A 115,343-nucleotide genomic window follows, 5' to 3' on the forward strand; every position below is an offset into this window, starting at 1 on the left:
TGCTGCGACTAAAGCGCCGTAGCGATAGATTTTAATGCTTTTTTACAAAAGAGCTAACTTAAAGTAAAGCCCCAATGCTACAGGTAAATAATTTAAATTTCGGATACACGAAGACCAAGGTTTTAAATGCGATTGATTTTAAAGTTGAAGCTGGAAAAAATCTCGCCATTATCGGTGAAAGTGGCTCCGGAAAAAGTACCTTATTAAAACTCATTTATGGGGAATACGATTTAGACGAAGGACAAATTTTTTGGAAAGATCAAGAAATTTTAGGCCCTAAATACAATTTAGTGGTGGGCTATGAGTTTATGAAATCTGTAAGTCAAGAATTCGATTTAATGCCTGTAACCACGGTTGCTGAAAACATCGGAAAATTTCTTTCTAATTTTTATCCTGAAGAAAAAAAGGAACGCACTAAAGAACTTATTGAGGTGGTAGAGCTTGAAGCTTTTGCAAATACCAAAGTAAAATTATTGAGTGGTGGCCAAAAACAACGTGTTGCGATTGCCAGAGCTTTAGCAAAACAACCCGAAATATTACTCCTCGATGAGCCTTTTAGCCATATCGATAATTTTCAAAAGCAAGGGTTAAGGCGTAATGTTTTTAATTACTTAAAAGCTAAAAATATTACGTGTATTGTGGCCACTCATGACCGTAATGATGTGTTGGGCTTTGCTGATGAAATTATTGTACTCGATACCGCTAATATCATCGCTAAAGACAGTCCTGAAAACCTCTATAAAAATCCTCAGTTACCTCTTATAGCTTCGTTCTTCGGAGAATTTAATGTACTTGAGCCTTACGGTATTGTTTATGCCCATCAACTTCATATCGTAGCGAAATCCGACTTTAAAGCGACTGTAAGAAGCTCGTATTTTAATGGGAGCACTTGGTTAATTGAAGTTATCTATCAATCCGAGGTTATTTTTATTCAGCATACGGTTGCCCTAGAACGCGGCACAATAATTTATTTTTCAGTACAAGGAAAATAGGCTTTAGTCAGTGCGACTTCAAAATAAGAATCATGAGGTTTTTCAGGCTTAAAGAGAGTGCTCTAAAAACATGGACTTTATAAGGGTCAGGCCATCTTAATTGGACTGGTTAATGTATATTGATTTGTAAATCAATATGTTAAAAATGAAAAAGGATGAACAGTTGTTCATCCTTTTTGCCCCAAATCTACCATAAACTTAACCTACTTATGTTATGGTGAGCCAAATATACGAGCACTTCTATTGAAATTTCTAATTTTATGGATAAACGACCTATATATTAGTCTAAATGTGGAATGTTAATTGATTTTTTTAAGCGCTTTCTGTTAAAAAAATCAATTTTCTTACAGGCTTTAAGTCTTTAAAAGCGATTAATAAAAAAGGATGAACAGTTGTTCATCCTTTTTGCCCCAAATCTACCATGAACTTAACCTACTTATGTTATGGTGATACTAAGTTATATTTAATTTAATGATTCTCACCAATAATCCGGTGAAATACAGTATAACCCGATAAAATGATAATTTTATCGGATAAAACGCGTTTTAAGTGCTATGCTTTAATAAGCGCGTTTATTATTTCCTTCGTAAAAATTAATAAAGGCTCTGTTAACCACTCTATTACCTCCTGGTGTTGGGTAGTCCCCTGTAAAATACCAATCTCCTAAGTTGTCCGGACACGCCTCATGAAGGTTATCTACAGGTTGAAAAATAACCTTAACCTCTGCTTTAGTGTGTTCGTTACTTAATAATTCTGAAATCTTATTAGAAATCTGTTCATCTGTAAACTTCGCATAAATATCTTTTACATAGTTTACGATGTCTTTATCCTTATTATTAACTTGTTTAATACACTTATTATAAACCTCTTCTACAATATGGTATTGGTCGGTATCTTTTAATAAGGCTAGAGCTGCTTTAAAAGCCACTAAAGTTTCTAAATTAGCCATATCAATACCGTAACAATCAATATATCGGATTTGAGGAGCAGAAGAAACCACTACAATTTTCTTTGGGTTTAAACGGTCCATCATTTTAATGATACTCTTTTTTAGTGTTGTACCACGTACAATACTATCGTCTATAATCACTAAGTTATCGTTAGGTTTTATAACGCCGTAAGTAACATCGTAAACGTGTGCTACTAAGTCATCTCTACTACTATCTTCAGTAATAAAGGTTCTTAGTTTAACGTCTTTAATGGCTATTTTCTCAATTCTTGGACGTTCTGATAAGATGTCGGTTACTGTTTCTGCAGACAATTTACCGTCACCGTCTAAGATCGATTTTGTTTTTTGTTCGTTGAGGTGATCTTCAACCGCTTCTATCATTCCAAAGAAAGACGTTTCAGCAGTATTAGGAATATAAGAAAACACACTGTTTTTAGTGTCGTTATCAATAGCCTCTAAAACCTTTGGCATTAATAAACGACCTAGTTTTTTTCGTTCCTGATAAATTTCAGCATCACTACCACGAGAAAAGTAAATGCGCTCAAAAGAACAAGCTTTACGCTCTAAAGGTTCTAATATTTTTTTAATCTGAGTAACACCGGACTTCTTGGTAATTATAGCGTGTCCGGGTTGTAACTCTATAACCTTTTCAAAAGGCACGTTAAATACCGTTTGAATTACAGGGCGTTCTGAAGCAACCACAACCACTTCATCATCTTTATAATAATACGCAGGTCTAATTCCTGAAGGATCTCTTAGTACAAAAGAATCACCATGTCCTAATAAGCCTGCCATAGCATAACCACCATCCCAGTTTTTAGCCGCACGCTTAAGTATTTTACCAACTTTTAAACGCTCTGCAATAAGTGGCGAACATTCGTTTTTACTATAGCCTTCCTTTTTTAAATCTTTATATATTTTAGAAACAGCATCATCTAAGAAGTGCCCTATTTTTTCCATTACGGTAATGGTATCTGCTTTCTCTTTAGGGTGTTGTCCTATTTCTATAAGATTATCAAAAAGCTCATTAACATTGGTCATGTTAAAGTTACCAGCAACAATAAGGTTACGGTGCATCCAGTTATTCTGTCTTAAAAACGGGTGTACACTCTCTACGCTATTTTTACCATAAGTACCATAACGAACGTGGCCTAATAAAACCTCACCAACATAAGGGATTTTTCGTTTTTGCAAATCAACATCATCTTGATATTCTGGATTTTTAGTCAGCTCATCATTGATACGGGCATTAATCTGCGCAAAGATATCTTGTATGGGTTGCTGTGCATTAGAGCGCACACGACTAATATAACGCTCTCCAGGTTTGGTATCTAATTTTATACTTGCAAAACCAGCACCATCTTGTCCTCGGTTGTGCTGTTTTTCCATCATTAAATACATCTTATTTACACCATAAAAAGCACTGCCATACTTTTCTTTATAGTATTCTAAGGGTTTTAAAAGTCTAATAAGTGCAATACCGCACTCATGTTTTAATGCATCACTCATGATTGTTTGTCTGCAATTAGTTATATAATTTTGAAAATAAAAACGCGCTCATTTTAGAGCGCGCTTGTTTAAGATAATTCGATATCAAATTGGGTTAGCGTCTTAAATTGCTCTAAGCGCTTATAAATGTCTTGGTCTGTAAGGTTCTGCATACGCTCAGTTCCGAATTTTTCAACACAGAAGGATGCTAATGTAGAGCCATAAATGACCGCTGTTTTCATGTTTTCAAAAGAGAAATCTCCTGTTTTGGCTAAATAGCCTGCAAAACCACCGGCAAAGGTATCTCCGGCTCCTGTAGGATCAAAAACTTCTTTTAATGGTAAAGCAGGTGCATAAAACACATTGTCGTTATGGAATAATAAGGCCCCGTGTTCGCCTTTTTTAATCACCACGTATTTAGGTCCCATTTCATGGATTTTCTTTGCTGCAACCACTAAAGAGTATTCCCCAGTTAATTGGCGGGCTTCTTCATCGTTAATGGTAATTACATCCACGTTTTTTATAACCGCAAGCAAATCGTCTAAAGCGATATCCATCCAGAAATTCATGGTATCTAAAATAGCAAGCTTAGGCTTTTTAGTCATTTGGTTAAGCACACCTTGTTGCACTAAAGGATGCAAATTACCTAACATCACCACTTCGGCATCTTTATAAGAATCAGGGACAATAGGGTTAAAATGTTCTAATACATTAAGCTCTGTAGCTAAAGTATCACGAGAATTCATATCATTATGGTACTTACCACTCCAAAAGAAGGTTTTCCCTTCTTTTACAATTTCTATACCTTCAATATCAATGTTTTTATTGCTTAACAATTCTAAATAGTCTTGCGGAAAATCACCACCAACCACTGAAACTGCTGCGGCATCAACATTAAAATTAGAAGCTGATAAACCAATATAGGTTGCAGCACCACCAAGAATTTTATCGGTTTTACCAAATGGAGTTTCAATAGCGTCAAAGGCTACGGTTCCAACAATTACTAATTTGCTCATAAAAGAATTTTGAATTAAAGTGCAAATTTACGTAAAAATAATTCCTTGTGAAATAGGAAATTTTAGGCTTGTAAAGCCAGGTGTCATTTTAAAGAAAACAACTATGCCTACTTTGATCCTGGCCTATCATGAAGCTCTAAGGGGTATAGGGCGCTTTTGTGTAGGCCTATAGTATAAAAAGAATGCTTATCGCCGATTTTATAACCAAAAAAAGCCACAATAGTTAAATTATGGCTTTTCTTTTATACTTGTAAACGCTTTAACGTCTCAGTAATAAATTATAATTTAGTTATACCGATATGGGTATAAGTACCTGATAAATTAGTACTAGGAGTATCTTCATTTTTAATATAGTACTTAATGTCTATAACATCGCCGGCTGCAAACTTATATTGAAATGTTCCTGTTACACCAAAATGATCTCCACTCCCAAGCGTAGCAACTCCTCTAGAAAGGTAGGCAATACGATTATTATTTAGAAAAACAGCAAGAATATATTTGTTGCTTCCTGTTTTTAAATTAGAAACAGACCAACTTGCGTTAATGATATAACTACCGTCTTTTAGAATTTCAATTTTACCATCACTTATCACAGAAAAATAATCAGTGTTAATTTCTTGAATCTCAGTAGTTTCACCTCCTCCTACTGGTAAATTATAAAAAGTGCCATTCTGTGAAGGTATAGTTCCTGTGTTATCATCATACAGTGTTAAGGTAGGAGTAGCATCTGCTTCTGTTGATAAGTGACTCCATCCTACTGCTTCTGAGATATATACCTCAAGACTTTCTGTTGTGGTATTATAAATAGTAAGACCTTCTACAGGTGAGGCAATAAGATCTCGCTCTGCAGTTGTAAGTCTAGGTAATAATAGACCTTTATCAGTACTCTGTAATTCTAAAATACTAGAGGCGTTTGGAGTATCTGTACCAATACCTACTTGAGCAAAACACGTGCTTGTACATAATAAAAATGCAGCTAAAATGGTAAAAATTGATTTCATTCTTCTATTTGGTTTACATGGATTTAGTGACAAATTAACATTAAAAAATGGGATTTATCAAATTTGTGGCTTTATTAATTTTTAAAAATAGTTAGGCTAAGAGGCTGTAAGTAGATTTGTATAAAAAATACTAGAGTCTTTTTTAGCTTGTAATAGTTTACTTTCACTATAAAGCTTAAGTACTTCAGGCTTTTTTTAGTGACTTAAAGCTTTAAATCTTAAAAAATGACCTTTAAGACCTTGTAAATCTTAACGTTTTATTGACGGTTATTACATAGGTTTGGTCAAAATATTTTACAATTATCTTGAATTATATAAATTATTGCCGTTTATTGCATACTTACTTAATTAAATGATGATTAACATGAAATCGACTTGTATTGCTTTAATATCAATGTTTTGTATAAATCTTGGTGCTCAAGATTTTGAAAAGACCATGACGGTAAGTCCGGGGACCTCTGTGCGTATAGAGTCAGGAACTGTTTTCGGTGCTGATACCCTAACTTTAAAATCAAGCTCAAGTAAATTTGCCGCGGTTTTAACTGATGTTGATGCTTTAACGTCTGGAGCTGTTGTTAATTACGATAGGTATGTTAATATTGTAGGGCAAAGTTTAGTGAATGGAGGAAATGATTTAGTGGCTTTACCTGTAAAAAATGGAGCTGCTACTTTTGCTGATTTTTTAACCTATAGTGATGATGGGGGAACAAACACTAATGCAGATTATATGGTAACTTCGCCAACGACCCTGACCTTATATGCTTTTGGGCCTTTTGATACAGCAAATTATACCTATATTAATTATGATTCTAGTGCAGATGGGGCCGTAGAGTTGCTAAGAGGTAAAGGGTATAGAGCTGCAACAGCTTCTGGGAGAACCTTAAGATTTACAGGAAGTATTACGACGAATAGTGTAACTACGCCTATTATTACAGGAACATATTCTAGATGGAATTTAATAGGAAATCCTTATCCTACTTATTTAGATTCGGAAGCATTTTTAACGGCAAATAGCGGGCAATTAGATCCAGATGCTCTAGCTATTTATGGCTATAATAGTGGAACCAACGCAAGTAGTATTGGGACCATAGGAAACTATACTATTATTAATTATAATACCAATACGGACTTAAATATTGCTCCAGGTCAAGGATTCTATGTGGCTAATGACCCTAGTGCATCTAGTAATACCGTTACCTTTACTCCAGCAATGCGCCTTTTTAATGGTGGAGATGATTTTATAGCAGGTAGAGACGCTAATAATCAAATGTTACGTTTAAAGGTGGCACAAGCTAACGCTGATTTTGCTACCGAGTTTTATTTTAATGATAATTCTACACAGGCTTTAGATCCTGGTTACGATGCAAAACTATTTGGGGCATCTTCTCTAGGGTTTTCATTGTATTCGCATTTGGTTGCAGATAACCAAGGCACAGCAATGGCTATACAAAGTTTAGGATCTTCAGATCTTAGTTCTGTAGTTATTCCTTTAGGATTAAAAGCAGGAGAAGGGCAACAGATTACCTTCAGTATTGAGAATTCTACCTTAGCCTCAGACGTTGCAGTATATTTAGAAGATATAGTAGCCAACACCGTTACCTTATTAAATAATACAGACTATAGCTTTACAACAAATTCAGCTATTTCTGGTACAGGACGTTTTTATCTAAATATTGGTAATGCAACCTTATCTCAAGTTGATGATGAGTTGAATAACTTAAATTTATATGCAGCTCAGAAAACGATTGTGGTTACAGGACAACTTGTAGAAGCAACAGAAATGACTGTTTACGATACTTTAGGACGTAAAGTGATGTTCTCTACCTTAGAGACCGGATCTAACGCTAATGAAGTAGACGCTTCGCAATTAACGGCAGGTATTTATATTGTAACATTAGAAAACGCCACACAAGAGCTTTCTAAAAAGGTGATCTTAAAATAAGCAACACTATCATAGTATTATAAAAAGGGCTAACAACATTTTGTTCGCCCTTTTTATGCTTTTGGATCTGAAGTGTCTTAAAGGATTTATGGTCCTTATTTTGGGCTATTTCCTCCCAAAATCTGCAGGTATTTCTCCCCAAGCCTTGGTTTCCCATTTTACTATGGTGGTCCTGTATTCGTTGGTTTTTAACCATTGTACGGCACGATCTACCAAATCAAACACCGGTTTGTTTTTAGCATTACGCTGTAGTTTTGTATTACAAGCTTTTTTGCGCACCCAGCTCATAGCTGTTCTAGAATCCGTATACATAATGCGGGTGCTATTGTGTTGTTTTAAAAAAGCCAAACCATGCACAAGCGCTAAAAACTCGCCAATATTATTGGTACCTTGCTCAAAAGGTCCTTGATGAAACAATTGTTTTTTAGTTTTTGTATCCACACCACGGTATTCCATAATTCCGGGGTTGCCACTAGAAGCAGCATCTACAGCAATGGAATTGTAATTGGGCTTTCCTATTTTTTTTAATTCGGCCTCAGAGAGTCCACTACTAAATGTTTTTTGCTTTCCTATAAAGTCAAAGTAGTTGCCTTCTAAAGCCTTTTCGGCTTCATCTTGGGTAGGGAAGGATTTGTATTGTGCTCCTGGGAAATCTTTAATCTGCGTTTTACAAGCGTTCCAAGAGCTGTAAACCCCAGGTTTATGACCTTGCCAAACCGTGTAATATTTCTTTTTCTTTTTACTCATCTTTAGTTTCCGCGATAGCGGAAATCTTATTATTTAAGTTCTTACTTTAAAAGTTGATCCACCACCTTAGGAAAATGTTCCATCTCTAAGCCGTGAATTTTCTGCGCAACATCATCTGCGGTGTCCGATGCAGAAACTGCACATTTGGCTTGAAAAATTAAGGCGCCTTCATCATAGTTTTCGTTAACATAATGAATACTAATCCCTGTTTCAACCTCTTTGTTTTCAACAATAGCATTATGCACATGCATGCCATACATCCCTTTTCCGCCGTAATTAGGGAGTAAAGCAGGGTGGATATTAATGACTTTATTTTCAAACTCTTTCAGTATAAACTCAGGGAATTTCCACAGAAATCCTGCTAATACAATAAGGTCGGGCTGCGTGGCTTTTAAAAGGTTTAAGACATCATTAGATTTAGAAAAGGCAATGCGGTTAAAAGATAAGGCGCTAACTTTTAAGGTTTTGCAACGCTCTAAAACTTTGGCATGAGGATTGTTGGTTAAGACCTGAATAACAGAGGCAGTATCGCTGTTTTGAAAGAACTTAATTAAATTTTCTGCATTAGATCCGCTACCGGAAGCAAAAATGACAATACGTTTCATCAGTAGATTTTATTTAAGATTAAGATGAAATGGAATTAACCCTTAAAAATTTACTAAAATGTTTAGCAAACTTTAGTTCAGTTCATTGCATTTACAGTTATATTTGTTTCAAATATTTAGAACAAAAAAAAGAATAATAATTTAATATTAGGGGTAAAAACCAAATACTTCAATCGATTTACATTAATTTATATGTACATTTTATTGGTAAAAGTGTTTTTTAAAATAAAGTTTTTTATTTTTGCCGTCTAATAAAACTTAAAATAAAAAAATTATGTCAGACATTGCATCAAGAGTAAAAGCGATTATCGTAGACAAGTTAGGTGTTGATGAAAACGAAGTTGTAACTGAAGCAAGCTTCACTAACGATTTAGGAGCGGATTCATTAGATACTGTTGAATTGATAATGGAATTCGAAAAGGAATTTGATATTCAAATCCCAGATGATCAAGCAGAAAATATAGCGACAGTTGGTCAAGCCGTTTCTTACATAGAAGCAGCAAAATAATAACTTTATTTTTATGGAATTAAAGCGAGTCGTTGTTACAGGTTTAGGTGCTCTTACGCCCATAGGAAATACCAAAGATGAATATTGGGATGCTCTTATCAGTGGGAAGAGTGGTGCCGCTACTGTGACGCATTTTGATCCTGAAAAATTCAAAACTAAGTTCGCTTGTGAAATAAAAAACTTTAAAGTTACTGACTTTATTGATAGAAAGTTAGCAAAGCGAATGGATAAATTTTCGCAGTATGCGATGGTTGCTTCAGATGAAGCCATTGTAGACTCGAAATTAGATGTAGATTCATTAAACAAATTAAGAGTCGGTGTTATTTGGGGCGCTGGTATTGGTGGTTTAGAAACATTTCAAGATGAAGTGTTAAACTATGCTGCTGGTGACGGAACGCCACGATTTAATCCCTTCTTTATACCGAAAATGATTGCTGATATAGCACCTGGAAACATTTCTATTAAGTATGGTTTCATGGGGCCTAATTATACCACAGTCTCTGCTTGTGCGTCTTCAGCAAACTCAATGATCGATGCCTTAAACACCATTCGTTTAGGAACTTGTGATGTTGTGATTACTGGAGGTAGTGAAGCCGCAGTGACTATTGCTGGTATGGGTGGTTTTAATGCTATGCATGCCATGAGTACTCGAAATGATGATCCGCAATCGGCCTCTAGACCTTTTGACGCTAACCGGGATGGTTTTGTCTTAGGTGAAGGTGCTGGCGCTATTGTCTTAGAAGAGTATGAACATGCTAAAGCTAGAGGCGCTAAAATCTACGCCGAAGTACTTGGTGGAGGTTTGTCTTCTGATGCTTATCATATGACGGCACCACATCCAGATGGTATTGGTGTTGTTGCGGTAATGAAAAATTGTTTAGAAAACGCTGGTTTAAATCCCGAAGATGTAGATCATATCAATACGCACGGAACATCAACACCATTAGGTGATGTTGCGGAGCTAAAAGCTATATCTGAAGTATTTGGAAGCCACGCTAAAAACATCAATATTAACTCTACAAAATCTATGACAGGTCACTTGTTGGGTGCTGCCGGAGCAATTGAAGCGATTGCTTCTATTTTAGCTATGGAGCATGGTATTGTACCACCAACAATTAACCACGAAACGGTTGACGAAAACATAGATCCAGAGTTAAATTTGACACTCAATAAAGCTCAGAAACGAGACATTAAAGTCGCAATGAGTAATACCTTTGGATTTGGCGGACATAACGCCTGTGTATTATTCAAAAAATTAGATTAAATCCCGAATGAGCTTCATTCGTAACATATTAAATTCCCGCTCTCAAGAAGACGGGAATTTTTTTATTCAACTTAAGGATATTTTAGGCTTTAAACCCAAGTCTACAGCCATCTATATGACGGCTTTTACCCACCGTTCTATGAATATTAAGGACGATAAGGGGAATCCCATTAACTATGAACGTCTCGAGTTTGTAGGCGATGCAATTTTAGGCTCCGTAATAGCGGCATATTTGTTTCAAAAAGTACCGCATGGCGATGAGGGTTACCTTACCAAAATGCGTTCTAAAGTGGTCAGTAGAGAGCATCTTAATAAATTAGGAGAAGAACTTGGGCTGATTAACTTTGTAGAAAGTAAAATCCCGACCTCTAATTTTGGGAACAATATTCACGGTAATCTTTTTGAAGCCTTAGTAGGCGCTATTTATCTAGATCGGGGCTATAGGTTTTGCGAGAAATTTGTTTACAAGCGCGTTATTAACCCGCATGTAGATATTGAGGCCCTAGAAGGTAAAGTTATTAGCTATAAAGGCTTACTGATAGAGTGGTGCCAAAAAGAAAAAAACACCTTTAATTACGAAGTGTACGAAGATACGGGTAAAGATGAACTAAAGCATTTTTCTGTAAAGCTTAGTATTAATGAGAAGGTGGTGGCCAAAGCCCGTGCAACCTCTAAGAAAAAGGCGGAAGAAAAAGCCTCTAAACGTGCCTTTTTCGCTTTTCAAAAACAAATTACCAACCATGGCTAATTGAAGATTATAAACGTGTTAGGATAACCTAAACGATAACGTTTTCGTAGATTATCACTGCTAATCTTAACCATTTCTTAAGCCAACTAAGCGTTTATTGTGGTATATTTGCCTCTCAAAGTTATAATTGGATGGCTTTACACAAACTTCAAGTGGATGATTTTTACGATGATGCTTTTAAATTAATAGCTATTCATTGTAGATTAGAAGATTATCGACTAGCATATTTGCTTAACAAGCATTTAGGGCTGAGATTAGTGCGTAAGGATAAAGATATAGACTTCAGGTATTTGGAGGCTTCCTACAGTATTTTTGAATGGGATAATGACATAGAGTTTACCCTGTGGAATTTAATTTCAAACGTCTGTAAAAAAGAGGAAGACAGTCTATATAGTTCTGGGACATTGTTTGCGAACAACGAAAAAGTGCTCAAAACATTCCATTTAATTTCGGAATATAAAAAAGTAGATTTCTTTCTTAAGATTTCTGAAGATTCACATAGTGTGGATGACAAAGAAATTTTAAATAAATTGAAGGATATTCCACAGATCATAACAAGTTATACGGTAGATCCGTTAAATATAAAATCAAAAGACCATTTAATTTTTTGAATCGATGTCACACAAAAAAACAAAAATAGTAGCCACATTAGGACCCGCAACAAGCAACAAGGCCGTATTAAAAGCCATGCTAGATGAAGGTGCCAATGTGTTTAGAATTAACTTCTCTCATGCCGATTACGCCGATGTAGAAGAACGTATTAAAATGATTAGAGAGCTTAACGAAGAGTACGGCTATAACGCTTCAATCTTAGGAGACCTTCAAGGACCTAAGTTGCGTGTAGGGGTAATGAAAGGTGAAGTTATCGTTAATGAAGGCGACGAAATCATTTTTGCTACAGGAGAACGTTTTGAAGGGACAAAAGAGCGTGTTTACATGACTTATGAGCGTTTCCCTCAAGATGCTAAGCCAGGAGAGCGTATCTTATTAGATGATGGAAAATTAATTTTTGAAGTGGTTTCTACCGATATGAAGTCTGAGGTGAAAGCCAAAGTTATTCAAGGAGGTCCATTAAAATCTAAGAAAGGGGTTAACCTTCCTAATACTAATATCTCTCAGCCTGCTTTAACAGAGAAGGATATTGAAGATGCTATTTTTGCCATCGGACAAGAGGTAGATTGGATTGCTTTATCTTTTGTACGTCATGCCGAAGATTTAATGCAGCTAGAAAATTTAATTAACGAGCACAGTGCGCATAAAATTCCAATTATAGCGAAGATAGAAAAGCCTGAAGCTGTAGAGAATATTGATAAGATTGTTGCCTATTGTGATGGTTTAATGGTCGCTCGTGGAGATCTCGGTGTTGAGATTCCTGCAGAAGAAGTACCGTTAATTCAAAAGCAATTGGTATTACGTGCTAAACGTGCTAGAATTCCAGTAATTATTGCCACGCAAATGATGGAGACTATGATTTCTAGTCTTACACCAACCCGTGCAGAGGTAAATGATGTTGCCAATTCAGTAATGGATGGTGCAGATGCAGTAATGTTATCTGGAGAAACTTCAGTAGGGCAGTACCCTGTACAAGTAATCCGTCAGATGGCAAACATTATCCGTAGCGTAGAAGATTCTCCGTTAATTGAGGTACCACAATCGCCACCACATATTCGAACAAAACGTTATATCACAAAAGCGATTTGTTTTCACGCGGCTAACATGGCCAACGAAATTAATGCAAAGGCTATTTCTACCTTAACCAATAGTGGTTATACAGCCTTTCAAATTTCGGCATGGAGACCGTCAGCACATATTTTAGTCTTTACATCAAACCGTCGTATCTTAAATCAATTAAGTTTACTTTGGGGTGTTACAGCGTTCTACTACGATAAATTTGTAAGTACAGATGAAACGATTGAAGATGTAAACGCTATTGCTTGTAAAAAAGGCTATTTAGATGTTGGTGATATGCTTATTAGTTTAGCAGCGATGCCTATTCAAGAAAAAGGAATGGTAAACACTTTAAGAGTTACAGAGATTGAAAGCTGTAGCTTTTAATATCAACACCTTATAATTGAAAACGATCCGTTTTTAAAAAAAGAATCCCCTTTTAGGGGATTTTTTTTGCTTAAAACTTTAATTTTAGTTGCACACTAATAGTACTGTTGTCTGCTTTGCCCTTCTTCGGAATTTTGGCATTGGTATTTAAGTTTGATAAGGAAATACCTAGAAGGCGTACCGAATTATTTAAGCGGTCTTGATACAATAAGTCTTTGGCGGTTTCAAGGATAAGGGCCGCTTCTTTTACGTAATAAGGAAGGGTTTTACTGCGTGTTTGTAGGGTGAAATCGCTATATTTTATTTTTAAAGTGATGGTTTTTCCTGAAACGTTATTTTTATGTAAGCGTTTGGAGACTTCTTCAGCAATAAGTTTTAATTTTTCGAGCATAAATATTTCTGAAGAAAGGTTTTCGCTAAAGGTGCGTTCTGCAGCTAAGGATTTTCTAATGCGATTGGGTTTTACTTCACTGGTATGGATGCCACGAACCACATCGTAATAATAGGCGCCAGATTTCCCAAAATGTGTTTTAAGGTATTCTAAAGATTTAGATTTTAAGTCCTTACCCGTAAAGATCCCTTTCTGATACATTTTTTCTGCCGTTACTTTCCCCACGCCATAAAATTTCCGAATGTCTAAAGCCTCTAAAAACGGAAGCACATCTTCTGGGTTTACCGTTTTTTGGCCATTAGGTTTGTTATAATCGCTCGCTACTTTGGCAATAAACTTGTTAATAGAGATTCCTGCGGAAGCCGTTAAGCCCACTTCGTCATAAATACGTTGTCTTATGTCTTCAGCAATTAAAGAAGCGCTGTAAAGGCCTTTTTTGTTTTCTGTAACATCTAAATACGCCTCATCGAGGGATAAGGGCTCAACCAAATCGGTATAGTCTAAAAAAATGGCTCTTATTTGGTTGGAAATGGATCTGTAACGCTCAAAATCTGTTTTTACAAAAATTAAATCAGGACAAAGCTTAAGGGCCAATTGGCCAGACATGGCGCTTTTTACCCCAAATTGTCGGGCTTCATAACTTGCGGCACTAATAACCCCTCGGGGGCCACCGCCACCTACAGCAATGGCTTTACCTTTTAGTTCAGGAGCATCTAATTGGGCTACCGACGCATAAAATGCATCCATATCCACATGAATTATCTTTCTTATTGGTAAATCGCTTAGCATACTGTAAATTTATGAAATCCTGTGGCTGCAGCGCGCCGTAAGGGCCGATTATCACAAATTAATAATTAACTAGTAAATTCAGAATATATAAAATGATAGAAATAGAACGGAAATTTCTTGTGAACTCCATGGCTTTTAAAGCTGAGGCTCATAAAAGTTATGCGATTAAACAAGGATTTTTAAATAGTGCTAAAGAACGGACGGTCCGTGTAAGGTTGAAAGACGAGGCTGGATTTTTAACGGTAAAAGGGCAATCTACAGCCAATGGTTTATCGCGTTTTGAATGGGAAAAATCTATTTCTACAGCGGAAGCGGAAGCCTTGTTAGCCCTATGTGAACCTGGAATTATAGATAAAGTCCGTTATGAAGTAATCTGTGGAAAGCACGTCTATGAAATTGATGAGTTTTTTGGTGATAATGAAGGTTTAGTGGTGGCAGAAGTAGAGTTAAATGCCGAAAATGAGTCGTATACCAAACCGGCTTGGTTGGGGGAAGAAGTGACTGGCGATTTAAAATATTACAATTCAATTTTAAGTAAAACCCCGTATAAATTATGGTCTATATAAAACGATTCTTAACGGTTTCTGTTGTTTTAGGAAGCTTGTTGTCTTGCAACAATACAAAGAAAGAAGGCGATACTGCGCCAGCATTTCCGGTAGAGGATATGCAAACTAAGCTTAAACCTATAGATAGTGTTCAGAGTACGACGCCAGAACCTGTATCTAAGGCGGCTTTAAAAGCCCAACTTATGGCGAAGGGGTATGAGGTGTTTGATTATGTAGACGCTAAAACTCAAGATACCATTTTGATGCAAAAGTATTTTATGGCGTTTTTAAAGGAAGGACCAATTAGAAATCAGAATGAAGAAGAAGCTGCGCTTTTGCAAAAAGCTCATTTAGCGTATTTAGGGAAGATGTATGATTTAGGCTATGCCGATATTTCAGGACCCTTTGATGATGATGGGGTCATAAGAGGGATTACCATTTACAATGTGCCTACAAAACAGTTGGCGGATAGTTTGGCGCAAGCTGATCCTATGGTGCAATCTGGTCGTTTAAAGATTGAAATACATCCGTGGTGGGCCGCCAAAGGTTACCGCTTACGTTAAAAACAATATGACATAAAAAAAAGCTCTGAACAACTGTTCAGAGCTTTTTTTATAAGTAAAATTCAATGGATTTTAGTTTTCTACTGTTTCTGTAGTTACAATGATGAATTCAGAACGTCTGTTTTCAGCATGTTGTTCTTTAGTACATCCACCGGCACAATCTACTTTAGGCTCCGTTTCACCTTTACCTTCAGCAGTAATTCTAGAAGCATCAATACCTTTAGAAATTACATATTGTACAGTAGTCTTAGCTCTACGCTCAGAAAGATTAGCATTGTAAGACTCAGGACCTCTAACATCTGTATGCGACGTAGCTTTGATCTTCATTTCAGGATATTTGTTCATGATCTGAACTAATTTATCCAATTCAAAAGCAGCTTGTGCTGTAATATTAGATTTGTCGAAATCAAAATAGATAGGTGCTAAATCAATAGTTTCAGCTAATATTAATTTTTCGATAGGATCTAAAGAAATCTGAACGTCATTTTCTTCTTCGTTCGTTCCTTTAACCGCGACTTTTTTACTGTCAAAACCATCCATTACAACTTCAAGTTCTGTGTCTTCATCACATTCTACCATGAATTCAGCAACACCTTCTTGATTTGTTGTTTTAGAAAGGACTTTATTTCCTTCAGCATCAAATAAAGCTACATTAGCGCCTGCAATTGGCTGACGTGTTTTGTCATCTAAAACCGTTGCAACAATTAAAACATCACAAAGTGGTTGTAGTTTTTTGAATTCGTAGATATCATCACTTCCTTGTCCACCTTCTCTATTAGAAGATACTAAACCTTCGTTTTTCTCTTCATCAATTCTGAAAGCAAAATCATCAGCATTACTGTTAATTGGAATCCCAACATTACGTACCGTTGCTAATTTTCCATCAACTTCTTTAGTGTAAAATACATCTAATCCTCCTAATCCTAAATGACCGTTAGAAGAGAAATAAAGGGTATTGTTACTGCTGATAAAAGGAAACATTTCTTGTGCTTCAGTGTTTACTTTCTGACCTAAATTAACAGGTTCTCCCACTGTACCATCTGCATTGATCTCTGCTTTGTAGATGTCGTAGTTTCCATAACCACCTGGCATGTTAGAAGAAAAGTAAAGTGTTTTTCCATCGGCACTTACAGAAGGGTTTTTTACAGAATAGTTTTCGCTGTTGATCGCTAAACTCTCAATAGTATCCCACTCGTCACCTAATTTAGTAGCTTTAAATAAGTATACCTGGCTGAATCTAGCACTGCTGATAGAATCTTTTTGGTAATCTTTTTCAAAATAACTTTCTCTAGAAAAATACATGGTTTTTCCATCTGGTGTAAAAGACACTAAACCTTCATGGTATTTAGTGTTTAATTTACCTTCAGCTAAGGTTGCTGCTTGAGAGGTACCATCGGTATTTTTAGTTACCGTATAGATATCTAAAAACGGTTGCTCGTTCCATCCGTAAGTTTTACGGCTATCGTTACGACCAGAGGTAATGTATAATTTACCATCATGCATGGTACCTCCAAAATCAGATTGCTCTGAGTTGTAATCTGCATTTTGAACGTTGAACTTTTTACCTTGTTCTAAGATCTTAGGAAGGTAATCTGGGTTCGCTCTAAATGCGGTAGCTCTGTTATCAGATGGACGCATAGATGCAAATTTTTCCATCTGTGCATTTGATTCTTCATACTTCCCATTAGCCTTAAGCATCTGAGAGTATTTAAACACCATTTCTGGGTCTGTTGAAGTTTCTAAAGCTTTGGCATAGTAGCGTTCTGCTTCTACAGTATTAAAAATGTTATAGTAGCTTTCTGCTAATTGTCCGTAAACATAGCTGTCTGCTTTTCCTTTTTCTACAAGCTTATTATAATCTTCTACGGCTTCTACAAACTCGTAACGATCAAAATGCTTGTCTGCTTTTTTTGTGTCTTTGTTTTGAGCCGTTAAGCAAAAGCCACTCAACAACGCAGTAAATAATAAGGTATTAATGTTTTTCATAATTGTTTTTAGCTTAGCTGATTAAAAGTATCTAGGAGAACGTGAAACGCGTTTTGGGAAATTAAGATCAAATAATAACATAATTTCGTGAGATGCTGGGGCGTAATCCTTGATGTCTGAAGATACAGCATCGTAAGCATATCCAATTCTTACCGAAGGTGTGATTGCAAAATTGATTAATCCTGAGAATGAATCATCTAAACGGTAAGACGCTCCAATTTCTAATTTTTTATAGAACCTAGCGTTTAGGTTAACATCAAAAGATGTTGGCGCATCAAAAGCCGACTTAAACATTACTGATGGTTTTAACTCGGTATTAGGTGAAAGGTCAAATACATAACCCCCTGTTAAGAAATAGTGTTGTGTTTCTGATCCTATTTTACGACCATCATTATCTAAGTGAACAGATGATAATAAGTTTGGTGCAGAAAACGATACGTAATATTTATCGGTGTAGTAAAAGAACCCCGCTCCAATATTAGGCGTTGTTGTATTGACATCCTGAGAGAAAAAATCATCTGTAGGATCTACAACATCTAAACTTGTTAAACCAATATCATGAAATGTAGCTCCAGCTTTTACACCAAAGGCAAGGCGGTGTTCACCGCCAAGCTTTAGAGTGTATGAAAGATCTACGTAAGCATTGGTTTCATTTACAGGACCAATGTGATCTGAAATAACAGAGGCACCTAGTCCTAAATTGCTACCAATTGGAGCGTGACCGAAAAACGTTCCTGTTTCCGGTGCTCCATCAATTTTAGTCCATTGATTTCTGTACAATAATCCGAAAGACAGATTGTCTTTCGACCCTGCATAGGCCGGGTTGATTATGTTCATATTATACATGTACTGTGTGTACTGAGGATCTTGTTGTCCGTGCATTTTAAATGCCAATAGCAAGATCGCTATAATAGTGAGTTTTTTCATTATAAGTTGTAGTTGATTCTGTTATTTGATTATCTGTTAATATATACCCAAGCACTCTTAGACTTCGTTCCACCTTCGTAAATAACGGTGTAGAAATAAGTTCCTACAGGTAGTTCTTCTCCATCATCAGTTTGTCCATGCCACTCGTTAGTATAATTGTTTTTGAAGTATACTCGTGTACCGTATCTGTTGAAGATTTCTAATTTAGAAACATCGAAGCTACTTAAATCAAAAGTATCATTCTTACCATCATTGTTAGGTGAGATCCCTTCAGGGAAAATACAAGATTCAGCTTCTTCTACCTCAATGTCAACCGTGTTTGTACAACCTGAGTTATTAAATTCAATAATCGCTGTATAATCTCCTGGTAATAAAACTGTATCTAAAATTAAACCTGTACCTGGTGTTGATGTTCCGTTGTATTCCCATGTTACAGTAACTTCAGATTCTGTAAAGTTATCTGGAGTAATACCAATGGTTACTGGTACTGTAGCATTAGGACATACAATGTTGTTAAAGCTAGAATCAACTGAAGCTAAAGGAACAAGGTTAATCACTAAGTTAAATGATGTTGTTTCATAACATCCTGTTACACTGTCTTCAGCTCTTACGTAAACGGTTTCACCGCTACTTGCATAAGGACTTGCTAATGGTGCAGTTCCTGCTTCAGCATCGTCTAAAGAAGTGTGGTAACTCATCACCATGTTAGGGTCTGTTGTTACTTCATCATCTATAGAAACTAAATCAAATTCTGTTGAACCATCAACAACACCATCTAAATCATCACAAACGATGAAATCTTCTGGTTGGTTAATTTCTGGTCTTGGGTTTACAATTAATGAAACTTCAGATATTTCTCTACATCCTAAGTAACCATTATTGTAAGCTTCAGTATCTTCAATACGGATCACTAAATCTTCTCCAGTTGATGTGTAAGGTGAAGTTACAGCGTTGATCGCTTGGTTAGCATCATTTGTTGTTAAGTAATACGTTACTGTATAACCGTCTAAGGCTAATGAGGCTGTAAGCGCATCTAGATCAAATACTTCAGACCCGTCAGCTTCAGGACCATCACATGCAATAAGTTCTTGTGGCTCTACCGCTGGTGCAGCATCATAAAGGTTAATGATAACTTCCTGAGATAATGCAGAAGAGTTACACTGCGAATCAAAGGCTAAAACTTGGTAGGTTCCAGATTCTGTTACCGTTAAGTCTGTTGCGTTTGCTCCTGTAATTTCTACACCATCTTTAGTCCATACAAAATCATCTGCGAATGGCGAGTAAGTTTCAATAACAATAGAACTGTATCCACATAACGATACTTCGTCCGCTTCTGCAGGATCATTGTTAGGATCGATGTAAACATCATCACTTACAAGAGAAGCCGTAATATCTGCAATAGTACTACCTGCACCTGCACCACCAATATTGGTTTGTCTTACTTGAATAACACCTGGTTCTGCTTCGAAGTTTGTAATTAATAGTAAATAAATTTCACCTTGGGTAGCATTTAAAAGTGTTACGTTTTCAACAGGTGCTGCAGAATAACTACAATCGACTACTGATGATAAGTTACATAAATCATCTCCTGGAGCAAATGGTCCCCAAAGGATAAAATCGACATCGAGCTCATCTCCAATTGGATTGTCATTACTATCAAAAGCGGTATTCTGAACCATTTCAATTAAAATATCTCCAGATGTTCCAATCTCTAATACACTATAAGTTGGGTTTGGAGTGGTAAATAAACAGTCAATTGTTCCTTCACCAGGTTCTATTCCAATAGTGTTGTAAGTATATAAGATGTCTGTAGCATCACTACCACTACAATAGTTGTCTGCAAGACTACATGTTAAGTTAACTGGCGCAACATAAGGCGTAATACACAAATCAAAGGTTGTTGTTTCGTTTGTATTTTGACCAGAGAAAATTCTAATATAATAAGTATTTCCTATTGTAAGTTGAGGTGTAACACTAGATAATAGTGTAAAGTCCGAGGTACATGCTATTTCTGTTAAACCATCACAAGTACCTTCGTAAAGGGCATGGTCAATATCGGTTGTGTTACTTCCAGCAAGATTAGTTAATGAAATAAGTTGGTATTCGCTAGTTGCTACAAACTGGAACCAAACGTCGTCATTGGCATTTGGACTACAAGACGGTTCAGTAACATTTGATGCTGAGGCACCAAATAATGTTCCTGGTGTACTTTGTACACATAAAATATCGTCATTAACAAAAGCTACAGTAGCTTCACAAGGTTCATCGTTGACAGGAGGACAAGCAACCATGAGGAGCGTATTACTACTTATTGTACAGTTATTATCTTGCTCATTAGTGATAAATACTTTCACTTCAGTACCAAAGTCAAAAGGACCTACGGTATAGATACCAGATTCAGTAACTTGTTCAGTATCTGTATTTACATTGTTAGATATTTCTAAACTATCAGCGTCACCAATACTTGAGATATCAACACTAACGCTGAATTGATCTGTATCACAATCAGGAACAAGAGTATATTCTGCTTCAGAAAGTGTACAAGTTAATTCTTGGATATTCACTGTAAAGTCTAAGGTTACCCCAGAAGTACCGTTATAACATGGTGTAGGAGTAGAAAAGTTAGCTGAACCAATACGTAGTCTATGCTCACCTAAAGTTGCGGTAGCAGGCATAACGAATGAAGCGTCTAATAGGTGAGATGGTACACCAAATCCAGCTCCTGCTGATTCTCCGTCGAAAACCATCTCTGAGTCATCAAATACTAAATCATCATTAAAATCGATCCAAACTGTTGTATAGTAAGTTGAAGCATGTCCAAATTCAATTTCAAGATTGGTCTCAATTCCTTGAAAAGCGTTTACAACAGGTGTTAGGTGACTTTCGTAATTCACATCTCCTACACTAGGAAAGTCAGTAAATCCAAGCGTTACATTGTCTACACCAGATCCGGTATTACTTGAAGGAATAGATTCACAGTACCCTGTATAGAACTCATAAGGTCCGAAAAAAGAGCTGATATCATCGGTACTACAAATTGATCTTACGTAGAATTCGTACGCAGTGTCAGGCTCTAAATCCGATAGCACATAAGGGTTAGTTGTAATATCATCGATAATAGTACCGTTTCCTAAAAGGAAACCAGCTTCACCGTATTGAATACTCCAAGCTGACGATGAACCTGTTTCTGTCCATCCTATTTCTGTCGATGTTAACGATAAATTAGTCGCTGTTAAATCTGTTGGCTCAGGACATGTAGGGATTCCTCTAACTCTAAAGTTATCTACAAAAACCTGATTATCTTCAGAATCATCTACTGTACCTTCAGAGGCATAAATAGCAAACTGAGCGTTTTGTCCACTGTAAGCGGTTAAATCTACAACAGGGTGTTCACCGTTAGCAGCAACAACAGAGGTATTATCATAAGTTAATAATGGTGTCCATGTTGCTCCGTTATCGGTTGTTATTAATAATTGAACAATATCATCAGAACCAAGTGTACCAGCTTCAGAACTACTTCCATATTGCATAATTCCAAAATCAAACTCTACCTGGAAAGGTCCTCCGGTTAAATCAAATACTGGAGAAATGATCCAATCGCTTTTTGTGGCTAGCCATAAATTAATTTGATAAGCTCCTGTGGTTCCATTATTTAAGAAACCATCTGTTCCCCAAGAACTTCCTCCAATATCTCCTGGTCCTGTTGTAGCATCGCCACTATCAGCCTCTTCCCAACAGTCTGGAGTAATGGTTGAGAAGTTTTGAATATAATCAGGAATGAATATATCACATAATGTTGTGAAAGAAATTGGGCCTGTAAATGAACTTAAGTCACCATTACAATTTGATTGTATGTAAAAATCGTAAGTTGTAATAGGATTCAGTCCTGTTGCTATATATGGGTTTGTAATATTGGTAGCAGTTGGTGTACCTGTTGGCTCTTCTCCCGTTTCTACAATTTCAATATTCCAAACCGTAGAAGTACCTGCTTCAGTCCAAGATAATTCTGCTCCTGTTGAAGTAATATTAGTAACTTCTAAGTCTGTTGGTTCTGGACAAGTTGGAATGTCTCTAACTTGAAAATTATCAACGAATACTTGAACATCTACATTGTCATCTACTGTACCTTCTGAAGCAAGAATACCAAATTGTACGGTTTGACCACTATATGCCGTTAAATCTACAACAGGGTGTGATCCGGTTGCTGGAACTACAGAGGTAGTGTCGTAGTTTAAAAGCGATACCCAAGTGGCACCATTATCTGTAGTTATTAAAAGATCAACAGTATCATCAGATCCTAAAGTTCCTGCAACAGTTGAACTACCATAATCCATGATTCCAAAATCAAACTCTACTTGAAAAGGACCACCAGTTAAATCAAATTGTGGTGAAAGTAACCAATCACTTTTTGAAGCTAACCATAAATTAATAGCATATGCTCCAGTGAAACCATTGTTAAGGAATCCGTCTGTTATCCAAGAACTCGCACCTAAATCCGTTGGGCCAGTTGTTATATCTCCATCATCAGCTTCTTCCCAGCACTCAGGAGTAACAGTTCCGGTGGCATCTGTAAAATCTTGTAAGTAATCAGGAGAAATAACATCACAAAGTGTAGTAAAGGAGTAAGGTCCTGCCCAAGTACTCAATTCTGATCCACAATTGGCTTGTACATAGAAATCATAGGTTGACAAACCAGCAAGTCCTGTTACAGTGTAAGGATTATAGACATCATTTGCTGTTGGTGTTCCTGTTGGTTCTGTACCTGCAGCAACAACTTCAATATTCCATTGTGATACGGTTCCCGTTTGATCCCAACTTAATGAAGCACTATTTGCACCAATTTCAGATGCGTCTAAGGCACTAGGAGGAATACAGTTCGGTGCAGCTGTAACATTAATTGAAGTATCTATAGTTACACCATAAGACCCTGAATAACATGGGTTAGGAGATGTTTGGCCTGAGTCAGCCGTACCAATTCTCATGTTATAAATACCTAAAGGTAAATCTGGCATTAAGAAAGAGGCATTGAGTGTAGTGGGATTGTTAAAAAGAGATTCACCTTGAAAAAACAATTCTGTCTCGTTATCATAAATTAAATCGTTATTTAAATCAATCCAAACATTGGTATTGTAGGCGTACCCTGTTGTAAAGGTAATTTGTAAATTCGCTGTTACTGAAGCAGCTAAATCTACAGTAGTTGCTGTAAAATCTTCATAGGTAAGATCTCCTCCTGAGGTTAAAGTTTCTGTACCTAATTGTATTTGAGATATCCCAGTACCATCATTACTTGTTGGTATTGATTCGCAATATCCGGTAAATACTGTAAATGGTCCAACCCATTCACTAGTTCCGTTTTCTGTACCACAATCTGCTTGATAATAAATAAAATAGGTAGCAGATTCGCTTAATCCTGTAAGCGCTGCTTCAGGAGTTCCTGTAACCACTAATGTAGTCTCTGCATCTCCAGTGCCTGGGACAAAGTTTTCTGTTTTATATTCTAAGTTCCATGTAGTTTCAGATAAACCAGCATTCCATTCTAAATCTACAGATGTTGTTGTTAATCCTGTTGTTGTTATACCTGTAGGGGTTATACATGTAGGACTTTCAAGTAGAGTTACTGTAATGTTAGACCAATTGGCGTCAGAACCTGAATAGGTTTGATCCAGAATTATATCGAAATATCCATCTGTAGAGGGTACATAAACCGCAGGTAAATCACCTTCAAAAGTCAATGTAGTGTCAGAACTAGATAAAGCACTTCCATCAGTAGCTTCAAGAGAAAGAGCGCCTGCTGTTGTTGTAATTGTGAGTTCTGCTTCAGATGACCAAGGTCCGCCTTCGCCAGCTGACCAATCTACAGTTATAGAAAATGAGCTGTAGCTACCTGATGCACCTGCTGGTACCCCAGCTGTATTTGCAACATCATTTAAACTAAGCGTCACTGGTGACCCCGAAACCACATTGGTCGGGCCTGTAATTGTGGGGAAATTATACTGTGCTGTTGCCGTAAGGCAAAAACCTAGCATAATTAAAAAGAGAGTAATTTTTTTCATTAGTAATCGGTTTGTTAAAAATTGTTCATTTCCTCTATAACCTTTTGATTATAAAGAGATTTGTTAGTTAGACAGAAAATTAGAGATGAAAACTGTATAGTTAGTGTTGGTTGGACAGCATTATCTATACGATCCCGAATATATAAAAAAGCAGTATTAACAAGGTGTTAACAGTGCTAAAATAGATTAACGACATTTTTTATCGTTGAAAGGTTTGGTTGTTTTTCAGGAAGGTTGTAATTCTATGTAAACAGGGAAATGGTCGCTATATCCTCCATGGTATTTTTGCCCTACAAAAGTGCGAAAAGGTTGGCCTTTGTATTTTCCATGCTGCTGAGTGATAAATTTACTGTTAAAAACCTGAGCATTTTTAAAAATTAGCTTGGCGTTAGAGGTGTCGAAGAAATTAGTGGAAAATAGAATTTGATCAAAGAGTTGCCACTGAAAATTGTGGTTAACACTTCCACGATCGTAAGACCAAACCGTTTTAAAAGGATTAAAAAGTCCGCTTTCGGTTTCCATTAAATGGATGCTTTTGCAATTGGGGTTATCATTAAAATCGCCCATAACAATAATCTTAACTTCCGGATCTTCTTCTTTTAAGGTTTTAATCACAGTATTAACCACCTTTGCAGCAGCTATACGTTTAAATTCTGTTTCTTTAATCCCTTCTCTTCGTGAGGACCAATGGTTAATTAAGACGCTAATAGGGGCTTGGTCTAGGGTTCCTTTTACCAATAGAATATCTCGGGTATAATCTTGTTCGCCATTAGGGCGCTCTAAATACACGGAGAAAGGTTGAGAATGTGTAACTTCAAAAAGGTCTGTATTGTATAATAAGGCGACATCAATGCCACGTTCATCTGGAGAATCATAATGAATAAAACTATAATTTTTATCTTTGAGTTCCGGACTGTTGATTAAATCTGAAAGTGCCTTTTCATTTTCAACTTCAGCCAAACCTACTAAAACGGGAGGCGTTTGCGTGTTTTCCTTACCAATTTTAGAAATTACAGTGCCTAGCTTTTCAACTTTATTACGGTAACGCTTTTTGGTCCATTGTTTTTTAGACGTTGGTAAAAAATCACGATCGTTTATAAATTTATTGTTTTCTATGTCGAATAAATTTTCGATATTATAAAATGCAATGGTGTAATCTGTAGGTGTTGTATTCATAGGGATTAAATATAGTTTTTTAACATTACATGTTGCGCATTCAATTGCTTAACTTTGTACTTTACTTAATATATGATAGAAAAAAAAGATATAGATTTAGAAAAAGCAGTACTTATTGGTGTTGTTACGCAAAATCAAGATGAGGAAAAGTCTAAAGAATATTTAGATGAACTCGAGTTCTTAACGTTTACCGCCGGTGGTGAAGTGATCAAGCGCTTTACGCAGAAAATGGCCATCCCCAATCCTAAGACCTTTATAGGAACCGGAAAAATGGAAGATGTAAGACAGTTTGTAGAAGCTAATAATGTAGGAACTGTAATTTTTGATGACGAATTATCGCCGGCTCAAGAACGCAATATTAGTAAGATTCTGAACTGTAAGATTCTAGATAGAACCAATCTTATTCTCGATATTTTTGCCCAACGCGCCCAAACCAGTTACGCCAGAACCCAAGTAGAACTCGCGCAGTGCGAATATCTGCTGCCACGATTAAAAGGAATGTGGACACACCTTGAGCGTCAAAAAGGGGGCATTGGAATGCGTGGACCTGGAGAAACCGAGATTGAAACCGATAGACGTATTGTTCGTGATAAAATTGCTTTACTAAAAGCTAAGATTAAGACCATTGATAAGCAGCAGGCCGTGCAACGTGGTAACCGTGGAAAAATGGTGCGTGTGGCCTTAGTGGGCTATACCAATGTTGGGAAATCTACGTTGATGAATGTCATTAGTAAAAGTGAAGTTTTTGCTGAAAACAAATTGTTCGCCACCTTAGATACTACTGTGCGTAAAGTGGTGATTGGTAATCTACCGTTTTTAATGAGTGATACCGTTGGATTTATTAGAAAATTACCAACGCAACTCGTAGAGTCTTTTAAAAGTACTTTAGATGAAGTTCGAGAGGCGGATTTACTACTTCATGTGGTAGATATTTCTCATAATAATTTTGAAGAGCATATTGATTCCGTTAATCAGATTTTAGACGAAATTGATAGTAAAGACAAACCAACCATAATGGTGTTCAATAAGATTGATGCTTATGAAGCTGAACCTTTTGATGATGATAATTTAGTAGACGAGCGTACGAAAGCCAATTACACTATAGAGGAATGGAAAAAAACATGGATGTCTCGCATGGATGGGAATGCCTTATTTATTTCGGCCTTAAACAAAGAAAATATGGACGAGTTTAGAAAACGTGTTTATCAAGAAGTGCGCGAAATTCATATTACAAGATTTCCTTACAATCATTTCTTATATCCAGACGTTGAAGATATAGAATAATAACAACTGCGTTTTTTATGAATACATCTTCGTCGGGTTTAAAGTCTTTATTTCAGAAGATCTTAAAAAATAAGTGGGTTCAGGGCGTTATCGTCCTTGGTTTTTTTGCCGTGCTAGGTCTGGTTGGCTTATATATAAGTATCTATTTTGGTGTTTTTGGAAAAGTTCCGAGTATAGAGGAGATCAGTTCTATAAAACAAGAACAGGCCACTCAGCTTTTAGATAAGGATCAGAAGTTAATGGGTAAATATTATATCTATGATCGGCAGCCCGTTGTTTTTGAAGATTTTCCTAAGCACCTTATAGAAGCTTTGGTTGCTACTGAAGATTCAAGGTTTTATGAGCACGATGGTATTGATAATATCAGTTTAATGCGTGTATTTGTTAAGAATCTAATCCTCCAAGATAAATCGGCAGGCGGTGGAAGTACCATTACCTTGCAATTGGCTAAAAATTTATATGGCAGAAAAAATTATGCTATGTTCAGTATGCTTATTAATAAATTTAAAGAGTCTATTGTTGCCAAGCGGATTGAAACCGTGTATTCTAAAAACGAAATTCTAACCTTATACCTTAATACTGTACCATTTTCAGATAATACCTATGGTATAGAAAGTGCTTCGCTTAAGTTTTTTAATAAGTCGGTTAATGATCTTACAGTCGTTGAAGCGGCTACGTTGGTAGGGACGCTAAAGGCGAATTCTTATTACAATCCAAGAGTGCATTTAGAGCGAAGTAGAGATCGTAGAAATGTGGTTTTAGATCAGATGAAAAACTACGGTTATCTGTCTGAAGATTCCTTATCGTTTTATGCCGCTAAACCCTTGGAGTTAGATTACCGTTCTTTTAATCATGATGTTGGCTTAGCCCCTTATTTTAGAGCGGAAGTAAAGAAACAACTAGAAAAAATCTTAGATACCTTAAAAACACCCGATGGTGATAAGTACGACCTTTATAAAGACGGACTTATTGTTCACACCACGTTAGACTATAAGATGCAAGAGTTGGCGGAGCAAGCCATGAAAGAGCATATGAAACCTTTGCAGGCGGCTTTTGAAAAGTCTTATGGCGCCTCAGGTCCTTGGGAGGTTAATTCTAAAGTGTTACAAAGTGAAATTAACAAATTGCCGCAGGTTAAAGCGTATAAAGCACAAGGATTAACAGCGCAGCAAATTAAAGACTCTTTAAACTTAAAACGTCCTGTAGATTTATTTCGTTGGAAGGGGGATACGCTTCAGCAAGTTTCTGCTATAGATAGTATAAAGCATTATCTAAAGTTTTTGAACACCGGGATGTTAGCGATTGAACCGACTACCGGAGCGGTGCGCAGTTATATAGGCGGTATAGATTACCGCTATTTTAAATATGATCATGTTGCGCAGAGCGAACGCCAAGTTGGGTCTACCTTTAAACCTTTTGTCTATACCGCAGCGATTGACGAGGGATTAAATCCTTGTAGCTACTTCTCTTTAAATAAAGTGACCTATACTGATTATGAAGATTGGACACCGAGTAATGCGGGAGCTAAGGAAGAAGATCCATATATTAATTATACCCTCGAAAAAGCCTTAAGTAATTCTGTTAATACCATCTCTGTTAAGGTTTTAGAGGAAGTGGGTATTCCGAAGGTTATAGCACAAGTAAAAAAATTAGGCATCACAAAAAAAATGCCTGAAGAGCCCTCTTTAGCATTGGGAGTTGCTCAAATTAATTTAAAGGAATTAACTGGAGCTTATGCCAGCTATTTAAATAAAAGTAAAGCGGTAAAGCCTTACTATATTACTAAAATAGAAGATAAATCAGGGCGTGTTATCGCGCAATTTGAACCTAAGGTAGCAGAAGAGCAAGCCTATAGTGATTACACTAGGCAAGTGCTTTTAGAGATGATGCAGTCTACAGTAAATTCGGGTACGGCAACGCGATTACGACAGACTTATGGTTTAACAAATGCTATTGCCGGAAAAACAGGAACCACACAGAATAATAAAGATGGTTGGTTTGTAGGATTGACACCACATTTAGTTACGGTGACTTGGGTTGGGAATGACAATCATAGTATTGGTTTTAAATCAACGGGGATGGGACAAGGCGCTAATTCGGCCTTACCCATTTTTGCTAAGTTCTATCAGAAATTAAATAAAGACGCGGATTATAAGGCTATTACCCAAGCCAAATTTGAAGAGCCCTCAGATGAGGTTGTCTTGACTATGGATTGTGAACCTACCAAACGCGATGGTTTTATAAAACGACTGTTTAAGAAAAAAGAGAAGAAGAAAAAGTTTCACTAAGTGTTAATGTGAAGCATAAAAAACCTGTCTAAATTGAATTTAAACAGGTTTTTTTTGAGTTGGATTATGTTACGTTTAGAAAGCGTATGATAAACCAATAGTGTAATAAGATTGTAATTTGTTATCTACAGAATCAAAAGTTTCTGCGGTATTTCCTAACGTATTTACTGAGTAATCTAAAGCTTCCTGCTTGTTGCTACGTAAACCAAAATCAAAACCTACACCAATCATTTTCCATAATTTATAGCTGAAAGAGTTTGTCCATGTGAAGTTAGACAGGTCTGAACTTTCATAGCTTTGGAAAGCAGAAAGGTTTGTTTTGAAGCTAATAGCACCAATTTGTCTTGTATAGTCAGCTACAATTTTAGCACCTAAAGAAGATTCAAAAATAGTATCATCATCAGCAAAAACAAAGTTGTAGTTTAATGGGTGTACCACAACAATTAAGTTTTCAATAGGTGTCCAAGTTGCACCAATACCAAGATCTAAATAACCTGGGTCATTGAAATTATCTAAAACCGTTGTTCTGTATTCTCCTAAACCAGAGATTGCAAGTTTTTCACTAAGCTTATAACCGTATAAAGATGAAATGTTGAAAACATCTGTTGTAGATTCGAAAGAATCACTGTCAGTAGCATCATTCTTGTCATCTAATTTTACCCACGCAAAGTTTGTAGTTAAAGCATTTCTCCAGAAATATTTAGCTTCAATTTTGTTCGCGAAGGCATTTAAAGAAATCCCAATGTTACCAGAACTATTGTTAGGTGTGCCTTGAGAATACCAATCGTTAAATTCAGATAAACTACCACCAATAGTACCAAAAGCACCAACTCTCCATCCTGGTAAGGCATCAATTTGTTTTTGGATCGCTTTTGCTTCGCTTTGTAATTTGTTAGCTTCCGCTTGTTTTTCTGCTTTTTGAGCTTGTAATTCTTCTTTTGTTTGAGAAAAACCGAAACTTAAAGCAAGCATCATCGCTGCTGATAAAAATAATTTTTTGTTCATATTATTCATAATGAGGTGAATTTTCGAAGTTTAAAAGTTATGTTAATTAATCACTCTTGTTAGACACAGGCTTTATACAGAAGTCACAATTTATATGAGCGTGCACGCCTTTATATCATAAGTACAGGTTAAATAGACTTGGAAACAAAATTATTTCGCTTTTATAGATAATACCAACAGTGGTATGGATTTTAATAAAATTTTAAGGTTTTTATCGGGCTTTTGCTTTTTTATACAAAGGAACGGCCGAGCAGGCTTCACCAAACATCATAGACTTAACAACCGGTTTTAATTTTTGAGATAATAACATCATAGCGTTAGCAGGTACAGGCTTATTAGAACAACCTTTGATAATTACAGGAGCATCTTGGTATTCTGAAACTTCTAAATTTTCAATGATAGCTACATATAATAGGGATTCTAAAACCTCTAGATCTCCAATAATAGTACGTTGACTATAGGGTTCTAACTCTAGAGCTATGAGCATGTAAGCCCAATCGGGTACAATGGCATCGGTAGAGCAGTGTAAGGCTACAAAACAGTCTTGGTACTGCGACCAGTTATGTGTTGCAACACTTGCTCTAAACTCTTTTTCGCGCAGTACTAAGCCTTCTAGTAACCAAGGCTTAATATCGAATAAGACCCGTTTACCGCTTGGGTAATAATCTTCTAGATCTATAACTTTTAAGTTACTATTTGCGACTCTATTTATAATTTCTTCTGCCATATTTCTATAAAGATAAATATTTTACTGATAGCCTTCTGCTTGTAACGTAAACAATTCGGCATACAATTTTTGATTTTCCATCAGTTCTTCATGGGTTCCAATTTCTAAAGCGCTTCCCTGTTCTAGAACTAAAATTCTATCGGCTTGCCTTACAGTGCTAAAGCGGTGCGAAATAATAATGCTTGTTTTTCCTTCGGTTAAACCAATAAAACGATCAAAAACTTCACTTTCGGCACGGGCATCTAAGGCTGATGTAGGTTCATCTAAGACCATCACTTCCGCATTTTTCATATAAGCCCTGGCTAAGGCTACTTTTTGCCATTGACCGCCCGATAACTCTTGTCCGTTGTAAAAACGTTTTCCTAATTGCTGATTGTAGCCTTTTTTTAATTCTGAAACCACGCTATTCGCTAAACTTAATTCGGCGGCATTCTCTATTTTTACTTGATTTTCAAGCTCATCAATATCTCCGATAGCGATGTTTTCTTTAACGGTAAATTCATAGCGAAAGAAATCTTGAAATATCACACCAAAATACTCCTGATATTCGGCAATATTATAGCGGTTGATGTTAACACCATCTAATAAAATTTCCCCGGCGGTAGGTTCATAAAACCGTAGGAGGAGTTTAATTAACGTCGTTTTTCCGGCACCATTTTGTCCTACAAAGGCTAACTTTTCACCTGCTTTTAGTGTAAAGGAGATCCCTTTTAAAATTTCATTTTCAGAATTAGGGTAGGCAAAACGGACGTCTTTAAACTCAAATCCGGTTTTAATCTTTTTAGGAAGGGAAAGGTTTTCTTGTGTTTCTGACCTGAGAGAAATATCAATAAAATCGAAATAATCTTTTAGATACAAGGCACTTTCAGAAATCTTAGTGAATCTAGAAAAGAAATCCTGTAGGTTTTTCATTAAACGGTTAAATGATCCTGATAAAAAAGTCAGTTCCCCTAAGGTTATAGCGCCCGAGAGCACTCTGTAAATAATAAAAACATAGGCGCCGTAGTAACTAATAGATCCTAAAACATTAAATAAAAATCCTAATGCAGAGCGCTTTATGGCTAGAGTTTTATTGAGTTCGTAATACTCTTCAGAAAGGTTTTGAAAACGATTAACGATAAAGTCTGTTAAACCAAAAAGCTTAATTTCTTTAGCGGTTTTATCATTGGCACCAATAAAGCGTAAATAGTCCAATTCACGGCGTTCTGAAGTCCAGCTGCGGGCAAGCGAATACTGTTGTTGGCTAAAGCGTACCTCGTTAATAAACGATGGAATAATACTTAGGACTAAAAGGATAATTAAATAGGGTTCAAAATAAATTAGACCAGCCACCAGAGTGGTAATAGAGATGCCGCTTTGTACTTGGGCTAAGACGTTAGACATTAAGCCCACACGACCGTTAGTTTGGGTTCTGGCACGTTCTAATTTATCGTAAAACTCAGAATCTTCTAACAGACTAATATTAATCTGATTGGTTTTTTTTATGATACTTACCGAGCTGGTAATATTATACTCATCGCCTAATAAACCGTCAGTCAAAGAGATGGCTCTACTTATAAGGTCTGAAAGGATCACCAAAGCAAATTCTGCCCCTACGTAGGTCCACAAGGTATAATAGTCGGGGTTGTCTAATGAAATTTGTAAGATAATTTCATCTACAATAAGTTTCCCTATCCATAAGATAACAACAGGGAGTAGGGCGCCAATAAGGCGACAAAATGCAGATAGTAGAAAGAGGCCTTTATTGACTTTCCAAATTTCTTTGAAAAATCTAGGGATGTAGATTAAAGCATTAAAGGACGATTTTATATTTGTTTTCTTATCGTCCTTTAATGATGTAAATGGGCGTCTTGGCATAGGCGAGATTTAATTAAAGCATACCAAGCTCTAACTTAGCTTCTTCGCTCATTAATTCTTGAGACCATGGCGGATCGAAAGTGATTTCTACTTCGGCATCCTTAACCTCATTTATAGATTTTACCTTCTCTTCAACCTCTAGAGGTAAAGTTTCTGCCACCGGACAATTTGGTGTGGTTAAAGTCATTAAGATTTTTACTTCGAAATCTTCGTTAATTAAAACGTCATAGATTAATCCTAACTCATAGATGTCTACAGGAATTTCAGGATCGTAAATGGTCTTGATAACTTTAAGGATTTTTTCTCCTATTATAGTGGTGTCTATTTGTTCGCTCATTGAAAAAAAATTAGTGCCAAAGTCTTGCAATTTTATAGGTAAAACGCCTTTCTAGCGTTATTGCTTTCCTCGGGTTGTATTATTTTAATTGGGTTTGGTATGCAATGGCATACATTTTTAATTGCTTTATCATACTCACTAAACCATTAGCTCGGGTGGGTGATAAATGCTCTTTTAATCCTATTTGATCAATAAAATCCGTATTGGCTTCAATGATGGCTTTAGGATGTTGGTTAGAAAAGGTACGAATTAAAATGGCAATAATACCTTTAGTGATAATAGCGTCGCTATCTGCGGTAAATTGAACTTTATCATCTTCTAAATTGGCATGTACCCATACTTTACTCTGACAACCTTTTATAATGTTGTCATCAGTCTTATATTTTTCGTCAATTAAAGGAAGGTCTTTCCCTAAATCTATCATATATTGGTAACGCTCTTCCCAGTCTTCAAACATGGAAAATTCATCAATAATTTCATTCTGTACGTCTTCGATAGTCATAGTCTCTTCGTTTAATGCAAAATTACAAAATCGTTAGGGCTTTCTAAGATTTTCTTTTATGGATAACACTTTATTAACTAAAGCCTCAATGCTTTTTGGTGGATTACCATGATCAAAAGCAGGGCTAGCATATTCTATATCGCCCACAGTAATAGCTAAGCTGGCATGTGGAGCGCCATCGTACTGATGGGCAGTTGAAGGCGGTGTGAGCTTCGTTACTTCAGACAACTCAATAGCATCGATTAATTCTTTTAATGCCTTCCAATCATCTGCCGGCATTGGGGTAATCGTTGTTTTTTGTAAGCCTTTATCTTTTGAGGTAATGGCTTGTGTTTGGGATAGAAGGATAAAATCAAAATCCGTCCTAGAAAAGCTTTCATATTTTACACGAAGTCGATCCTTGTAATCCACCTCCTTAGGCGTTTTAACAGCTTCTATTTGTAGTTGTCCTTTAGCGAGGGGCCCTTTTGTATTCGAAAAGCTTATCGTCGCCCCATTAACGTTAAAATGAGTTGCTTGCTTTAAAGCTGTGAAATAGTCATTTTCTAACTGACTAATGGCTTTAGGACATAATTTTTTTGAGGCCGCAATTGGGCTAAAGACTATTTCGTTGCCTTCAGTAGTATAGGTCGTAAAAAAGCTATTGCATCCGCCATGACCTGTAACTTTGCCCGTGGTAGGGTTAAAAGCAATGCTTAAAGCACCAGGGTTTATCGTTTCAGACTTAACTTCAGTAATAAGATAAGTGGCTTCTGGTATGGTCTGTGGCATTGTATCCTTTTTTTCAAGGGCTGTTTTAGACGAGTTACAAGAACTCAAAGTCAGGATAATTATAAATAAATAGAGTACTTTTTTCATCTTTGAAGTGTTTACTGATTAAAGTTACACTTTTAATGCCAAAGTTTATGAGAGCATCATAATGGCTTTTTTAAGCGCAACGACGAAGGCATCAATTTCCGCTTTGGTATTATAGAACATAAAAGAAGCCCTGATGGTTCCAGGAATCTTGAAAAAGTCCATAATAGGCTGTGCACAATGATGACCTGTACGTACGGCAACACCCATTTTATCAAGGATTGTTCCGATGTCGTAAGGGTGAATAGTACCAACATTAAAAGAAATCACCGAAGTTTTTTCTTCTGAAGTTCCGAAAATTTTTAAATCGTCAATTTGAAGTAATCGCTCCGTAGCATAGCTGAGAAGCTCATTTTCGTAAGCGGCAATGTTTTCAAATCCTATAGCATTCATATAATCTAGTGCCGCCGCAAAAGCGATACCGCCACATATGTTTGGCGTTCCGGCTTCAAATTTATGAGGAAGTCCTGCATAAGTGGTTTTTTCAAAACTTACTTCAGCAATCATCTCTCCACCACCTTGATAAGGAGGGAGTTTTTTAAGCCATTCTTCTTTTCCGTAAAGCATACCTACACCGGTAGGTCCACAAATTTTATGCGCTGAACACACATAGAAATCCACATCCAAAGCTTGAACATCCGGTTTTAAATGTGGGCAAGATTGAGCGCCATCTACTAAAACCGCAGCTCCTACGCTGTGAGCACGATCTATAATGTATTCTATAGGATTAATGGTCCCTAAAGCGTTAGAAATATGATTAACAAATACCAATTTGGTAGCTTCGTTTAATAAAGCATCAAAATCGGCTAAGATTAATTCGCCATCCTCGTTCATAGGAATGACTTTTAAGACCGCTCCTGTACGTTCGCAAAGCATCTGCCAAGGCACAATATTACTGTGGTGCTCTAAAGCCGAAACAATAATTTCATCTCCTTTTTTTAATAAAGATGAAAAGCCATTGGCAACGAGATTAATACCATGGGTGGTCCCAGATGTATAAATGATCTCATGTGCTTCTTTGGCATTAAAATGCTTCTGAATGGTTATCCGTGCTTTCTCGTAAGCATCTGTTGCTTCTTGACTTAAGCTGTGAACGCCACGATGTATGTTCGCATTATAATTGCTGTAATACGATACAATGACATCTATAACTTGCTGCGGGGTTTGTGAGGTGGCAGCGTTATCAAAATAAATTAATGGTTTTCCGTTTACCTTACGGTTTAGAATAGGAAAGTCTTTGCGGATATCTTGTACGTTGAGCATGGTCTAGTTTAAATAAGAGACCTGTTTAAGGATGATGGTTAAACAGGTCTTTGGTATGGTTTACAAATCAAACCCGATGTTTACACCTAATTTATTAGCAATGATTTTTGTAATTCTATTTTTAATCTCTGGGATTTTAACAGAATCTAAAACCGTGTTGCTAAAGGCAAACATGAGTAAGGCTTTGGCTTCTTTTTCAGGAATACCACGTGAGCGTAAATAAAACATGGCACTTTCATCTAATTGACCAATGGTACAACCGTGAGAACATTTTACATCATCAGCAAAAATCTCTAGTTGAGGTTTGGTGTTAATACTCGCTTTATCACTAACTAAAATGTTGTTATTAGCCTGAAAAGCATTGGTTTTCTGAGCGAGTTTTTCTACAATGACTTTTCCGTTAAAAACACCTGTAGATTTATCATCAAAAATGCCTTTGTAATCTTGGTGACTTTCGCAATTTGGTTCAATATGGTGTACTAAAGTGTTATGATCTACATGTTGTTTATCACCAATAACGGTAATACCTTTCATGGTAGAGTCTATACGTTCGCCATTTTGATAAAATTCCAAATTGTTTCTTACTAATTTCCCTCCGAATGAAAAGGTGTGGACTTTAGCTAAACTTTCTTGCTTCTGGTTGATAAAGGTATTATCAATAATAGAAGCCGTTTGTTTATCGTTTTGAATTTTGTAATAATCAACAATGGCACGTTTGTTTGTAAAAATCTCTGTGACAGAATTGGTTAAAACAGGATTATCGGTTAAACTCTGATGACGTTCTATAATCTGAACATGTGCATTTTCGTTAACGATAATTAAATTTCTTGGTTGTAGCATTACTGCAGCTTCATTTCCGGTAGAGAAATGTATAATTTGAATGGGTTTATCAACCACCTTGTTTTTAGGAATGTTAATATAAGCCCCTTCATATGCAAAAGCAGTATTTAAAGAGGATAGACCGTCTTTATTGGCAATTTTATTGAAATAATTGTCTATAATAACCTTGTACTTTGGCTTTGTTAAAGCGGCAGACATAAGGCAGACGTCTAAACCATCATGGGTGGTTTGCGATAAATGTGACGCGTATTTACCATCGATAAAGATGATTTTGTAAGCATCAATATCATGAATAAAGTATTTCTTAACATCCTTAAATTCAATCTCATTATCTTGCTTAGGAAACACACTATAATCCTGCTTTAAAACGGAATTTAAGGACGTGTATTTCCAAGCTTCTAACTTTTTAGTCGGAAAGCCTTCTGCTTCAAATGTTTTTATAGCTTCAGTTCGTATATCATGTATCGACGAGTTCACATCTACGTTGTCCTCAAAGGCCATAAACGACGATACTAATTTTTCTTTTAATTCCATTTTTGTTCAGTTTTCAGTTTTTCACCTGCTCTACCGTATTCTGGGAAGGGCAATAAAAAAACTGTGTCCTTATTTTTTTATTAAAAACATGCTAGGTAAGCGGGGGATGTGCTGTGTTTGGTATGACCAAAGACAAGCCTATCCTAAAAAGGATATTAGGCACCCACCTCTTCTTTAATCCAATCGTAACCTTTAGCTTCTAACTCATGTGCTAATTCTTTGGTACCTGATTTTACGATCTTACCATTTAATAAAACGTGTACAAAATCTGGAACGATATAATCTAATAAACGTTGGTAGTGTGTAATAACAATAACGGCGTTGTCTTTAGATTTTAGTTTGTTAACACCATTAGAAACAATACGCAGGGCGTCAATATCTAAACCAGAATCGGTTTCATCTAAAATGGCTAATTTAGGTTCTAACATGGCCATTTGGAAAATTTCGTTTCTCTTTTTTTCACCTCCAGAGAAGCCTTCGTTAAGAGAACGCGATAAGAATTTACGGTCTATTTCTAATAATTCAGATTTCTCACGAATCATCTTCAACATGTCTTTAGCTGGCATATCTTCTAAACCTTTGGCTTTACGTGAAGAATTGATGGCTGTTTTCATAAAGTTAGTTACGCTAACTCCAGGGATTTCAACAGGATATTGAAACGATAAAAAGACGCCTTTATGGGCACGCTCTTCTGCGGCTAATTCTTCAATGTCTTCCTCTTCTAATAAAATAGAACCTTCCGTAACTTCGTAGTCTTCTTTACCTGCAATAACAGAAGCTAAGGTACTTTTACCAGAACCGTTTGGTCCCATAATAGCATGAACTTCTCCTGGTTTTACTTCAAGATTTATCCCCTTTAAAATGGCTTTATCTCCTATACTTGCATGTAAATTATTAATCTTTAACATAGTCTTAATTTGCTAATTTTATAACGTCTTTTCCTTCTGGATCAGGTGCTTCCACCTTTAAAATTTCTTTTATTTCTACACGGTATTGCCATCCTTCTTCGTCTTTGTTTTTTTCAAACTTTCTGACTTTTACGGTGACTGGTACCATATCTGTGTCTTCATTTTTTAAAGCAGTGACCTGCTTATTGAGTTGGTGCATCTTTTCATCAATAACAACTCCGTAAATTTCTGAAGGGGTTTGTAATACGGCCGCATCGGCATAGTATACAAAGTCACCTTTTAAGGTAACATAAGCTTCAGATGTCGTTTTAGTTATGGGGTTTTCGTCTTTAGAACTGGCCTCTTGTTTAGGCTCGTTTTTACAAGCAAAAAAGACTAAAGTTAAAACAATAATGACGCTAATTTTTCTCATATTTCAATGGTTGGATTTGCAATATTATTACCCTTAAACAAAGTGGTGACCACTTTTAAATGTTCTATCCTACAGAACCTTCTAAACTAATTTCTAATAGTTTTTGTGCTTCTACAGCAAACTCCATAGGAAGTTTGTTTAGGACTTCTTTACTAAACCCATTAACAATTAAGGCAATGGCTTTTTCAGTATCGATTCCTCTTTGGTTACAATAGAAAATCTGGTCTTCTCCAATTTTACTTGTGGTAGCCTCGTGCTCAATCATGGCACTTTTATTTTTGGCTTCGATATATGGGAAAGTGTGTGCGCCACATTCATTCCCCATTAATAAACTATCACATTGGGAGAAATTACGAGCATTCTCAGCACGCGAATTAATTTGTACCAATCCACGGTAAGAGTTTTGCGATTTTCCTGCAGAAATTCCCTTAGATATAATGGTCGATTTGGTGTTCTTCCCTAAGTGAATCATTTTAGTTCCTGTATCGGCCTGTTGGTAATTATTAGTAACGGCAATAGAGTAAAATTCTCCAACAGAGTTATCACCTTTTAAGATACAAGATGGGTATTTCCATGTTACGGCAGACCCGGTTTCTACTTGTGTCCAAGATATTTTGGCGTTCTTCTCACAAAGGCCTCTTTTGGTTACAAAATTGTATACTCCACCTTTCCCTTCAGCATTTCCTGGGAACCAGTTTTGTACTGTTGAGTATTTTATTTCAGCATCATCTAAGGCAATAAGTTCTACAACGGCCGCGTGCAATTGGTTTTCGTCTCTACTCGGAGCGGTACAACCTTCTAAATAGGAAACGTAACTGCCTTCATCTGCAATAACAAGGGTTCTTTCAAACTGTCCTGTTCCGGCTTGGTTAATTCTGAAATATGTTGATAATTCCATTGGGCAACGCACACCTTTAGGAATGTAACAGAAACTACCATCACTAAATACGGCAGAATTTAAAGCGGCGTAAAAATTATCTTTTTGTGGTACAACGGTTCCTAAGTATTTTTTTACCAATTCTGGGTGTTCTTTTATGGCTTCAGAAATACTCATAAAAATAATACCCTTTTCCCCTAAAGTCTTTTTAAAGGTCGTAGCGACTGAAACAGAATCTACAACCACATCCATAGCAACCCCAGCAAGCTTTTTCTGCTCGTCTAGTGAGATTCCTAATTTTTCAAAAGTGGCCAATAATTCTGGGTCAACTTCGTCAATACTATCGTATTTTGGTTTGTTGTTGGGTGCAGAATAATAAGAGATCGCCTGAAAATCGGGCTTTTTGTAGTTGACGTTAGCCCAATCTGGTTCTGTCATTTCTTTCCAAACTTTAAAAGCTTCAAGACGCCAAGCAGTCATCCATTCTGGCTCTTCTTTTTTCTTGGAAATAGCAATAACAATCTCTTCATTAAGACCATTAGGGAAGGTTTCTGATTCTATATCAGTATAAAAACCATATTCGTATTCTTTGGTTTTTAATTCTTCTCTAAGATCGTCTTCTGTGTATTTACTCATAATAATTTTTGCGTTTTTTTAAGCGCCTTCTCTAAGGAAGGTTGGGGTAAGCTCAATTTAAAGTGAAAAAGATTCGCCACAACCGCAGGTGCGATTGGCATTAGGGTTGTTAAAAACAAAACCAGTTCCATTTAAGCCTCCAGAATATTCTAAGGTGGTACCAATAAGATATAAGAAACTCTTTTTGTCTACAATGATTTTAATACCATTGGCTTCAAAAACTTTGTCATCTTCTAATTGTGTTTTGTCAAACTTTAAATCGTAAGATAAACCCGAGCAGCCACCACTTTTCACACCGACTCTTACATAGTCTGTACTAGGGTCATAGCCGTCATCAGTCATAAGTTCTATAACTTTCTTTTTTGCATGTTCAGAGACATTGATCATATTGAATAACTAGATTAGTTCTAAATAGAATGCAAATATACGATATAGCAAGTGTTTAACCATAGCTACTAACATTATATTAGTATATGATTTCATAAGCAATGGCTATGACGTCAAAGCTAGTAAAAGTCGAGAAGAGTGTATGCTACGACGCTACACGTGTTTTAGATAATTGACGTGTAAGTTGATATAACTCCCGTAACGTGTCTGCAATTTCTGGGTTTTTAAGGGTATTATTCTCAAAATTACCAAAGCTATCCGTCACAACTATGGTGTTACAATGTGTACAAGTAAGTTCTACAGTTTGGTCTGAATTGGTTTTGGAACGCATATAATTGTGGCCAAAAACGGCACAAGGTAAGGGCTTTTTGTTTGTAGGTTTCATAGGTTTGGGGTGTTTTGGGGAGGACAATTTATATAAATCGTGATAAATACAGGTTAAAACGCATAATTTTTCGATGAAATGCATTATAATTTTGTAATATCATGTCATTTAGGACGTTATGAATGCTCTTTTTCTGGCCTGTGATTAGTTGTTGAAGATGGGATTTACTTAACTAAATGGTTGGTTTTAAATAAAAAATAGCTGAAATTAAGGTTTGTTTATGAATCTGTACTTTGGAATAAGATGGAATAAATACGTTAAATGCATCGTATTTAAAAAAAGGATAATATTTTTGCAGTATGATTGAAGATAAAAACCCACAGCGAACTCCTTTAAGTGAATTAGGAGAGTTTAAATTAATAGAGCATTTGACTGAGCATTTTACAGTGACTCAAAAATCGACCGTAAAAAGTATTGGTGATGATGCTGCCGTTCTAAACTTTGATAAAAAACAAATTGTTGTCTCTACAGATTTATTGGTAGAAGGTGTGCATTTTGATTTGACTTATGCCCCTTTAAAACATTTAGGTTATAAAGCTGTAGTGGTTAATCTCTCGGATATTTATGCCATGAATGCGATGGCTACTCAGGTTACAGTTTCTATTGCGGTGTCTAACCGATTTCCCTTAGAAGCTTTAGAAGAGTTGTATGCTGGGATTACGATGGCTGCCAAATATTATAATGTAGACGTTGTTGGTGGAGATACCACATCATCAACCTCTGGTTTAATTATTTCGGTAACCGCTATTGGTGAAGTAGAGCAAGGGCAGGAAGTGTTAAGATCTGGTGCTAAACCTAATGATCTTTTAGTGCTTACGGGAGATATAGGAGGCGCTTATATGGGCTTGCAAGTTTTAGAACGCGAAAAGCAAGTTTTTAAGGTGAATCCGCAAAATCAGCCCGATTTATCGATGTATACCTACATCATTGAACGTCAATTAAAACCTGAAGCCCGTAAGGATATTGTGGAACTTTTAAAAGAGTTAGACGTGAAGCCTACAAGTATGATTGATGTAAGTGATGGTTTATCTTCTGAAGTGATCCATTTATGTAAGCAAAGTAAGGTAGGGGTTGATGTATATGAAAATAAAATTCCTCTAGATCCGCAAGTGATTGCCACTTGTGAAGAATTTAATATTGATAGTACGACGATTGCTTTAAGTGGTGGTGAAGATTATGAATTGCTCATGACCATTTCGCAAGAAGATTTTCCTAAAATAAAAGGGAATCCTAATTTAACGATTATAGGTTATATGACCGATGAAGATCGTGGGATGCATTTGGTAACTCGTGGAGAGGAAAAAATTCCGATTATTGCTAAAGGTTGGAATGCGCTTACTGATGATCCAGCGTAAAAAGTTGTTGTCGTTTTTTTAAGCGCTTCTTATGAATGCGATGTAAAATTTTGTTGATTTCTTTGAATTTCGGGGTGAGTGGTGTCAGGGCACCATCGCCATTGATGGTCATTTCGGTCTTGCAATGTTTACATTTGTATTCTTTTACGTGATAGGTCACTTTTTTGGACACCTGATATCTATGACCAAAGAGTGAACAGTAAATGTTTTTCATTAACTGGAATTCTTAGGGGTTGTGCATCTTATTGACAAGGCTTGGAATATAAGAAAAATAGGCGTTAGTTTGGGATTTGTACCTAATAAATCGACGAATGGACGGTTTTTCGCTTTAAACGCATTAGCTTATGGTTGTAAATTCGCTCTAAAGCCAAATTAATGTCTTGGTGTTTAGGAGTTAGAGCCGTAAGTTGACCATTGCTATCGGTAGTGAGTTGTTTTTTACAGCAAGTACAGGTGTACTCTTTTACATGATTGGTGACTTTTTTGGTAATCTCGTAATTATGACCAAATAAATCACAGTAGATTTTTGTAGGCGTCATATCTAAATTATTACAATAAAGGGGTTAACGTATGAAGTAAACCTAAGCAATAAATGAATATAAAACGTTAAAAGGATTTATTTTTCGATAAACTGCAAAACATTGTAAGTTAATTCTTTCTTGTTTTCGATATAGCTCATATGTCCTTCAGAAAATTCTACATAAGTAATGCGGCTGCCTTCAATAGTTTTTAAGATCTGTTCCCTATTTATAAGCTGATCTTTTTTTCCGGCGATGATTAATTGCTGTCCTTCTAAATTTTTAAAAACCTCTAAACGATTAGGTCTTAGTTTCATCCCTTCTTGTGCAGCAATGTAGCCTTGTAAGGGCGTTTGTAAAGCTTCGTTTAAGGCGTTTTGGTAAGCCTCTTTATATGTGGTTTTGCTTTCTTCAGAAAATAAATTAGCAAAAGAGAGTTCTATAAGGGTTTGGTAGTTGTGCTGTGCCATTTTACACGCACGGGTTCTAATCTGTTGCCTTTCTGGAGTATCGGCTTCAAAAGTAGAATTCATCAGGCAAAGGCCTTTAAATAACTCTGGCTGTTGTTCAGCTAAGGCTAAAGCAACATAAGCCCCCATGGAGTGTCCTATAAAATGCGCCTTTTCCACTTGCTCATGTTGTAATACGGCTAAAACAACATCGGCCATAGTTTCCATACGATGCACGTAACCTAGGCATTCGGTTTCACCGTGACCTAAAAGGTCTATACTTATCACTTGATGGGTTTTGGTTAAGGCGGGTAAAATCGGTTGCCACATTTTTAGGTTTTCTAAAAAACCATGAAGCAATACAACCGGTGACCCTTCACCTTCAACTGTATAGTGAACCTGACAATTCTTGTAGTTTATAATCATAAGGGCAAAGATAACTGAAGCAAAGTTTTTCAACCGTAATCCTTATAACATTTTAGTATCTTTGAAGGCTTTCTGTAACTAATTCTATAACTCATGAGATTAAAGGCTTTATTTTCATTTCTATTATTTATTACACTTTCCTTCGGGTATGCTCAAATTGAAGACAAACAACTCGATTCATTAATCGTGGAAACCTTAAGCACCTTTGAAGTGCCTGGTATTTCAGTAGGGATTTATAAAGATGGCGAAATTGTCTATGCTAAGGGGCATGGTCTTAGGTCTTTAAATAATAAGAAAGCGATGAATGCGGAAACCTTAGTGGGGATTGCTTCTAATAGTAAAGGATTTACCTGCTTTGCTTTGGCTATGATGGTCGATGCCGGAAAACTTAATTGGGATGATAAAGTCAGAACTCATATTCCGGAATTTCAGTTGTCTGACCCTTGGGTGACTGAAGCCTTCACAATTCGCGATCTCGTTACGCATCGCAGTGGGTTAGGTTTAGGTGCTGGTGATTTAATGTTTTTTCCAGAAGGCAGTGATTTTACCGTAGAAAATATCATTTCTAATTTACGTTATTTAGAGCCTGAAAGTTCCTTTAGAAGTACATTTCAATACAATAATAATATGTTTATTGTGGCGGGTGAAGTCTTAAAACGTGTAAGTGGTATGACCTGGGAAGCCTTCATTGAGTCTCAAATATTAACACCTGTTGGCATGACCAATAGTAAGGCGTCTTATAACCGTGTTACTGACCGGTCTAATATTATTGATGCGCACACTAGAGCGGAAGGTGAGGTTGTTCAGATTCCTCATGATTGGAGTGCAACGGCAAATCCTGCAGGGGGAATTATTAGTAATGTACCTGATATGTTAACTTGGGCGGCGTTTTTAATGAATGATGCCGTGACTAAAAATGGTGAACGTCTATTAAGTTCAGAGCAATTGCATGAGCTTTGGCAATTACAGACGCCATTACATGTGTCTCCCGATGATGCCTATGATGCACATTTTAAAGGTTATGGTTTAGGTTGGTTTTTGTCTGATGTTAAAGGTGGTTATAAACAAGTTTACCATACCGGAGGTTTATTAGGAACTGTAACACAATTTACAATGATTCCTGATTTAGATTTAGGGATTGTGGTCTTAACTAATCAAATGAACGGGTCGGCCTTTAATACTATTACAAATACAATTAAAGATGCTTATCTCGGTTACGAAAATAGAAAATGGTTAACGACCTATGGAAACCGTAATCGTGCTTTTATTCAGTATAATGATAGTATTAAAGCGGAAGTTTATAATCGTGTAAAAGCGGCAGAAAAATTAAAAGGCTTACCGCAACCTAAACAAATTGTGGGGACGTATACGGACGATTGGTTTGGGGATATTCATATTACTTACAACGCTAAAAAAGGCTACACTATAAAAAGTGAAAGATCATCAAGGTTATCGGGGCAATTGTTGCCTTTAAATGCCACGACGTTTGTGGCTAAATGGGATAATAGAAGTTATGATGCTGATGTTTATGTAAAGTTCACTTTTGATGCTCATGGAGAGGCGGTGTCTGCAACAATGAGTTATATAGCACCTATTACCGATTTTAGCTTTGATTTTCAGGACCTAGAACTTAAGAAAACGAAATAAGTGGATATTCGTCAAAAAGAATTACTCATCACCAGTTTTGGATTGTTCTCTTTATTTTTTGGAGCGGGCAACCTTCTTATTCCACCATTATTAGGCTATCAAGCAGGCGAAAGTTGGTTTTTGGTAACCCTAGGATTTATGATCACGGCGGTGGTCATTCCTATTTTAGGCATTTTGGCGCACGCTAGGCTACAAGGGACCTTGTTCGATTTTGGGAAAAAGGTATCTAAGTCGTTTAGTATTGTTTATTGTATTCTTATCTACCTTATTGCTGTTGCTATTCCGTCGCCTCGTACCGCTGTAGCAACCCATGAGATTGCTGTGTTTCCTACGTTTGGAACCACGCCTTTACTAACAAGTACTGTTTATTTTTCTTTGGTCTTGGTTTTTGTGCTAAACCGAACTAAAATTTTAAATATTATAGGGAAGTTCTTAACGCCTTTTATTGTTATACTGCTATTGGCGGTTATTGGAATCGCCTTAATGTCTTCTGAATTTTCAACAGGGGAGGCATTGTCTAAAACCCCAATGATCACAGGGTTTATAGAAGGGTATCAAACGTTTGATGCTATTGCCTCTGTGGTTGTTGGAGCAGTGATTATTGTGTCGATCAATTTTGATAATATGGCCGTGGAAGCATACGGCTCTAAGCGAACGTTAATTAGGAAGTCGGGCTTTATTGCAGGTTTAGGTCTTTTTGTGATATATGCCGGTTTAATTGCGGTAGGGGCCTACTACAGTTCAGATATTGCTATTGATACCGGATTGAGTAATGATATGCAACGCGCTCATTTATTGCGAGGTATTAGTATTTCGTCTTTGGGCGAATTTGGTAATGCTGTATTGAGTGTTTTAATTGCTTTGGCCTGTTTAACCACTGCGATAGGGATTGTAGCAGGTGCGGCAGATTATTTTAAAGGCTTATTTCATAACTCTCAACGGGTTTATGTAATAATGGCCGTATTGGCCTGTGTTTGTGGTGTGATTGTGGGGCAACTCGATTTCAAGGCCATAATACAAGTCGGAATTCCGGTGTTATTGTTTATTTATCCGATTACCATTATCTTAATTTTACTCAATATCTTATCTGAAAAATGGGCGACTCCTTTAGTGTTCAGAGGCGTTGTTATGGTGACGGTGTTGTTTAGTATTCCCGATGTCCTTGGTTTTTTAAGTCCTTCCGAAGGGGTTTCAAAACTAATTTCCTTAATTCCATTGGCTCAATATAGCTTGGGTTGGGTTTTACCGGCGCTTTGCACTTTCTTTTTAATTTCTGGATTACGCGTGTTAGGACGTTCCTCTGAAGCTTAGTTTTAGTCAATTTTATTCGAATTTAACCTGTTTAAAGTCCGCTTTTAGAGCTGCTTAGCCGGTGTAAACTTTAATTATGTTATATATTTAACAATATGTGTAAAAAATAACTATTTTTTTTATTTTTATGTTTATTTGAAAGTCCGCCTCTACATTTGCGGTATAAAAATAAAAGTTATGTTAGTATACAAGTTTGGAGGTACGTCTGTAGGTTCTGTTCTTAACATGAACCACGTAAAAGAAATTATCAGTACAGGAGGTAAGAAAGTTGTAGTGTTATCAGCAATGTCTGGTACCACAAATGCCTTGGTTGAAATTTCATGTTTAATTAAAGCGAAAGACACGGCGCAAGCAGAAAAACAGATTAAGACCTTGCAAGCTACTTATGTTGCTACGGTGCAAGAGTTAATTCAAAATGAAACCTTTCAGCAAGATACGCAAGACTATGTTGCTTCTATTTTTAGGGCTTTATTAGAAACGGTTACACAGCCTTATTCGCAATGGCTTCACAATACTATTGTGGCTAATGGTGAACTGCTTTCAACGTATATGTTTAGTCGCTTATTGCTTCAAGATGGTGTAGATGCGGCCTTGTTGCCGGCTTTAGAATTTATGCGTATCGACAGATCTAGTGAGCCTGATAATTTTTATATCAAACAAAATTTAGAGCGTTTAATTGCTCAAACTCCCGATGCTGAGGTTTATATTACACAAGGCTTTATTTGTTTAGATGCCGATGGTGTTATAACCAACTTACAACGTGGCGGAAGTGATTATACCGCAACGATTATAGGAGCGGCGATTAAAGCTGAAGAAGTTCAGATATGGACCGATATTGATGGGTTTCATAATAACGACCCACGATTTGTAGAGGATACCAAAGCGTTGTCTCATTTGTCTTATGACGAAGCTGCTGAGTTGGCTTATTTTGGAGCAAAAATTTTACATCCACAAACGGTAATGCCAGTTTGTACCTTAGATATTCCGTTAAGGTTGAAGAATACAATGGATCCTGATGCCCATGGGACTTTAATTACAAACAAAGTCCATGGAGAAGGAATAAAAGCCATTGCAGCTAAAGATAATATTACGGCCATAAAAATAAAGTCTGTACGTATGTTGTTGGCTCACGGGTTTTTAAAGAAAGTTTTTGAGGTTTTTGAAAAGTACGAGACGTCAATAGATATGATTACCACTTCTGAAATTGCCGTGTCTCTTACTATTGATGATACGACGCATTTGGAGGCGATTGTAGAGGAATTAGACAAGTTTGCTACCGTGGCTATTGATGATTATATGAGTATTGTATGTTTAGTAGGAAATCATATTATTTACCATCCAGATACGCCTGAATTGTTTCAAGTGTTGCAAGATGTTAATGTTCGCATGATTGCCTATGGCGGTAGTAATAACAATATTTCACTATTAGTAAATACCAGTGATAAATTAGAAACCCTACAAAAATTACAACGTTATGTTTTTGAAGAAAGTGTTGTTGCACTTTAAGACCACGCATAACGCCATAAAAAAACCAAAACATGAAGATGTTTTGGTTTTTTTATTGTGTTTAATCGGCTGTATTAAGCTTCATTCATAAGAGTTTCAATCTCATCTGCTTCAATAGGAATATTGCGCATTAAGTTAAAAGGCGCTCCACTATCTTGTATAACCACATCATCTTCTAAACGAATACCAAATCCTTCATCTGGAATATAGATACCAGGCTCAACTGTAAATACCATATTGCTTTGCATAGGTTCGTGTAAAATGCCGTAATCATGAGTGTCTAAGCCCATATGGTGAGAGGTACCATGCATAAAGTATTTTTTATACGCTGGCCAATCTTTATTTTCGTTTTGTACATCGGCTTTATCTAAAAGTCCAAGACCAATAAGTTCTGAAGTCATTAATTTACCAACTTCCACATGGTAATCGGCCCATATAGTGCCAGGAACTAGCATTTTTGTCGCTTCATTTTTAACACGGTTAACGGCGTTATAAACTTCTTTTTGACGTTTAGAGAAGGTTCCTGAAACTGGAATGGTTCTACTCATGTCACTCGCATAGTTAGCATATTCCGCACCAATATCTAATAAAATTAAATCGCCAGCTTTACACTGTTGGTTGTTTTCAATATAATGCAGAACATTGGCATTATTACCAGAAGCCACAATAGGGGTATAAGCAAAGCCTTTAGAACGGTTGTTTAAAAACTCGTGCATAAATTCGGCTTCAATATTATATTCCCAAACCCCTGGTTTTACAAAGTTTAATAGGCGTCTAAATCCTTTTTCTGTAATGTTACAGGCTTCTTGGATTAGGTCTAATTCAATTTTGTGTTTTACGGAACGTAAGCGTTGTAAAATAGGGTTACTTTTTTCAACTTTATGTGCAGGGAATTGCGCTCTTACCATTTTATTAAAACGATCTTCACGCGTTTCAGTAGCAGTGCTGGCACGGTAATGTTCGTTGGTATTGATGTAAATCGTATCGGCTTGAGACATGATCTCTTTCATGACACGATCGAAATCTTGAAGCCAATAAACGGTCTTAATTCCTGAAGTTTCAAGGGCTTTCTCCTTGGTTAATTTTTCACCTTCCCAAACGGCGATATGAGCATTTGTTTCGGTTAAAAATAAAATTTCACGGTGCTTCGGGTTTGGACATTCTGGGTAAAGGACCAAAATGCTTTCTTCTTGGTCTACACCACTTAAGTAAAATATATTCCTATCTTGTTGAAAAGGCATTGTGCTGTCAGCACCGATCGGGTAAACATCATTAGAGTTAAATACAGCTAAGCTGTTGCTAACCATCTTATTTTTGAAGTTTTCTCTATTATGTATAAAGAGATCGGCGTTAATTTTATTGTATTTCATGATATGAATTTTAATTGAATTACAAAGCTAAGGTTTTATTTAGCCAATACTAAAAATACGCGATTTGGATGTGTAGTTTTTAACATTTTGTAAATTTAAAGGCTTAGACGATGTTTTTCAGGTGAAAGAGGTCTTATTTCAACTAAAAATACGTATTGATTATAAGGAGGTTAAAAGACTTTAAAAAAAGTTACGCTAACGTATTCGTGCCCTGTTTACGGGGCTTGCGGCGATTTTTTTGATGGCGTAATTTCGTCTCAATTGGCATAAAGTGATATTAATCATATTCTGCCACTGTTGGGGACAATACATTTGTTGGATGAACTGAAATTTTAATATAATTGCTATAATTTATGGACTTTATTTTAGAATTGCTTACTAAAGATTACTTCGTATTATTCCTGGTTATTGGTTTCGGAATTGCCTTAGGGAATGTACGGATTAGGGGAATCAGTTTTGATACCTCGGCGGTTATATTTGTGGCAATTTTCCTCGGTTATCTTTATAATTTATACGGGGTTCATTTTAGTATTCCTTCTATAATTCAAAGTGTAGGTTTGGTGTTGTTTATTTATACCATAGGGATGCAAGCCGGTCCTTCGTTTTTTAGTTCGTTTAAAGAACAAGGAACAAAACTTATTCTTCTAGCTAGTACAACGGTTATTGTTGGGGGGCTTACGGCAGTTTCTATTTCATACCTCTATGATGTAGATATGAATATGATGAGTGGTTTGTTAACCGGAGCCTTAACCTCTACACCAGGTTTAGCCGCATCTATAGAGGCGTCTCAGTCGCCATTAGCGTCAATTGGGTATGGTATTGCTTATCCGTTTGGGGTGTTAGGTGTTATTTTGTTTGTGAAGTTAGGACCTACCTTGTTTCGAGTTAATATAAAAGAAGAGGAGAAAAAGTATAAAGACAGTGTAAGTCTTAATACGCCTTTGGTGATTAATAAGAACATCATAATTTCTAATGAAAATGTCAATGGGAAAACCATAAAGGAATTGCGTATTCGTTTTATGACGAAGGCGAATATTTCTCGTATTATGAAACCCAATCAGCTTCCTATTTCCCCAACCAGTGATACCATTTTAGAAACTGGTGATATTATTAAAGCCGTAGGGACCGTAAATGCTTTAGACCGTATAGAGTTGTTATTGGGTAAAGTAACCGATGTTGAAATTCCGCGAAGTGGCCGATATGATATAAAGTGGTATGTAGTAAGTAATGATTCTGTGGTGAACAAAACCATCCAAGAGTTGAATCTCCTAGAAAACTATTCTGCAACCATAACACGGATTAGAAGAGCGAGTATCGATTTAGCACCACACCCAACAACGCGTATTAAGTACGGTGATAAAATATTGGTGTCCTCATCTAAAGGAAACGTACCAGCGGTAACACAATTGTTTGGAGATAGTTTAAAACGTATTGGTCAGACTAGTTTTTTACCCGTCGCCTTCGGGATTGTTATTGGGGTTTTAGTGGGGTCTATTGCCATTCCACTTGGAAATTTACATTTTAAATTAGGCCTAACAGGTGGTGTACTTTTAACCTCTATTTATTTAAGTTGGCGTGGTAAGTTTGCTTCTGTAATTTGGAATTTACCAGGGCCAGCCAATCAGATATTACGTCAATTTGGACTCTTGTTGTTCTTAACGCCGGTAGGCTTAAGTGCAGGGCAAAGTTTGGTAGCGGCTATTGAAGCACATGGACTTATTTTGTTTTTATACGGAGCGTTAATTACGTTAATACCTATGTTGGTTACGGTGTTGGTAGGACGCTTTATTTTCAAAATTAATTTTCTGTCTATTTTAGGGGCTTTAACAGGAGGGATGACCTCTACTCCCGGATTAAGTGCAGCGGATTCTATGACCGATTCTGAAGCGCCACAAACGGCATATGCTACGGTTTATCCGGTTTCTTTAGTCCTAATTATTATTGTTGCCGAGATTATGGCACTACTTTAAGCTGTGAATTTTTATCCTTATTTTTAAACCGAATAATTGTTAAAGGCCTGTTAGGGGATTGGTTTTTAGGGTGATGGGGTTGGTTAGTGTTTTTGTTGAAATTCTCCTACTTAAATTCATTCTAAATAAATTAATAATGAGACTGTGTAGTTGTCTAAAACCCAATTGCACTGTATCTTTGTTTAACTAAATTAATATAAGCTACAATGAGCGGAATTCTTAATTCGTCGATTGGAAGAAAATTTGCCATGGCACTTTCGGCTTTCTTCCTAATGATTTTTGTCTTACAACATTTTGCAATCAATTTACTTTCTGTATTAAGTCCAGATACTTTTAATGAAGTATCGCACTTTATGGGAACCTTTTGGGTGGTTCAATTTGTTATTCAACCCATTTTAATTATCGGTGTTATTTTTCACTTTGTAATGGGATTTGTTCTTGAAATCAAGAATAAAAAAGCAAACGGTGTTAATTATGTGAGAAACAATGGGGCTGCCAATTCTACATGGATGAGCAGAAACATGATTTGGAGTGGTGGATTTATCCTCGTCTTCTTAGTGATTCACTTTATTGACTTTTGGTTTCCAGAAATGAATACCAAATACATCGTTGGAGATATGTCTGGTTTACACAATGGTGAATTTAGATATTTCCACGAGTTACAAGAAAAGTTTGTACCTATTTGGAGAGTTGCATTATACAGTTTAGGTTTTGTGTTTTTAGCACTACACCTTTTACATGGTTTCGATTCGGCTTTTCAGTCAGTCGGTGCAAATAATAAATATACCAAAGGATTAAAGGGATTCGGAAAAGCGTATGCAATTGTTATTCCAGTAGGATTCATTTTTATTGCATTGTTTCATCACTTTAATCATTAAAATACATCTAATATGGCTTTAGATTCAAAAGTACCAAAGGGTCCAATTAAAGATAAGTGGACAGACTATAAAAATAAAATTAACCTTGTAAACCCAGCCAACAAACGTCATATCGATGTTATTGTGGTGGGTACAGGTTTAGCTGGTGGTTCTGCTGCAGCAACTTTAGCAGAACTAGGGTATAATGTAAAAGCATTTGCTTACCAAGATTCACCTCGTAGAGCGCACTCTATTGCCGCTCAAGGGGGGATTAATGCCGCTAAAAATTATCAAGGTGATGGCGATTCAACCTATAGATTATTTTACGATACTGTAAAAGGAGGCGATTACCGTTCTCGTGAAGCTAACGTTTATCGTTTAGCGGAAGTGTCTGCTAATATTATTGATCAATGTGTGGCTCAAGGTGTTCCTTTTGCACGTGATTATGGAGGCTTATTAGATAACCGTTCTTTCGGTGGGGTTTTAGTCTCTAGAACGTTTTATGCTAAAGGGCAAACCGGCCAGCAGTTATTGTTAGGGGCTTACTCTGCAATGAACCGTCAGATTGCACGTGGTAAAATTGAAATGTTTAACCGTCACGAAATGTTAGACGTTGTTATTGTAGACGGAAAAGCAAGGGGTATTATTGCTCGTAATTTAATTACAGGTGAAATAGAAAGACATTCAGCACACGCAGTTGTTGTAGGTTCTGGTGGATATGGAAATGTATATTTCTTATCGACAAATGCCATGGGATCTAACGCTACTGCGGCTTGGAAAATTCATAAAAAAGGAGCGTATTTCGCAAATCCTTGTTACACACAAATTCACCCAACGTGTATTCCACGTTCTGGGGATTACCAATCGAAACTGACCTTAATGTCAGAATCATTAAGAAATGATGGTCGTATATGGGTTCCTAAGCACATGGAAGACGTTATGGCTATTAGAGAAGGTCGTAAAAAACCTACCGATTTATCGGAAGACGAACGCGATTATTACTTAGAAAGACGTTATCCTGCTTTTGGTAACTTAGTACCACGTGATGTTGCCTCTCGTGCCGCAAAAGAACGTTGTGATGCAGGTTACGGTGTTAACCAAACAGGAGAAGCGGTATACTTAGATTTTGCATCAGCTTTTGAACGTTACGGAAAAGAGCAAGCAAAAATTCAGAACATACAAAATCCTACACCAGCTAAGATTAAAGAACTTGGTCAGGCTATTGTAGAAGCTAAATACGGAAACTTATTCCAAATGTACGAGAAGATCATTGATCAGAATCCGTACGAAACACCAATGATGATTTATCCGGCAGTACACTACACTATGGGTGGTGTCTGGGTAGATTACAACCTTATGACTACCATTCCGGGATGTTACTGTATAGGAGAAGCTAATTTCTCTGATCATGGTGCTAACCGTTTAGGAGCTTCAGCCTTAATGCAAGGTTTAGCGGATGGTTATTTTGTATTACCTTATACAATTGGCGATTATTTAGCTGATGATATTAGAACCGGAAAAATACCAACAGACACCAAAGAATTTGACGACGCTGAAAAGGAAGTGACAGAAAGAATTAATTTCTTTGTGAATAATAAAGGAACTAAATCTGTAGATTATTTCCATAAGAAATTAGGTAAGGTGATGTGGGATAAGGCTGGGATGTCTAGAAACGCACAAGGTCTTAAAGAGGCTATGGCTGAAATTAAAGCGATTAGAGAAGAGTTTTGGAAAGATGTTTCTGTACCAGGAGGTGCAAATGAAATGAATCCTGAACTTGAAAAAGCAGGTCGTGTTGCAGATTTCTTAGAATTAGGAGAATTGTTCGCTAAAGATGCCCTAGTTAGAGAAGAATCTTGTGGAGGACACTTTAGAGAAGAATCTGCAGAGTTAGATGGTCCTCAAAAAGGTGAAGCTAAGCGTAATGATGAAGAATTTGCGTTTGTATCTGCTTGGGAATATAAAGGAGAGCCTTCCGAAGCCATTTTACACAAAGAACAATTAGAATTTAAAGATATTGAACTAAAACAACGTTCATACAAATAAGAAAGACGATATGAATTTAACACTTAAAATTTGGAGACAAAAAGACTCAAATACAAAGGGTCAAATGGTCGATTACAAAGTTACTGACATTTCAGAACACATGTCTTTCTTAGAAATGATGGATGTTTTAAATGAACAGTTGGTAAATTCAGGTGAAGAGCCTGTAGCCTTTGATCACGATTGTCGCGAGGGAATTTGTGGTATGTGTTCTATGTATATTAATGGTGAGGCTCATGGTCCTGATAGAGGGGTAACCACTTGTCAATTACATATGCGTATGTTTAACGATGGCGATACCATTACTATTGAACCGTTTAGAGCAGCAGCCTTCCCGGTAATTAAAGATTTAGTTGTAGACAGAATGTCTTTTGAACGTATTCAGCAAGCTGGTGGATATATTTCTGTAAACACTTCTGGAAATACGCAAGATGCTAATAGCATTCCTATTTCAAAGCATGCTGCAGATGAAGCTATGGATGCAGCAACTTGTATTGGTTGTGGTGCTTGTGTAGCGAGTTGTAAAAACTCTTCAGCAATGTTATTTGTTGGTGCTAAAGTATCGCAATATGCCTTATTACCACAGGGTCAAGTAGAAGCTGCAGAACGTGTACAGAATATGGTAGCGCAAATGGATTTGGAAGGTTTTGGTAACTGTACAAATACCGGAGCTTGTGAAGTAGAGTGTCCTAAAGGAATTTCTTTAGAGAATATTGCACGTATGAACCGTGAATACTTATCGGCTAATTTAAAAGGTTAAGACCATAGAATTACGGCTTCTAATAAGAAGACGTTAAATGAACTATAAATCCCAAGCATAATGATGTCTTGGGATTTTTCTTTTCTTATATTTCCGTTTTATTAAAGATTTATGCAAAACCCAGCATCCTTTTACAAAACGCAATTAGAACGTCATCAAACGGCGTCCAAGAAAATATTTAAAAAACTCAGCCTTCTTAGTGTACTGCGGTTGGCTGTTTTTCTACTCACCGCATTAGGGGTATACATTAGCTTTGAAAACTGGAGAATTGCCGCAGCTATTGCGGTTGTTGGTATTATAGGGTTTTTATACCTACTTTCTGTCTATACCGATTTAAAGGCCAAACGTAACATACATAAGCGGCTTGTAGCCATTAATAACAAAGAAATTGAGATTGCTAAGGGGAAATTTTATGAGCGTCCCGATGGCGAAACGTTTCAAGATCCAAGTCATTTTTTTAGCCTAGATATCGATTTATTCGGTAAAGGTTCCTTTTTTCAATATAGCAACCGAACAGCGCTTAAAGAAGGGACTGAAAAATTCAGTAAGATGTTATTATCTAACAATACTGAAGGGATTACAGACCGGCAAGAAGCCATTAAGGAATTAGCCGCCTTACCGGCTTGGCGTCAAAATTATGAGGCGGTAGCACAAGGGGTTCAAATAGAACATTCCGCAGCCTCTATTATTTCTTGGTTAAAAACCTATCAGCCTTTTCTAGGGAAAACCCAATATATCTTAACCTTACTCTACGCTGTTGCCTCTGTAGTGCTTATTGGTTTAGGCGTGGCCGAAATTATTCCGATTTCTATTGCAGGATATTGGTTGCTTCTTGGTTTAGGGATTACCGGACGTTATCTCAAACAGATTAATAACTTATCGCAACATACCGAACGGGCTAAAGATACGTTTAAGCAATACGCTTTATTATTAAAAGCTATTGAATCTACCACCTTTAAAGCACCCTTATTGACAGAAAAACAGAAATTAATTCAGTCAGAAGCGCTTAAAGCCTCCGCAATTTTTTCAAAGTTTTCTAAAACCTTAGACGCCTTAGAGAATAGAAATAATCTTATCTCTGCGGTCTTTGGCAATGGCTTCTTACTCGTAGATATTAGGAACAGTTACCACGTGGAGCAGTGGATTGCAAAATATGGTCATAAAGTAGACGATTGGTTTGAGGTGGTCACATTTTTTGATGCTTTAAATAGCTTCGGAAATTATGCGTTTAACCATCAAAGTTTTACATACCCCATTATCACTGACCAACCGGTGACCATAAAGGCCGATGGTTTAGGGCATCCTTTGTTAAATGCGGAAAAACGAGTAAATAGCGACTTAATACTTGAAGAAGAGCAATTCTTTATTGTTACAGGGGCGAACATGGCTGGAAAAAGCACCTTTTTAAGAACTGTAGCGCTTCATATTGTTATGGCTAATGTTGGACTACCAATTTGTGCACAACAAAGCAAATACAAGCCTATTAAGTTAATTACAAGTATGCGCACTACAGATTCGTTAACCGATGATAGTTCTTACTTCTTTAGTGAGCTAACACGCCTTAAATTTGTGGTAGATACGATAGCCAAGGATAAAAACTATTTCGTCATTTTAGATGAAATTTTAAAAGGAACCAACAGTACCGATAAAGCGATAGGTTCTAGGAAGTTTGTAGAAAAACTAGTGAAGCAAAATGCCACAGGGATTATTGCCACGCACGATTTAAGTTTAACGGAAATTGAAAACGAACTCACAGCGGTAAAAAATTACTACTTTGATGCGGAAATTATAAATGACGAACTCTTTTTTGATTACAAACTAAAGCAAGGCGTTTGTCAGAATATGAATGCGAGTTTCTTATTGAAAAAGATGGAGATTATCTAAGGCTATTTTATAATGCTAATAGAAATAGGAGCTAAGCGTTCTCCAGATTCTAATTTAATATCAAATAAAAGGACTACATCACCAACTTTAGCGGTAGAGGCGTATTTTCTAGCCTCAGCATTAAGTTGACTGCCTTTGATAACAACCGCTTTTTGTTTGGGAACTTTAAATTCCGCTATGGTTTTATGGTCTAACGCCTTACAATCCATAATCAATAGATAATTGTTTTAACATTAATAGCTTTTTTGTCATTTCAACATTACAATCACTAGTCGTGCTTTATGCTTATGTATTTGTTTGTAAAGAAGCTAGAAGAAAAATGACAAAATATTTCATAAGTTTGAATGGATCATAAATAAAAAACCCTCTCTATAGCAATAGAAAGGGTTTAAATTCTTCAAGGAAGAAAAGGTTCTTAAGCCTCGAAAGGTTCAATAGAAACGTAAGACTTGTTGTCTTTTTTCTTAGTAAATTTTACTAAACCATCCACTTTAGCGTGTAAAGTATGATCTTTTCCTTGGTATACGTTTTCACCTGGGTGATGTGTGTTACCACGTTGTCTTATGATAATGTTACCAGCAATAGCAGCTTGTCCACCAAAAATCTTCACACCTAAGCGTTTTGATTCTGATTCTCTACCATTCTTCGAACTACCAACTCCTTTTTTATGAGCCATGATCTTAAGGTTTTATTTTGTTAATAATAATGATATTGAAAAATTACTTTTCAATTCCACCGTCTAATCTGTCTTGTAATTCTTTTAACTCGTCCCACTTACCTTCAGCAGCTAATTTAGCTTGCTTTGGCCAAGTTTCAGTAACGATGTGTGCTAATCTAGAGCTTGCTTCAGAAAGAATTTTGCTCAATTCTTCAGGTTTAGCATCTGCTACTTTTGCAAACGTATCTAAACCAGCGTTAACCATTGCTTCAGCAGCTTTTGGTCCAGCACCTTCAATTTTCTTTAAGTCATCAGCTTTTCCTGTTGCTTTTTTAGCTTTAGGAGCGTCTGCTTTCTTAGTTTCCTTCTTTGGGGCAGCTTTCTTTGCTCCAGAAGCAGTAATACCTTCAATTACGATTTCAGTTAAAGATTGTCTGTGTCCGTTTTTTACACGGTAACCTTTACGTCTTTTCTTTTTGAATACGATTACTTTGTCACCTTTAAGGTGTTTTAAGACTTTGGCACTAACTTGTGCTCCGTCTATAGCTGGGGCGCCTAAAGTTACATTGTCACCATCACCTATCAAAAGAACGTTGTCGAAAGAAACTTCCTGACCTTCTTCTGAAGCTAAACGGTTAACAAAAACTCTTTGGTCTTTTGCAACTTTAAATTGCTGCCCTGCTATCTCTACAATTGCGTACATAGCGTAACGTTTTTATTAAATTGTTTATGTATATAATAAGCCTTCTTCTCAGAAAGCGGATGCAAATATACTCCTAATTTCTTAATCTACAAACGTTTTAATGATTTTCAACACCCTAAGGGCCTAAATAAAGTCAAGTGCCTGAGGTTATTGAAATAGACGGACTGAGCTGGCCTAGTTTTCACATTTAATTTCAGGTAAAAGCCTTAGCATTGTTTATTTTTGTAAGACTTAGTGTAACATTTTATACCAAGTGCAGACATATACCTAAACAATTTAAATTTTAAACAAAACTACAATGAAAAACTATTTACTGGCTTTGGCTTCTTTGTTGTTATTTAGTCAGCAGGCTATAGCACAAAAAGTTGAATTTGAGGAATTTGACTTAGATAACGGATTGCACGTTATTATGCATCAAGATAATACTGCTCCCGTGGTTATTACCTCTGTGATGTATGATGTTGGAGGAAAAGATGGTGATCGTGAACGTACTGGATTTGCGCACTTTTTTGAACATTTATTATTTGAAGGTTCAGAAAATATTGGACGTGGAGAATTTATGAAAATTATCCCTGCAAACGGAGGAACTTTTAATGCCAACACCTCTCAAGATAGAACGTATTATTACGAGATTTTTCCATCTAATAAATTAGAATTAGGATTGTGGTTAGAGTCAGAACGTATGTTACACCCAGTAATTGATCAGGTTGGTGTAGATACGCAAAACGAGGTGGTTAAAGAAGAAAAGCGCCAAAGTAATGACAACAGACCTTATGGTGGATTGTTTAAAACGATAGGAGAAAACTTATTTTCAGTACACCCTTATAAGGATGAAAATATTGGTAAAATGGCTCATTTAGATGCGGCTACTCTAGAAGAATTTAATGCTTTTTTCGATAAGTATTATGTACCTAACAACGCGGTTTTAGTGGTTGCTGGTGATATTGATTATGATGAAACTAAGAAAATGGTGAAAGAATATTTCAGTGCTGTTAAAAAAGGTCCTGAAGTGGTTCGTAATTTTCCTGAAGAAGCACCTATTACTGAAACAAGATATGCAACGGCTTATGATAAAAACATTCAGATTCCAGCAATTATAGCAGCTTACAGATTACCAGGGCAGTCTACACGTGATGCTTATGTTTTAGATATGATCTCTAGTTATTTAAGTGGAGGTAAAAGTTCTGTACTTCAAAAGAAATTAATGGATGAGCAAAAACAAGCTTTAGCGGTTCAAGCGGTAAATATTGGTCAGGTAGATTATAATATCTTCGCCCTATTTGCTTTACCATTAGGAGATGTAAGCTTAGATACATTATTAGCTGAGATTGATGAAGAAATTGTAAAAATGCAAAACGAATTAATCAGCGAACGCGATTACCAAAAATTATTAAATCAGTTTGAAAATAATTTTGTGAACTCTAACTCTAGTGTAGCAGGGATTGCAAGCTCTTTAGCAACTTACTATTTGTTATACGGTGATGTAAATATCATTAACAACCAGTTAGAAACTTACAGATCTATTACAAGAGAAGACATCCAGGCAGCGGCTAAAAAATACTTAAGCCCAAACCAACGTGTAGAGATCAAATACCTACCTAAAAAAGACGAACAATAATATGAAAACAGCATTAAAAATGAACACTAAAATAGTAGCGTTTTTCGCATTATTTATATTAACGGTTAGTGCTAATGCACAAATCGATAGATCTAAGCCACCAGTGGCTGGGCCTGAACCAGAAATCTCAATTGATAAGCCAGAGGAGTTTACCTTAAAAAATGGTTTAAAAGTTATGGTTGTAGAAAACCATAAACTTCCAAAAGTATCATACTCGCTTCGTATTGATAATCCACCAATTGCTACCGGAAAAAAAGCAGGGATCGAAAGCTTAATCGGAAGTATGTTAGGAAACGGAACAACGAGCATTTCTAAAGATGAGTTTAATGAAGAGATAGATTTCTTAGGAGCCAACTTAAACTTTGGAATTACAGGAGGTTTTGCAAGTTCTTTATCTAAATACTCTGATCGAATTTTAGAGTTAATGGCAGATGCTGCTATCAATCCTTTATTAACTGAGGAAGAATTTGAAAAAGAGAAAACTAAATTATTAGAAGGTTTAAAAGCCGATGCTAAAAGTACAGATGCTATTGCAAGTCGTGTAGGTTATGCTTTATCTTTTGGAACTAAGCACCCTTATGGTGAGTATGTAACCGAAGAAACCATTAACAACGTGTCTTTCGGTGATGCTTTAGCGTTTTACGAGAAGAACTTTAATCCTGAAAATGCTTATTTAGTGGTAATCGGTGATGTAGATTATAAAACGGTAAAGAAGCAAATCAAGAAATATTTTAAAGATTGGAAAAAATCTGTAGATATTAAGCACACGGTACCAAAGCCAAATCCTAATGTACAGTACACGCAAATTAACTTTGTAAATGTACCTGGAGCAACACAGTCTAACTTATCTATTACTAATAATGTAGACTTAAAGATGAGCGATGAAGATTATCATGCCGCTTTAATTACAAACAACATCCTTGGTGGTGGTGGTGAAGGTTATTTATTTAAAAACCTAAGAGAAGAGCACGGTTATACTTACGGAGCGTATTCTAATTTAGGAAATGATAGATATGGAGCTGCACGTTTTAGTGCTACAGCTAAAGTAAGAAATGCTGTAACGGATAGTGCTGTTGTAGAGGCCTTAAAAGAAATTAACCGTATAAGAACAGAGCCGGTTGATGCACAATTATTGAAAGATGCAAAAGCAAAGTATGTTGGTAATTTTGTGATGGCTTTAGAGCGTCCGCAAACGGTAGCTAACTATGCTTTAAACATTGAATTAAATAACTTACCTGAAGATTTTTACACTACGTATTTACAGAAAATAAATGATGTTTCTGTGGAAGATATCCAACGTGTAGCTAACAAATATTTTAAGGCTGATAACCTAAGAATTGTTGTGGTAGGAAATGGTGCCGAAGTTTTAGAGAACTTAGAGAAAACAGGAATTCCTATTATGTATTACGATACGTATGCGAATCCTACTGAAAAGCCAAAATTTGAAGTAAAATTACCAGAAGGTGTTAATGCGAAGTCGGTATTTAATGCTTATATCGATGCTATTGGTGGTAAGGAAAAAGTAGCAGCAATCAATTCTATTTTAGTAAAATATGAAGCGAGTGCAATGGGCGCTACCGTAATTAGTGAAGAAAAGAAAATGGATGGGAAATTAAAGCAGACTATTTTTATGAATGGTAATGCTATGATGACTGTTTTAACCACGCAAGAGAAAGTGACGATGAATAATAATCCACTTCCTGAAAACATGGTAAATGACATGAAAACTTTAGGCGGATTATTCACTGAATTGAACCTTTTAAACAACGATTCAGCTAAAATTACGGCGATTGAAAGTGTAGAAGGACGTGATGCTTATAAAGTTCAAGTTCCTGGAGAAGTGGTTTCATTAACGTATTATTACGATGTTGAAACAGGTTTAAAAGTAAAAGAAGTACAAACGACTTCTATGCAAGGACAAACCCAAAGTCAAGAAGTAGTTTTAAAAGACTATAAAGATTTTGAAGGTATTAAATTCCCTGCAACACGAGAGGGAACTCAAATGGGTCAGCTTGTTGTTTATAAGCTTTTAGAAGCTAAACTAAATGAAGGCGTTTCAGATGCTGATTTTAACTAGTTGAAAACATCTATAATTTTAAGGATTAAAACCGAAGCTTAGGCTTCGGTTTTTTTATAACCTATTTTAAGGTTTGGACTTGGGTTGATGGGCTAAAAACACGCCCAATAGAATAAGGATTGCCGCTAAGCCTTGAATAGAACTAAACTGCTCTCCATCTAAAATTCCCCACATCAAAGCAACTACAGGCATCATATAAGTTACAGATGAAGCAAATACCGGCGTAGACATTTGCACCAACTTAAAGTATAATATTTTGGCAAGAGCAGTCCCGAAGACGGCTAAAATCGTAATATAGCCCATGGCACTTAAAAACTCCGGCTGATTAAAGGTGGCTGCACTAAAAAATCCTGTAAAGACCAATACAATGAGCGCAGGAATACTAATAAAGGCATAATTTCCGGCGGCTATAGCCAAGGCTTTAACATCTTGTAAATGACGTTTTATAATATTTACATTCGCAGCATACATCACCGTGGAGATAATAATATATCCAGCATATAAATAGTTTTGATTAGGGTTCAGTTCGGCGCCTTTTAAAATAAGGATTGCCGTACCTATAAAACCAATAATCACACCGATAACTTGGCGTGTTGTCGAGGTAATTTTAAAGACCGCGAAACCTAAGAGAATGGTGTTTAAAGGAACTAAGGAGTTTAGGACTGAAGCTACGGCACTGTCAATTTCAGTTTCGGCTATGGCAATTAAAAAAGCGGGAATAAAAGAGCCTATAAGACCAGAGGCTAAAAGCCATTTCCATTTATCCTTAGGTATTGTTTTTAACTTCTTAAAACCAAAACTCAGCAGTATAATACCCGTAAATACGGTTCGTAAGGCACCAATCTGATAGGCCGTTAAGCCCAAAAGTGATTTCTTAATAAGGATAAATGAACTTCCCCATATTATAGAAAGTAAAATAAGGAAGAGCCATTTTAAATTAAGGTTTTTCATACAAAAACACTATAAATTAGTCATAAAATTCGTTAATTGTCGCACAAGAAACGGCAATATTTCTTAGTTTTAACCAAAATTTAATTAGTTATTTCAATGAAGACATTTAGAACATTAAGTATAGTAGCAATGATGGCGTTGATTTTTACCTCTTGTAAAAACGAATCGCAGCCCGAAGTTAAAACTGTAGAAGTAGAAACGGTTAAGACGGACATCGCTCAAACTTTAGATCCTAACGCCACTTATGCTAAAGTAGAATTCGGAATTGAAGGAATGACTTGTGCCATGGGGTGTGCGAAAACTATTGAAAAGAAAATGGCTAAAATGGATGGTGTAAAATCGGCTAAGGTTGATTTTGATGCCCGTTTAGCAATGGTAGAATATGATGAAGCTAAAGTAACGCCACAATCTTTGGAAGAAGCGGTAGTACAAGTTGCAGATATCTATAAGGTAAAAGATATGCATCAAGTAGAGGCTTTTGGTGGCGAGAAAAAAACTTGTGATGCCGATTGTAAAAAAGCGTGTTGTGCAAATAAAGCGGATGCTGAAAAAGTAGCTTGTGCAAAAGATTGTGAAAAGGCATGTTGTGCTAAAACAAAAGAAGCAGCTTAAAAATAAGATTTTAAAATAAAAAACGCCATCTCTACGATGGCGTTTTTTTATGCTTTAATTTTATGTTGGTATTCCACTACACTTGTAATAGAATACACGCAATAACGATGCATCCTATGGGCATAAGCCATAATAAAGAAAGGCTATGGGTATTATGTATGGATTTAGTGTTTAAAATGGATCTTTTCTTCCCGTTGTACCGCATCCAATTTTTAAATACAATAAAGACGGCAATTAAGGCAAAGATCACCCAAAACTTAGTGTTAGAGAGGATCACCATTTTCATTTGTGTGGCAAAAGCTTTAAAAAAAGCGCCTAAGGCCAAAATAAAAGAAAACTCTAATAGGCAAACATAAAGCAGGGCAATGGTGATGCTTTTCTTTCCATAATTCTTTTTGTAATGGTTAAATATGGAGATGTATTTCTGGTCTGCAAAAGTTGCCATAAGTCCTAAGGTTTTAAAAAAATAAAACCTGCCAATTTAACATCAGCAGGTTTTAAATAATACGTGTATGTTTTAGTTTTCTCCTAAAACTTTGTAGTTATCAATTTCAAAAGTACCATCGATATTTCCACTAGGAGGGAAACCTCCGATATATTTAAAAGCAACATAAGCTGTTCCAGAATAAGAACTTAAGTTAATTAATCCTGAATCGAACCAATCTTCGTAATATTCATCATCTCCAACAATGATTGCAGGTAATGCCGTCCATGTTGCTGTAGCAATGTTTGCCGTTGTACCATCCCAATCTGTAGAGATTAAAACTTCTAATTCACTATCATCAGAGAAACTGTTTGATGATTGGAAGTTTACAAATTCTGTGTTTTGTGCATCTAAATCAATTGATGGGCTAATTAACCAAGCAATATTTTCATCTGTACTAGAGTTGTAAGCACCCATAGAAGCGATTGTATTTCCTGGTCCAGGGTTTCCTTCATCAGTAGTTGTTAAAGCTCTCCAGTTGTAAGATCCTACTTCAGCGTAAGACGTCCATCCGTTACTAGAAATAGCAGATCCTGTTGGCATACCTTCAAAATCTTCTTCAAAAAGAGTAACAAACTCGTCAAGGTCTAATAAAGAACATCTGTCACCATCCATAGCTACATCGTCAACAGAGTTTAAAGCTAATACAAAATTGCTAGCGTCAAAGGTTTTGCTTACTACAGCTTGGATAGATCCGTTTCCTAATGGTAAATCCATTTCTTTAAAATCAGCAAAAGAACTCGTTTCTAATAAGAACGTATCATAACCAAAACCACTACAAGACTGTAAAGTTCTAGATGTATCGTATACTTCAATAGGGTCAAAATATTGTAATCCTGCTAAATTATCAGCAAACTCAACACCATCAATTTGAACAAACATACCAACGTGTTGGTTTGTAATTTCAGCAAACGTAATGTTTAAAGGCACAATTTCCTCTGTAGTGTTAGATCTTAAAACATTTTGAGCAATTTGGTTAAAGTTTAAGCTTGTTACAGTACCACCATATTGGTCAAATTCTGTTCCTCCACCAATAGTGTAAACGCCACTACCTGTACGTTCTTCACCAATGAAAAGCCCAGTTAACTTAATGTAAACCTCTCGACCTTTGTTAAATTGGTTGTAGTTAGAAACTTGGTCTAAAACCACTTTAATAGCGCTTGTTGGGTTTTCAGCTTTATTCTGAATGTATAATTCTTTATAAAAGTTTCCAGTTCTATCGCTAGAAGATACATAACCTTTAATGTAGATTTCGTTTTCTACTGCAAAAGGAATAGCGTCATCTGTATCACCATCACCATTAGGATCTGAGTTGTATAAGTCCTTAGCATAATCAAATGAAACTTCTGTTGCAGTATCTAATAAATCTTGAAGTGCATAGTTCTCTTCGTCTCCTAAGCTTGAAGGAATCGTGTAATCGTCATCTTGTACACAGGATGTAATCGCAACTGAAGCCATTACAAGCAATATAAAGTTTAAAAATTTATTCATTTTCATAATTTGTAATAATAAATATTAATTAATTTTTCTTTTTTAGAATCTTACGTTTAAATTAACAAAGTAGTTAGCACCACGTCCGTACCAGTATTTAGAACCAAACTGAGGGTTACCATCAGCGTTATCGTCTCTAAGTTCTGTATAGTTAGCGTTTCTACCTTGCTCAAAACCTCCAGTTTTATAAACTTCATCTAATAGGTTACCTACACTAGCAAATAAGCTGATATAGTAGTCTCCTACTTTCCAAGATTTACCACCAACAAGGTTTACTACCATATAATCACTGATTTTTTCTTGCTTTAATAATTCAGCAGCTAAATCTTCATCATAATCGTTAATTGGTAATCCGTCAGAAGCTAAGTAGAAGTTCTCTGTTCTTGTTAACGCATTTACATCAATATAAGCGTTAGAGAAGAAGTTGGCTGTTGCACCAAACCACCAGAAATCTGGATCTCTATATTCAAAACCAATAGACGCCGCTCTTTGAGGACCTCCGGCAAGTTTGTAATCTTTTAAATTAGCTTGTCCGTAATCTATAGATCCATCTTCAGTTTCAAAACTAGCAGATGTTAAGTATAGGTTAGGGTTGTTATCGTAAGTGTATTGACCTACAGAAGCAGCTCCTTTTAATTTAATAGTTGGAGTTACCTGTGCTTCAATTCCAAATTCTACACCAATGTGTTTTTTGTCAATACCTTGTAAAACCTCTTGTACAAAGGCAGAAGTATCGTTGTCTGCAATAGCATTACCACCACTAATACCATCGGCATAGTAAAAACCAACTTCGTTAGCATCTTGAATAGTCGTATAAAATCCAGTAAGTTTTGCATTTACAATTGGAGATCTAAAAATGTAACTCGCATCAAAAGAAGTTACAATTTCTTCGCTAATATCTTTTACGATACTGTGGTTTTCTCTAGAGTTAGAGAAGGTGTTACGTAAATTAGGAGCTCTTGTTAAATACCCTGCATTAACATCAAATAAGTGTTTTCCTGTAAATTTATAAGTGAAACCAGCTTTTCCGCCTACACCTGTAAAAGAAAGTTCTTCACCTTTACCGTAAGATAAATCTCCTGCAAAACGGCTGTGTTCCCATAAACCTTCTCTTTGGTAAGTGGTGTTGGTTACATTACCAGAAACGTAGAAATCTACTTTGTTGTAGGTAAACTGTGCTTGGGCGTAACCAGAAACAACTTCAGCAAATAAATTGTAGTTGTAACGGTACTTGTCACCTTCTTCTAAAAGACGGTCTGGGTTTTGAGCATCGTATTGAAATCCATCAAATGAATCGACGTTAGATAATCCAACGTTAGATCCTAAAAGGTCTAATACCTCTCCGAAGTTTTCAGATTTTAAGTGTTTATAATTAACGGCACCATTAAGAATAATGTGCTCATTAAGTTCAGACGTAAAAATAGAATTTACGGTTAATTGCGTGTCATCTGCACGATCTTCATATAAAGCGTAGGCAGAGCTAATATCGTTGACGTTATTGGTAAGGTTAGCATCTAAAATACGTTCCCAATCAATTTGTCCATCATTAATGAATTCTTGTTGTGCTAAGTAAGCCCCTTCAAGATCATCTCTTTGCTCGTGGTAGCTTGGTAAGTCTTGGTAGTATGCCGGACTTGGGTTAGAACCACCAGAATAATCGATACGGCTATTTCCTAATTTACCAAATTGGTACCCAACATTGGTGTTTAAACGTGTTTTAGAAGAGATGTCCCAATAATGGTTTAACATAAAAATAGGCTCTTCTACTTCTTTAATACGCGAGTTGCGTTGTTCGCCATCTAAACTTCCCCAGTATTCGTTATATTTAATCCCTTTAAGATCGTAAACTTCTTGCGTGTTTGGAGATGATTTACCTCTTCTATTTGGTGTGTAAATAGAGGTGAAGTTAATACTGTGCTTGTCGTTAATTTTTTTTTCTATAGACGCGAAAAATGAATTAGAATCATAAAGTGTTGCATCTACAAATCCTTCTTCACCCCAACGTCTTCCTAGCATAAGAGCAAAAGACCATCCGTCTTCTAATAATCCAGAAGCGTAGCTTGCCATAACACGGTTAGTGTAACTTCTGTTAGAAGATGATAAGGTAATACGTCCTCCTTTTCTGTAAGAAGAAGCTCTAGTAATAATGTTAGAGGTTCCTAAAACCCCACCAAAGTTGTAGTCTGAAGGCGTAAGTCCTGTAGTTAGAACTTGGTTACGCATCATGTCATTTAAACCACCCCAGTTACTCCATTGTGGTCTTCCGTTATAAAGCTTGTTCATCTCTATACCGTTCATTAATACCGATCCGTTTTCAGAATCTAAACCTCTTACCTTGAAGAAAGAAGAGCTAAATTCAAAAGCTGCAGTTCTTTGGAAAACATCTAATGAAGAAGAAAGTAATCCAGAAATGTTATCTGCACCACTGGTATCATCATTAAGTTCATCATCCGATAACGTAATGGTAAACATGTCTTGAACATCAGTAACATCGATATCTAAAGTCATGTCTGTGATATTTACTGTTTGTCCTTCGTTAATAATAATAGGATAACGTTTTGTAGTGTAACCCGCTTTAGAGATTTTTAAAACATGCTCTCCAAGAGGTACATTTGTAGAAAAGTTAAATTCTCCAAATCCATTTGTTAAGGTTGATTGTTGTGTTTCTTCAATGGTTACAGTGACATCTGGAATGGGTTCAGAAGATGCCGCATCTTTTACACTTCCTTTTACAATCGTGCTTTGCGCCATCATGCTGAAAGAAGTTAAAACTCCAAAGAGTAAAATGATTAAACTTTTTTTCATACCTAATTTTAAAGTTAATAGTCTTTTTTAAATGTTAATAGTCTTTGTACATTAAATAAAAGTTATTTAAGGCCTGCAAATCTACATTATTTATAATAAATATATACTTTTGGCTCAAGATTTGTAAAGTAATTAATGTTAACATAACATACAAAAATGAAAGTATTTAAACAGAGACTGGTTGTATTATTTGTTTTAATTTTTATGGGTGCACAGGCCCAAGAAAAGAAAACCTATAAGATACATACCGTAGCGTTCTACAATTTAGAAAATTTATTTGATACCATTAACGATACTACAAAGTATGATGAGGCTAGCCCTATAATGGAATTAAACGAAGCTTTAAGAGGTGAAGCTTACAAGAAAAAACTTCATAACATGGCTAAGGTTGTTGCTGATATCGGACTTAGCGATACGCATAATTCACCGGCAATTATTGGGATTTCTGAGGTAGAAAACAGACAAGTATTAGTAGATTTATTAAATGAGCCAGAGCTTATTGGTAAGGATTATGGGATTATTCATTTTGAATCTCCAGACAAAAGAGGGATTGATGTGGCCTTATTATATCAAAAAGCGTTATTTAAACCTTTAGAATCTAAAGCTCATGAGTTATTAGTGTATGACGATTCGTCTAGAGAGCGTATCTACACTAGAGATCAATTATTAGTGAGTGGTGAATTAGAAGGCGATTTAATTCATGTTATTGTGAATCATTGGCCTTCACGTAGTGGAGGAGAAGCAAGAAGCCGTTTTAAGCGTGTTGCTGCTGGAAAATTAAATAAGAAAATTATAGATTCTCTTCAGGCGATTGATCCTTATGCGAAAGTGATTACTATGGGCGATTTTAACGATAACCCAACAAATGATAGTATGAAAAAAGCCATGGGAACTGTTGCTGATAAAGATCGTGTTAAGCTGAAAGGGATTTATAACCCTTACGAAAATCAGTATAAGAAAATGGGCTTAGGAACTACAGGATATAGAGATGCGTGGAGTTTATTTGATCAAATCTTATTTACGCAGCCATTTTTAGAAAAAGATTATTCTTCTTTTAGATTTTATAAAGCCGGAATCTTTAATAAAAGTTATTTAACAAATAAAGAAGGGCGTTATAAAGGTTACCCTTTAAGAATGAGTAACGCAGGACTTTCAGGTGGTTATAGTGATCACTTTCCTGTTTATATTTATCTTATCAAGGAAAACTAATAGGTTGTGGCTTGTGGCCACAGTATAAAAAAAGCGTCTAAATATAGTTTAGACGCTTTTTTTATGGATTAATTTGAAGGAAACCAAAGACTCCAAGGAATTTTTGCTAAGACTAAAATTAAAGCCAAAGTGTAAAAGATAGCCAGTAGCTTAAATTTTGGTTTCGAGGTTAATTTCTTTTTATGCTTAGAGTACCCAATAGTGATTAAGGTTACAGCAATAATCATAGTTAAAGGATGTTCTATAATTACATTTCTTAATGCAGGGGTCTTCATAACTTGTCCCATACCACCCACTTGTTCAATGGTAGAAAAATAATCCTTAGTGAAAAATAAGATTAGACCTAATAGCAATTGAATGTGCATGGTAATCAGCGCAAAAAGCGAGATTCTAAAATCGTTATTAGAAAATTCTTTGTCTCCAAAAAACTTAATAAGGGCATTAATAGTAGCAAGTACCAATACCAACAGGACTAAATACGCCCATTTTGAATGTATAAATTGAAAAATTTCCATAGTAATAAGTTAATTAATTTCTGCAAAAGTAGGGATTTACTCATGAAAGTGGTGATAAGCAAATCGTAATTTTAATTTTAGGGCATCGCAATTGTATAAGGTATAGCTTTAGAATAAGTGTTTAAAATCCTGAATTTAAGATTTAGAGTTGGGGATGCTAAGGATAGCGTTCGGAGGATAAAATAGTTGATGTATATAGCTAAGTTGCTCATTATCTTGAGATCCTGTAATTTACTTATTAGTTTATTAAGGTTTTAGTCTTAGGCGCTGTTGTTTTCTGTGCGTTATAAAATTCAAATTATCAATTTAACCCTACCTTTAGGCGTGCAAAATTATATATTAGACATTAAAGTCGTTGTTCTATTAAGTGTGTTCTTGCTTTTTGGGTCAGCGGTACATGGGCAATTAGGCTTCTGCCAAGGGAATTCGGGTGATATTATTTTTTCTGAAAATTTTGGTACAGGACACGGTATAGGGCCGGCATTAGCAGCAGGTACTACAACCTACACTTTTGTGAATACCGCCGGGCCACAAGATGGGGAATATACCATAGCTAATAGTACCGATTTTTATGGTTGGAACTTGCCTTTTGATCATACTGTGAGTGATAGCAATGGAAAAGCCTTAATTGTGAATGCGAGTTTTACGACCGGAGAATTTTACAGCATCGCCGTCAATGGCCTTTGCGAGAATACCACCTATGAGTTTTCTTCTTGGCTTATTAATATTTTACCCAGTTATGGTTGTGACGGCAATGGTATTCCTGTGAATGTTCAATTTCAAATTTGGGATGATACCAATACCAGTCTTTTAGCTAGTGGCGATACGGGAAATATCTATGGAACTTCTAGTCCTACCTGGCAACCTTATGGTTTAGTTTTTCAAACCTTAGCTAACCAAACCTCTGTAATATTAAAAATGATCAATAATGGCGCAGGTGGTTGTGGTAATGATTTGGCTATTGACGATATTGTTTTTAAGAGCTGTGGAGATGGAATCCTTACACAAGATCAGAATTCAAGTCAAGCGGTAACACGTTGTAGCACGCAAGGGCCTTTTTCAGAAACTCTTACGGCCGTGCCCGACTATTCCGTTTATAGTGCACATTATTATCAATGGCAAACCAGCAGCGATAATAGTTTGTGGTCTAATGTAGTCGGTGAAAACAATGCCTCAATTGTGGTTTCAAATATTATGAGCACAACGTATTACCGTGTGAAAGTAGCTGAATATGCAGCAAATTTAAATAATTCTGATTGTATCACATTTTCAGAGGTCTATGGAATAGTTGTCTACGAGGCACCTCCGGAACCTGAATTAGCCTGTTGGGAATCGGCGGTTTTTGACGAGAATAGTTGTGATTGGTTAATTTCCGGTACGCCTCCAGAAATGCCTGTAAATCTAGAATGTTGGGAATATGCTACTTTTAATAATGTCTCTTGCACTTGGGAAATTACTGGTTCTGCACCAGAGATGCCCGTAAATTTAGAGTGTTGGCAAACTGCGGTGTTTAATACCGAGAATTGTGAATGGGATCTCCTTGGGGAGCCAACAGTAGAATTGTTAGAATCGTTTGTGGTCTTGTGCGAAGGATCAACCCTAAGCTTGCAAGCGAATGGGAGTCTTGCAAATGCCACTTATTTATGGGACACCGGAGAATTTCAACCTGTTAAACCTGTTGAAGCACCTGGGGTTTACGAGGTTTTAATTACAAATGGTTGCGAAACTATACAGCAAACATTTTATGTGGAAGAAGCCGTTATTCCTGTTATTGAAAGCGTACATTCGGAGGGGCATACATTTATTATAAAGCTCTTATCTGAGGGGGATTTTGAATATTCACTTGATGGAGTTTGGTACCAAACAAGTTCAGAATTCACAGTTTCTGAAGGTGCATTGTATACGGTTTATGTGAGAAGTGTAGGGTGTGATGCTATTGCAACCACGAGCTACTTGTATTTTAAGATTCCCAAATTTATAACGCCAAATGGCGATTTAAATAACGATGTTTTCACAATAAGAGGTTGGGATAATTTTTCAACTTCAGAAGTGTCTATATATAATCGTTATGGACGCTTGTTATATCATGTAAAAAACGCACCACCGTTTTGGGATGGTACGTTTAATAATGAGCCGCTGCCTAATTCAGATTATTGGTATCGTATTGTTGTAGACGGTAAAGTCTATACCGGGCACTTTACCCTAAAACACTAAGGTGTGTCTAACAGTTTGTCGGTAACTTAAATTCTATGATCTTTTCTGTAATCGTATCATCAGAATCGGTAATGATAAATTTTAAAAAGATTCGCTTTGTCGTCATTTGTATAGGGTTGTCTTTAAGATTGTTTACCTGTTGCAATTCATGTAACCAGGCTTCACCACATTCTTCAATAATTTCAGGCTTTAAAGCTTCTAAGGCCGTAATAGCAAACTGCTCCCAATCTTCACTAGAAAAGGTCAATAGCTTAAAATTGCGAGAATTACGCTGTTCTATAGGGGTCCATTCAGAGTTAAATGCCGTCCAAACCTTAGTTTGGCAAGGTTGATTAGGGCCTGTATAAGAAATGCTATTTTCATAACGTTGAAAGATACTCACTTGCTTATAATCGTTGTCTACTAAGGTCAGTTGTTTCCCTTCGGGTGAGGCTTCTAAATCCACTTCAATAGTTAAGGAATCGTTCTGTTTTAAATTGTGCTGGCGTTTGTAATTTTTAGTCGCTAAATTTTTAAGTTCTACCTGTAGCTGTTCAAATTCAAAATTAATAGTTTTAGAAATTTTGGTAGGTGATAAGTAGCCATTAAAGACATAACCAATATGTTGACGGGTTTCTACTTTTACCCAGTTGCCGCTTATTTTTTCTCCGCCATCGAGAATTACAAGTTTTTCATCTGTGTTTTCTAAGACGCCAATAGCTTCTCCATAAGGAAGTTTGCTTAATAATTTGCCGTGTACATCGGGTTGGTCTCTAAGAGATAAGCCGCTTTCTGCAGCAACATACGCATTGTTCTGAGCGGTGGCGAAGGCCGTAGATAGGACCAGGGCAATCGCTAAAATCTGTTTTGTGTTGTTCATAATGTTTTATTTTTGGGTTACACATGTTTTAGCGGTTTAGTGTTTTAGGATTCTTGCCTTCCGGACGGCGAGTTTTAGTTTACTTAAAATTGTAAATCGTTGTAAAAGCGGTAAAATAAGTTCTAGCCTAAGACTTGAAACTTGGGGTAATGAGCCTCTGAATATGTTACATATTTAGAGGGGTTAAGCTTTTAAAATATAAGGAGTGGTTTTGTAGGTAAAATAAGTACGTTAATCTAAAAGGGTTTAGACTTTACGCAATTGTTAAAATGGTATTAAAGTTAATTTTACCCGCTAATGGGTTAGCTTATTAGAATATTTCTTTACCGAAAAATGCGCTAGATCTTCAAAATAAGAGGTAGAATACAAGGTGTAAACAGGGCAATCCTTAAGGCGCTATTAAAAGCGGTTGTGTTTCGGCTAACCAACATTTTATTAGTAACTTCGTAAAGAAATTTAATAATTCATAAAAAATAAGCAAATATGGAGGCAGTAGCTACCGATTTCGGAATAAAAGAGGCTTTACAGCAATTGGGTGTTAAGGATATTAATGAGGGATCTTCTACAGGGTCAGAACATTTTTCAAATGGCGAGATTATCGCGTCTTATTCTCCTGTTGATGGGCAATTAATTGCTAAAGTAAAATCAACAACAAAGGCTGATTATGAAAACGTAATGAAGGCAGCAACAAGCGCCTTTAAAACCTGGCGAGAGGTGCCCGCGCCACAGCGTGGAGAAATTGTGCGTCAGTTCGGTAATAAATTAAGAGACCTTAAAGAACCTTTAGGAAAATTAGTGTCTTATGAAATGGGGAAATCCTTACAGGAAGGTTATGGCGAAGTGCAAGAAATGATTGATATCTGTGATTTTGCCGTGGGGTTATCTCGTCAATTAAACGGACAAACAATGCCCTCAGAACGTCCTGGTCACGTAATGAGAGAGCAATGGCATCCTATTGGTGTTGTCGGTATAATTTCAGCCTTTAATTTTCCAGTGGCCGTTTGGGCTTGGAATACCGCTTTAGCTTGGATTTGTGGTGATGTTTGTGTGTGGAAAGCTTCTGAGAAATCATTATTATGTTCTATTGCTTGCCAAAATATTATTGCAGATATTTTAAAAGAGAATAATCTCCCAGAGGGAATCTCTTGTATCATTAATGGTGATTATAAAGTTGGTGAAATGATGACTACCGATCCTAGAATTCCTTTAGTATCTGCTACAGGCTCTACCAGAATGGGACGTATAGTAGGAAAAACCGTGGCGGAACGTTTTGGGAAATCTTTATTAGAATTAGGAGGAAACAATGCGATTATAATCACACCTACTGCCGATTTAAAAGTGGTGGTTCCCGGAGCTGTGTTTGGTGCTGTTGGGACCTGTGGGCAACGTTGTACATCGACACGTCGTTTAATTATACACGAGTCGGTTTACGATAAAGTAAGAGACGCCATTGTTGGGGCTTACGGACAAATTAAAATAGGAAATCCTTTAGATGAAAATAATCACGTTGGACCATTAATCGACAAAGATTCCGTAGACACCTATTTAGCGGCAATTGAAAAAGCCAAAGCTGAAGGTGGAAATGTTTTAGTTGAAGGTGGTGTTTTAGAAGGTGAAGGTTATGAGAGTGGTTGTTATGTAAAACCCGCTATTATTGAGGCTGAAAATCATTTTGAAATTGTTCAACATGAAACTTTTGCCCCAATATTATACTTAATGAAGTATTCTGGTGATGTTGAAAACGCCATTGCTAAGCAAAACGGTGTAGCCCAAGGCTTATCTTCAGCGATTATGACTAATGAGATGAAGGAAGCCGAAAAGTTCTTGTCTTATGCGGGTTCTGACTGCGGAATTGCAAACGTTAATATTGGAACTTCTGGTGCAGAAATTGGAGGCGCTTTTGGTGGCGAAAAAGAAACTGGTGGCGGACGTGAATCGGGTTCTGATGCCTGGAAAGTGTATATGCGTAGACAAACAAATACCATTAATTATTCTGATGAATTGCCACTAGCGCAAGGTATTAAGTTTGATCTTTAACTAAAGGTTAAGTTTTAAAGTTCTTATAAAGCCATATTGAAAAATATGGCTTTATTTTTTACATTGTAACACGCAACCCTTTGGTCAGATTTCCATCTTTAAAGTAATTGAACTCCATAAAATTATGACGTTAAAATTAAAAGGTCTCATGGCATTAAGTTTGCTTTTTCTGCTGTGTAGTTGTGAGGTCAAACTAGAGGATAATATGCGTATCGTCGTTAAAGGTCAAGTGCAAGACCAATACCAAGCGGCTATCCCCGAAGCTAAAATTACGGTACAGATCAGACGTGGTAATTATAGTGGTGCGCAAAGTTCTTATGTTTTGGGGGAAGGTTATAGTACTGCAGACGGTCAGTTTTCGGTGATTTCGTTTTATGATGGAGATGAAGATTTTGCCATTGAAGTTTCAGCAGGAGACGACTACAGTTCTTACGTTTACAAGCAAAATACAGTTAATTTTATACCTTCAGATTATACGTTTAATCTTGAGACTGTCGCTTTAAAAGCTATGGCAGATTTTAATTTTGAGGTGTTAAGGACAAGTGGTGAGGGGAATACCTTAACTTATAGTTTAACGTATACCGAAGGATTTTGTCTTGAGTTTTATGAAGGGGAACAACCTAATCCTTACAACAACAGTTGTTATCCCCAACGCATGGTAAGTCAGCAATTGAATGATAATGGCCCTGATATAGAAAAAACCTACCGTGTACCTATAGGCGAGCCCGTAGTGTTTACATACAGCATCAATGACGAACCCGAAATTACAGAAATCATCACCGTAAATGCCGCTTCTTATGACTTTTCATTCTCTTATTAAGGCGACCGTAGTGGGCGCTTTTTGTTTATGGTTTTCTATAGGAACGGCTCAAGAGCTAGATGAAACAAATACTGCGGAAACGGAAAGCACTTCAACTTTTTATAATAACGAAGCCAGACAACGGTTTTTTGCCTTTATGATTGGAGGACACAGAGCCTTTACGAGTGGCGATAACTTTATGGGTGAAGGTTTAGAGGGAGGAACAGGCATAGATTTTAGGGTTCAGGTGTATGTTTATAAGTACTTTTTTGTCGGACTCGCATCTAACGCCACCTATTTTAATGTTAGAAATCAAGAACTTCTCGGAAGTTATAGAAACTCTAGAGTCGCTGAAAATTACGTGTATTTAGGCTATGAGTTTCTTCCGGCTGAAGATTTTCGGTTAGGGCTACAAGTGTCAGTTTCTGGAGATGTAGATTTTAAAAATACAGGGTTTACTACCACTGATATCGCCGAACAACACGATTCTGCACGTTTAAATCGCTATGGGTTCTATCTTAATTACGAACTGGCACCGCATTTTATGCTCTACTTAGATTATGGGTATAACGTGTTGCATACCGATATTGAAGCACCTAGTGCTTATGAAAATTTTTTTAGTAAAGGCACCTATAGCACTGTAGGTTTAGGTTTGGTCTTTACGATTGGTCGCCGTGATTTAATATCCCGATTTTTAGAGTAAACCGTCTAAAACTATTATAAAAAATAAACCTTGTTTCGGTCTCAACGTTAAGCTGATGGAAACAAGGTTTAAAAATTGATTAATAGCAATGCAAATTTGCATTTTAAATTTAGTCGTGAGTAAATGTAATGAGGAAAAAGATTGTAATTAAATTATTTCAGGTCTTTTTAAGGCTTCTTCGATAAATTGTAAAATTTAAAGATTAAAGGCGCTAAAATTAGTTGTATTTTACTTTTCTGAGAATCCTAATGCTTTCCTTGTAAGCGCTATAGAGTTTTAAACTGTGATTTTTTATGTAAGGTTTTGCAGTTTCTAATTGGGTTAAAGCATTTTCAAAGCCGTTGAGGTAGCAAATAAGATAGCTTGCTGCTAAATCCTTTAAATCGGCTTCTTCACTAGGTTTTAAACCTTGGTTGGTTTCTAATTTTTTTAAGATTGAATTGTTTGCATTGTAAATATGATGCAGGACTTTTTTGTCAAATTGTGGCGGCTCAAAAATTAATTTAGCCTCAATGGTGTAATTGGCATTCTCGCTAAAATGAATCGTTTTTTCTTCAAGTTTATAATATTTAAAAGAGTTATGCAGACCTAGTCTTACGTATTCAACGATTTTAAAAGAATCTTCAGTAAAAGATATGGCCACCTCATCTAAAGCCGAATAAAATAAAAGAACCCGTTCGTTAATCAATTCAATATCAACTCTAGAATAGAAAGTTTCATCATTAACTTGTTTTCGAGCTCCAGACCAACATAATACAAAGTATTCTTTAAATACCATGTATTTAGGGTTGAAGTCTTGGCGTTTATTCATAAAATCAAAAACCCCATCAAGGGTTAATTGTATATTGTTTTGAGCGTTATTTTCTATGGCTCCAACAATTTTAGAATTAACGTCTTTAATTTCAATATCAAACACTTTAGGCATACTCATGCTGCCATCTCTAAAGAAAACTGAGCCGCCGTAATATTTCCAAATGTTCTTTTTTAATGAGGTAATACTATCAATAGGTCTAATGGTCACTAAGCCAACAACCTTATGGTCGGGTAAATGAGGAAAAGGGATGTTTTCATACTGAACAATAGGAGGATTGCTGAGGTAAGCATTAATAAGATTTTGAATTTTACTATCGTCAAAGAAATCGACGCCTATTATTTTATTGTCCTCGTCTTTAACCCCAATAACAATATAAGAATTGTTGTTGGGGTTGCTATTGGACAGCGCACATATATGCTTTAAAAATTTTCCTTTGCCTTCTTTATTGCCAATTTCTATTTTACGCTTTTTGTCATAAAAACTATTCTCATCGTTATGAGCAAGTAAATGTTTTATGAGTAAGCGTTTATTAATCATCGAATATCAGCGCATATTAGGGGTGAAAAACTTTAAAAAGTGCATTACAATTCTTTTTTAACTAGGGTTGAATTCGCTTGTGCTGTACAGAACATTAAAACATCGGCGATATTGACATGTGCTGGTCTAGAGATGGCAAAATAGATAACGTCAGCGACGTCTTCGGGTTGTAAGGCTTTGTAACCTTTGTAAACGGCATCTGCTTTGGCATCACCTTTAAAGCGTACTTCTGAAAATTCGGTTTCTACCAAACCTGGATTTATAGCGCCTACTTTTATCCCGAAGGGATTTAAATCAATACGCATACCTTCTGTTATGGCTAAAACCGCGTGCTTACTACCACAGTAAACATTTCCGTTGGGATACACTTCTTTTCCGGCCGAAGAACCGATGTTTATAATATGCCCGGATTGGCGCGCGGTCATTCCCGGAATAATGGCTTTGCTAACGTAAAGAAGACCTTTTACATTAATATCCATCATGGCATCCCAATCGTCTAGATCTCCTGTTTGTATAGGGTCTAAACCATGAGCATTACCGGCATTATTTATAAGAATATCTATTGTTTTAAACGCGTCTGGTAATCCGGCGATGGCTTCTAATGTTTGGGCTCTATCTCGAACATCAAAATTTAAGGTGTAAATCTCAGTTTCTTTAGATAAAGTTGCTTTGAGGCTATCTAAGCGTTCTTGTCTACGGCCACATATCACTAAATGGATGCCGTGCTTGGCAAATTCTTGGGCTGTTGCTCTGCCAATACCACTGGTCGCTCCAGTAATTAAGGCCACTTTATTTTTATTTGTCATGGGGGTTTAAACGTATTAAGATCGTTTTAAAAAGGGATTAATGTAGCTTATGGAACTTCGTGACCTTGGTAGGCTACTAAGATTAAAAACCAATCTTCAAGTTCTAAGTCAATGGATGTTGCTTCTATGGCGCGTTTTAATCGGCTTTGTGTTGTAGTCCCTACCACCGGATGTATTTGTGAAGGGTGCTTCATAATCCAAGCCAGTAAAAGTTGGTCTTCCGTAGCCTTATATTTATCGGTTAAGGCGGCGAGCTGTTGGTGAACACGCTTAGATTGTTCATTATTGTCTTTAAAAATATGACCTAAAGGAGACCAAGCCATAGGTTTAATGCCATTAGCAGTCATGTAATCTAAGGTGCCATTATGCATAGCAGAATGCTCTGTAAGGGAGAATTCTATCTGATTAACGTCAATATCCATACGTAAACCAATGAGGTCCATTTGAGACGGGGTGAAGTTAGAAACCCCAAAATCTTTAATTTTTCCTTCTTTTTTTAAGATGGTTATGGCCTCAGCAATTTCTTCGGCGACCATTAATGGGCTTGGCCTATGAAGAAGAAAAAGATCGAGATAATCCGTTTCTAGGTTACGCAAGGATTCTTCTGCAGACCAAATAATATAGTCCTTAGTATAGTTATAGTGCTTTACAATATTGTTTCGGTTGTCGCATTGCAGTTGAATACCACATTTTGTAATCAGCTGTATGCTGTCGCGTTTAATTTCAGAATCTTTTAAAGCTTTTCCAAATTCAGCTTCTGTAAGGTATCCGCCATAAATGTCAGCATGGTCAAAAGTGGTTATGTTATGATCGGTACAGAAATTTATTAACGCCTCCATTTCCTTTTTAGAAAGTTGTTTTCCCCAAGCACCCCAAGTCATGGTACCTGCAATTAATCGAGAATATTTCACTTTATTTTCAGTTTATATCGGTTTTTATGCAATTCATGTATAAAAATAGTCAAAACATTGGCAATGAAGCTATCATTGTAGTGTAATTATTCAAAACCCCAAATTATGAAACTTGTACAACACCTAAAATCTGTTACCTTAATCTTAGTGGTCCTTATCAGCTTTTCTAGCTGCTCTAAAGAAGAGTTAAATTCTGACGGAGAATTATCAGGGATTTCTGTAAGTTTAAAATCTTCATCGGCCTTAACTTCTGAGGTATATTTAGAAATTGAAGCGGTACAAGTAAGAACAGGAAAAGATGCAAATTCAGAAGCATCTTGGGTGAGTTTAACGGATATTAATGCAGGCACTTATAACGTGAGTGATTTAACCGACGATCTAGAATTAACCTTGGTTAATGAGTCTGAATTGGCATCGGGTTTTATCTACGAAATGCGTTTGGTTTTAGGGGATAATAACTTTTTAAATATGAATGAGGTCTTAGTAAGTTTAGATGTTGTAGGTGATAAGACGCCTTCTAATGTTGTTGAGACGGAGTTTGTGGCCAATCGGTTTTACAACGTGATTATAAACTTAGATTTAGATGAAGCCATAAGCTATGACGAAAATACAGCGATGATGACCATTAACCCTAAGCTTTATACTGAGATTAGACAAATGCAATTCTAAGACGGTTAATTTTCATAATATACTTACAAAAAGAGTAATACTTCGGTGTTACTCTTTCTTTTTTAACCAATTGTTAACAGCAACTAACGAATAATTTTAACACTTTGCAGCGTAGAAAATATTTGTATAAATAGTTTTGTTCTTAAACCCTGATAAAATGGAAGAAACGAGTACAGTTGATATTAAATCAATTAATGAAAAGATAGAAAAAGAAAGTGCCTTTGTAGACTTACTAACCTTAGAAATGAATAAGGTTATTGTAGGACAAAAGCACATGGTAGAACGTTTGCTAATTGGTCTTCTTGGTCAAGGTCATATTTTATTAGAAGGTGTACCTGGTTTAGCAAAAACATTAGCTATTAATACACTCTCTAAAGCTATAGATGCTAGTTTTAGTAGAATACAATTTACACCAGATCTCTTACCTGCAGATGTGGTTGGTACCTTAATTTATAACATGAAAGAGAATGATTTCACGATAAAGAAAGGTCCTATTTTTGCAAATTTTGTATTGGCAGATGAGATTAACAGAGCGCCAGCAAAAGTACAATCGGCTTTATTAGAAGCCATGCAGGAAAAGCAGGTGACTATTGGGGATGAAACTTTTGGTTTAGATAAGCCGTTCTTAGTAATGGCCACCATGAACCCGGTAGAACAAGAAGGAACCTACCCACTTCCAGAGGCACAAGTTGACCGTTTTATGCTAAAAACCGTTATCGATTATCCAAAAATCGATGAGGAACAAATGATTGTAAGAGCCAATCTTAAAGGGAGCTATGAAAAGGTGAATCCTGTGGTTTCTGTAGCACAAATCTTAAGTGCTCAAAAAGCCGTGAGAGAGGTGTATATGGATGAAAAAATTGAGAAGTATATCCTCGATATCATTTTTGCAACACGTTACCCAGAGAAATATAAATTAGGAGATTTAAAACCATTAATTTCGTTTGGAGCTTCACCTCGTGGTAGTATTAACTTAGCTACAGCAGCAAAATGTTATGCGTTTATTAAAAGAAGAGGTTATGTGATTCCAGAAGATGTACGTGCCATTGTACACGATGTTTTACGTCATAGAATAGGAATTACTTATGAAGCTGAAGCTGAAAATGTCACTTCTGAAGATATCATCAATAAGATTGTAAATGTTATTGAAGTGCCATAGAGGTTTACCCCTAGGCAATCAATCTTATTATATATCGAAAATTAAATTTGATCCATTTCGTATTAAGGACGGAATGACAAAATACTACAATGGACACTAAGGAATTACTCAAAAAAGTACGAAAAATAGAGATTAAGACACGTCGCTTGTCTGATCATATATTTGGCGGCGAATATCACTCGACTTTTAAAGGTCGTGGGATGACTTTTTCTGAAGTGCGTCAATACCAATTTGGCGATGATGTTAGAAACATAGATTGGAATGTGACGGCACGGACCAACCAGCCCCACGTTAAAGTCTTTGAAGAAGAACGCGAGCTTACCATGATGCTAATGGTAGATGTATCAGCCAGTGAAATGTTTGGTACCCAACAGCAATTTAAAAATGAAGTGGTAACGGAGATTGCTGCAACTTTAGCGTTCTCTGCAACGCAAAACAATGATAAAATCGGGTTGATTTTATTTTCAGATCAGATAGAACTTTACATTCCGCCAAAAAAAGGACGTTCTCATGTACTTAGAATTATAAGAGAGCTTATTGAGTTTCAACCGCAAAGCACAAAAACCAATGTGTCTGAAGCTTTTAAATTCTTGTCTAATGTCTCTAAAAAGAAAGCCATCGTTTTTGTGCTTTCAGACTTTATTGCAGATGCTTACAAGCAAAATTTAAAAATTTCAGCAGGGCGCCATGATATTACAGGGATTAGAGTGTATGATCAGCGTGAAACTGAAATTCCAAACCTAGGAATGGTGCAAATGGAAGATGCTGAAACCGGCGAAATGATGCTTGTTAATACTGGCTCTAGACAAGTCAGGAACGATTACAGTAAATTTTACAATGATAAAATAACCTATTTTAAAGATAGTTTTACAAAATCTGGCGCAGGGACTATAGACTGCCGTGTTGATGAAAGTTATGTAAAAAAATTATTAGGTTACTTTAAAAGAAGAGGATAAGGGGCTCTAAACTTTGCGTGAAAGCACAATGAAGTCCAAAAATGTAAAGTAAGACATAAAAGGTGAAAAGTTTAAAAGTTATATACAGTAAATTAAGAGCTATAAAGGACACAGGTTGGAATAAAAATACCGCCGTTGTTAGCCTTTTTTCTATGCTCTTTTTTTTAGGCACTACTTTGGCAACCGCACAGGTAAAAACAGAAGTAGATACCACTACAATACGCATTGGAGAACAGATTAATTATAAAATTAATGTCCAAGCAGATTCTACAGCTTTGGTGGTTTTTCCAGAAGGACAAACCTTTATGCCCTTAGAAAATGTTGAGGCCTTAAAAATTGATACCACCAAACAGAAGGCGCAGTTTTTACTCTCTAGGGTTTATAAACTCACACAATTCGATTCTGGCGCTTATACCATACCAAGACAGAAAATTATTATTGGTGAAAAATCATTTTTTACGGACTCTTTGCGGGTTAATGTAAATACCGTGACCGTCGATACCACAAAACAGAAACTCTACGATATAAAACCGATTATAGATGTGGAAGAAGCGGGTAGTGATTGGTGGAAAGGGTTGCTTATAATAATTGGTATTGTAGGTCTAGTTGCCTTTTTACTGTATTGGTTTATTTGGCGTAAAAAGCCTTTAAGCGAAGAAGAGCAAATTGCCTTATTGCCACCTTATGATCGTGCAAAATTAGCGTTACAAAAGCTCGATGAAAGTCAGTATTTAATACGTTCAGAAGTGAAGGAATACTATTCTGAATTGACCTTTATTATTCGAAAGTATTTAGATGAAAAAGTTTATGATCGTGCCTTAGAAAGTACCACCTCGGAGCTTGTAGCAAGATTAAACTTATTAAAAGAGGGAAATCAAATTCCGCTGTCTAAAGAAACTATTTTACATATCGAATCTATTTTGAAGCGTGCCGATTTGGTGAAATTTGCAAAGTCTGCTCCCGATACGGCTCTTGCCGAAATGGACAAGTCTACCATTGATAAAGCCATTGACAATGTTAAGGTGAGTCTGCCTGAGCCTTCCGAAGAAGAAAAACTATTAGACAAAAAATATAAAGAAGCTCAAGAGCGCAAAAAGAAACGTCAAAAAATAGCCTTAACGGTAGGGGTATCCTTATTTCTACTTATCGCCACCTTTATTGGTTTTGGTGTAAAATACGGTTTTGGTTATGTGAAGGACACCATCATTGGGCATGAGAGTAAAACGCTTTTAGAAGGGCAATGGGTTAAAAGTGCTTACGGATTTCCGCCTGTTTATATCGAAACACCTAAAGTATTAAAGCGTGTAGAAATTGAGCTTCCTGAGGAGGTACAACAGCAAATGTCTAGAACTACGTTTGCTTATGGAACCTTGTTAGATGTGTTTAGTGTTGTAGTGAATACCACGACTGTAAATGCGCCAAAACAACCAACGCAAGGTGAGACGACTGAAAATCCGACCTTCGATTTATTAAAAGTATCAGAGCAAACCATAGAAGGCTTTGAGGCTAAGGGCGCCGCAAATATTACGGTGAAAAAAGAGAAGTTTATCACCCCAAATAAAGCTGAAGGTTTAAAAACTTTTGGAACCTTGAGTCTTCCTGTGCCAAATTCAGAGGCTTCTGTAGATGCTTCTTATATGGTGCTCGCTTTTGCAAATGAAAATGTTTTACAGCAAATAGTGATCACTTGGCCATTAGACGATGATTATGCGGATGATATGATAGAGCGCATTGTAAATTCGGTAGAAGTTAACCCTGAAGAGATACAAGACAACACGAAATGATGTTTGAGCATATAGAGTTTTTAAATAAAGAATTATTTTGGTTATTACTGCTATTACCTATAGCGGTAGTTTGGTATGTCTTTAAGCATAGCAAACAAACGGCAGAATTAAAAATGTCTACCCTCCAAGGGTTTAAAACTAGCGGTTCTAATTGGGCCAAGTTAAGGCACGTGCTTTTTGCTTTACGTTTAATCGCATTAGGACTTCTTATTACGGCATTAGCAAGACCACGGACCGTAGATGTTTCTACAAGAACGAAAACAACAAGTGGTATTGATATTGTTATGGCTATTGATGTTTCGGCGAGTATGTTGGCAAAGGATTTAAGACCAAACCGACTTGAAGCTTTAAAAGAAGTCGCAGCAGATTTTATAGACGGTAGACCAAGCGACCGTATTGGATTGGTAGAATATGCGGGTGAGGCCTATACAAAAACCCCAATAACAAGCGATAAGTCTATCGTAAAACGCTCGTTAAGAGATATTAATTATAATAATATTATTGAAGGCGGAACCGCTATTGGTATGGGATTAGCCACTTCGGTTAACCGATTAAAAGACAGTAAAGCTAAAAGTAAAGTGATTATCTTACTTACGGATGGGGTGAATAACTCAGGGTTTATAGATCCTAAAATTGCGAGTGAATTGGCCGTAGAATACGGTATAAAAGTTTACGCTATTGGTTTAGGGACTAATGGTATGGCCTTATCGCCAATAGGGATTAATCCTAATGGAACCTTTAGATATGGGCGTATGCAAGTAGAAATTGATGAGGCCTTACTTAAAGATATTGCGGCAGAAACTGGTGGTAAATATTTTAGAGCGACTAATAATGACAAATTAGTTCAGATCTATGATGAAATCAATAAGCTAGAGAAAACCGAAATTGAAGAAAAGAAATATTACAATTACGAAGAGAAATACAGACCGTTAGTACTACTAGCTGGATTGTTATTACTGATAGAATTATTATTAAGAAATACAATATTTAGAAGCTTTGTTTAGACTCGATGAAAACATATGGTTTTGGACGCTATTGGTTATACCAGTCATTATTTTGCTGTTTATAGGACTGCAAATTTGGAGGCGTTCTGTGCAGAAAAAATTTGCCGATGCAAACCTATTAAAGCGCCTTAGTCCTAATCAATCCTTATTTAAAAGCGTGCTAAAAGTGGTTGTGCTTTGTTCGGCTTTTGCATGTTTATCTATCGCTTTGGTCAATCCTAAAATAGGAACAAAGTTAGAAACCGTACGTAGTGAGGGCGTCGATATTGTCTTTGCTGTAGACGTTTCTAAGAGTATGCTGGCGGAAGATATTGCTCCTAACCGTTTAGAAAAATCAAAACAATTGGTGACTCAGATTGTCAATAATTTGGTGAGTGATCGTGTGGGGATTATTGCTTACGCTGGTAAAGCCTTTCCGCAGTTACCGATAACCACGGATTACGCTTCGGCAAAGATGTTTTTACAGAATATGAATACCGATATGTTGTCTTCACAAGGAACAGCTATTAGTGAGGCCATTCAGCTTTCTAAAACCTATTACGATAACGAAGATCAAACCAATCGTGTTTTAGTGATTATTTCTGATGGAGAAGACCATGATGGTGAAGCCATGAGTGTTGCGGAAGAAGCGGCAGAACAGGGCATCAAAATCTTAACCGTTGGAGTAGGTGATGTTAAGGGAGGCCCAATTCCTATTAAACGAAATGGCGTGGTCTTAAGTTATAAGAAAGATAATAGTGGTGAAACCGTTATTACGCGTCTCAATGAAACCACTTTAAAAGATATCGCTTCAGAAGCCAACGGTGTTTATATTAATGGTAGTAACACGGCAGAGGTGGTTAAAGCCATAAAAGCTGAGCTAGATAAAATGGATAAACAAGAATTTGAGTCCAAACAAATAGCCGACTTTAAAGATCAATTTCAATGGTTTTTAGGACTCGGAATTCTATTGCTATTTATTGATATTTTCTTTTTAGAACGAAAGACCGCATGGTTAAAAAAGTTGAATTTATTCAACGAAACTTATATTTAAGTCCCCTAAGCTAAGGCAGGCAAAATGCCTTATGAGGGGTAAATGGAAGTGAATTTATTGCGGGTCTAATTTTTAGATTTTTTTTAACGCTAAGTCAATAAAGCCTTTAGTAATTTAGAGGGCGTTTTTATAATGAAAAAACATATGAAATTTTACATTTTACTTATTGTACTTTTTAGTGGTGGTTTAAGCTTTGCTCAAGATCTGAATGAAAAACAGCTAGAGGCCGATAAAAATGCAACAAATCTGGTATATAAGGCCAATACCTTAATAGAGGACGACAATTATATAGAAGCTGAAATGGCCTATAGAAAAGCAATTTCTGAAGCGCCATCAAAAGCGGTAGGGTCGTATAATTTAGCCCATTCTTATTATAAAAAAGGAAGCTTTAATGAAGCCTTATTCCGAAGTCAAGAAGCTGCAAAAAACGCCACAACTAAAGACGAAAAACACCGCGCATTTCATAATATTGGAAATATCTTAATGCAGAATGAGCAGTGTAAAGAAGCGGTAGAAGCCTTTAAAAATGCATTACGAAATAATCCTAATGACGAAGAAACACGTTATAATTTTGCTTTAGCCAAAGAATGTGCAGAGCAACAAAAGCAAGATGGAGGCGGGGAAGACAATAAGGAAGACCCTAATAAAGACCAAGAGCAAGACAAAGAAGATCAGGAAAAGAAAGACGGCGATAAAAATAAAGACGAGAAAGAGGATCAAGAGAATCAAGATAAGAAAGACGAAGGCGATCAGGATAAGAAAGACGGGGATAAGGACGAAGATGAAGACGGAAAGCCTAAAGACGATAAAAAGGATGAAGGTAAAGGCGATCAAGACAATAAAGACCAAAACCAACAACCTAAGCCGCAACCCGGACAAATGTCTCCACAGCAGATGAAAAATATTTTAGAGGCCATGCAAAATCAAGAACAGAAAGTTCAGGAGAAAATGAATGCAGAAAAACAAAAAGGCGCTAAGGTAAAAACCGAAAAGGATTGGTAATTTAACAGAAAGTCCTTAGTTTGCGAGGACCATTTTAGCTCAAGTACGATTCAAAAACTAAAAGATAGCGTTAAAGATGTCTATAAGACAGAAATAGCCATGAAATTAATAAAACACATATCCGTTCTCTTCTTCATTCTTTTTACAAGTGTAACTCTTGCACAGGTAAAGTTTGAAGCAAAAGTCAGTAAAAATAAGTTAGGAATTAATGAACGTTTACGGATAGACTTCGAAATGAATCAGGATGGTGACAATTTTGTTCCGCCTAGTTTTGCCAATTTTGATGTGGTTGGCGGTCCCAACACATCGGTGAGTAATTATTCTAGAAACGGAAAACGCTCTTTTTCTAAAACCTATAGCTATTTCTTATCGCCTAAAAAACGGGGTACTTTCACCATAAAACAAGCCACTATTGAGATTGATGGCGAAACCTATAAAACCTTTCCTATTAAAGTTACGGTTACCGAAGCCGTGAATGCACCTAACGGAAATGGTGAGGCGTCTGATGTGGCTGCCGATAAAATTCATTTGGTTGCTGAGGTTTCAAACGCTAACCCTTATTTAAACGAGGCCATAACTGTTGTTTATAAACTCTATGTGTCTCCAGATATTGGGGTGAGTAGCAATTGGCGCGAAAAAGAAATTCCGAGATATAATGACTTTTGGAGTCAGAATATAGAAATTAAAGGTCTTAATATTTTAGAAGGAACCTATAAGGGTGATAAATACCGTTACGTAGTACTTCGAAAAACGGTACTCTATCCGCAGAAAACCGGAGCGCTTAAAATTGATCCATTGGTGATGGACATCACCGCAGAGGTGCCTACCAATCGTGTTAATATTTTTGGACAACGTTTACCGGTTAAAGTGCCTAAAGTGGTTACGGCAGGAAGTAGAACCATTAACGTTAAGCCATTACCAGAAAAAGGAAGACCTTCAGATTTTAAAGGAGCTGTGGGGAATTTTTCATTTCAAGTGACAACCTCAAAAACCGAATTAAAGGCGTCTGAATCGCTTCAGGCTAAAATTGAAGTTAAAGGACGAGGGAATTTAAAACTCTTTGAGCTGCCAAAACTTACAGTGCCAAGTTCTTTAGAAGTGTATGAGCCAGAACATCAAGAAAACGTAAGAACCAATTTAAGTGGCATGCAAGGTGGTATTTCAGACACCTATACCTTAGTGCCTCAGTATCGTGGTAAATACCCTTTACCAAGTATTTCATTCTCGTATTTTAATCCTCAAACAGAAACTTATAATCGTATTACTTCGGATGAGATTATTATCGATGTTTTAGATGGACCAATGGCCGCAAATACCAATGCAGATAATGCTGTGGCTAATGCCTCTAAACAACCTGTAACCCCAAATACCAATACGTTTGCTTTTATAAAAACGAAGGCCAATTGGGAGCCTGTGAACTCAGAACCTTTCTTTAAATCCACAGGATTTTGGGCCTTGTTGTTATTGCCATTCTTAGCCATTCCTTTAGCTATTGTGGTAAGGCGTAAACAAGATGCGCGCCAAGCCGATGTGGTTGGAAACCGCATAAGAAAAGCCGATCGTTTAGCCAAAAAGTACCTCACCGATGCTAAAAAAGCAATGGGACAAAAAGAAACCTTCTACTTAGCTTTAGAGAAGGCCTTACATAATTACTTGAAAGCGAAACTGCATATTGAAACTAGTGATTTTAATAAGGAAAAGATTGAAAACCTCCTAAAAGAACGTCATGTGGAGACGGCCGTAGTTTCAGATTTTATAGCCATTTTAGAGAGCTGCGAATTGGCACGATACACGCCAATTACTCAGGTTACAATGCAAAATGATTATGATAAAGCAGCCAAAACAATTTCATTAATAGATAAACAACTCAAATAATATGAGAGTCCTTACCATCTTACTTTTTTGTTGTTTTAGTGTTTTTGGATTTTCACAAAAAGACCAACAATTTGAAGCCGCTAACGCTTTATATAACGACGGAAAATATGCCGAGGCTATTGATAAGTATGAGGCCATTTTAGATGCTGAAACCCACTCAGCAGAACTTTATTTTAACTTAGGGAATGCCAATTATAAGCTTAATAATATTGCACCTAGTATTTATTATTTTGAAAAAGCCCTTTTATTAAACCCAAAGGATGAAGCGATTCAGAATAATTTAGCCTTTGCACAGAACATGACTATAGATGCTATAGAAACCGTACCGGATGTTGGGTTTTCTAGAATTATCAATAATATGGTTAACACCTTTAGTGCCGATACTTGGGCTAAAATAGCGGTATGCGGTGTGCTCTTGTTTGTGGTGATATTTTTGGCTTATCATTTTTCGTATTCGAGTGTAAAAAAACGGATTGCTTTTATCACCAGTGTGGTTAGCTTAATCATTGCCTGTTTGTCGGTGGCTATGGCATTTCAGAAATCGGCCTTAGACAAAAAGAATACTCCGGCTATAGTGTTTAGTCAAGAAAGTAGAGTTAAAACAGATCCTAATCCTAAAAGTGAGGAAGTCTTTAGACTGCATGAAGGAACTAAGGTTTGGGTTTTAGAAACTTTTGAAGATTGGAAAAAAATTAGATTGGCAGATAACTCTACCGGTTGGATTCCTTTTAAAGATATTAAGTTATTAAAAGATTTTTAGAGCGAATTTAACGCGCCGTTAAGGTCTAACCTATTATATTTGCAGCCTATGCAAAAACGTTCAAAATACAGGGTTTCTGTTTTTTTCTTCATATTATTTATGGCGTTACTTTCTGCGCCTTCTATAATTGCCTCTGTAGATGACTCTATAGACACCACTTGTTTTTTTAGTGTGAACGAAGAAGAAGATCAACTTAGTTTTAAATTGCTTTTCAATAAAAACGAAGAAGTTTCTGATACTGTATTTGAAAACCAATCGAACGAACATTTAGGCGAGTATACCTTTAAACAGTATCCTAAGCCCCACCTCAATTTAATTTCTCCTCCCCCCGACTACGTTTCATAATTTTTAGATGTTATAGGGACCCTCTTGGTCTCGAAAAAAAATTATTGAAAATTTGCTTTAGAGTCAACCGCTCTTCAGCACAAATTATTTATACATGTTTAAAACTTTAAAAAACGACTTGCCCGCAAGTGTCGTTGTATTTTTTGTGGCATTACCATTGTGTTTAGGTATTGCTTTAGCCAGTGGAGCCCCACTTTTTTCTGGTGTTATTTCGGGAATTATTGGAGGGATTGTTGTCGGTGCACTAAGTGGTTCTAAAATTGGAGTTAGTGGTCCCGCAGCAGGATTAGCCGCAATTGTATTAACTGCAATTGGAACCTTAGGAGGTTATGAAAACTTTCTTGTTGCCGTAGTGCTTGGAGGGGCTATTCAGTTGCTCTTTGGCGTATTAAAAGCCGGAATTATCGGTTATTATTTTCCGTCTTCTGTTATTAAAGGAATGCTTACCGGTATAGGTATTATCATTATCTTAAAACAGATTCCTCACTTTTTTGGTTACGATGCCGAGCCAGAAGGTGCTGATAGTTTTATTGAGGCTTCAGGTGAAAACACCTTTTCAGCCCTGTTAAATATCTTTGATAACCTTATTTTAGGCTCTATGGTAGCCGGATTTATAGCTTTGGCTATTTTGTTATTATGGAGTAATGTTTTAGCAAAAAAAGGAAAATTTTTTCAAATTATTCAAGGGCCTTTAGTGGCTGTAGTTATCGGGATTATCTTTCATGTATTAACTCAATCTAGTGAAGCTTTAAGTATTGCAGAATCTCATTTAGTAAGTGTTCCTGTGCCTGATAGTTTTGATTCGTTTCTAGGGCAGTTTAGCTTTCCTAATTTCAATGCAATATTTAATCCAGAAGTTTGGGTGGTTGCCTTTACCATTGCCTTAGTGGCCAGTTTAGAAACCTTACTGTGTGTTGAAGCTACTGATAAAATAGATCCGCATAAAAATGTAACACCAACCAATAGAGAGTTGTTAGCACAAGGAACCGGAAACATTATTTCTGGTCTTATAGGAGGCTTGCCAATTACGCAGGTTATTGTAAGAAGTTCTGCGAATATTCAATCGGGTGGACGTTCAAAATTATCGGCCATCATTCACGGGTTTCTATTACTAATCTCTGTGGTATCTATTCCAAGATTATTAAACATGATTCCGTTGTCTGTTTTAGCAGCCATTCTACTAATTGTAGGTTATAAATTAGCCAAACCCGCCTTGTTTATGCAGATGTATAAGTTAGGATGGAAACAATCGGTACCGTTTTTTGTAACCGTTTTAGGAATTGTATTTACAGATTTATTAGTTGGTATTGGTCTTGGTTTACTTGTAGGTATTGTTGTAATTTTATTGAAAAATTACCAAAACTCACACTTCTTGCATATAGAAGACCAAAGTAACGGTAAGCACAAAATAAAAATGACCCTAGCTGAAGAAGTTACCTTTTTTAATAAAGGAGCTATCTTAAAGGAATTAGATCGTCTTCCTGAAAATACGTATTTTGAATTTGATGTGACCAAAACACGTTATTTGGATTATGATATTATTGAAATCTTAGAAGATTTTGCCTTTAAAGCGAAAGAAAGAAATATAGATATCAAGTTGATTTCTAAGCGTGGAATTGTTGAAAATCCACCAAGTTTTATAGAGTTCTTTAAATTAAGACCCAAATCGAGTATTAGTTTAAGTTAAAAGATAGCACTATAAAAGAAAACAGGAAAGCTGCTGTTGCAATTGAAGACTTATGATGAAACTGTCGTCGCAGAATGTACAACAGCTAAACCTGAGCTTCACAGAACAAAAAAAAGAATTAAGACGTAAAAAAATACAGATGAAAGCACATACTAAGGAAACACAATCCACAATGACGCCTGATAAGGCTTTACAATTTTTAAAAGAAGGAAACGTAAGGTTTCAAAATAATTTAAAAGCGAATCGAAATTTACTTGAGCAAGTTAACGATACGAGTGAAGGGCAATTTCCTTTTGCGACAATTTTAAGTTGTATTGACTCTAGAGTTTCTGCAGAATTGGTATTTGATCAAGGTTTAGGAGATATTTTTAGTGTTCGTATTGCGGGTAACTTTGTAAATGAAGATATCTTAGGGAGTATGGAGTTTGCTTCAAAATTAGCTGGAACAAAATTAATTGTAGTTTTAGGACACACAAGCTGTGGGGCTATAAAAGGCGCTTGCGATGATGCTAAGCTTGGAAATTTAACTAAATTAATTGCTAAAATTAAACCTGCTGTAGAAGCGGTAAAAGAACCTCAAGAGGCGAGTTTAAGAAACTCTAAAAATTTAGCCTTTGTTGATGAGGTTTCACATATGAATGTCAATTTAACCATAAAACGAATCCACGATGAGAGCCCTGTACTTTCAGAAATGGAACAAAATGGAGAAATAAAAATCATTGGTGCTATGTATGATGTCAATACAGGTGCCGTAGAATTTTATGAGGCATAGATAGAGTCCAATAAAATTTACTCATATAGAAATGTAAAGGCAGCATGATCGTAAAAGGTCATGCTGACTTATTTATAATAGGACTGTTTTATAGCAGTAAGCGCTTATAAAAGAGATCATTTTACCTTTGGCCTTGTCATATTTAGTACATTTGAATAGGCAACGTCCTAAACCAACCTAAACGTAACACTATGGATATAGCAGATGTATTTAAGAATAATGCCAATTGGATAACGGGCAAACTGTCTCAGGATGCCGATTATTTTGAAAACTTAGGGAAAGGGCAAAAACCAGAGCTTTTATATATTGGTTGCTCAGATAGTAGGGTAACGGCTGAAGACCTCATGGGCTTAGGGCCAGGAGAGGCTTTTGTACATCGTAATATTGCCAATATGGTTGTGGGTACGGATGCTAATGGCATGTCTGTTGTAAATTATGCCGTTACCCATTTAAAGGTTAACCATGTCGTGGTATGTGGGCATTATGCTTGTGGCGGGGTCAAAGCCGCTATGGAGTCGTCCGATTTAGGTGTGCTCAATGGTTGGTTAAGAAATATAAGAGACGTTTACAGAATGCACAAGGAGGAGTTAAACGCCATAAGTTGTGAAGAACAAAAATACGATCGCTTAGTAGAACTCAACGTCAAGGAGCAATGTGTTAACCTTATTAAAACCGCTGCCGTACAAAAGGCCTATCGAGACCGTGGGCTTAAAGTACATGGTTGGGTGTTTGATGTGCACACAGGAGAACTAATAGATCTTAAAATAGATTTTGAAAAGTATCTCAAAGATATCATGGAAATTTACCATTTAGATTAAGCTTTTACACTTTTAAAACGCTTAATCCAACACAATAAAAAACTTTAATTAAGAGGCTTCCGTGGTCTCTTCAGTCATTTCCTTTTCTGTTGTTTCAGTAGCATCGTCTTCTGACTTTTTAATGATAGTTGGGAACAGTAGTGGTGCTAAAGACTTAATAGGACTGTAAAGTACACTTTTATCTAAGTCTTCTTTTTCCATAAAAGGTAAGGTGTCGTTCATTTTGGCAAAGACGCCTAAAAGAACACTTAAAATAAGACCAATTTTTAAAGCGCCAAATACAGCACCTGCAAGTTTGTTAATGATCCCTAAAGCGGCAAAATCTGCCAGTTTGGTTAGGGCTTTTCCGGCCAAACTAATGGTAAGCACAATAACCACAAACGTAATGGCAAATGCCACAATATTAATCGTTTTTATATTCCAATCTACTTTAGCTTGAAGAAAATCAGAGGCAAAACCACTAAAGTGAATCGCTCCCCATACGCCTAAAACTAATGCAACTAATGATGCAACTTCGACAAAGAAGCCCTTAAATAAACCGCGTATAAAGCCAAATAATAATAAGGCTGCTAAAATAATATCGATAACACTCATGCCATTGGTGGTTTAGACAAAAATACATGAATTTTTTAAGTTGAAAATCTAACTGTCTTCAAAAGCAAATGCCTTGAGTTAACATTATCAGTCCTTTTTTAGGATTTGTAGCCGATAACCGAATTCAAGCTCTATAAGTTTATTAACTTTGAAGCTTTAAATGGTGTTGAAACTTTAAACAACATAACGATTTATATTAATTAAAGGATTTCCGTTTTTCGGAAAAAAATGAACATGGCAAGAGACGAACAATTAAAAGAACGATGGGATTTAGTGGTTGAAAAACTCTCTAATCAGTTTGCAGATGGAGACCGTTTAGACCTCGATTCCATTATTTATTTAATAGGGGTGCAAGAGTTAGGACAGTTGCACCGAGAGTATAAAAAAGACCACAAGCTAGACCTAATGCATATTGCCATTTGCAAAGTCTTAGAACCCTATGGGTTTTACGAATTTGATTATGTAGATGACGACGGTTGGCCGCATTATAAAGTATTAGCACAATTACCACATCTAAAAGCAGGAGAGCAAAGTATTCTTATGAAAGAAGCTATTGTGAACTACTTTTTAGAAGCTGAATATATTGATTAATTTTTTAAGTAAACGACCACAATTGCAAGTCTTTTAACGGTGCAGACGTTTAAATATAAAAGGTCATTAATAGTATAACGGAGTACAAATACGTGTCAATTTTAAGCGGAATTTACCAAGAGCAGTACAAAACTGAAATTTCAAGTTAAAATAGCAATAGTAAAGCTTGCGGTATATCCTGTAATTTTTGTGTTTTTACGTTCATAATTCCTTAAATTTGCCACCTACTTTTAGAAACCATGATAGACAAGATAAAAGAACTTATAGCAGAAGCCGAAGCTTTTAAAGCCCAATCTAAAGAAGAAGTTGAAGCCTTCAGAATAAAATATTTAGGCTCAAAAGGCCATTTAAAAGCATTTTATGGCGAATTAAAAAACGTAGCGAATGATCAGAAGCGTGAATTCGGACAAATTATTAATGAGCTTAAAAATACCGCAGAGGCTAAGGTAAACACCTTAAAGGAAGCCTTAGAAAGTGCTGAGGAAGATAAAGGGATTTATGGCGACTTATCGCGTCCTAGTGAACCGATTGCCTTAGGCGCACGTCATCCAATCTCTATTGTTAAAAATGAAATCATAGATATCTTTTCTCGTATTGGTTTTAACGTTAGTGAAGGTCCGGAGATTGAAGATGATTGGCATAACTTTACCGCATTAAACTTGCCAGAATACCATCCGGCACGAGATATGCAGGATACCTTTTTTATTCAAACTGATCCTGATATTTTATTGCGTACGCATACCAGTTCTGTTCAGGTGCGTTATATGGAGAATAACCAACCTCCTATTAGAACAATTTCTCCAGGACGTGTGTACCGTAATGAAGCTATTTCGGCACGTGCGCACTGTTTCTTTCACCAAGTAGAAGGGTTGTATATTGATAAGGATGTAAGTTTTGCAGACTTAAAGCAAACCCTTCAATATTTTACCACAGAGATGTTTGGGAAATCTAAAATTAGATTGCGTCCGTCTTACTTTCCATTTACAGAACCTAGTGCTGAGGTGGATGTGTATTGGGGACTAGAAACAGAAACCGATTATAAAATTACTAAAGGAACGGGTTGGTTAGAAATTATGGGTTGTGGTATGGTAGATCCTAACGTTCTAGAAAATTGTGGTATAGACTCTAAAGAATACTCTGGTTTTGCTTTTGGTATGGGGATTGACCGTATTGCCATGTTATTAAACCAAATTAGCGATATTCGTTTATTAAGTGAAAATGATGTTCGTTTCTTAGAGCAATTTAAAAGTTCGCTTTAAGGTCTAAATAGTTTTTCGGTTGAATGTATAGCGAGATTTAAAGGTCGTAACGCGTTTTTTCTTTTAAACGCATTGGATTCCATTCTAATTAAAATATTCTCAAGGGTTCTTATCGCATTATTGATATAAGGACCCTTGTTTAGCATTACACACTCTGCATAAGCCCCAAGCGTGGCGTCACTAATCTCTGCACGAGTAGGAATGCCGGTTTTTGCTAAATTTTCTAAGACTTGTGTGGCCCAAATAACAGGAATATGAGCGGCTTCACAAATCCATAAAATTTGATTTTGTACTTCAGAAATCCGTTCAAAACCTACCTCTACCGCAAGATCTCCACGGGCAATCATCACCCCAATACTGTTGTGTTTCATGCCTTCTAATAATATTTCGGGTAAGTTTTCAAAAGCTTCAACATTTTCAATCTTAAAAATCACTCCGAGATTGCTAGCGTTGTGAAGATGGAGCTGCTCAAATAAAAAGCTCACATCTTCCTTATTACGAACAAAAGAATAGCCAAGCATATCGGCATGCGCACAGGCAAAAGGCAGATTGTTAATGTCCTTTTCGGTTAATGCCGGTAATTTGTATTTGGTATGCGGAAGGTTAATTCCTTTTTCAGAAGAGAGTTTCGATTTGTAACAGTCCGTTATTAAAAGCTCTACATCGGCTTCCGATTTTTTAAGGACCTGAGCCTTAATCATACCATCATCAAAAAACACGACATCATCGACTTTGATGTCATCAATAATTTCATGAAGTAACACCCCAATTTCGGCTTTTTCAATTTGAGTATTGGTGTGGTCAAATTTTGAGCCTTTCCCTTTGGTGCGACGCTTGGTTAAGATAATATGATCGCCCTTTTTTATGGCAATACTGTGTTTTATTTTACCATTATCATTTCTTATTTCTATGGTTGACGTTCTAAATTTTGGACCCGCTAGATCCATATAAATTTTAATATTAAAATGCGTTTGGTTATTAATTTCCTTAATGTAGTTCACCATCTGCGTCCAATCTTCAATACTATCATGACCTAAATTAATACGGGCTATTTCCATACCGTTTTCTGCCATTTCTCTAATGATGGCCTTGTCTTTGGCAGCTTGTTTAGGTAGTGTAACCATTATTTCAGCTAAATGCTTGGTACGGTTTCTTTTAAAGAGGGCATTGGCATTTTTTTTAACCAATTTTTTACTTTTCTTATAGCCAATGACTTCCATATGTGAATGCTCCGGTACTGGTAAGCCTTGTAAAAGTTTGAGGTTTCTAACCACGTTAAAGATGTTGCTGTACACATAACCTTCAGACGTTCTAATGGACGAGACACCAACCTCAGAGAGATGGTCTTGGTATTTTCTTAAGTCGTAGGTACGGAGCATTAAATAGCGACAAAGGTTTTTTGCACTAAGTTTATAGTTTTGATGTATTTCTGAGGTCACACGGTTAATATTGGACTCATTCGTTTCAAGCGTTTCTAAAATGGCTTCCAGTCCTTTAGTGAGTTTATTCAATTTCATAAGACAACAATTTTACACATCAATAAGCGCTGTAAAAGTACCGCCTTAAGGCGATTTAAATCATGATTTCCATCATAGTCTAAAGCGGTAAGAAGCCTAAAAGAAGAGGCGTCGGTTTTAGAAATTAAGAAGGCCTTTAGACGGTAAATACGGGATTTGTATTATTTTTGAAAATTGAATGAAAAAGTCATGCCTTAAAGCCTGAGATTATGAAAAAAGATATTGAAATTCCAGAAGTAAAAGATGTTCATGTTGCCGTAGTGCAAGAAAAGCATTTGGAGTATAAAACCTTAGATTGGAATGCCTATATCATTAATAATAGTGATGAAGATTTAGAAACTGTACTTATTGTAGCACGAGGTTATAGTGATACAAAAATTACACCTGTAATGCGTCATACCATTGCTAAGCTACCAGGCAGAAGCTATGCAAAAATTGAGTTTTTACAAGAGAAGGTTTTGGCTTTAAATAACGAGTTTAAAATCACCTATTTTATAGGTAACCAAATGTTTGATAAAAGCTATTTGTTTAGAAAGAATACTATTAATGAAAAAGCATTACAAACGGTGCCGTTAATGCAGTTAAAGGGCATATTGGTAAAATAAAAAATTCCTGCCGAAGCAGGAATCTTAATGAGGTTATATTAATGATGACAAGGCTTAATCAAGCTTGTCAACTAATTTTTCAAAGACTTTTTTAGGGTTTTTGTTTTCATAAAGAATGTCGTAAACCGCTTTAATAATCGGAAGCTGTGTTTTACGCTTATTTTTTTTGTTTAAATCGTGTGCACTTTTTGTGGCATAATACCCTTCAGCGACCATATTCATTTCCATCTGAGCAGATTTTACGGTATACCCTTTACCAATCATACTTCCAAACATACGGTTACGAGAAAAGACGGAATAACCCGTCACTAATAAATCCCCTAGATAGGCTGAGTTATTAATGTTTCGTTTCATCTTATGGCGCTTTTTAATAAAGCGTTTCATCTCACGGATGGCATTACTCATTAATACACTTTGGAAATTATCGCCATAACCCAATCCATGCGCAATTCCGGCTGCAATGGCGTAGATATTTTTTAGCATAACAGCATATTCAATACCAATTACATCATCGCTAGTTTTTGTCTTTATATAAGAACTAGAGAGGTTTTTAGCAATGGCTTCAGCTTTTTCTTTATCGGCACAAGAGATGGTAAGGTAAGATAAGCGTTCTAAAGCGACTTCTTCTGCATGACAAGGCCCTGCGATGACCGCAATATGATCAAAAGGAATTTTGTAAATATCGTGGAAATGTTCTCCAACTAATTTTCCAGATTCGGGCATAATACCTTTTACGGCTGAAACAATAGTCTTGTTGCTAATATCTACATTGAGTTGTTCTAATTCTGAATGAATAAATGCAGACGGAATAACAAAGATTAAGACATCGGCCCATGCTGCAATTTCATTAATGTCGTTGCTTAATTTTAATTGTTCTGTATGAAATTCTACTGAACTTAAATAACTTGGGTTATGCTGCTCTTTTAAGAGGTGCTCTTTGGTGTAAGCGCTTCGCATATACCAACCAATTTCATCTAAATTCTCGCTGAGCATTTTTACAATCGCTGTTGCCCAACTTCCGGCGCCAAAAACGGCATATTTTTTAGTGTCACTCATAGTGATATATTCAATTTTGTATTTCAAAAATACGGAAAATTAAGGGAAAAATCTCTGAGGAATTTTGTTATGTTAGCGTTAAAATTACTGTATTTACAGGCCCTTAAAGCCTTCAGGGATTTAAAATCTTCGTTGTATGGAAATCCCTTAAATAGGTTTTGGCACGTGTTTTGAAATGCTCTTAACAAGTAACTTTAAAACCTTGAGATTATGAAAACAACAAAACTACTCTTAGGATTCGCATTTATAGCCACTCTATTTACTTCTTGTTATACCGAGGAAGTTTACATTAATAATGAATCCTCCTTATCTCTAAACCAGTTATTAAATTCTTACGATTTGTGGTATGTTGATATTAATGCAACTCAAGGTTATGGGGAAACTCCTTTTCTTCAAATGGCTTTTACAATAACATTTGATAATGGTCGTTTGTATGCAAATAATAATTTGGTGGGAATTGGTAATCAAGGTAATGGTTATGGTGTGCATATAGGAAGTTATGACGCCTACGACATGATTTTAGATACCGACCATGTTATTGATGGTTATGATAGTTTTGATGTTTATCAAATTGATTATAATACCATTGAATTATTTAACCCTTATAACAATACCTCTTATTTTTTACACGGTTACCAAAAGTCTACGTTTGATTATAACTTTGTGTTTTACGATAATATTCATTATTTTCTTCAGGAATATGATGCTTGGGAAAAAATCTATACCAGTCATCATGGTGCGCTAAACGACTTTGATAGTGAAAACTATTTGCAGTTTTTAGCGGGAGGAAATGATGATACTTTTAAAAGCTCTCAAGACTTTAATGTGTATAATACCAATGCTATTTACTGGGACTTTATTGGCGATTATAGTGTAGGGAATATTTCAGGGAGCAGTTACCTTAAAACATTAACATTAGATTATGATTATTTCGACAATGAATTCTTCGAACTCACCGTTATTAATGATAGTACTATTGAGTTGTATCATGCCAGTTCTGGGACAACCTATCGTTTTAATGGTCGTGGTTATATTGCTTATTACAGAAGTTCTGATGCGGACGGAAAATCGGCAAATACCGAATTAGACCGTAAAAAACGAAAACAACAAACAGCGAAAGTAGAGAATACAAGAACCAATACACGAAGCTAAATTTGGTTGGTTATTTAGCTTCGAGATACTCATCCGGATATTAGTTTTGGATGAGTATTTTTTTTGTGGCCATATCAATACTTCGCCCAGATATTAACCAAAAAAATCCAACACAGGAGGTGTTGGATTTTTAATTTTAAAGTCAATGGATTTTAAATTTCTGTATTTACCCATTTGTATAAGGTGGCATAGAGCTCATCTTTTATTATAGGTTTAGAGAGGAATCCTAAACAGCCTTTTTGGTAGCAACGTTCCTTTTCATCGGGCATAGAATAGGCCGTTTGCATTATGATCTTAGCCTTTGGATTAATATTTAAAATTTTACCCATAGCTTCAATACCACTCATGGTAGGCATTCTAATATCTAGTAAAACAATATCAATTTGTTCGGTTTCTCTGTAGATTTCTACAGCCTCCCAACCTGTTTTAGCAAAGAGAACATTGGCTTCAGTATCCTTTAATACAATTTTGAATAATAATCGTATTAAGGAGTCGTCTTCAGCAATTAAAACCGTTTTTCCTTTTAAGAAATTCTTTTCTTTAGGAAGTGTGGCTTGTGTAGGTTCTGCACTAGACTCGGCATACTTTACAGGAATAGTGAATTCAAATAAGGTACCTTTATGTTCTTCAGAACTTACTGTGATATCACCACCTAATAAGGTAAGGATACCTTTACAAATGGTAAGGCCTAAACCAGTCCCGCCGTATTTGGCATTACTTTCATAATTGAGTTGTTTAAACCGTTCAAAAATTTCTAATTGCTTGCTTTTTTTAATACCAATACCATTATCCTGTACAAAGAACTTTATCTCATTTTCTACGAGGTCGAATCCGAAGGAAATTTCTCCTTTTTCTGAGAATTTTAAAGCGTTGTTTAAAAGATTAGAAACCACTTGTTGTAAGCGTTGTCCATCTGTAATAATGCGTAAATTCTCAATAGGAATATGGGTTCTAAAGACAATGTCTTTTTTATGTTTGGCAATTTTTAGCTGGTTATAGGTGATTTCTAAATTAGCAATTAGACTAGAAATATTACACTCCTTAAACGTTACTTTCAGTTCGTTAGACTCTATTTTTGCAATATCGATGATGTCATCAATAAGATTAAGGAGTTGTTTAGAATTCCCATCTATAATTTCTAAATATTTAAAGCGTTCTTCCTTCGTTAGGCTATCGTTCTTTAATAATTCAGAAAATCCTAGAACTCCATTCATTGGAGTTCTAATTTCATGACTCATATTGGCTAGGAAATAGTTTTTATGAAGATTGGCTTCTTCTGCTATTTTTCTAGCATTGATAAGTTCTACTTCGGCATTTTTATGCTTGGTAATATCTTGCGCAGCACCTCTTAAGCCAATAATTTCCCCTTCTTTGTTCTTCACAGCTTCTCCTTGAGCCTTAATCCAGATTTCTTGGCCTTCAAAATTATAAAGGTTGAGTTCTAACTCGTAAGGAACACCTTGTTTTTGTGTTTTCTCTACGGCTTCAGATAAGCGTTTCCAACTTTCTTCGGTAAAAATATCTTGTTGCTCAATGTAGGTTGGTGGAGGGGTGTTAGGATCTATTCCAAAAATATTAAAGAGTTGACCCGTCCATGTCACAGCGTTTGTATTGATATCTAAATACCAGCCACCAACACTAGTTAATTCTTGAACTCTATTAAGTTCATTTTCACTTTTACTTAAAGCTTCTTCTTTATTTTTCAGATCTGTATAATCCGAAATGGTTCCTGCAAATTCTCCTTTTTTAGGAGAGAAAATATTAATGAAATAGTGTTTTTTAGACTCCGGAATATAGATTTCAAAGATTTGGTTTTCGCCCGTTAAAGCCGTTTTACCGTATCTTGAAATCCAATTGTTAGGATCGTCTCTTAACTCTGGACGCAGGTTTAAAATGCGTTTGCCTATGATGTCTTCGGTTTTTAAATTTAGGATTTTTTCAAAAGCCGGATTAATATCGATGTATTCCCAATCTATAGGTTCATCTTTCTCATTAGTGATAATTTTAGCATGCATAAAACCTTCATTAAGGTTTTGAAACAGCTTCTGGTACTTTCTACCTGTTTCAACAAGTTGTAATTCCGTTTCTTTGAGCTTATTAATATTGTTAAGTGTAATTACAACCCCATTAATAAGCTTATTAGAGGTTATAAATGGGCTAATACGTAATAAGTAATAATTCCCATTTTGGTCGTTTACCTGTTTTTCAACGATTTTTAATTTTTCTAAAACATACTTTGAATCTTCTATAATAGAGTTTCTAGTATCCTCTTTAAAATTAGATGTAAAGCTAGATAGCGTGCGGCCTAAGTCTACTTCATCTAAATTAAATACCGCTTTTAGCGCTGGTGTAAATTTTCTAATTCTTAAATCGGTATCTAAGAATAAGGTGGCAATTTGGGTGTTGTCTAAAAGGTTGGTAATATCATTATTAAGATTGGTAAGCTCCTTATTTTTTTCTTGCATTTCGGTGTTTACCGTATACAATTCTTCATTTACAGATTGCAGCTCTTCATTGGTACTCTGAAGCTCTTCATTAGAGGCCATTAGTTCTTCGTTAGAAGATTGCAGCTCTTCGTTACTGGTCTCTAACTCTTCAATAGCATTTTGTAACTCGATCTTCGCAATTTTAAGTGCCGTTTCTAAATCTTCTAATCGTTGGTTAGAAACTTCATCTAAATCAATATTCGCTAAAACAAGCGGGGTCTTATTTGTTACAGGAACATCATTAGTGAACTCAATTAAATAACAATTATTGAGGTCTTTATAATTCTGGGATTTATGAAATTTTAAGTCAAAGGTGTAGCTCTGTCCTGCAATTACATTATTAATACCTTCAATTACCACATCTACTTTATTGGCTTCTACACGTCGGATACCGCTTCTAATGATGATAGCAATATCTGGACTTACCATTTTTAATAAGTTATTCTGAAAAATTCCAGAATTGTGTGATAAGCGTTTTCCGGCATCGCCATTAATGAATAAAATATTGAAATCTTCATCAATAAAGATGGATGCTGGACTAAATTTCTGACTTAAATATTTATGAAAAATAAGTTCAGGATTTTCCTTTAAACTTACAGGAGGTGTACTCCGTGGCGTTTCTGGGTGTTTATAAGAAAGCGTGGTAATCCGATCTAAATTAGAACTGTGTGACGGAATTTGTTTTGCAAGTGCAATATTCTGAAAAATCTTCCATTTTACATCAATGGTTTTAAAGAGTTTAGCCGTTTCTCCTAAAGATTCGCTATTCCCTAAAAATAAATAAGAGAATTGATTTAATGCAAATTGAAAATTATACATTACCTTCTTTTGAATTTTAGAATCAAAATAGATGAGTAAGTTTCTACATGAAATAAGATCCATTTTTATAAATGGTGGGTCTTTAATTAAATTGTGATTAGAAAAGACAATTTTTTCTCGGACACGGTTTATAATTTGAATTTTATCCCCATGTTTAATGAAATATTGATCGAGATAAGGTTTTTCTATTTCATTAATAATGTTAACATGGTAAACACCAAGACTAGCAATAGCTAAAGCTCTTGGGTCTATATCCGTAGCAAATATTTTATACTCTAAATTAATTTGATGGGTACGTAAATAATTGTCGATTAACATGGCTAAAGAGTAAACCTCTTCCCCTGTAGAACAACCGGCCACCCAAACGCGTATGGTGTTTTCTTTATTTTTGTTTTTACAAATTTCAGGAATCACTTTGTTCTTCAATTGCTCAAAGGCCTCTGTATCTCTGAAAAAGCGTGTAACCCCGATTAAAAAATCTTCTTTTAAAGATTGTTGCTCATTAATATTGCTACTTAAAAATGTCGCATAGTCATAAATGTGGTCAATACTGTTAATGTTCATTCGCTTTTCAATGCGTCGTAAAAGCGTGTTCTTTTTATACTCTCTAAAATCTATGCCAGAGAATTTGAAAACGATGGTAAGGATATCGTTAATTAAAGTTTCGTTTGAAGGATGTTTATCAAAACCTTCACGAAGTAGTGGTCGGCTTAAAGGATTTTTATGGATAATCTCTGCAATCTTCGCTGGGCTTAAGATGTAGTCTGGTGTATTTGTTAAAATAGCCGAATTTGGCATGCCATCAAACTGTGCCGTTGAAGGATCTTGAACAATGGTTGTACCACCACCTTCTTTTATAGTTTTAAGACCTCTAGAGCCATCAGAACCTGTTCCCGATAAAATAACGCCAATAGAATGGTCTTTATACTCTTCACCTAAGGTATGAAAAAAGATATCTATAGGCAGGTTTAAATTATGTTTAGGCCCTTTGTCTAACAAGTAGAGTTGCGTGCCTTTGATATGCAAATTTTTACTCCTTTGGTTTAAGTAAATACAATTAGGTCTTATAGTTTGTTTATCCTCTGCCGTATAAATTGGCATTTTTGTATGCTTACTAAGTAATTCTGGCATCAAACTCTTAAAGTCTGGCGATAAATGCTGAATGATTATAAAGGCCATTCCAGTGTCGTTAGGCATGTGATCAAAGAGGTTTTGAATAGCATCTAAACCTCCTGCCGAGGCGCCTATACCAACAACATAAAATTTGGGGTCGTTATCTTTCATTTATTAGGGGTTGTTTTGGGTAAAATGTACGTAAAATCTATTGGGCTATAGAGGTACAAGAGTTTTTATTGTGGTTGATTTAAAGACTTACGAAAAAAGCTTAAAGGGGTTTTGTAAAGCTAAAAAAAAGGATAAACAGGTTTAACGTTATAGCCATTGTATAATTTGTGTTCCTATTCAGAGTTCTAGCTGCAGGTATTATTTATTTTCAAGTTTTAAGCCCTTACAGATTTGTAACGTTGGGTGATCGCTTTTTCATCATACCTTGTTCTGTAATACATATAAATAGGAATATCATTCAAGGGATTATTAAAACTTGATGGTTTTACATGATGCGTAAAGCGTATACCATTCTTTGATTTACGACATATGGCATAAGAAGCTTTAGTGGCAAACATTGCTGGTAAAGACATCGCTGTTTCACCACAATTTGAAGTAGAAAAGGTCATAAAGTAGTTCTAAAAGAGTCAAATATAACTATAAAAACAGGTAATTTAACGATAATTTATATTATGTCTAGATTATGAAACTGTAATTAATAGGAAAATAGTTTTCAAAAAAGGCCTTTAAAACTTGTAGATAAATACCTAAAATAGTTTTTTTAAGGCCAATTCTAAGCCTTCATAATTATAGGGTTTAGCCACAATATTTTTAGAAGCATCTAATAAAAAATAGGTCGGAGTTGCAGAAATCCCATAAGTTTTCACAATTGGATTCTCCCATTTGTTAAGTCCTTTGGTGTGGATAAACATAGGGTACTGTTTAATTTCTTTCTCCCAATGGCTTTTCTCATTCTCTAAACCAAAGGCTACAACTTTTAATTCTGGATGGTTGGCTACTAATTTTTTTACTAGTGGTAACTCATTTAAACAGTGGCTACAGGTGCTACTCCAAAAAATTAATAAATAATGTTTCGCCCCTTCTAACTGATGTAAACTTGTTTTCGTGTCGCTTAATTGAATTTCAAAATCTGGAGCTAAGGCACCAATATGCGTATTTTTATAAGCAATAAGCATTTCTTCCAAATCTATATTTTTTGTTTGCTTTGCCAATTCTAAAAGGTAAGTATTTGTTATATAATTGGCCATGTTAGCATGGTCTAAGTCCACAAAGGTTTGCCAAAGCATTTGTAATAAGCTGGTTTTAATTGGTAAATCGTCATTGCCAATAGCCAAAGCAACATCGTCTATGTGAGATTTGTAAACCGTTTCATCAGGGTTCATAACCATATTAAACACGTAGGCGGTTACACGATCGGTTAAATAAGACGAACTCTGTAATAAGGCATCGCTAAAATCTACTTGACTTAAAAAATGAGCCTTTAAATGTTTGGAGTATGTACTTATATCTTCGTAATCTGTTGGAATATAAGGTCTGTTAGCTTTAATAAAACGGACGACCAATTTACCTTCTGCTAATTCTTCATACGCCGTTTGTGTGTCTTTAAGGGTTTTAAATATGGCCTGAAAACCTTTTTTGTCTTTATTCTTTTTTCCGTAATAATTACTAATAGTTTGGTTAATCATTTCCATACTCTTAAGATAAGAGTCCCAAAGTTTATTTTCTTCGGAAATGGTAAATTGAACGCCTTTTTCTAAACTGAAGTTGAAAGCAACCTGTTCCTTTCCATCATAAATAAAATCGAAATTATTCTCCTCAGGAGGCGTGGCATAAACAATTTTATAAATCCCTGGAGTTAGCGTAGAATCTAAGTCAATTTTAAAATGGCCTTCGGCATCTAATTGACCTCGGTCTATATAATTAGCCCTTTCTGGAGTAGCATGGTAAAGAAAAGCATAGCTATAATCTTCAGCAGGCGTAAATGTCCCTTCTACACTTTGAGCAAATGTTAAAACGGGTAAAACTAATAGGAGGACAAGTAAGTTTTTCATGATGTGTAGTCTTTTCAAATTCTAGGCTAAGGGGCGCAATGTGTAATGCCTTAGGTCTTGTTGTAAAAGTAACGGATATATTCGACTTCAAAATAATCAGTTTTAAATATTTAACAGGAATTTCTGACTTTTGGCTAAGGGTGAACCTATTTCATCATTTTACAATGTAAAGTGTTAACCCTATTCCTATTTAGAACGAATGCTTTCTATGATGACGGTGGCAAGGATCAAGCTTCCTCCAATAAATGTATTTACTGTTGGAATCTCGTTTAAAAACAAATAAGCGATTAAAATGCCAAAAATGGGCTGAGAGCTCCCAATAATACTCGCAGTGCTAGCCTTAAAATACTTTAGGCTTTTCACAAACATAGTATGGCCAATAGCGGTGGTTAAAATCGCTAATATTAACACATACGGATATTGGTTGCTAATCGCTGAGGTTCCCATAAAATAAAGGGCGGGAGCGAGAAGAATGGAAAGAATCAATACTTGGAAAAACATAATCATGGTGCTATTGTAACTGGCTACATGATCTTTAAGCAATAGTATTCTTACGGCATAGCAAAGGGCCGATAGAAGCCCGAGCAAAAGCCCTTGTAGATGGCTGCTTTCTAGATTGAATTCTGGAGCTAAAATATAAATCCCTATGAGGACGAGGCCACCCAAAAGAAGGTGGATCGGATCTCGTTTTGACTTTGTAAAGAGCGGTTCTAAAAGTGCAATCATTACCGGAAAGGTAAACAGAGACAGCATCCCAATGGCTACATTAGATAGTTTTAGGGCATAGAAATAAAAAATCCAATGCCCGCCTAGACATAATGCGGCAATAAAAAAAGTACCCCGGTCTTTTTTGTTCTCGACTTTTAAAGAAATGCCTTTGTAGCGGCAAAAGCCCCATAAAATGATAGCCGCCAAAAAGGAGCGCCACCAAATAATAACAGGAGGGGGTAAGTTAATGTACTTTCCTAACGGTCCAGAGGTGCTAATAAAGATGGTGGCAATACTAAGTAATAAGAGGTTATTTAAATGATGCTTTTCATTCATTAGATATCCTTTAGGGCTCGCAATGCTTGTTTGGTATTCTTTATATTTTCAAAGGTAATGAGTAAGCGTAAGCCTTTTCGGGTTTGCTTTTCCTTTATGGTACAACGTCCGGCGTTCATTTGAACAAATTGCATCACCTTAGAGAAATCGGCACTTTGGTAAAAACTACTGTGTTGGTCTTGAATAAAATAACCAATCATTTTATCTTGTTTCATAATAAGTTTCTCAATTCCCATTTTGGTGGCAATCCATTTTAAACGGACACTATCAAAAAGATCAGAAACTTGTGTTGGGAGCTCCCCAAAACGGTCAATAATTTCACTTTCAAAAGTGCTGAGTTCTTCCTCGTTCTTAATCCCATTTAATTTGGTATAAAGGTTAAGGCGTTCAGTGATATTATTGATATAATCATCAGGAAATAACAACTCAAAATCGGTATCTATAGTGATATCTTTTACATACGTTTTAGGTTTACCATCGTCTTTGTAAAGCTCTGAAAACTCCGTTTCTTTTAATTCCTCAATAGCTTCATTGAGTATTTTTTGATAGGTGTCAAAACCAATATCGCTAATAAATCCACTTTGTTCACCACCTAATAAGTCTCCGGCACCACGAATTTCTAAATCTTTCATGGCAATGTTAAATCCGCTACCTAACTCGGTAAACTGCTCTAAGGCCGAGATTCGTTTTCGAGCATCAGAGGTCATTGCAGAATATTCTGGAGTAATAAAATAACAGAAGGCTTTTTTGTTGCTTCGCCCTACACGGCCACGCATTTGGTGCAAGTCACTTAACCCAAAATTATTCGCATTATTAATAAAAATAGTATTGGCATTAGGGACATCTAATCCACTTTCAATAATGGTTGTACTGACTAAAACATCAAAATCCCCGTTCATAAAACCAAGCATCAGATTTTCTAGTTTTTTTCCATCGAGTTGGCCGTGACCTATTGCAATCTTAGCATCTGGAACTAAGCGCTGAATCATGCCTGCAACTTCGCGGATGTTTTCAATCCTATTATGGATAAAAAAGATTTGTCCACCACGCTGAATTTCATAACTCACCGCATCGCGTATGGTTTCTTCATTAAAACGAATTACATGACTTTCTATAGGGTAGCGATTTGGTGGAGCCGTATTAATTACCGATAAATCTCGAGCCGCCATTAAACTAAATTGTAGGGTTCTCGGGATTGGAGTAGCGGTTAAGGTAAGGACATCTACATTCTCTTTAATGGTCTTCAGTTTTTCTTTAACAGCAACGCCAAATTTCTGTTCCTCATCGACAATAAGAAGTCCTAAGTCTTTAAATTTCACGTTTTTATTAGCGAGTTGGTGGGTGCCAATAATAATATCTACACTTCCTTTTTCTAAACCTTCTAAGGTTTCGCGCTTTTCTTTTGCCGTTCTAAAACGGTTAACGTAATCTACGGTTACTGGAAAATCTTTAAGACGTTCCTTAAAAGTACGCGCATGCTGATACGCTAAGATGGTGGTTGGTACTAAAACAGCCACTTGTTTTCCGTTATCTACAGCTTTAAATGCGGCTCTGATGGCAACTTCCGTTTTTCCAAAACCAACATCTCCACATATTAAACGATCCATAGGGCGCTCACTTTCCATATCGGCTTTGATATCTGCGGTAGAGGCCATTTGGTCTGGGGTGTCTTCATAGACAAATGAGGCTTCTAGCTCTAGTTGCATATGACTATCGGGAGCGTATTGAAATCCTTTTTTAAGTTTCCGCTTGGCGTATAATTTTATAAGGTTAAAAGCAATTTCTTTAACGCGAGACTTGGTCTTTTGTTTTAAGGCTGTCCACGCTTTACTTCCTAATTTATAAACCGTTGGAGGTTTACCATCTTTACCATTAAACTTGGTGATTTTATGTAAAGAGTGAATGCTGAGGTAGAGAATATCGCGTTCGCCATACACTAACTTTATCGCTTCTTGCTTTTTGCCTTCAACATCTATTTTTTGCAGGCCTCCAAACTTTCCAATCCCGTGATCGATATGCGTTACATAATCACCTATTTCTAGATTGGTGAGTTCTTTAAGGGTAATGGCTTGCTTTTTAGCATAACCGTTTTTAAGCTGAAATTTATGATACCGATCAAAAATTTGATGATCGGTATAGACCGCAATTTGTTGTTCGGTATCTACAAACCCTTGGTATAAGGAAAGTACAACCGTTTTATAATGCACTTCTTGCTCGGCATCGTCAAAAATATCATGAAAACGTTTGGCTTGCTGCTCACTAACACAAGAAATATAGTTGGTAATACCGTTGGCGTGGTTGGTATTTAAATCTTCTATTAACAGGTGAAACTGCTTATTAAATGACGGTTGCGGTGTGGTATAAAAGGCAATGAGTTGCTGTGCAAATAAGGCATCGGTTCCAAATTCAACTAGAGTATAGTCTAAAAACTGACGTTTTAATAACTCTGAATTACAGAATAACTCCTCAGGAGAGGCGTGCTTCATTTCAGAAGATAAACTTTTAAAAGCTTCTTCTGCTTTACCGTAAAAGTCATCAATTCTAGAAAAAATAAAGGATGCATTTTTAGTAAAAACTACGGTATTATTAGCAATGTACTTTAAAAAACTCTGGCGTTGTTCGGCCATAAGTTTGTTTGCCACATTGGGGATAATACTCACTTTTTTAATGCGCTCTGTAGATAATTGGGTTTCTACATCAAAGGTTCTAATGCTGTCTACTTCATCTCCAAAAAATTCAATACGGTAAGGCTCGTCATTAGAGAACGAAAACACATCTACAATACCACCTCTTACAGAGAAATCACCCGGTTCTGTAACAAAATCTACACGTTTAAATTTATATTCAAACAATACCTCATTAACAAAATCGATACTTAAATCGTTACCAACAGCAATTTTTAAGGTGTTCTTTTCCAATTCCTTTTTGGTCACCACTTTTTCAAAAAGCGCATCCGGATAGGTTACAATAATGCAAGGTTTTTTACGCGAATTGATACGGTTTAAAACCTCGGCACGTAGAAGAACATTGGCGTTATTGGTCTCTTCAATTTGGTAAGGTCTCCGGTAGCTTCCAGGATAGAACAAGACATCTTTAGTGTTAATAAGCTGTTCTAAGTCGTTCAGGTGGTAAGCGGCTTCTTCCTTGTCGTTAAAAACCAGTAAAAAAGGTTTTTCTGCCGTTTTATAGGCTTCGGCAACGGCAATTGAAAAAGAGGATCCTATAAGACCTTTTAAGTGTGTTTTTGTTTCGTTTTGGGCAATAGCAGTTTGCAGATTCTGCAACTGCAAAGTCTGTGCGAATGTTTGGGTGATAGATACTTTACTCAAGTTTCTGTGTTTGGAACTGCAAATATAAAATTTTTGAAGTGCCCAATACTGATAATTCTTTTGAATAGAATTATATTTGTTCAGAATTAGTATTAAGAGAATTTAAACAACAATAAAAAATATGTCATTTTCAGATTTATTCGATAGCGGATTTAAAACACGTAATGAAGATCATTTTGCTGCCATCGTTAGAGTTGCAATGAGTGATGGTGTGATTACCGATAAAGAAAAAGCTTTTTTAGATCGTTTAGCAACACGCTTAGATATTTCCGCAGAGGATTACGAAAAAATATTAAAAGATTATAAAACGCATCCTATCAATCCACCAACTTCATATGATATGCGTTTAGAGCGTTTATACGATTTAGCGCGTATGGTTTGGATTGATGATATTGAAGGGCCAAACCAACATTGGTTACTAGAAAAATTATGCGTTGGTTTAGGTTTTCATGCTCAAAATGTAAGATATATTGCTGATAAAGCCTTAGCTCTTGCTTATGATAAAGTTGATGCTGATACCTTTATTAACGAAATGAAAAACATGAACAAATAGATTATCTGTTTGTTTGTATTGTATAAAAAAAGCAACCTCAATAGGGTTGCTTTTTTCGTTGTTGTTTATAAAGTTGCAAAAATTAATCTTCAGCATTTCGCATAAATTCTTCAGCTTTTTCTACCATATTTTTACTTCCGCAGATAAAAGGGACACGTTCGTGTAATTTTTTAGGTTCAATATCCATAATTCGTGTAAAACCGTCACTCGCTTTACCATTAGCTTGTTCCGCTAAAAAGGCCATGGGGTTACATTCATAAAGTAAACGTAGCTTTCCATTTGGGTTTTTAGAGCTTTTAGGGTACATATAAATACCACCTTTAATCATATTTCTATGAAAATCGGAGACTAAAGAACCAATATAACGGCTTGTGTAAGGGCGGTCACCTTCCTCTTCTTGACAATATTTGATGTATTTTTTAATTCCCGTAGGAAAATGTGAGTAGTTCCCTTCGTTAACCGAATAGATATGACCGTCTTCGGGGAATTTCATGTCTGGATGCGATAAGTAATACGACCCAATTGCAGGGTTTAATGTAAATCCGTTAACGCCATGGCCTGTTGTATAAACTAACATGGTTGAGGTTCCGTAAACAACGTATCCTGCTGCAACTTGAGCACTTCCTTTTTGTAAAAAATCTTCAATTTTTACGGGTGTACCAATTGGGGTAACACGGCGGTAAATAGAAAATATAGTTCCTACAGAAACATTAACATCAATATTAGAAGAGCCATCTAAGGGGTCTATTAATACCACATATTTATTTTGGTAGTTTTCATCTTGACTGTTAATTGCAATAAAATCATCTTCTTCTTCACTAGCAATACCACAGACAATATTTCTTTTGGTTAAGGTCTGAATAAACTTGTCATTAGCATAGACATCTAGTTTTTGCTGGTCTTCACCTTGAATATTAGTTTCCCCAACCGCTCCAATAATATCTACGAGACCAGCCTTGTTTACTTCGTGATTCACAACCTTGGCTGCTAGGCGAATAGAGTTAAGAAGCCGAGAAAGTTCTCCAGATGTATATTTAAAAGCACTTTGATTTTCAATAATAAATTCCCCTAAGGTTTGGTTTGGTTGCGACATGAAGTATGAGATTGATTAATACCTCACAAATATCGTATTTTTTAACAAACTATATCGTTTTCGTAGCTTAAAAAAATTGTTTAATAAGACGAGTTTAGACTATCTTTGAGGTTTTTATTTAGATAATGGGACAACCAAGATTAGCAATTAAACAAGATATGCCACGAGTTTTAGAACTCATCCAAGAGTTGGCAACTTTCGAAAAAGAAGCGGATGCTGTAGAGGTTACCCTAACCGATTTAGAGCAAGATGGTTTTGGACCGCATCCTAAATTTACGTGTTTTGTCGTTGAAGCCGAAGGAAAAGTGGAAGGTATTGCCTTGGTCTATCCGCGTTATTCCACTTGGAAAGGCGGTATTTTACATCTAGAAGATCTTATTGTAAGTGAAAACTCAAGAGGTTTAGGCCTAGGAACGCAACTTTTAAATGCTGTGGTGAGTTATGGACAACAATTAGGCGTTAAACGCGTTAGTTGGGAAGTTCTAGATTGGAACGATCCTGCGATTGCTTTTTATGAAAGTAAAGGAGCGGACGTAAAGCGCGATTGGAATGTGGTGCATCTAGATGAAAACGGAATTAAAAATTACTTAGAACAATTATAATGCGCATTTTTAAGTTTGGTGGTGCCTCTGTTAAGGATGCAAATGGAGTAAGAAATGTAGCGAAGGTTTTAAAAACAACAGGGTATGATAATACCTTAGTGGTCATTTCTGCTATGGGGAAAACGACCAATAGCATGGAGCTGGTGATAAAGTCCTATTTTGAAACTAAAACGGCTTTACCAAATGCCATCCATGAAGTGGTTAAATACCATGATAGCATTTTAAAAGATCTTTTTACGAATGATCGCCATCAAGTTTTTACGGACGTAAAAGCGCTTTTTGAAGATTTAAATCTCTTTTTTAAAACAAATAAATCCCCTGATTACAATTTTGTTTATGATCAGGTTATCGGTTATGGCGAATTAATTTCAACGACCATTGTAAGTCATTACTTTAATGAAATTGGGATTAAAAATCAATGGAACGACGTTAGGGAGTTTATTAAAACTGATAATTATTACCGCCATTCTAATGTAAACTGGGAAGCCACTCAGAAAAATATTGCCACACATTTAAAACCTTCTGTTTTAAATATTACACAAGGATTTTTAGGGAGTGATGCCAATAACTTTACGACTACTTTAGGGCGTGAAGGCAGTGATTATACGGCCGCTATTTTTGCCTATTGTTTAAATGCGAGTAGTGTTACCATTTGGAAAGATGTCCCAGGCGTATTAAACGCAGATCCGCGGTATTTTGAAAACGCACAACTGCTGAACCAAATTTCGTATAGAGAAGCCATTGAGTTGGCCTTTTACGGCGCTTCTGTAATTCATCCTAAAACCTTACAACCTTTACAGCGCAAAGAAATTCCCTTGTATGTAAGATCCTTTTTAAACCCTGAGGCCAGCGGTACTTGCGTCAGTAAAGGAAAAGCTATAGAGCCCGAAATTCCTTGTTTTATAGTGAAGAAGAATCAGACATTAATTTCGTTATCATCCTTAGATTTTTCGTACATTATGGAAGATAATATTAGTGATATTTTTAATCTGTTGCACTTGTATAAAATGAAGGTTGATGTGATTCAGAATTCCGCCATAAGTTTTTCGGTTTGTATAGAGAATTTATACGATAATTTAGAGAAATTACTTCAGCATCTTAAAGCTAAATTTAAAGTCACTTGTCATCGACATGTTAATTTATATACTATAAGACATTATAATGATAAGGTGGTAGAAGCGTTAGAAAAGGATAAAACTGTTTTACTAAAACAGTTAACACAAGGGACCGTTCAGATTGTTACTAATTAAATAGTTGTTACATTTGTTTTATGGGTAAATCATCAGATAGTGGATTAGTAACGGCTAAAGAAGTCGCAAAGGCAATTCATGTTGATAAATATGGGTTTTTAGGGACCTTTTCTGGTTGGGTTTTAATGAAAGTTCTTAAAATTTCAACCATAAATAAATTCTATAAACGCAATAAACATCTTAGTCATGTAGACTTCTTAGATGCTATTTTAGAGGAATTTCAGATTAAATTTGAGATCCCAGAAGAAGACATAAAGCGTCTCCCTAAAGAGGGACCTTATATTACCGTTTCTAACCATCCGCTTGGAGGGATTGATGGTATTTTGTTGTTAAAGTTAATGCTGGAGCAGCGCAGTGATTTTAAAATTATTGCCAACTTCTTATTGCATCGTATTGCGCCGTTAAAGCCATATATTATGCCTGTAAATCCTTTTGAAGATCGTAAGGATGTAAAAAGCAGTATTGCCGGTTTTAAAAATTCAATTTTACACTTAAGAGCAGGGCATCCGTTAGGCGTTTTCCCGGCTGGAGAAGTGTCTACCTATAGGGATGGCAAATTGGTGGTTGATAAAGAATGGGAACCATCGGCAATGAAGCTTATTCAAAAGGCAG

General features: G+C 36.1%; 97 protein-coding genes (1 of these 97 only partly in view). 49 read left to right on the top strand and 48 right to left on the bottom strand.

The genetic code is table 11. The features are described from left to right. Nucleotides 1-74: 74 nt before the first annotated feature. Nucleotides 75-992 (top strand): ABC transporter ATP-binding protein, encoded by a 918-nt coding sequence (locus DFQ08_RS02420; RefSeq protein WP_114308199.1) that lies wholly within the window; start codon nt 75-77, stop codon nt 990-992. A 559-nt stretch (nt 993-1,551) separates the two neighbouring features. Here DFQ08_RS02420 and DFQ08_RS02425 read toward each other — a convergent pair. From DFQ08_RS02425 to DFQ08_RS02435, 3 genes are all read right to left on the bottom strand, one after another. Then, the gene (locus DFQ08_RS02425) at nt 1,552-3,450 is read right to left on the bottom strand and encodes an amidophosphoribosyltransferase (RefSeq protein ID WP_114308200.1); all 1,899 of its coding nucleotides are present in this window, start codon (nt 3,448-3,450) and stop codon (nt 1,552-1,554) included. Between the two features lie 68 nt (nt 3,451-3,518). Further along, a complete protein-coding gene (locus DFQ08_RS02430; protein ID WP_114308201.1) occupies nt 3,519-4,445 on the bottom strand; it encodes a PfkB family carbohydrate kinase in 927 nt (308 codons plus the stop codon). A gap of 278 nt (nt 4,446-4,723) precedes the next feature. After that, complete coding sequence (locus DFQ08_RS02435) at nt 4,724-5,446, bottom strand: hypothetical protein (protein WP_114308202.1); 723 nt, start codon at nt 5,444-5,446, stop codon at nt 4,724-4,726. 364 nt (nt 5,447-5,810) lie between these two features. On the opposite strand from DFQ08_RS02435, the gene DFQ08_RS02440 reads away from it, so the two are divergent. Beyond that, nucleotides 5,811-7,388: a T9SS type A sorting domain-containing protein gene (locus tag DFQ08_RS02440; protein ID WP_181858346.1), complete on the top strand. Its 1,578-nt coding sequence runs from the start codon at nt 5,811-5,813 to the stop codon at nt 7,386-7,388. Between the two features lie 105 nt (nt 7,389-7,493). Here the strand turns inward: DFQ08_RS02440 and DFQ08_RS02445 are convergent, their stop codons facing one another. After that, nucleotides 7,494-8,135 (bottom strand): ribonuclease H1 domain-containing protein, encoded by a 642-nt coding sequence (locus DFQ08_RS02445; RefSeq protein ID WP_114308204.1) that lies wholly within the window; start codon nt 8,133-8,135, stop codon nt 7,494-7,496. A 41-nt stretch (nt 8,136-8,176) separates the two neighbouring features. Then, nucleotides 8,177-8,740: a phosphoribosylglycinamide formyltransferase gene (gene purN / locus DFQ08_RS02450; RefSeq protein ID WP_114308205.1), complete on the bottom strand. Its 564-nt coding sequence runs from the start codon at nt 8,738-8,740 to the stop codon at nt 8,177-8,179. 274 nt (nt 8,741-9,014) lie between these two features. On the opposite strand from purN, the gene DFQ08_RS02455 reads away from it, so the two are divergent. The 5 genes from DFQ08_RS02455 to pyk all read left to right on the top strand — a co-directional run bounded on the left by DFQ08_RS02455 (nt 9,015) and on the right by pyk (nt 13,315). Beyond that, nucleotides 9,015-9,248, top strand: a complete 234-nt coding sequence (locus tag DFQ08_RS02455) for an acyl carrier protein (protein ID WP_013869581.1) — start codon at nt 9,015-9,017, stop codon at nt 9,246-9,248. A gap of 13 nt (nt 9,249-9,261) precedes the next feature. After that, nucleotides 9,262-10,512 (top strand): beta-ketoacyl-ACP synthase II, encoded by a 1,251-nt coding sequence (gene fabF, locus DFQ08_RS02460; protein ID WP_114308206.1) that lies wholly within the window; start codon nt 9,262-9,264, stop codon nt 10,510-10,512. A gap of 7 nt (nt 10,513-10,519) precedes the next feature. After that, nucleotides 10,520-11,260, top strand: a complete 741-nt coding sequence (gene rnc / locus DFQ08_RS02465; protein WP_114308207.1) for a ribonuclease III — start codon at nt 10,520-10,522, stop codon at nt 11,258-11,260. 131 nt (nt 11,261-11,391) lie between these two features. After that, nucleotides 11,392-11,871, top strand: coding sequence for an IPExxxVDY family protein (locus tag DFQ08_RS02470; RefSeq protein ID WP_114308208.1), 480 nt, complete (start codon nt 11,392-11,394; stop codon nt 11,869-11,871). Between the two features lie 4 nt (nt 11,872-11,875). Then, nucleotides 11,876-13,315 (top strand): pyruvate kinase, encoded by a 1,440-nt coding sequence (gene pyk / locus DFQ08_RS02475; protein ID WP_114308209.1) that lies wholly within the window; start codon nt 11,876-11,878, stop codon nt 13,313-13,315. 70 nt (nt 13,316-13,385) lie between these two features. Here pyk and dinB read toward each other — a convergent pair whose 3' ends face one another. Continuing rightward, the gene (dinB, locus tag DFQ08_RS02480) at nt 13,386-14,495 is read right to left on the bottom strand and encodes a DNA polymerase IV (RefSeq protein ID WP_114308210.1); all 1,110 of its coding nucleotides are present in this window, start codon (nt 14,493-14,495) and stop codon (nt 13,386-13,388) included. 92 nt (nt 14,496-14,587) lie between these two features. Between dinB and DFQ08_RS02485 the strand changes: the two genes are divergently transcribed. Continuing rightward, on the top strand, nt 14,588-15,061 hold the full coding sequence (locus tag DFQ08_RS02485) for a CYTH domain-containing protein (RefSeq protein ID WP_114308211.1): 474 nt from the start codon (nt 14,588-14,590) through the stop codon (nt 15,059-15,061). Then, nucleotides 15,049-15,603: a YciI family protein gene (locus DFQ08_RS02490; protein WP_114308212.1), complete on the top strand. Its 555-nt coding sequence runs from the start codon at nt 15,049-15,051 to the stop codon at nt 15,601-15,603. Before DFQ08_RS02485 ends, DFQ08_RS02490 begins: the two co-directional genes overlap by 13 nt. A 72-nt stretch (nt 15,604-15,675) precedes the next feature. Here DFQ08_RS02490 and DFQ08_RS02495 read toward each other — a convergent pair whose 3' ends face one another. The 4 genes from DFQ08_RS02495 to DFQ08_RS02510 form a co-directional block, all read right to left on the bottom strand. Further along, nucleotides 15,676-17,589, bottom strand: coding sequence for an OmpA family protein (locus DFQ08_RS02495; RefSeq protein WP_114308213.1), 1,914 nt, complete (start codon nt 17,587-17,589; stop codon nt 15,676-15,678). 21 nt (nt 17,590-17,610) lie between these two features. Then, entirely contained in the window at nt 17,611-18,516 is a 906-nt protein-coding gene (locus DFQ08_RS02500; protein WP_114308214.1) for a PorP/SprF family type IX secretion system membrane protein, read from the bottom strand. Between the two features lie 29 nt (nt 18,517-18,545). Further along, nucleotides 18,546-24,569, bottom strand: coding sequence for a GEVED domain-containing protein (locus tag DFQ08_RS02505; protein WP_114308215.1), 6,024 nt, complete (start codon nt 24,567-24,569; stop codon nt 18,546-18,548). Nucleotides 24,570-24,794: 225 nt separating this feature from the next. Beyond that, complete coding sequence (locus tag DFQ08_RS02510) at nt 24,795-25,745, bottom strand: endonuclease/exonuclease/phosphatase family protein (RefSeq protein ID WP_114308216.1); 951 nt, start codon at nt 25,743-25,745, stop codon at nt 24,795-24,797. A gap of 72 nt (nt 25,746-25,817) precedes the next feature. On the opposite strand from DFQ08_RS02510, the gene hflX reads away from it, so the two are divergent. Together hflX and DFQ08_RS02520 are read left to right on the top strand one after the other, a co-directional pair. Beyond that, nucleotides 25,818-27,029 carry a GTPase HflX gene (gene hflX / locus DFQ08_RS02515; RefSeq protein WP_114308217.1) on the top strand — a complete coding sequence of 404 codons (1,212 nt, stop codon included), beginning with the start codon at nt 25,818-25,820 and terminating at the stop codon, nt 27,027-27,029. Between the two features lie 17 nt (nt 27,030-27,046). Next, nucleotides 27,047-29,317, top strand: a complete 2,271-nt coding sequence (locus DFQ08_RS02520; protein WP_114308218.1) for a penicillin-binding protein 1A — start codon at nt 27,047-27,049, stop codon at nt 29,315-29,317. A 75-nt stretch (nt 29,318-29,392) separates the two neighbouring features. On the opposite strand, the gene DFQ08_RS02525 is transcribed toward DFQ08_RS02520, so the two are convergent. The 13 genes from DFQ08_RS02525 to DFQ08_RS02585 all read right to left on the bottom strand — a co-directional run bounded on the left by DFQ08_RS02525 (nt 29,393) and on the right by DFQ08_RS02585 (nt 40,842). Continuing rightward, entirely contained in the window at nt 29,393-30,322 is a 930-nt protein-coding gene (locus DFQ08_RS02525; protein WP_114308654.1) for a DUF3078 domain-containing protein, read from the bottom strand. A gap of 211 nt (nt 30,323-30,533) precedes the next feature. Continuing rightward, nucleotides 30,534-31,049, bottom strand: a complete 516-nt coding sequence (locus DFQ08_RS02530; RefSeq protein ID WP_114308219.1) for a DUF2480 family protein — start codon at nt 31,047-31,049, stop codon at nt 30,534-30,536. A gap of 21 nt (nt 31,050-31,070) precedes the next feature. Next, the gene (locus DFQ08_RS02535) at nt 31,071-32,906 is read right to left on the bottom strand and encodes an ABC transporter ATP-binding protein (protein ID WP_114308220.1); all 1,836 of its coding nucleotides are present in this window, start codon (nt 32,904-32,906) and stop codon (nt 31,071-31,073) included. Nucleotides 32,907-32,919: 13 nt separating this feature from the next. After that, a complete protein-coding gene (locus DFQ08_RS02540; protein WP_114308221.1) occupies nt 32,920-33,243 on the bottom strand; it encodes an iron-sulfur cluster assembly protein in 324 nt (107 codons plus the stop codon). 79 nt (nt 33,244-33,322) lie between these two features. Continuing rightward, nucleotides 33,323-33,745: a SufE family protein gene (locus DFQ08_RS02545; protein WP_114308222.1), complete on the bottom strand. Its 423-nt coding sequence runs from the start codon at nt 33,743-33,745 to the stop codon at nt 33,323-33,325. A gap of 33 nt (nt 33,746-33,778) precedes the next feature. Further along, a complete protein-coding gene (locus DFQ08_RS02550; protein WP_114308223.1) occupies nt 33,779-34,603 on the bottom strand; it encodes an META domain-containing protein in 825 nt (274 codons plus the stop codon). Between the two features lie 45 nt (nt 34,604-34,648). Further along, complete coding sequence (locus DFQ08_RS02555; RefSeq protein WP_114308224.1) at nt 34,649-35,863, bottom strand: aminotransferase class V-fold PLP-dependent enzyme; 1,215 nt, start codon at nt 35,861-35,863, stop codon at nt 34,649-34,651. 60 nt (nt 35,864-35,923) lie between these two features. Then, nucleotides 35,924-37,237 carry a Fe-S cluster assembly protein SufD gene (gene sufD, locus DFQ08_RS02560; RefSeq protein WP_114308225.1) on the bottom strand — a complete coding sequence of 438 codons (1,314 nt, stop codon included), beginning with the start codon at nt 37,235-37,237 and terminating at the stop codon, nt 35,924-35,926. A gap of 155 nt (nt 37,238-37,392) precedes the next feature. After that, nucleotides 37,393-38,145, bottom strand: a complete 753-nt coding sequence (sufC, locus tag DFQ08_RS02565) for a Fe-S cluster assembly ATPase SufC (protein WP_114308226.1) — start codon at nt 38,143-38,145, stop codon at nt 37,393-37,395. Nucleotides 38,146-38,149: 4 nt separating this feature from the next. Then, complete coding sequence (locus DFQ08_RS02570) at nt 38,150-38,557, bottom strand: hypothetical protein (protein WP_114308227.1); 408 nt, start codon at nt 38,555-38,557, stop codon at nt 38,150-38,152. A gap of 64 nt (nt 38,558-38,621) precedes the next feature. Continuing rightward, a complete protein-coding gene (sufB, locus tag DFQ08_RS02575; RefSeq protein WP_114308228.1) occupies nt 38,622-40,070 on the bottom strand; it encodes a Fe-S cluster assembly protein SufB in 1,449 nt (482 codons plus the stop codon). 57 nt (nt 40,071-40,127) lie between these two features. After that, complete coding sequence (locus DFQ08_RS02580; protein ID WP_114308229.1) at nt 40,128-40,457, bottom strand: HesB/IscA family protein; 330 nt, start codon at nt 40,455-40,457, stop codon at nt 40,128-40,130. Between the two features lie 145 nt (nt 40,458-40,602). Continuing rightward, a complete protein-coding gene (locus DFQ08_RS02585; RefSeq protein ID WP_114308230.1) occupies nt 40,603-40,842 on the bottom strand; it encodes a hypothetical protein in 240 nt (79 codons plus the stop codon). A 299-nt stretch (nt 40,843-41,141) separates the two neighbouring features. Between DFQ08_RS02585 and thiL the strand changes: the two genes are divergently transcribed. Next, complete coding sequence (gene thiL / locus DFQ08_RS02590; RefSeq protein ID WP_114308231.1) at nt 41,142-42,197, top strand: thiamine-phosphate kinase; 1,056 nt, start codon at nt 41,142-41,144, stop codon at nt 42,195-42,197. On the opposite strand, the gene DFQ08_RS02595 is transcribed toward thiL, so the two are convergent. The 3 genes from DFQ08_RS02595 to DFQ08_RS02605 all read right to left on the bottom strand — a co-directional run bounded on the left by DFQ08_RS02595 (nt 42,178) and on the right by DFQ08_RS02605 (nt 43,590). Further along, nucleotides 42,178-42,411 (bottom strand): hypothetical protein, encoded by a 234-nt coding sequence (locus tag DFQ08_RS02595; RefSeq protein ID WP_114308232.1) that lies wholly within the window; start codon nt 42,409-42,411, stop codon nt 42,178-42,180. The two genes, thiL and DFQ08_RS02595, sit on opposite strands and share 20 nt — an antisense overlap. 82 nt (nt 42,412-42,493) lie before the next feature. Further along, nucleotides 42,494-42,736 (bottom strand): hypothetical protein, encoded by a 243-nt coding sequence (locus tag DFQ08_RS02600; protein WP_114308233.1) that lies wholly within the window; start codon nt 42,734-42,736, stop codon nt 42,494-42,496. 77 nt (nt 42,737-42,813) lie between these two features. After that, nucleotides 42,814-43,590: an alpha/beta fold hydrolase gene (locus DFQ08_RS02605; protein WP_114308234.1), complete on the bottom strand. Its 777-nt coding sequence runs from the start codon at nt 43,588-43,590 to the stop codon at nt 42,814-42,816. Between the two features lie 93 nt (nt 43,591-43,683). On the opposite strand from DFQ08_RS02605, the gene DFQ08_RS02610 reads away from it, so the two are divergent. The 3 genes from DFQ08_RS02610 to DFQ08_RS02620 all read left to right on the top strand — a co-directional run bounded on the left by DFQ08_RS02610 (nt 43,684) and on the right by DFQ08_RS02620 (nt 48,054). Beyond that, nucleotides 43,684-45,237 carry a serine hydrolase gene (locus DFQ08_RS02610; RefSeq protein WP_114308235.1) on the top strand — a complete coding sequence of 518 codons (1,554 nt, stop codon included), beginning with the start codon at nt 43,684-43,686 and terminating at the stop codon, nt 45,235-45,237. After that, on the top strand, nt 45,238-46,548 hold the full coding sequence (gene brnQ, locus DFQ08_RS02615; RefSeq protein WP_114308236.1) for a branched-chain amino acid transport system II carrier protein: 1,311 nt from the start codon (nt 45,238-45,240) through the stop codon (nt 46,546-46,548). A gap of 177 nt (nt 46,549-46,725) precedes the next feature. Continuing rightward, a complete protein-coding gene (locus tag DFQ08_RS02620; RefSeq protein WP_114308237.1) occupies nt 46,726-48,054 on the top strand; it encodes an aspartate kinase in 1,329 nt (442 codons plus the stop codon). Nucleotides 48,055-48,128: 74 nt separating this feature from the next. Here the strand turns inward: DFQ08_RS02620 and DFQ08_RS02625 are convergent, their stop codons facing one another. Then, the gene (locus DFQ08_RS02625) at nt 48,129-49,424 is read right to left on the bottom strand and encodes an aminopeptidase P family protein (protein WP_114308238.1); all 1,296 of its coding nucleotides are present in this window, start codon (nt 49,422-49,424) and stop codon (nt 48,129-48,131) included. A 353-nt stretch (nt 49,425-49,777) separates the two neighbouring features. Between DFQ08_RS02625 and DFQ08_RS02630 the strand changes: the two genes are divergently transcribed. From DFQ08_RS02630 to DFQ08_RS02650, 5 genes are all read left to right on the top strand, one after another. Next, nucleotides 49,778-51,394 carry an aspartate:alanine exchanger family transporter gene (locus DFQ08_RS02630; RefSeq protein WP_114308239.1) on the top strand — a complete coding sequence of 539 codons (1,617 nt, stop codon included), beginning with the start codon at nt 49,778-49,780 and terminating at the stop codon, nt 51,392-51,394. A 206-nt stretch (nt 51,395-51,600) separates the two neighbouring features. Further along, nucleotides 51,601-52,272 carry a succinate dehydrogenase cytochrome b subunit gene (locus DFQ08_RS02635; protein WP_114308240.1) on the top strand — a complete coding sequence of 224 codons (672 nt, stop codon included), beginning with the start codon at nt 51,601-51,603 and terminating at the stop codon, nt 52,270-52,272. Nucleotides 52,273-52,284: 12 nt separating this feature from the next. Then, nucleotides 52,285-54,297 (top strand): fumarate reductase/succinate dehydrogenase flavoprotein subunit, encoded by a 2,013-nt coding sequence (locus DFQ08_RS02640; RefSeq protein ID WP_114308241.1) that lies wholly within the window; start codon nt 52,285-52,287, stop codon nt 54,295-54,297. 10 nt (nt 54,298-54,307) lie between these two features. Continuing rightward, nucleotides 54,308-55,054 carry a succinate dehydrogenase/fumarate reductase iron-sulfur subunit gene (locus DFQ08_RS02645; RefSeq protein ID WP_114308242.1) on the top strand — a complete coding sequence of 249 codons (747 nt, stop codon included), beginning with the start codon at nt 54,308-54,310 and terminating at the stop codon, nt 55,052-55,054. 111 nt (nt 55,055-55,165) lie between these two features. Continuing rightward, on the top strand, nt 55,166-56,938 hold the full coding sequence (locus DFQ08_RS02650) for a MutS-related protein (RefSeq protein ID WP_114308243.1): 1,773 nt from the start codon (nt 55,166-55,168) through the stop codon (nt 56,936-56,938). A gap of 2 nt (nt 56,939-56,940) precedes the next feature. On the opposite strand, the gene DFQ08_RS02655 is transcribed toward DFQ08_RS02650, so the two are convergent. The 3 genes from DFQ08_RS02655 to rplU form a co-directional block, all read right to left on the bottom strand. Further along, the gene (locus DFQ08_RS02655; RefSeq protein ID WP_114308244.1) at nt 56,941-57,147 is read right to left on the bottom strand and encodes a hypothetical protein; all 207 of its coding nucleotides are present in this window, start codon (nt 57,145-57,147) and stop codon (nt 56,941-56,943) included. Nucleotides 57,148-57,353: 206 nt separating this feature from the next. Continuing rightward, nucleotides 57,354-57,614 carry a 50S ribosomal protein L27 gene (gene rpmA, locus DFQ08_RS02660; protein ID WP_013869859.1) on the bottom strand — a complete coding sequence of 87 codons (261 nt, stop codon included), beginning with the start codon at nt 57,612-57,614 and terminating at the stop codon, nt 57,354-57,356. 43 nt (nt 57,615-57,657) lie between these two features. Beyond that, the gene (gene rplU / locus DFQ08_RS02665; protein WP_114308245.1) at nt 57,658-58,299 is read right to left on the bottom strand and encodes a 50S ribosomal protein L21; all 642 of its coding nucleotides are present in this window, start codon (nt 58,297-58,299) and stop codon (nt 57,658-57,660) included. 298 nt (nt 58,300-58,597) lie between these two features. On the opposite strand from rplU, the gene DFQ08_RS02670 reads away from it, so the two are divergent. Next, on the top strand, nt 58,598-59,917 hold the full coding sequence (locus DFQ08_RS02670; protein WP_114308246.1) for a M16 family metallopeptidase: 1,320 nt from the start codon (nt 58,598-58,600) through the stop codon (nt 59,915-59,917). Between the two features lies 1 nt (nt 59,918). Next, a complete protein-coding gene (locus DFQ08_RS02675; RefSeq protein ID WP_245935351.1) occupies nt 59,919-61,994 on the top strand; it encodes a M16 family metallopeptidase in 2,076 nt (691 codons plus the stop codon). Between the two features lie 66 nt (nt 61,995-62,060). Here the strand turns inward: DFQ08_RS02675 and DFQ08_RS02680 are convergent, their stop codons facing one another. Then, on the bottom strand, nt 62,061-62,945 hold the full coding sequence (locus tag DFQ08_RS02680) for a DMT family transporter (protein ID WP_114308247.1): 885 nt from the start codon (nt 62,943-62,945) through the stop codon (nt 62,061-62,063). Nucleotides 62,946-63,041: 96 nt separating this feature from the next. Between DFQ08_RS02680 and DFQ08_RS02685 the strand changes: the two genes are divergently transcribed. Then, on the top strand, nt 63,042-63,557 hold the full coding sequence (locus tag DFQ08_RS02685) for a cation transporter (RefSeq protein WP_114308248.1): 516 nt from the start codon (nt 63,042-63,044) through the stop codon (nt 63,555-63,557). Between the two features lie 76 nt (nt 63,558-63,633). Here the strand turns inward: DFQ08_RS02685 and DFQ08_RS02690 are convergent, their stop codons facing one another. The 3 genes from DFQ08_RS02690 to DFQ08_RS02700 all read right to left on the bottom strand — a co-directional run bounded on the left by DFQ08_RS02690 (nt 63,634) and on the right by DFQ08_RS02700 (nt 68,337). Then, nucleotides 63,634-64,002 (bottom strand): hypothetical protein, encoded by a 369-nt coding sequence (locus tag DFQ08_RS02690; protein ID WP_114308249.1) that lies wholly within the window; start codon nt 64,000-64,002, stop codon nt 63,634-63,636. Nucleotides 64,003-64,074: 72 nt separating this feature from the next. Continuing rightward, nucleotides 64,075-65,532: a DUF5689 domain-containing protein gene (locus DFQ08_RS02695; protein WP_245935352.1), complete on the bottom strand. Its 1,458-nt coding sequence runs from the start codon at nt 65,530-65,532 to the stop codon at nt 64,075-64,077. A 42-nt stretch (nt 65,533-65,574) separates the two neighbouring features. Beyond that, complete coding sequence (locus DFQ08_RS02700; protein ID WP_114308251.1) at nt 65,575-68,337, bottom strand: TonB-dependent receptor; 2,763 nt, start codon at nt 68,335-68,337, stop codon at nt 65,575-65,577. 156 nt (nt 68,338-68,493) lie between these two features. On the opposite strand from DFQ08_RS02700, the gene DFQ08_RS02705 reads away from it, so the two are divergent. Then, complete coding sequence (locus DFQ08_RS02705; RefSeq protein WP_114308252.1) at nt 68,494-69,546, top strand: endonuclease/exonuclease/phosphatase family protein; 1,053 nt, start codon at nt 68,494-68,496, stop codon at nt 69,544-69,546. A 68-nt stretch (nt 69,547-69,614) separates the two neighbouring features. Here the strand turns inward: DFQ08_RS02705 and DFQ08_RS02710 are convergent, their stop codons facing one another. After that, on the bottom strand, nt 69,615-70,061 hold the full coding sequence (locus DFQ08_RS02710; protein WP_181858347.1) for a hypothetical protein: 447 nt from the start codon (nt 70,059-70,061) through the stop codon (nt 69,615-69,617). A gap of 324 nt (nt 70,062-70,385) precedes the next feature. On the opposite strand from DFQ08_RS02710, the gene DFQ08_RS02715 reads away from it, so the two are divergent. Next, complete coding sequence (locus DFQ08_RS02715; RefSeq protein WP_147269431.1) at nt 70,386-72,275, top strand: T9SS type B sorting domain-containing protein; 1,890 nt, start codon at nt 70,386-70,388, stop codon at nt 72,273-72,275. Between the two features lie 7 nt (nt 72,276-72,282). Here the strand turns inward: DFQ08_RS02715 and DFQ08_RS02720 are convergent, their stop codons facing one another. After that, entirely contained in the window at nt 72,283-73,134 is an 852-nt protein-coding gene (locus DFQ08_RS02720) for an SH3 domain-containing protein (protein WP_114308254.1), read from the bottom strand. Nucleotides 73,135-73,617: 483 nt separating this feature from the next. On the opposite strand from DFQ08_RS02720, the gene amaB reads away from it, so the two are divergent. The 3 genes from amaB (at nt 73,618) to DFQ08_RS02735 (ending at nt 76,673) form a co-directional block, all read left to right on the top strand. Beyond that, the gene (gene amaB / locus DFQ08_RS02725; RefSeq protein ID WP_114308255.1) at nt 73,618-75,171 is read left to right on the top strand and encodes an L-piperidine-6-carboxylate dehydrogenase; all 1,554 of its coding nucleotides are present in this window, start codon (nt 73,618-73,620) and stop codon (nt 75,169-75,171) included. Nucleotides 75,172-75,295: 124 nt separating this feature from the next. Further along, a complete protein-coding gene (locus tag DFQ08_RS02730; protein ID WP_114308256.1) occupies nt 75,296-75,991 on the top strand; it encodes a hypothetical protein in 696 nt (231 codons plus the stop codon). Continuing rightward, entirely contained in the window at nt 75,969-76,673 is a 705-nt protein-coding gene (locus tag DFQ08_RS02735; protein WP_114308257.1) for a hypothetical protein, read from the top strand. Before DFQ08_RS02730 ends, DFQ08_RS02735 begins: the two co-directional genes overlap by 23 nt. A 217-nt stretch (nt 76,674-76,890) precedes the next feature. Here DFQ08_RS02735 and DFQ08_RS02740 read toward each other — a convergent pair whose 3' ends face one another. Genes DFQ08_RS02740 through DFQ08_RS02750 form a run of 3 tightly spaced genes read right to left on the bottom strand, consistent with a single transcriptional unit; the run spans nt 76,891 to nt 79,741 of the window. After that, nucleotides 76,891-78,024: an ATP-binding protein gene (locus tag DFQ08_RS02740; protein ID WP_114308258.1), complete on the bottom strand. Its 1,134-nt coding sequence runs from the start codon at nt 78,022-78,024 to the stop codon at nt 76,891-76,893. 44 nt (nt 78,025-78,068) lie between these two features. After that, nucleotides 78,069-78,830 carry an SDR family NAD(P)-dependent oxidoreductase gene (locus DFQ08_RS02745; protein WP_114308259.1) on the bottom strand — a complete coding sequence of 254 codons (762 nt, stop codon included), beginning with the start codon at nt 78,828-78,830 and terminating at the stop codon, nt 78,069-78,071. Between the two features lie 47 nt (nt 78,831-78,877). After that, nucleotides 78,878-79,741, bottom strand: a complete 864-nt coding sequence (locus tag DFQ08_RS02750; RefSeq protein WP_245935353.1) for an aldo/keto reductase — start codon at nt 79,739-79,741, stop codon at nt 78,878-78,880. Nucleotides 79,742-79,846: 105 nt separating this feature from the next. On the opposite strand from DFQ08_RS02750, the gene DFQ08_RS02755 reads away from it, so the two are divergent. The 13 genes from DFQ08_RS02755 to DFQ08_RS02815 all read left to right on the top strand — a co-directional run bounded on the left by DFQ08_RS02755 (nt 79,847) and on the right by DFQ08_RS02815 (nt 93,605). Further along, complete coding sequence (locus DFQ08_RS02755) at nt 79,847-80,410, top strand: DUF4382 domain-containing protein (protein WP_114308261.1); 564 nt, start codon at nt 79,847-79,849, stop codon at nt 80,408-80,410. A 157-nt stretch (nt 80,411-80,567) separates the two neighbouring features. Beyond that, on the top strand, nt 80,568-81,569 hold the full coding sequence (locus tag DFQ08_RS02760) for an AAA family ATPase (RefSeq protein WP_114308262.1): 1,002 nt from the start codon (nt 80,568-80,570) through the stop codon (nt 81,567-81,569). An 89-nt stretch (nt 81,570-81,658) separates the two neighbouring features. Beyond that, nucleotides 81,659-82,525 (top strand): DUF58 domain-containing protein, encoded by an 867-nt coding sequence (locus DFQ08_RS02765; protein WP_114308263.1) that lies wholly within the window; start codon nt 81,659-81,661, stop codon nt 82,523-82,525. A gap of 152 nt (nt 82,526-82,677) precedes the next feature. Beyond that, the gene (locus DFQ08_RS02770; protein WP_394347171.1) at nt 82,678-84,309 is read left to right on the top strand and encodes a hypothetical protein; all 1,632 of its coding nucleotides are present in this window, start codon (nt 82,678-82,680) and stop codon (nt 84,307-84,309) included. After that, the gene (locus tag DFQ08_RS02775) at nt 84,309-85,313 is read left to right on the top strand and encodes a vWA domain-containing protein (RefSeq protein WP_114308658.1); all 1,005 of its coding nucleotides are present in this window, start codon (nt 84,309-84,311) and stop codon (nt 85,311-85,313) included. The genes DFQ08_RS02770 and DFQ08_RS02775 overlap by 1 nt, the downstream gene beginning before the upstream one ends. Continuing rightward, on the top strand, nt 85,306-86,346 hold the full coding sequence (locus DFQ08_RS02780) for a vWA domain-containing protein (protein ID WP_114308264.1): 1,041 nt from the start codon (nt 85,306-85,308) through the stop codon (nt 86,344-86,346). The genes DFQ08_RS02775 and DFQ08_RS02780 overlap by 8 nt, the downstream gene beginning before the upstream one ends. A 144-nt stretch (nt 86,347-86,490) precedes the next feature. After that, the gene (locus DFQ08_RS02785) at nt 86,491-87,348 is read left to right on the top strand and encodes a tetratricopeptide repeat protein (RefSeq protein ID WP_114308659.1); all 858 of its coding nucleotides are present in this window, start codon (nt 86,491-86,493) and stop codon (nt 87,346-87,348) included. Nucleotides 87,349-87,447: 99 nt separating this feature from the next. Then, nucleotides 87,448-89,223: a BatD family protein gene (locus tag DFQ08_RS02790; RefSeq protein WP_114308265.1), complete on the top strand. Its 1,776-nt coding sequence runs from the start codon at nt 87,448-87,450 to the stop codon at nt 89,221-89,223. Between the two features lies 1 nt (nt 89,224). Further along, on the top strand, nt 89,225-89,983 hold the full coding sequence (locus DFQ08_RS02795) for a tetratricopeptide repeat protein (protein ID WP_114308266.1): 759 nt from the start codon (nt 89,225-89,227) through the stop codon (nt 89,981-89,983). 48 nt (nt 89,984-90,031) lie between these two features. Then, nucleotides 90,032-90,328 carry a hypothetical protein gene (locus DFQ08_RS02800; RefSeq protein ID WP_114308267.1) on the top strand — a complete coding sequence of 99 codons (297 nt, stop codon included), beginning with the start codon at nt 90,032-90,034 and terminating at the stop codon, nt 90,326-90,328. A gap of 94 nt (nt 90,329-90,422) precedes the next feature. Beyond that, nucleotides 90,423-92,015, top strand: coding sequence for a SulP family inorganic anion transporter (locus tag DFQ08_RS02805; RefSeq protein WP_114308268.1), 1,593 nt, complete (start codon nt 90,423-90,425; stop codon nt 92,013-92,015). Between the two features lie 139 nt (nt 92,016-92,154). Next, complete coding sequence (locus DFQ08_RS02810) at nt 92,155-92,787, top strand: carbonic anhydrase family protein (protein ID WP_114308660.1); 633 nt, start codon at nt 92,155-92,157, stop codon at nt 92,785-92,787. Between the two features lie 191 nt (nt 92,788-92,978). Then, nucleotides 92,979-93,605 carry a carbonic anhydrase gene (locus DFQ08_RS02815; RefSeq protein ID WP_114308269.1) on the top strand — a complete coding sequence of 209 codons (627 nt, stop codon included), beginning with the start codon at nt 92,979-92,981 and terminating at the stop codon, nt 93,603-93,605. Nucleotides 93,606-93,653: 48 nt separating this feature from the next. On the opposite strand, the gene DFQ08_RS02820 is transcribed toward DFQ08_RS02815, so the two are convergent. Continuing rightward, a complete protein-coding gene (locus DFQ08_RS02820) occupies nt 93,654-94,199 on the bottom strand; it encodes a CvpA family protein (RefSeq protein ID WP_114308270.1) in 546 nt (181 codons plus the stop codon). A 234-nt stretch (nt 94,200-94,433) separates the two neighbouring features. Between DFQ08_RS02820 and DFQ08_RS02825 the strand changes: the two genes are divergently transcribed. Then, nucleotides 94,434-94,790 (top strand): hypothetical protein, encoded by a 357-nt coding sequence (locus DFQ08_RS02825; protein ID WP_114308661.1) that lies wholly within the window; start codon nt 94,434-94,436, stop codon nt 94,788-94,790. Nucleotides 94,791-95,029: 239 nt separating this feature from the next. Then, on the top strand, nt 95,030-96,049 hold the full coding sequence (gene pheS / locus DFQ08_RS02830; RefSeq protein WP_114308271.1) for a phenylalanine--tRNA ligase subunit alpha: 1,020 nt from the start codon (nt 95,030-95,032) through the stop codon (nt 96,047-96,049). On the opposite strand, the gene DFQ08_RS02835 is transcribed toward pheS, so the two are convergent. After that, nucleotides 96,046-97,566 (bottom strand): pyruvate kinase, encoded by a 1,521-nt coding sequence (locus DFQ08_RS02835; protein ID WP_114308272.1) that lies wholly within the window; start codon nt 97,564-97,566, stop codon nt 96,046-96,048. The genes pheS and DFQ08_RS02835 overlap by 4 nt on opposite strands. A 209-nt stretch (nt 97,567-97,775) precedes the next feature. On the opposite strand from DFQ08_RS02835, the gene DFQ08_RS02840 reads away from it, so the two are divergent. Further along, nucleotides 97,776-98,171 (top strand): hypothetical protein, encoded by a 396-nt coding sequence (locus DFQ08_RS02840; RefSeq protein WP_114308273.1) that lies wholly within the window; start codon nt 97,776-97,778, stop codon nt 98,169-98,171. Nucleotides 98,172-98,225: 54 nt separating this feature from the next. On the opposite strand, the gene DFQ08_RS02845 is transcribed toward DFQ08_RS02840, so the two are convergent. Continuing rightward, nucleotides 98,226-99,227, bottom strand: a complete 1,002-nt coding sequence (locus DFQ08_RS02845) for an NAD(P)H-dependent glycerol-3-phosphate dehydrogenase (protein WP_114308274.1) — start codon at nt 99,225-99,227, stop codon at nt 98,226-98,228. Between the two features lie 210 nt (nt 99,228-99,437). On the opposite strand from DFQ08_RS02845, the gene DFQ08_RS02850 reads away from it, so the two are divergent. Next, complete coding sequence (locus tag DFQ08_RS02850) at nt 99,438-100,379, top strand: nicotinic acid mononucleotide adenyltransferase (protein ID WP_114308275.1); 942 nt, start codon at nt 99,438-99,440, stop codon at nt 100,377-100,379. 152 nt (nt 100,380-100,531) lie between these two features. Here the strand turns inward: DFQ08_RS02850 and DFQ08_RS02855 are convergent, their stop codons facing one another. The 5 genes from DFQ08_RS02855 to mfd all read right to left on the bottom strand — a co-directional run bounded on the left by DFQ08_RS02855 (nt 100,532) and on the right by mfd (nt 111,233). Further along, nucleotides 100,532-104,968 (bottom strand): CheR family methyltransferase, encoded by a 4,437-nt coding sequence (locus DFQ08_RS02855; RefSeq protein ID WP_114308276.1) that lies wholly within the window; start codon nt 104,966-104,968, stop codon nt 100,532-100,534. Nucleotides 104,969-105,183: 215 nt separating this feature from the next. Next, nucleotides 105,184-105,417 (bottom strand): hypothetical protein, encoded by a 234-nt coding sequence (locus DFQ08_RS02860; RefSeq protein WP_114308277.1) that lies wholly within the window; start codon nt 105,415-105,417, stop codon nt 105,184-105,186. A gap of 138 nt (nt 105,418-105,555) precedes the next feature. Then, nucleotides 105,556-106,860, bottom strand: a complete 1,305-nt coding sequence (locus DFQ08_RS02865) for a TlpA family protein disulfide reductase (RefSeq protein WP_114308278.1) — start codon at nt 106,858-106,860, stop codon at nt 105,556-105,558. Nucleotides 106,861-107,046: 186 nt separating this feature from the next. Next, nucleotides 107,047-107,904, bottom strand: coding sequence for a DMT family transporter (locus DFQ08_RS02870; protein ID WP_114308279.1), 858 nt, complete (start codon nt 107,902-107,904; stop codon nt 107,047-107,049). After that, on the bottom strand, nt 107,904-111,233 hold the full coding sequence (gene mfd, locus DFQ08_RS02875) for a transcription-repair coupling factor (protein ID WP_114308280.1): 3,330 nt from the start codon (nt 111,231-111,233) through the stop codon (nt 107,904-107,906). Before mfd ends, DFQ08_RS02870 begins: the two co-directional genes overlap by 1 nt. A gap of 121 nt (nt 111,234-111,354) precedes the next feature. Between mfd and DFQ08_RS02880 the strand changes: the two genes are divergently transcribed. Continuing rightward, nucleotides 111,355-111,786, top strand: a complete 432-nt coding sequence (locus DFQ08_RS02880; RefSeq protein ID WP_114308281.1) for a tellurite resistance TerB family protein — start codon at nt 111,355-111,357, stop codon at nt 111,784-111,786. A gap of 82 nt (nt 111,787-111,868) precedes the next feature. Here DFQ08_RS02880 and fbp read toward each other — a convergent pair whose 3' ends face one another. Continuing rightward, nucleotides 111,869-112,879 carry a class 1 fructose-bisphosphatase gene (gene fbp, locus DFQ08_RS02885; RefSeq protein ID WP_114308282.1) on the bottom strand — a complete coding sequence of 337 codons (1,011 nt, stop codon included), beginning with the start codon at nt 112,877-112,879 and terminating at the stop codon, nt 111,869-111,871. A gap of 125 nt (nt 112,880-113,004) precedes the next feature. On the opposite strand from fbp, the gene DFQ08_RS02890 reads away from it, so the two are divergent. The 3 genes in view from DFQ08_RS02890 to DFQ08_RS02900 are tightly spaced (at most 20 nt apart) and all read left to right on the top strand, a layout consistent with a single transcriptional unit that may run on beyond the window. After that, complete coding sequence (locus DFQ08_RS02890) at nt 113,005-113,481, top strand: GNAT family N-acetyltransferase (RefSeq protein WP_114308283.1); 477 nt, start codon at nt 113,005-113,007, stop codon at nt 113,479-113,481. Then, a complete protein-coding gene (locus tag DFQ08_RS02895; protein ID WP_114308284.1) occupies nt 113,481-114,731 on the top strand; it encodes an aspartate kinase in 1,251 nt (416 codons plus the stop codon). Before DFQ08_RS02890 ends, DFQ08_RS02895 begins: the two co-directional genes overlap by 1 nt. Before the next feature lie 20 nt (nt 114,732-114,751). Next, a protein-coding gene (locus DFQ08_RS02900) for a GNAT family N-acyltransferase (protein ID WP_114308285.1) crosses the window boundary here: on the top strand, nt 114,752-115,343 show its 5' end (the start). It continues 1,241 nt past the right edge of the window; only the first 592 of its 1,833 coding nucleotides appear in the window; the start codon lies at nt 114,752-114,754; its stop codon lies beyond the right edge, outside the window.

The sequence above is a fragment of the Winogradskyella arenosi genome, from assembly GCF_003337305.1.
Classification (GTDB): domain Bacteria; phylum Bacteroidota; class Bacteroidia; order Flavobacteriales; family Flavobacteriaceae; genus Winogradskyella; species Winogradskyella arenosi.

Excerpts from the sequence above, each read along its gene's own strand:
- pyk (WP_114308209.1), top strand. The coding sequence starts at position 11,876 with ATGTCACACAAAAAAACAAAAATAGTAGCCACATTAGGACCCGCAACA.
- DFQ08_RS02500 (WP_114308214.1), bottom strand. The coding sequence starts at position 18,516 with ATGAAAAAACTCACTATTATAGCGATCTTGCTATTGGCATTTAAAATG.
- thiL (WP_114308231.1), top strand. The coding sequence starts at position 41,142 with ATGATTGAAGATAAAAACCCACAGCGAACTCCTTTAAGTGAATTAGGA.
- DFQ08_RS02540 (WP_114308221.1), bottom strand. The coding sequence starts at position 33,243 with ATGAGCGAACAAATAGACACCACTATAATAGGAGAAAAAATCCTTAAA.
- DFQ08_RS02525 (WP_114308654.1), bottom strand. The coding sequence starts at position 30,322 with ATGAACAAAAAATTATTTTTATCAGCAGCGATGATGCTTGCTTTAAGT.
- DFQ08_RS02810 (WP_114308660.1), top strand. The coding sequence starts at position 92,155 with ATGAAAGCACATACTAAGGAAACACAATCCACAATGACGCCTGATAAG.
- DFQ08_RS02800 (WP_114308267.1), top strand. The coding sequence starts at position 90,032 with ATGCAAAAACGTTCAAAATACAGGGTTTCTGTTTTTTTCTTCATATTA.
- DFQ08_RS02530 (WP_114308219.1), bottom strand. The coding sequence starts at position 31,049 with ATGGCAGAAGAAATTATAAATAGAGTCGCAAATAGTAACTTAAAAGTT.
- DFQ08_RS02705 (WP_114308252.1), top strand. The coding sequence starts at position 68,494 with ATGAAAGTATTTAAACAGAGACTGGTTGTATTATTTGTTTTAATTTTT.
- DFQ08_RS02490 (WP_114308212.1), top strand. The coding sequence starts at position 15,049 with ATGGTCTATATAAAACGATTCTTAACGGTTTCTGTTGTTTTAGGAAGC.
- DFQ08_RS02790 (WP_114308265.1), top strand. The coding sequence starts at position 87,448 with ATGAAATTAATAAAACACATATCCGTTCTCTTCTTCATTCTTTTTACA.
- DFQ08_RS02625 (WP_114308238.1), bottom strand. The coding sequence starts at position 49,424 with ATGAAATACAATAAAATTAACGCCGATCTCTTTATACATAATAGAGAA.
- DFQ08_RS02895 (WP_114308284.1), top strand. The coding sequence starts at position 113,481 with ATGCGCATTTTTAAGTTTGGTGGTGCCTCTGTTAAGGATGCAAATGGA.
- DFQ08_RS02710 (WP_181858347.1), bottom strand. The coding sequence starts at position 70,061 with ATGGAAATTTTTCAATTTATACATTCAAAATGGGCGTATTTAGTCCTG.
- DFQ08_RS02690 (WP_114308249.1), bottom strand. The coding sequence starts at position 64,002 with ATGGCAACTTTTGCAGACCAGAAATACATCTCCATATTTAACCATTAC.
- DFQ08_RS02505 (WP_114308215.1), bottom strand. The coding sequence starts at position 24,569 with ATGAAAAAAATTACTCTCTTTTTAATTATGCTAGGTTTTTGCCTTACG.
- DFQ08_RS02765 (WP_114308263.1), top strand. The coding sequence starts at position 81,659 with ATGGACACTAAGGAATTACTCAAAAAAGTACGAAAAATAGAGATTAAG.
- DFQ08_RS02440 (WP_181858346.1), top strand. The coding sequence starts at position 5,811 with ATGAAATCGACTTGTATTGCTTTAATATCAATGTTTTGTATAAATCTT.
- DFQ08_RS02685 (WP_114308248.1), top strand. The coding sequence starts at position 63,042 with ATGAAGACATTTAGAACATTAAGTATAGTAGCAATGATGGCGTTGATT.
- DFQ08_RS02855 (WP_114308276.1), bottom strand. The coding sequence starts at position 104,968 with ATGAAAGATAACGACCCCAAATTTTATGTTGTTGGTATAGGCGCCTCG.
- DFQ08_RS02570 (WP_114308227.1), bottom strand. The coding sequence starts at position 38,557 with ATGAGAAAAATTAGCGTCATTATTGTTTTAACTTTAGTCTTTTTTGCT.
- DFQ08_RS02720 (WP_114308254.1), bottom strand. The coding sequence starts at position 73,134 with ATGAACAACACAAAACAGATTTTAGCGATTGCCCTGGTCCTATCTACG.
- DFQ08_RS02735 (WP_114308257.1), top strand. The coding sequence starts at position 75,969 with ATGACTTTTCATTCTCTTATTAAGGCGACCGTAGTGGGCGCTTTTTGT.
- fabF (WP_114308206.1), top strand. The coding sequence starts at position 9,262 with ATGGAATTAAAGCGAGTCGTTGTTACAGGTTTAGGTGCTCTTACGCCC.
- DFQ08_RS02775 (WP_114308658.1), top strand. The coding sequence starts at position 84,309 with ATGTTTGAGCATATAGAGTTTTTAAATAAAGAATTATTTTGGTTATTA.
- fbp (WP_114308282.1), bottom strand. The coding sequence starts at position 112,879 with ATGTCGCAACCAAACCAAACCTTAGGGGAATTTATTATTGAAAATCAA.
- DFQ08_RS02890 (WP_114308283.1), top strand. The coding sequence starts at position 113,005 with ATGGGACAACCAAGATTAGCAATTAAACAAGATATGCCACGAGTTTTA.
- DFQ08_RS02845 (WP_114308274.1), bottom strand. The coding sequence starts at position 99,227 with ATGAGTGACACTAAAAAATATGCCGTTTTTGGCGCCGGAAGTTGGGCA.
- DFQ08_RS02850 (WP_114308275.1), top strand. The coding sequence starts at position 99,438 with ATGAAAACAACAAAACTACTCTTAGGATTCGCATTTATAGCCACTCTA.
- DFQ08_RS02510 (WP_114308216.1), bottom strand. The coding sequence starts at position 25,745 with ATGAATACAACACCTACAGATTACACCATTGCATTTTATAATATCGAA.
- DFQ08_RS02535 (WP_114308220.1), bottom strand. The coding sequence starts at position 32,906 with ATGCCAAGACGCCCATTTACATCATTAAAGGACGATAAGAAAACAAAT.
- DFQ08_RS02755 (WP_114308261.1), top strand. The coding sequence starts at position 79,847 with ATGAAACTTGTACAACACCTAAAATCTGTTACCTTAATCTTAGTGGTC.
- DFQ08_RS02435 (WP_114308202.1), bottom strand. The coding sequence starts at position 5,446 with ATGAAATCAATTTTTACCATTTTAGCTGCATTTTTATTATGTACAAGC.
- DFQ08_RS02630 (WP_114308239.1), top strand. The coding sequence starts at position 49,778 with ATGGACTTTATTTTAGAATTGCTTACTAAAGATTACTTCGTATTATTC.
- DFQ08_RS02485 (WP_114308211.1), top strand. The coding sequence starts at position 14,588 with ATGATAGAAATAGAACGGAAATTTCTTGTGAACTCCATGGCTTTTAAA.
- DFQ08_RS02620 (WP_114308237.1), top strand. The coding sequence starts at position 46,726 with ATGTTAGTATACAAGTTTGGAGGTACGTCTGTAGGTTCTGTTCTTAAC.
- dinB (WP_114308210.1), bottom strand. The coding sequence starts at position 14,495 with ATGCTAAGCGATTTACCAATAAGAAAGATAATTCATGTGGATATGGAT.
- DFQ08_RS02770 (WP_394347171.1), top strand. The coding sequence starts at position 82,678 with ATGCTCTTTTTTTTAGGCACTACTTTGGCAACCGCACAGGTAAAAACA.
- DFQ08_RS02870 (WP_114308279.1), bottom strand. The coding sequence starts at position 107,904 with ATGAATGAAAAGCATCATTTAAATAACCTCTTATTACTTAGTATTGCC.
- DFQ08_RS02840 (WP_114308273.1), top strand. The coding sequence starts at position 97,776 with ATGAAAAAAGATATTGAAATTCCAGAAGTAAAAGATGTTCATGTTGCC.
- pheS (WP_114308271.1), top strand. The coding sequence starts at position 95,030 with ATGATAGACAAGATAAAAGAACTTATAGCAGAAGCCGAAGCTTTTAAA.
- DFQ08_RS02555 (WP_114308224.1), bottom strand. The coding sequence starts at position 35,863 with ATGCTCAACGTACAAGATATCCGCAAAGACTTTCCTATTCTAAACCGT.
- DFQ08_RS02470 (WP_114308208.1), top strand. The coding sequence starts at position 11,392 with ATGGCTTTACACAAACTTCAAGTGGATGATTTTTACGATGATGCTTTT.
- DFQ08_RS02825 (WP_114308661.1), top strand. The coding sequence starts at position 94,434 with ATGGCAAGAGACGAACAATTAAAAGAACGATGGGATTTAGTGGTTGAA.
- DFQ08_RS02680 (WP_114308247.1), bottom strand. The coding sequence starts at position 62,945 with ATGAAAAACCTTAATTTAAAATGGCTCTTCCTTATTTTACTTTCTATA.
- DFQ08_RS02650 (WP_114308243.1), top strand. The coding sequence starts at position 55,166 with ATGCAAAACCCAGCATCCTTTTACAAAACGCAATTAGAACGTCATCAA.
- DFQ08_RS02430 (WP_114308201.1), bottom strand. The coding sequence starts at position 4,445 with ATGAGCAAATTAGTAATTGTTGGAACCGTAGCCTTTGACGCTATTGAA.
- DFQ08_RS02745 (WP_114308259.1), bottom strand. The coding sequence starts at position 78,830 with ATGACAAATAAAAATAAAGTGGCCTTAATTACTGGAGCGACCAGTGGT.
- DFQ08_RS02585 (WP_114308230.1), bottom strand. The coding sequence starts at position 40,842 with ATGAAACCTACAAACAAAAAGCCCTTACCTTGTGCCGTTTTTGGCCAC.
- purN (WP_114308205.1), bottom strand. The coding sequence starts at position 8,740 with ATGAAACGTATTGTCATTTTTGCTTCCGGTAGCGGATCTAATGCAGAA.
- DFQ08_RS02700 (WP_114308251.1), bottom strand. The coding sequence starts at position 68,337 with ATGAAAAAAAGTTTAATCATTTTACTCTTTGGAGTTTTAACTTCTTTC.
- DFQ08_RS02635 (WP_114308240.1), top strand. The coding sequence starts at position 51,601 with ATGAGCGGAATTCTTAATTCGTCGATTGGAAGAAAATTTGCCATGGCA.
- DFQ08_RS02520 (WP_114308218.1), top strand. The coding sequence starts at position 27,047 with ATGAATACATCTTCGTCGGGTTTAAAGTCTTTATTTCAGAAGATCTTA.
- rpmA (WP_013869859.1), bottom strand. The coding sequence starts at position 57,614 with ATGGCTCATAAAAAAGGAGTTGGTAGTTCGAAGAATGGTAGAGAATCA.
- DFQ08_RS02805 (WP_114308268.1), top strand. The coding sequence starts at position 90,423 with ATGTTTAAAACTTTAAAAAACGACTTGCCCGCAAGTGTCGTTGTATTT.
- sufC (WP_114308226.1), bottom strand. The coding sequence starts at position 38,145 with ATGTTAAAGATTAATAATTTACATGCAAGTATAGGAGATAAAGCCATT.
- DFQ08_RS02655 (WP_114308244.1), bottom strand. The coding sequence starts at position 57,147 with ATGGATTGTAAGGCGTTAGACCATAAAACCATAGCGGAATTTAAAGTT.
- DFQ08_RS02730 (WP_114308256.1), top strand. The coding sequence starts at position 75,296 with ATGACGTTAAAATTAAAAGGTCTCATGGCATTAAGTTTGCTTTTTCTG.
- DFQ08_RS02605 (WP_114308234.1), bottom strand. The coding sequence starts at position 43,590 with ATGATTATAAACTACAAGAATTGTCAGGTTCACTATACAGTTGAAGGT.
- DFQ08_RS02815 (WP_114308269.1), top strand. The coding sequence starts at position 92,979 with ATGGATATAGCAGATGTATTTAAGAATAATGCCAATTGGATAACGGGC.
- DFQ08_RS02795 (WP_114308266.1), top strand. The coding sequence starts at position 89,225 with ATGAGAGTCCTTACCATCTTACTTTTTTGTTGTTTTAGTGTTTTTGGA.
- DFQ08_RS02550 (WP_114308223.1), bottom strand. The coding sequence starts at position 34,603 with ATGAAAAAAGTACTCTATTTATTTATAATTATCCTGACTTTGAGTTCT.
- DFQ08_RS02860 (WP_114308277.1), bottom strand. The coding sequence starts at position 105,417 with ATGACCTTTTCTACTTCAAATTGTGGTGAAACAGCGATGTCTTTACCA.
- DFQ08_RS02785 (WP_114308659.1), top strand. The coding sequence starts at position 86,491 with ATGAAATTTTACATTTTACTTATTGTACTTTTTAGTGGTGGTTTAAGC.
- DFQ08_RS02580 (WP_114308229.1), bottom strand. The coding sequence starts at position 40,457 with ATGATCAATGTCTCTGAACATGCAAAAAAGAAAGTTATAGAACTTATG.
- DFQ08_RS02675 (WP_245935351.1), top strand. The coding sequence starts at position 59,919 with ATGAAAACAGCATTAAAAATGAACACTAAAATAGTAGCGTTTTTCGCA.
- DFQ08_RS02640 (WP_114308241.1), top strand. The coding sequence starts at position 52,285 with ATGGCTTTAGATTCAAAAGTACCAAAGGGTCCAATTAAAGATAAGTGG.
- DFQ08_RS02420 (WP_114308199.1), top strand. The coding sequence starts at position 75 with ATGCTACAGGTAAATAATTTAAATTTCGGATACACGAAGACCAAGGTT.
- DFQ08_RS02760 (WP_114308262.1), top strand. The coding sequence starts at position 80,568 with ATGGAAGAAACGAGTACAGTTGATATTAAATCAATTAATGAAAAGATA.
- sufD (WP_114308225.1), bottom strand. The coding sequence starts at position 37,237 with ATGGAATTAAAAGAAAAATTAGTATCGTCGTTTATGGCCTTTGAGGAC.
- DFQ08_RS02545 (WP_114308222.1), bottom strand. The coding sequence starts at position 33,745 with ATGACTATCGAAGACGTACAGAATGAAATTATTGATGAATTTTCCATG.
- DFQ08_RS02600 (WP_114308233.1), bottom strand. The coding sequence starts at position 42,736 with ATGACGCCTACAAAAATCTACTGTGATTTATTTGGTCATAATTACGAG.
- hflX (WP_114308217.1), top strand. The coding sequence starts at position 25,818 with ATGATAGAAAAAAAAGATATAGATTTAGAAAAAGCAGTACTTATTGGT.
- DFQ08_RS02820 (WP_114308270.1), bottom strand. The coding sequence starts at position 94,199 with ATGAGTGTTATCGATATTATTTTAGCAGCCTTATTATTATTTGGCTTT.
- amaB (WP_114308255.1), top strand. The coding sequence starts at position 73,618 with ATGGAGGCAGTAGCTACCGATTTCGGAATAAAAGAGGCTTTACAGCAA.
- DFQ08_RS02835 (WP_114308272.1), bottom strand. The coding sequence starts at position 97,566 with ATGAAATTGAATAAACTCACTAAAGGACTGGAAGCCATTTTAGAAACG.
- rplU (WP_114308245.1), bottom strand. The coding sequence starts at position 58,299 with ATGTACGCAATTGTAGAGATAGCAGGGCAGCAATTTAAAGTTGCAAAA.
- DFQ08_RS02865 (WP_114308278.1), bottom strand. The coding sequence starts at position 106,860 with ATGAAAAACTTACTTGTCCTCCTATTAGTTTTACCCGTTTTAACATTT.
- DFQ08_RS02595 (WP_114308232.1), bottom strand. The coding sequence starts at position 42,411 with ATGAAAAACATTTACTGTTCACTCTTTGGTCATAGATATCAGGTGTCC.
- DFQ08_RS02880 (WP_114308281.1), top strand. The coding sequence starts at position 111,355 with ATGTCATTTTCAGATTTATTCGATAGCGGATTTAAAACACGTAATGAA.
- DFQ08_RS02695 (WP_245935352.1), bottom strand. The coding sequence starts at position 65,532 with ATGAATAAATTTTTAAACTTTATATTGCTTGTAATGGCTTCAGTTGCG.
- DFQ08_RS02455 (WP_013869581.1), top strand. The coding sequence starts at position 9,015 with ATGTCAGACATTGCATCAAGAGTAAAAGCGATTATCGTAGACAAGTTA.
- DFQ08_RS02445 (WP_114308204.1), bottom strand. The coding sequence starts at position 8,135 with ATGAGTAAAAAGAAAAAGAAATATTACACGGTTTGGCAAGGTCATAAA.
- DFQ08_RS02670 (WP_114308246.1), top strand. The coding sequence starts at position 58,598 with ATGAAAAACTATTTACTGGCTTTGGCTTCTTTGTTGTTATTTAGTCAG.
- DFQ08_RS02740 (WP_114308258.1), bottom strand. The coding sequence starts at position 78,024 with ATGATTAATAAACGCTTACTCATAAAACATTTACTTGCTCATAACGAT.
- DFQ08_RS02645 (WP_114308242.1), top strand. The coding sequence starts at position 54,308 with ATGAATTTAACACTTAAAATTTGGAGACAAAAAGACTCAAATACAAAG.
- rnc (WP_114308207.1), top strand. The coding sequence starts at position 10,520 with ATGAGCTTCATTCGTAACATATTAAATTCCCGCTCTCAAGAAGACGGG.
- DFQ08_RS02425 (WP_114308200.1), bottom strand. The coding sequence starts at position 3,450 with ATGAGTGATGCATTAAAACATGAGTGCGGTATTGCACTTATTAGACTT.
- sufB (WP_114308228.1), bottom strand. The coding sequence starts at position 40,070 with ATGAGTAAATACACAGAAGACGATCTTAGAGAAGAATTAAAAACCAAA.
- DFQ08_RS02610 (WP_114308235.1), top strand. The coding sequence starts at position 43,684 with ATGAGATTAAAGGCTTTATTTTCATTTCTATTATTTATTACACTTTCC.
- DFQ08_RS02495 (WP_114308213.1), bottom strand. The coding sequence starts at position 17,589 with ATGAAAAACATTAATACCTTATTATTTACTGCGTTGTTGAGTGGCTTT.